Source organism: Streptomyces yatensis (assembly GCF_018069625.1).
Taxonomy (GTDB): Bacteria; Actinomycetota; Actinomycetes; order Streptomycetales; family Streptomycetaceae; genus Streptomyces; species Streptomyces yatensis.
The window spans coordinates 7,952,586-8,067,928 of the sequence record NZ_CP072941.1 but is presented as its reverse complement, the minus strand read 5'-3'; the positions used below and the strand labels follow the sequence as shown (position 1 = coordinate 8,067,928).

The 115,343-nt window shown below is 72.5% G+C and carries 82 protein-coding genes and 1 pseudogene (1 of these 83 only partly in view); 40 read left to right on the top strand and 43 right to left on the bottom strand.

What is annotated here, in order from left to right; translation table 11 throughout:
- A protein-coding gene (locus J8403_RS33650; protein WP_211126442.1) for a LysR family transcriptional regulator crosses the window boundary here: on the bottom strand, positions 1-489 show its start. 552 nt of this gene lie to the left of the window's left edge; only the first 489 of its 1,041 coding nucleotides appear in the window; its start codon is at positions 487-489; its stop codon lies beyond the left edge, outside the window.
- Between the two features lie 308 nt (positions 490-797).
- On the opposite strand from J8403_RS33650, the gene J8403_RS33645 reads away from it, so the two are divergent.
- Complete coding sequence (locus J8403_RS33645) at positions 798-2,207, top strand: serine-threonine protein kinase (protein WP_425519849.1); 1,410 nt, start codon at positions 798-800, stop codon at positions 2,205-2,207.
- A gap of 49 nt (positions 2,208-2,256) precedes the next feature.
- Here the strand turns inward: J8403_RS33645 and J8403_RS33640 are convergent, their stop codons facing one another.
- On the bottom strand, positions 2,257-5,103 hold the full coding sequence (locus tag J8403_RS33640; protein WP_211126440.1) for a penicillin acylase family protein: 2,847 nt from the start codon (positions 5,101-5,103) through the stop codon (positions 2,257-2,259).
- Positions 5,104-5,303: 200 nt separating this feature from the next.
- On the opposite strand from J8403_RS33640, the gene J8403_RS33635 reads away from it, so the two are divergent.
- Positions 5,304-5,915, top strand: a complete 612-nt coding sequence (locus tag J8403_RS33635; RefSeq protein WP_086710055.1) for a hypothetical protein — start codon at positions 5,304-5,306, stop codon at positions 5,913-5,915.
- A gap of 237 nt (positions 5,916-6,152) precedes the next feature.
- Positions 6,153-6,614: a MaoC family dehydratase gene (locus tag J8403_RS33630; RefSeq protein WP_161561839.1), complete on the top strand. Its 462-nt coding sequence runs from the start codon at positions 6,153-6,155 to the stop codon at positions 6,612-6,614.
- 44 nt (positions 6,615-6,658) lie between these two features.
- Here the strand turns inward: J8403_RS33630 and J8403_RS33625 are convergent, their stop codons facing one another.
- The 3 genes from J8403_RS33625 to J8403_RS33615 all read right to left on the bottom strand — a co-directional run bounded on the left by J8403_RS33625 (position 6,659) and on the right by J8403_RS33615 (position 10,756).
- Positions 6,659-7,303: a TetR/AcrR family transcriptional regulator gene (locus J8403_RS33625; protein WP_211126439.1), complete on the bottom strand. Its 645-nt coding sequence runs from the start codon at positions 7,301-7,303 to the stop codon at positions 6,659-6,661.
- A 101-nt stretch (positions 7,304-7,404) separates the two neighbouring features.
- On the bottom strand, positions 7,405-9,531 hold the full coding sequence (gene pabB / locus J8403_RS33620; RefSeq protein ID WP_211126438.1) for an aminodeoxychorismate synthase component I: 2,127 nt from the start codon (positions 9,529-9,531) through the stop codon (positions 7,405-7,407).
- A gap of 43 nt (positions 9,532-9,574) precedes the next feature.
- Positions 9,575-10,756, bottom strand: coding sequence for a 3-deoxy-7-phosphoheptulonate synthase (locus tag J8403_RS33615; RefSeq protein WP_211126437.1), 1,182 nt, complete (start codon positions 10,754-10,756; stop codon positions 9,575-9,577).
- Between the two features lie 773 nt (positions 10,757-11,529).
- Between J8403_RS33615 and ispH the strand changes: the two genes are divergently transcribed.
- The 11 genes from ispH to J8403_RS33560 all read left to right on the top strand — a co-directional run bounded on the left by ispH (position 11,530) and on the right by J8403_RS33560 (position 27,472).
- A complete protein-coding gene (gene ispH, locus J8403_RS33610; protein ID WP_211126436.1) occupies positions 11,530-12,591 on the top strand; it encodes a 4-hydroxy-3-methylbut-2-enyl diphosphate reductase in 1,062 nt (353 codons plus the stop codon).
- Complete coding sequence (locus J8403_RS33605; protein ID WP_246586112.1) at positions 12,588-13,661, top strand: polyprenyl synthetase family protein; 1,074 nt, start codon at positions 12,588-12,590, stop codon at positions 13,659-13,661. The genes ispH and J8403_RS33605 overlap by 4 nt, the downstream gene beginning before the upstream one ends.
- 68 nt (positions 13,662-13,729) lie before the next feature.
- On the top strand, positions 13,730-15,628 hold the full coding sequence (gene dxs / locus J8403_RS33600; protein WP_211126435.1) for a 1-deoxy-D-xylulose-5-phosphate synthase: 1,899 nt from the start codon (positions 13,730-13,732) through the stop codon (positions 15,626-15,628).
- Positions 15,625-16,776, top strand: a complete 1,152-nt coding sequence (gene ispG / locus J8403_RS33595) for a flavodoxin-dependent (E)-4-hydroxy-3-methylbut-2-enyl-diphosphate synthase (protein ID WP_211126434.1) — start codon at positions 15,625-15,627, stop codon at positions 16,774-16,776. Before dxs ends, ispG begins: the two co-directional genes overlap by 4 nt.
- A gap of 11 nt (positions 16,777-16,787) precedes the next feature.
- Positions 16,788-17,996: a 4-hydroxybenzoate 3-monooxygenase gene (locus J8403_RS33590; RefSeq protein ID WP_246586111.1), complete on the top strand. Its 1,209-nt coding sequence runs from the start codon at positions 16,788-16,790 to the stop codon at positions 17,994-17,996.
- Positions 17,993-18,961, top strand: coding sequence for a UbiA family prenyltransferase (locus J8403_RS33585; protein ID WP_211126433.1), 969 nt, complete (start codon positions 17,993-17,995; stop codon positions 18,959-18,961). The genes J8403_RS33590 and J8403_RS33585 overlap by 4 nt, the downstream gene beginning before the upstream one ends.
- Positions 18,962-19,030: 69 nt before the next feature.
- Positions 19,031-20,650, top strand: a complete 1,620-nt coding sequence (locus J8403_RS33580; protein ID WP_211126432.1) for a class I adenylate-forming enzyme family protein — start codon at positions 19,031-19,033, stop codon at positions 20,648-20,650.
- 128 nt (positions 20,651-20,778) lie between these two features.
- Complete coding sequence (locus tag J8403_RS33575) at positions 20,779-21,588, top strand: transmembrane-type terpene cyclase (protein ID WP_211126431.1); 810 nt, start codon at positions 20,779-20,781, stop codon at positions 21,586-21,588.
- Between the two features lie 37 nt (positions 21,589-21,625).
- Positions 21,626-23,632: an FAD/NAD(P)-binding protein gene (locus J8403_RS33570; RefSeq protein WP_211126430.1), complete on the top strand. Its 2,007-nt coding sequence runs from the start codon at positions 21,626-21,628 to the stop codon at positions 23,630-23,632.
- Entirely contained in the window at positions 23,629-25,074 is a 1,446-nt protein-coding gene (locus J8403_RS33565) for a nitrosuccinate lyase (protein WP_211126429.1), read from the top strand. Before J8403_RS33570 ends, J8403_RS33565 begins: the two co-directional genes overlap by 4 nt.
- A 136-nt stretch (positions 25,075-25,210) precedes the next feature.
- Positions 25,211-27,472: an MMPL family transporter gene (locus J8403_RS33560; protein WP_246586110.1), complete on the top strand. Its 2,262-nt coding sequence runs from the start codon at positions 25,211-25,213 to the stop codon at positions 27,470-27,472.
- A gap of 1,030 nt (positions 27,473-28,502) precedes the next feature.
- On the opposite strand, the gene J8403_RS33555 is transcribed toward J8403_RS33560, so the two are convergent.
- Together J8403_RS33555 and sigJ are read right to left on the bottom strand one after the other, a co-directional pair.
- The gene (locus tag J8403_RS33555; RefSeq protein WP_211126427.1) at positions 28,503-29,285 is read right to left on the bottom strand and encodes an aminotransferase class IV family protein; all 783 of its coding nucleotides are present in this window, start codon (positions 29,283-29,285) and stop codon (positions 28,503-28,505) included.
- Positions 29,286-29,297: 12 nt separating this feature from the next.
- Positions 29,298-30,236 (bottom strand): RNA polymerase sigma factor SigJ, encoded by a 939-nt coding sequence (sigJ, locus tag J8403_RS33550; RefSeq protein WP_211126426.1) that lies wholly within the window; start codon positions 30,234-30,236, stop codon positions 29,298-29,300.
- Between the two features lie 50 nt (positions 30,237-30,286).
- Here sigJ and J8403_RS33545 point away from each other — a divergent pair, with 50 nt between their 5' ends.
- On the top strand, positions 30,287-30,802 hold the full coding sequence (locus tag J8403_RS33545) for a DUF402 domain-containing protein (RefSeq protein WP_211126425.1): 516 nt from the start codon (positions 30,287-30,289) through the stop codon (positions 30,800-30,802).
- A 53-nt stretch (positions 30,803-30,855) separates the two neighbouring features.
- Here J8403_RS33545 and J8403_RS33540 read toward each other — a convergent pair whose 3' ends face one another.
- The 4 genes from J8403_RS33540 to J8403_RS33525 form a co-directional block, all read right to left on the bottom strand.
- Complete coding sequence (locus J8403_RS33540; RefSeq protein ID WP_425519911.1) at positions 30,856-32,097, bottom strand: MFS transporter; 1,242 nt, start codon at positions 32,095-32,097, stop codon at positions 30,856-30,858.
- A gap of 81 nt (positions 32,098-32,178) precedes the next feature.
- Positions 32,179-33,633 carry a CitMHS family transporter gene (locus tag J8403_RS33535; RefSeq protein ID WP_211126424.1) on the bottom strand — a complete coding sequence of 485 codons (1,455 nt, stop codon included), beginning with the start codon at positions 33,631-33,633 and terminating at the stop codon, positions 32,179-32,181.
- 122 nt (positions 33,634-33,755) lie between these two features.
- Complete coding sequence (locus J8403_RS33530) at positions 33,756-35,987, bottom strand: molybdopterin-dependent oxidoreductase (RefSeq protein WP_211126423.1); 2,232 nt, start codon at positions 35,985-35,987, stop codon at positions 33,756-33,758.
- Positions 35,988-36,119: 132 nt separating this feature from the next.
- Positions 36,120-36,893, bottom strand: coding sequence for a TetR/AcrR family transcriptional regulator (locus tag J8403_RS33525; RefSeq protein WP_211126422.1), 774 nt, complete (start codon positions 36,891-36,893; stop codon positions 36,120-36,122).
- A gap of 77 nt (positions 36,894-36,970) precedes the next feature.
- Between J8403_RS33525 and hmgA the strand changes: the two genes are divergently transcribed.
- From hmgA to J8403_RS33510, 3 genes are all read left to right on the top strand, one after another.
- Complete coding sequence (hmgA, locus tag J8403_RS33520) at positions 36,971-38,320, top strand: homogentisate 1,2-dioxygenase (protein ID WP_211128564.1); 1,350 nt, start codon at positions 36,971-36,973, stop codon at positions 38,318-38,320.
- Between the two features lie 140 nt (positions 38,321-38,460).
- On the top strand, positions 38,461-39,210 hold the full coding sequence (locus J8403_RS33515; RefSeq protein WP_211126421.1) for a GntR family transcriptional regulator: 750 nt from the start codon (positions 38,461-38,463) through the stop codon (positions 39,208-39,210).
- 371 nt (positions 39,211-39,581) lie between these two features.
- Entirely contained in the window at positions 39,582-40,790 is a 1,209-nt protein-coding gene (locus J8403_RS33510) for a type ISP restriction/modification enzyme (protein ID WP_211126420.1), read from the top strand.
- Positions 40,791-41,127: 337 nt separating this feature from the next.
- Here J8403_RS33510 and J8403_RS33505 read toward each other — a convergent pair whose 3' ends face one another.
- Positions 41,128-41,391 carry a hypothetical protein gene (locus J8403_RS33505; RefSeq protein ID WP_093460623.1) on the bottom strand — a complete coding sequence of 88 codons (264 nt, stop codon included), beginning with the start codon at positions 41,389-41,391 and terminating at the stop codon, positions 41,128-41,130.
- 222 nt (positions 41,392-41,613) lie between these two features.
- Between J8403_RS33505 and J8403_RS33500 the strand changes: the two genes are divergently transcribed.
- From J8403_RS33500 to J8403_RS33490, 3 genes are all read left to right on the top strand, one after another.
- Positions 41,614-43,128 carry a DUF4331 domain-containing protein gene (locus J8403_RS33500; protein WP_211126419.1) on the top strand — a complete coding sequence of 505 codons (1,515 nt, stop codon included), beginning with the start codon at positions 41,614-41,616 and terminating at the stop codon, positions 43,126-43,128.
- A 187-nt stretch (positions 43,129-43,315) separates the two neighbouring features.
- Positions 43,316-44,677 (top strand): tetratricopeptide repeat protein, encoded by a 1,362-nt coding sequence (locus J8403_RS33495; RefSeq protein ID WP_246586108.1) that lies wholly within the window; start codon positions 43,316-43,318, stop codon positions 44,675-44,677.
- On the top strand, positions 44,674-46,368 hold the full coding sequence (locus J8403_RS33490) for a HoxN/HupN/NixA family nickel/cobalt transporter (RefSeq protein ID WP_246586107.1): 1,695 nt from the start codon (positions 44,674-44,676) through the stop codon (positions 46,366-46,368). The genes J8403_RS33495 and J8403_RS33490 overlap by 4 nt, the downstream gene beginning before the upstream one ends.
- Before the next feature lie 93 nt (positions 46,369-46,461).
- Here the strand turns inward: J8403_RS33490 and J8403_RS33485 are convergent, their stop codons facing one another.
- Positions 46,462-47,268 (bottom strand): SGNH/GDSL hydrolase family protein, encoded by an 807-nt coding sequence (locus tag J8403_RS33485; protein WP_211126417.1) that lies wholly within the window; start codon positions 47,266-47,268, stop codon positions 46,462-46,464.
- Between the two features lie 404 nt (positions 47,269-47,672).
- Here J8403_RS33485 and J8403_RS33480 point away from each other — a divergent pair, with 404 nt between their 5' ends.
- The 6 genes and pseudogenes from J8403_RS33480 (at position 47,673) to J8403_RS33455 (ending at position 57,524) form a co-directional block, all read left to right on the top strand.
- Complete coding sequence (locus J8403_RS33480) at positions 47,673-48,068, top strand: hypothetical protein (protein WP_211126416.1); 396 nt, start codon at positions 47,673-47,675, stop codon at positions 48,066-48,068.
- A 4-nt stretch (positions 48,069-48,072) separates the two neighbouring features.
- On the top strand, positions 48,073-49,176 hold the full coding sequence (locus tag J8403_RS33475) for a GNAT family N-acetyltransferase (RefSeq protein WP_211126415.1): 1,104 nt from the start codon (positions 48,073-48,075) through the stop codon (positions 49,174-49,176).
- Between the two features lie 377 nt (positions 49,177-49,553).
- A complete protein-coding gene (locus J8403_RS33470; protein WP_211126414.1) occupies positions 49,554-50,366 on the top strand; it encodes a glycosyltransferase family 2 protein in 813 nt (270 codons plus the stop codon).
- 41 nt (positions 50,367-50,407) lie between these two features.
- Positions 50,408-51,436, top strand: a pseudogene (locus J8403_RS33465) (glycosyltransferase family 2 protein); the annotation flags it as partial.
- 764 nt (positions 51,437-52,200) lie between these two features.
- The gene (locus tag J8403_RS33460) at positions 52,201-52,974 is read left to right on the top strand and encodes a polysaccharide deacetylase family protein (RefSeq protein ID WP_211128562.1); all 774 of its coding nucleotides are present in this window, start codon (positions 52,201-52,203) and stop codon (positions 52,972-52,974) included.
- Between the two features lie 5 nt (positions 52,975-52,979).
- Positions 52,980-57,524, top strand: coding sequence for a polysaccharide biosynthesis C-terminal domain-containing protein (locus J8403_RS33455; protein WP_425519848.1), 4,545 nt, complete (start codon positions 52,980-52,982; stop codon positions 57,522-57,524).
- A gap of 182 nt (positions 57,525-57,706) precedes the next feature.
- On the opposite strand, the gene J8403_RS33450 is transcribed toward J8403_RS33455, so the two are convergent.
- The gene (locus J8403_RS33450; protein ID WP_246586106.1) at positions 57,707-59,020 is read right to left on the bottom strand and encodes a glycoside hydrolase family protein; all 1,314 of its coding nucleotides are present in this window, start codon (positions 59,018-59,020) and stop codon (positions 57,707-57,709) included.
- A 247-nt stretch (positions 59,021-59,267) separates the two neighbouring features.
- Between J8403_RS33450 and J8403_RS33445 the strand changes: the two genes are divergently transcribed.
- Positions 59,268-60,380 (top strand): DUF5925 domain-containing protein, encoded by a 1,113-nt coding sequence (locus tag J8403_RS33445; RefSeq protein WP_059146952.1) that lies wholly within the window; start codon positions 59,268-59,270, stop codon positions 60,378-60,380.
- 58 nt (positions 60,381-60,438) lie between these two features.
- Here J8403_RS33445 and ddaH read toward each other — a convergent pair whose 3' ends face one another.
- From ddaH to J8403_RS33425, 4 genes are all read right to left on the bottom strand, one after another.
- Positions 60,439-61,215, bottom strand: a complete 777-nt coding sequence (gene ddaH, locus J8403_RS33440) for a dimethylargininase (RefSeq protein WP_211126411.1) — start codon at positions 61,213-61,215, stop codon at positions 60,439-60,441.
- Positions 61,216-61,264: 49 nt separating this feature from the next.
- Positions 61,265-61,645 carry a GntR family transcriptional regulator gene (locus tag J8403_RS33435; protein WP_211126410.1) on the bottom strand — a complete coding sequence of 127 codons (381 nt, stop codon included), beginning with the start codon at positions 61,643-61,645 and terminating at the stop codon, positions 61,265-61,267.
- A gap of 97 nt (positions 61,646-61,742) precedes the next feature.
- Positions 61,743-62,333, bottom strand: a complete 591-nt coding sequence (locus J8403_RS33430; protein ID WP_211126409.1) for a TetR/AcrR family transcriptional regulator — start codon at positions 62,331-62,333, stop codon at positions 61,743-61,745.
- A gap of 62 nt (positions 62,334-62,395) precedes the next feature.
- A complete protein-coding gene (locus J8403_RS33425; protein WP_211126408.1) occupies positions 62,396-63,499 on the bottom strand; it encodes a methyltransferase domain-containing protein in 1,104 nt (367 codons plus the stop codon).
- A 77-nt stretch (positions 63,500-63,576) separates the two neighbouring features.
- On the opposite strand from J8403_RS33425, the gene J8403_RS33420 reads away from it, so the two are divergent.
- Positions 63,577-63,765 (top strand): type II toxin-antitoxin system RelE/ParE family toxin, encoded by a 189-nt coding sequence (locus tag J8403_RS33420; RefSeq protein WP_211126407.1) that lies wholly within the window; start codon positions 63,577-63,579, stop codon positions 63,763-63,765.
- A gap of 19 nt (positions 63,766-63,784) precedes the next feature.
- Here J8403_RS33420 and J8403_RS33415 read toward each other — a convergent pair whose 3' ends face one another.
- The 3 genes from J8403_RS33415 to J8403_RS33405 form a co-directional block, all read right to left on the bottom strand.
- Positions 63,785-64,531: an SAM-dependent methyltransferase gene (locus tag J8403_RS33415; RefSeq protein WP_211126406.1), complete on the bottom strand. Its 747-nt coding sequence runs from the start codon at positions 64,529-64,531 to the stop codon at positions 63,785-63,787.
- A 62-nt stretch (positions 64,532-64,593) separates the two neighbouring features.
- Positions 64,594-65,610, bottom strand: coding sequence for an alpha/beta hydrolase family protein (locus J8403_RS33410; protein ID WP_211126405.1), 1,017 nt, complete (start codon positions 65,608-65,610; stop codon positions 64,594-64,596).
- Entirely contained in the window at positions 65,607-66,530 is a 924-nt protein-coding gene (locus J8403_RS33405) for a zinc-binding dehydrogenase (RefSeq protein WP_211126404.1), read from the bottom strand. The genes J8403_RS33410 and J8403_RS33405 overlap by 4 nt, the downstream gene beginning before the upstream one ends.
- Before the next feature lie 89 nt (positions 66,531-66,619).
- On the opposite strand from J8403_RS33405, the gene J8403_RS33400 reads away from it, so the two are divergent.
- From J8403_RS33400 to J8403_RS33390, 3 genes are all read left to right on the top strand, one after another.
- Positions 66,620-67,576, top strand: coding sequence for a LysR family transcriptional regulator (locus tag J8403_RS33400; protein ID WP_211126403.1), 957 nt, complete (start codon positions 66,620-66,622; stop codon positions 67,574-67,576).
- A gap of 186 nt (positions 67,577-67,762) precedes the next feature.
- Positions 67,763-69,202, top strand: coding sequence for an MFS transporter (locus J8403_RS33395; RefSeq protein WP_211128561.1), 1,440 nt, complete (start codon positions 67,763-67,765; stop codon positions 69,200-69,202).
- Positions 69,199-70,422 (top strand): FAD-dependent monooxygenase, encoded by a 1,224-nt coding sequence (locus J8403_RS33390; protein WP_211126402.1) that lies wholly within the window; start codon positions 69,199-69,201, stop codon positions 70,420-70,422. Before J8403_RS33395 ends, J8403_RS33390 begins: the two co-directional genes overlap by 4 nt.
- A gap of 7 nt (positions 70,423-70,429) precedes the next feature.
- Here the strand turns inward: J8403_RS33390 and J8403_RS33385 are convergent, their stop codons facing one another.
- From J8403_RS33385 to J8403_RS33370, 4 genes are all read right to left on the bottom strand, one after another.
- Positions 70,430-71,125 carry a response regulator transcription factor gene (locus J8403_RS33385; protein WP_211126401.1) on the bottom strand — a complete coding sequence of 232 codons (696 nt, stop codon included), beginning with the start codon at positions 71,123-71,125 and terminating at the stop codon, positions 70,430-70,432.
- Complete coding sequence (locus J8403_RS33380) at positions 71,122-72,447, bottom strand: sensor histidine kinase (RefSeq protein WP_211126400.1); 1,326 nt, start codon at positions 72,445-72,447, stop codon at positions 71,122-71,124. The genes J8403_RS33385 and J8403_RS33380 overlap by 4 nt, the downstream gene beginning before the upstream one ends.
- 7 nt (positions 72,448-72,454) lie before the next feature.
- Entirely contained in the window at positions 72,455-74,743 is a 2,289-nt protein-coding gene (locus J8403_RS33375; RefSeq protein ID WP_211126399.1) for an MMPL family transporter, read from the bottom strand.
- Positions 74,744-74,965: 222 nt separating this feature from the next.
- The gene (locus J8403_RS33370; RefSeq protein WP_211126398.1) at positions 74,966-88,636 is read right to left on the bottom strand and encodes a type I polyketide synthase; all 13,671 of its coding nucleotides are present in this window, start codon (positions 88,634-88,636) and stop codon (positions 74,966-74,968) included.
- A 431-nt stretch (positions 88,637-89,067) separates the two neighbouring features.
- On the opposite strand from J8403_RS33370, the gene J8403_RS33365 reads away from it, so the two are divergent.
- The gene (locus J8403_RS33365; RefSeq protein WP_211126397.1) at positions 89,068-90,360 is read left to right on the top strand and encodes a carboxymuconolactone decarboxylase family protein; all 1,293 of its coding nucleotides are present in this window, start codon (positions 89,068-89,070) and stop codon (positions 90,358-90,360) included.
- Positions 90,361-90,432: 72 nt separating this feature from the next.
- On the opposite strand, the gene J8403_RS33360 is transcribed toward J8403_RS33365, so the two are convergent.
- The 6 genes from J8403_RS33360 to J8403_RS33335 form a co-directional block, all read right to left on the bottom strand.
- Entirely contained in the window at positions 90,433-91,110 is a 678-nt protein-coding gene (locus J8403_RS33360; protein ID WP_211126396.1) for an O-methyltransferase, read from the bottom strand.
- A 71-nt stretch (positions 91,111-91,181) separates the two neighbouring features.
- Entirely contained in the window at positions 91,182-92,258 is a 1,077-nt protein-coding gene (locus tag J8403_RS33355; RefSeq protein WP_211126395.1) for an HAD-IIIC family phosphatase, read from the bottom strand.
- Positions 92,259-92,285: 27 nt separating this feature from the next.
- Positions 92,286-93,395: an acyl-CoA dehydrogenase family protein gene (locus tag J8403_RS33350; protein WP_211126394.1), complete on the bottom strand. Its 1,110-nt coding sequence runs from the start codon at positions 93,393-93,395 to the stop codon at positions 92,286-92,288.
- Entirely contained in the window at positions 93,388-93,660 is a 273-nt protein-coding gene (locus tag J8403_RS33345; protein ID WP_043236862.1) for an acyl carrier protein, read from the bottom strand. The genes J8403_RS33350 and J8403_RS33345 overlap by 8 nt, the downstream gene beginning before the upstream one ends.
- 2 nt (positions 93,661-93,662) lie before the next feature.
- On the bottom strand, positions 93,663-94,526 hold the full coding sequence (locus J8403_RS33340; protein WP_211126393.1) for a 3-hydroxyacyl-CoA dehydrogenase family protein: 864 nt from the start codon (positions 94,524-94,526) through the stop codon (positions 93,663-93,665).
- 268 nt (positions 94,527-94,794) lie between these two features.
- Entirely contained in the window at positions 94,795-95,460 is a 666-nt protein-coding gene (locus tag J8403_RS33335) for a TetR/AcrR family transcriptional regulator (RefSeq protein ID WP_211126392.1), read from the bottom strand.
- 99 nt (positions 95,461-95,559) lie between these two features.
- Here J8403_RS33335 and J8403_RS33330 point away from each other — a divergent pair, with 99 nt between their 5' ends.
- Positions 95,560-96,483 (top strand): SDR family NAD(P)-dependent oxidoreductase, encoded by a 924-nt coding sequence (locus J8403_RS33330; protein WP_211126391.1) that lies wholly within the window; start codon positions 95,560-95,562, stop codon positions 96,481-96,483.
- A 39-nt stretch (positions 96,484-96,522) separates the two neighbouring features.
- Here J8403_RS33330 and J8403_RS33325 read toward each other — a convergent pair whose 3' ends face one another.
- Genes J8403_RS33325 through J8403_RS33315 form a run of 3 tightly spaced genes read right to left on the bottom strand, consistent with a single transcriptional unit; the run spans position 96,523 to position 97,369 of the window.
- Positions 96,523-96,942 carry a type II toxin-antitoxin system VapC family toxin gene (locus J8403_RS33325; protein ID WP_211126390.1) on the bottom strand — a complete coding sequence of 140 codons (420 nt, stop codon included), beginning with the start codon at positions 96,940-96,942 and terminating at the stop codon, positions 96,523-96,525.
- Complete coding sequence (locus tag J8403_RS33320) at positions 96,939-97,169, bottom strand: FitA-like ribbon-helix-helix domain-containing protein (RefSeq protein WP_211126389.1); 231 nt, start codon at positions 97,167-97,169, stop codon at positions 96,939-96,941. The genes J8403_RS33325 and J8403_RS33320 overlap by 4 nt, the downstream gene beginning before the upstream one ends.
- Before the next feature lie 41 nt (positions 97,170-97,210).
- Positions 97,211-97,369, bottom strand: a complete 159-nt coding sequence (locus J8403_RS33315) for a hypothetical protein (RefSeq protein ID WP_167543243.1) — start codon at positions 97,367-97,369, stop codon at positions 97,211-97,213.
- Between the two features lie 154 nt (positions 97,370-97,523).
- On the opposite strand from J8403_RS33315, the gene J8403_RS33310 reads away from it, so the two are divergent.
- Entirely contained in the window at positions 97,524-98,372 is an 849-nt protein-coding gene (locus J8403_RS33310; RefSeq protein WP_211126388.1) for a helix-turn-helix domain-containing protein, read from the top strand.
- Entirely contained in the window at positions 98,351-98,575 is a 225-nt protein-coding gene (locus J8403_RS33305; RefSeq protein ID WP_211126387.1) for a DUF397 domain-containing protein, read from the top strand. The genes J8403_RS33310 and J8403_RS33305 overlap by 22 nt, the downstream gene beginning before the upstream one ends.
- On the opposite strand, the gene J8403_RS33300 is transcribed toward J8403_RS33305, so the two are convergent.
- The 4 genes from J8403_RS33300 to J8403_RS33285 all read right to left on the bottom strand — a co-directional run bounded on the left by J8403_RS33300 (position 98,538) and on the right by J8403_RS33285 (position 101,948).
- Positions 98,538-99,305, bottom strand: coding sequence for a sulfite exporter TauE/SafE family protein (locus tag J8403_RS33300; RefSeq protein WP_211126386.1), 768 nt, complete (start codon positions 99,303-99,305; stop codon positions 98,538-98,540). The two genes, J8403_RS33305 and J8403_RS33300, sit on opposite strands and share 38 nt — an antisense overlap.
- A 230-nt stretch (positions 99,306-99,535) precedes the next feature.
- Entirely contained in the window at positions 99,536-100,117 is a 582-nt protein-coding gene (locus J8403_RS33295; RefSeq protein ID WP_211126385.1) for a Uma2 family endonuclease, read from the bottom strand.
- 186 nt (positions 100,118-100,303) lie between these two features.
- A complete protein-coding gene (locus J8403_RS33290) occupies positions 100,304-101,293 on the bottom strand; it encodes an aldo/keto reductase (protein ID WP_211126384.1) in 990 nt (329 codons plus the stop codon).
- A 67-nt stretch (positions 101,294-101,360) separates the two neighbouring features.
- The gene (locus J8403_RS33285; protein ID WP_211126383.1) at positions 101,361-101,948 is read right to left on the bottom strand and encodes a flavodoxin family protein; all 588 of its coding nucleotides are present in this window, start codon (positions 101,946-101,948) and stop codon (positions 101,361-101,363) included.
- Positions 101,949-102,193: 245 nt separating this feature from the next.
- Between J8403_RS33285 and J8403_RS33280 the strand changes: the two genes are divergently transcribed.
- The 3 genes from J8403_RS33280 (at position 102,194) to J8403_RS33270 (ending at position 104,337) form a co-directional block, all read left to right on the top strand.
- Positions 102,194-102,922: a TetR/AcrR family transcriptional regulator gene (locus J8403_RS33280; protein ID WP_211126382.1), complete on the top strand. Its 729-nt coding sequence runs from the start codon at positions 102,194-102,196 to the stop codon at positions 102,920-102,922.
- A 90-nt stretch (positions 102,923-103,012) separates the two neighbouring features.
- Positions 103,013-103,891 (top strand): AraC family transcriptional regulator, encoded by an 879-nt coding sequence (locus J8403_RS33275; RefSeq protein ID WP_211126381.1) that lies wholly within the window; start codon positions 103,013-103,015, stop codon positions 103,889-103,891.
- A 5-nt stretch (positions 103,892-103,896) separates the two neighbouring features.
- A complete protein-coding gene (locus J8403_RS33270) occupies positions 103,897-104,337 on the top strand; it encodes a VOC family protein (protein ID WP_211126380.1) in 441 nt (146 codons plus the stop codon).
- Positions 104,338-104,350: 13 nt separating this feature from the next.
- Here the strand turns inward: J8403_RS33270 and J8403_RS33265 are convergent, their stop codons facing one another.
- The 5 genes from J8403_RS33265 to J8403_RS33245 form a co-directional block, all read right to left on the bottom strand.
- Positions 104,351-105,610 carry a type III PLP-dependent enzyme gene (locus J8403_RS33265; RefSeq protein WP_211126379.1) on the bottom strand — a complete coding sequence of 420 codons (1,260 nt, stop codon included), beginning with the start codon at positions 105,608-105,610 and terminating at the stop codon, positions 104,351-104,353.
- The gene (locus J8403_RS33260; protein ID WP_211126378.1) at positions 105,607-107,472 is read right to left on the bottom strand and encodes an IucA/IucC family protein; all 1,866 of its coding nucleotides are present in this window, start codon (positions 107,470-107,472) and stop codon (positions 105,607-105,609) included. The genes J8403_RS33265 and J8403_RS33260 overlap by 4 nt, the downstream gene beginning before the upstream one ends.
- A 104-nt stretch (positions 107,473-107,576) precedes the next feature.
- A complete protein-coding gene (locus tag J8403_RS33255) occupies positions 107,577-109,985 on the bottom strand; it encodes an IucA/IucC family protein (RefSeq protein ID WP_425519847.1) in 2,409 nt (802 codons plus the stop codon).
- A complete protein-coding gene (locus J8403_RS33250) occupies positions 109,982-111,244 on the bottom strand; it encodes an ATP-grasp domain-containing protein (RefSeq protein WP_211128560.1) in 1,263 nt (420 codons plus the stop codon). Before J8403_RS33250 ends, J8403_RS33255 begins: the two co-directional genes overlap by 4 nt.
- A gap of 231 nt (positions 111,245-111,475) precedes the next feature.
- Positions 111,476-113,860 carry a carboxyl transferase domain-containing protein gene (locus J8403_RS33245; RefSeq protein ID WP_211126377.1) on the bottom strand — a complete coding sequence of 795 codons (2,385 nt, stop codon included), beginning with the start codon at positions 113,858-113,860 and terminating at the stop codon, positions 111,476-111,478.
- A gap of 289 nt (positions 113,861-114,149) precedes the next feature.
- Between J8403_RS33245 and J8403_RS33240 the strand changes: the two genes are divergently transcribed.
- On the top strand, positions 114,150-115,202 hold the full coding sequence (locus tag J8403_RS33240) for a lytic polysaccharide monooxygenase auxiliary activity family 9 protein (protein ID WP_211126376.1): 1,053 nt from the start codon (positions 114,150-114,152) through the stop codon (positions 115,200-115,202).
- Positions 115,203-115,343 lie beyond the last annotated feature (141 nt).

Here is a 115,343-nt window from a genome sequence, read left to right as displayed (position 1 = left end):
GACCAGATCGAGTTCCTTGGCGTCGAGCCGCTCCAGCAGATCCCGGGTGCGCACATGCTCGACCTTGAGCTCGACACCCCGGCGGTCGAATTCCCCGGTGACCAACTCCACGGCATTCAGCAGAAAGCCGAGGGTGTAACGGGTGGAGCCGACACAGAGCCGGCTGCCGAGACGGCGGCGGCTGTCGTGCAGCCCCTCCAGCCAGTCCTGGAGGGTGCCGCGCGCGAGTCCGGCGAGGGACTCCCCGGTCGCGGTGAAGAGCACATTCTGACTGCGTCCCCGTTTGACCACCAGCGGCTCTCCGCACAGTGCGCCGAAGTTCCGGTTCAGGGTGTCCAGTTGTTTCTGCACACTGGACTGCTCCCGCCCCAGTAGCCGGGCGGCGCCCAGTGCGGTGCCCGCCTCATGGACCGCGAGCAACGTCCTGAGCTGGTCCATCGTGGTGTCCAGCAGCGCCGTCGGGTACTGCCATCGATCCTTTAAGGGCATTCCGGCCTTCCGCTCGAAGAGTATTCGGCACCCCAATGACGTTTCCGTTCGCAGCATAGTGCAGCGCCTTCCGGGTCAACTGATCCCGAGAACAGCGGGGATATTCTTCCGATGGATATTCGGGAATTCCCTATCTCCGAGTGACCGCGGAGTCCGGCATTCCAGGTTCGCCCGCGTCATTCCGGGTAAGTCGAACGGCTGGCCGATTGTCCGACGGCGACCGTATGCGTGTCGTATGGTCAGCGGACGGGGCAGTTGGGACGATGCACGCACATCGGGCCATCCAAGGGGGAGCGACGATGACGGGGATGAGCGTACGGCCGTACTGGGAGCTGAGATTCGACGCCTACGGGGACGTCGACTTCCGGCAGCGGGACCGGCTGCTGGAACAGGCCGCCCAGCGGGATCTCACGGATCTGGTGGTCTTCGCGCACGGCTGGAACAACACCCGGACGATGGCCACACGGCTCTACGACCGCTTCTTCGCGCCCTTTCCGGAGCTGCTCGGCGAGGCGGGCCCGGCGCGGCTCGGCTGTGTGGGGGTGGTGTGGCCGTCGATGCGGTTCGCGGACGAGTCGCTCGCGGGCTCACCCCCGGAGCCTTCGCCCGGCGCGCCCCCGGGGCATGACGCGGACGCTCAGCGCCCGGGCTTCGACGCGAAGACCCCGCGCCCGGAGCTCGACGCGGACACCCCGCGCCCGGGGCTCGACGCGGAGACCCACCGGGCGCTGGACGCGGTCTTCCCGGGGCGGCGGCAGATCGTGGCGCGGCTGGCCGAGTTACTGGCCGAGCGGTCCGAACGGCTCGCGGCGCTGGACGAGTTCGGGGTGCTGGTGCGCGGGCTGGTCCGGGTCCAGGGGGAGTACGGCACGGCCGGGGACACGACGGGCGCGGACGGAGACCCGGGCGGAGGCGCGAACGGAGACGTGGACGCCGGCGTACCGGCGATGTTCGAGGAGGACGTGGCGGAGGTCTGTGAGCGGTTCGCGGCCGCGCTCACCGAGGCGCGCGGCAAGACCGACGCCGAGGACCGCGCCTTTCCCGACAGCGGGCTCGGCGGGCTCTGGGACGGGGCGCACGAGCTGCTCCGCCAGGCGACGTACTACGTGATGCGGCGGCGGGCCGGCGCGGTCGGGCGCGAGGGCCTGGGACCGGTGCTGGGCGCCCTCGCGGCCCTCCGGCCCGCCGCCCCGCGGCTCCATCTGGTGGGCCACAGCTTCGGCGGCCGGCTGGTGTCGTACGCGCTGAGCGGGCTGCCGGAGGGCGCCACGGTGGCGTCGGTGACCCTGCTCCAGGGGGCGTTCTCGCACTACGCGTTCGCCGAGCGGCTGCCGCACGCCGCCGACCGCCGTGGCGCCCTGCACGCCGCCGCCCACCGGGTCCGCGGGCCCGTGGTGTCCTGCCATTCGCGCCATGACACCGCGCTCGGGCTGCTGTACCCGGTGGCGTCGCGGATCTCCGGGGACGATGCTCCGCCGCTGCCGGACGAGACCCGCTGGGGGGCGATCGGGTACGACGGCGTCCAGGCGGTGGAGGCGTGTCCGCGCCTGGACCTGGCCGAGGCGCTGGAGGGCCCGTTCCCGGCGGAGGGCTGTGTGAGCGTCGATGTCTCGGAGGTCGTCCGGCACGGTGTGCCGCCGGCCGGGGCGCACAGCGACATCTGCCATGAGGAGCTGGCCCGGCTGGTGCTGCGCGCGGGCCGCATCGGGGAAAGGTAGCGGGCCGGGGGCGGGGCCTCGCCGGGTGCGAGGTCCCGCCCCGGTGGCCTCAGCGGTGGGCCGGGAACTCCACGACCTGCTGGAAGGTGGGCCGGTTCTGCCAGCTGATCTTGTCGTGGGTCAGCCCGCCGACCGGCCGGTGGATGATGGCGTCGGCGCACCACTGGTCACCCGCGGAGCAGTTGTCGTCCCCCGGGTAGACCTGGGCGGCGGTCTTGCCCACAGCCGTCTTCAGGCTGGTCAGCAGGGCGTCACGGCAGGCGCTGAGCTGTCCGCCGCCGCAGTACGGCCGGGCCAGCGGCCCCTTGACGTCCTCGCCGAGGACCGTGCGCAGATCCTTGTCGACATAGGACCACCAGCCGTACTGGAACGAGGACCCGGCGTGCGAGCCGGTGGGGCCGTGTCCGGCCGAGGGCGCCTCGTCGACCGAGAGGTTGGCGCGCAGGGCGTCGTAGAGGCCGTCGCCCAGTCCGGATTTGAACTCGGCCTCGACCAGCAGCGGCCACCAGGCGTCCATGATCCGTACCGCGTCGGCGTGCCCGTAGGTGTGGGAGCCGGCGCTGGTCTCATGGCGCTGTGAGCCCGCCGACTGCCAGGATTCCAGCTGCTGTGCGGCCGTGGCGAGCTGGGGGTCGTCGATGGGCCCCGAGCGCAGCACCTTCAGCAGCTTTGGCAGCACGTCCTCGCCGCGCAGATCGGTGACGGCGGCCTCGGCCATGGCGCGGGTGAGCGCGGAGCGGGTGACGCCGCCCTTGCGGACCAGGGCGCGCACCCGGTCGTCGAGGAGGTTGCCGCGGTGCACCGAGCCGTTGCCGAAGCCGGCCGCGCTGTAGTCCTTGGCCAGCTTGTTGTTCCAGCTGATGTAGTAGTCCTGGTCGATGGACTGGGGGTGTTCGGCGGGCGGGGTGGCGGCGGCGGTGTTGTCCTTGGGGTCGAAGTCCCGCCATTCGTAGGCGGTTTCACCCTTCACCGGCAGCGAGGCGTCGACGTCCGCGGCGCGCACCGGGTTGAGCCCGCTGTTGTAGTAGCCGGTCTGCCGGGAGTCGGCGTAGAACCAGTTGAAGGTGTAGTTGATGTTCTGCGCCGCGCTCTGGAAGGACTTGGCGTCGGTCACATAGCCCGGGTCGTTGAGCATCTGGAAGCCGATGATGGAGTCGGCCTCGTGGCGGTAGGTGGAGCGCAGCATGGTGTAGGCCACCGGTTTGCCGTCGACGGTCGCGCGATGGGTCACCAGCCCGTACTTGGTGCGGTAGACCTGCATCCGGTACGAGCCCGCGGCGGTGGAGTCGGCGAGGGTGGGCTTCCAGGCGTTGCGCCGCTCCAGCTTGTCCATCGCCACGCAGTCGCCGTGGTAACGGTAGTACGTGGAGTCCTTGGGCGGCGTGGAGCCGTCCGGGGAGCACAGCTCGACCGCGTAGGTGTCGGTGATGTCCTGGCCGGAGGTGGTGGCGCTCCAGGCGTAGTCCTGGCCCCGGCCGAGCTGGATGTACATCCCGACCCCCGCGAAGGAGGCGCCGCGGGCGCTGATCCCCGGGCCCTGGAGCTCCTGGAGCATCAGCAGCTGCGGGGCGAAGTAGCCGGTCTGCGGGCCGAAGACGGCCACCGGGTGGCCGCTCGCGGTGTACTTGCCGGAGACCACGAGCGCGTTGGACATGCCCTTCTTGCGGCTGAACAGATCGCGGGGCAGCACCCCGTCGTCGTAGATGCCGCGCAGCGGCTCCAGTGACGCCTTCGGGGCCTTGACCTCGGTGCGGGCCGTGGCGCCGGACGTGGCGGTGGCGCCGCCCTCACGGTCGTAGACGAGCTGTTCGGGGGTGACCGAGCCGGCGTCGGGCAGCGCGGTGCCCTTGGGCGCGGCGGGCTTGCCGGCGTACGGGAAGCTGCCGTCGCGTACGGTCAGCGCCGCCTCCGGGTCGTTGCGCTCGCGGAAGGACTCCCACACCTTCGCGCCCTCGGCCAGGCCGTACTTCTGCTGGGCGGCGAGCAGCGAGAGCGCGCCCTCCACCTCGCCGCCCCCGCCGTTGCCGAAGAGTGCGCCGACCACGGAGGCGAGGGCGATCAGGTCGGTGAGCTTGAACGGCTGGATCTCACCGGCGTTGGTGATCGCGTCGATATGGCCGGTGAGCACGTACTCACCGGGGAAGTACCGGCCGTCCTTGGCCTTCTTGGCGTAGGCGTTGATGCCGTCGATGTAGGCCTGGGCGTCGGCCAGCGCCTGGCGGCCGCGCTCTCCGCCGTGGGCGAGGATGTAGTCGACCTGCGCCTGGTAGTCGGCCTCGGTGTACGGCGCCTGGCGGAAGAAGTCCTGTTCCAGGCCCTGGTTGGCGGGGGCGCCGCCGGCGAAGGAGGTCAGCTCGCCGCGGCCCACGTGGCGGAAGAGGTCCATCAGCCACAGCCGGTCCTGGGCGGCGGCGTATCCGGCGCCGTACTCGGTGCCCTCGCGGGTGGTGCCCTGGATGTGCGGGACGCCGGTCTTCTTGTCGCGGGTGATCGTGACGTCGCCGCGCGGCTTGGTCACGGAGGCCACCTGGTCGGCGGGGACTCCGAAGGAGGAGTCGTTGAAGAAGTTCGTCAGCTTGTCGTCGGTGAGGGTGGGGTAGCCGCTCGCCAGGTCGCCGTACGGGCCGAGCTGGTCGGCGCTGTGCTCGGGGTGGGTGCCCAGCACCCGGTTGGCGAGGATGTCGGCGAGAGTGGCGTTGCCGGTCGCGCCCGGCGGGAGGATGTCGGAGCACTGGCCCCGGCAGTAGTCGGTGGCGGCCGCCGCGGCGGGCTCGGCCCGGGCCGGCTGTGGCGCCGGCGCCGCGAGGGCGACGCCGAGGGCCAGCGCGGCGGCCGCGGCGAGCACGGTACTGGTGAGCGTGCGGGTTCTGGTGGGCCTGGGGGTTCGTCGTCGCATGTGCGCTCCTCCCGATTGCCGTCGGAGGGAGGTTACCGGCGGTATTACCAGCCCGGAAGATGAGCGGACGTCAACTTCGTGACGCGAGTGGGCCAATGAGGACTGCCGGAGAAAGTCCGGGGAATTCGATGGATCCGGATCGCACTGCGTTACGTCCATTCGACAACGAGTCGGGTCCGCACTCGCGGAGGTGGTATGAAGTGGCCGGTTTCAGAGCACTGGCACGAGAAGTTCGCAATCCACGCAGACACATCACTGCTCGGCGCACATCGCTGCGCAAATGCCTTGAACGGTTCGCGCCGTACGGGCACCGGGCGACCTGGCACCATCTGTGCACCCGCTCCGGGATCCCCCCGGAGGACCGCAGGCCGGACCCCCTACGACTGCTCACCGCACTGGAAGAGCTCGAGGAGGCCCGCACGCTGTGGCTCGCGTACGAGGCGGACTTCGCCGCCCGGCGCAGGCAGGAAAAGCTTCTCGGCATCCGGCAGCCGAGCACCGTCGACGACTGGCATCTGCGCACCTGGGGCGGATGCGACATCATTCCCTGCGAGAGCCCCTCGACCCATCCCGGCGACCGGCTCGCGGACGTGCTGCGACGGCTGATCGCGGCGATGGAGTCGGGACCGGGGTCGGCCTGCCCCGTGTGTGCGCAACGGGGCCTGGTCTGGCGCGAGGACCTGGACCGCTATCCATCGGCCGGGCCGGTCTGCGCGGACTGCGGCATCGTGGTGCCGCTACCGCTGCTGACCACCGAGGCGCTGGCGGCGTCCCGGGGCACGGTCCGGCTGGGCCGCTACGCCACCGTATGAGGCGCCACCGCGTGGCGCCCGGCCGCCCCTGGCCGGGAGCGCGCTCGCCTGGGCCCCCGCACCGGGTGGCCGGCGAGCGCGCGAAAACCCCCTGACGAGGACCGGCGACCGCTGAGGTCCGCCGGTGGCCGCGTCGGCGCGGAGCCCGCGTGCGGGGGCGCGGCGCGCGTTGACAGGGCCCGGGTCGGCCAACCATGCTGAGCAGTCGCTTAGTGAGTGGTTGCCCGGGAGGCACGCATGGCAGAGCCCAGGATCTTCACCTCGCCCGATGAACTGCGATCCGCGGTCGGCGAGGAACTCGGCCCCAGTGACTGGCTGGAGATCGACCAGAAGCGCATCGATCTGTTCGCCGACGCGACCGGCGACCACCAGTGGATCCATGTGGACCCGGACAAGGCCGCCGCCGGTCCGTTCGGCACCACGATCGCGCACGGCTATCTGACGCTGTCCCTGCTGCCGTCGTTCACCCCGCAGCTGCTGCGGGTCGAGGGCGTGCGGATGGGCATCAACTACGGCGTGAACAAGGTCCGGTTCCCCTCCCCCGTCCCGGTCGGCTCCCGGCTGCGCGCCACCGGCCGGATCGTGGAGGTGTCCGAGGTCAAGGACGGGCTGCAGATGACGCTCGCGGTCACCCTCGAGCGGGAGGGCGGGACCAAGCCGGTGTGCGTGGCGGAGTGCGTCGTCCGCTACTACGCCTGACGACGGCCGCCGCTCCTACGGCAGGTCCTGACCGGCCGTCGTCCTCACGACCGCCGGTCCCGACCGCCGTCGGCGCCCACCATGCGCAGCACCAGACCCGCGTAGAGGTCGCCGACCTCGTCGGGGGTGCTGCGCCCGCGGGCGTTGAACCAGCGGGCGACGTCGATGCACAGGGACAGCACCGCGACCGTGGCGCCGCGGACGTCCGGGACGTCGAAGGCGCCCGCCTTCACCCCGTCCTCGATGATCGAGCGCACCGCCCCGTCCGTGGCCTTGCGGACGGCGATGACCTCGGCGTGGTGCTCCTCGGCGAGCGCGCCGAGCTCGTACTGCACCACCCGCGCGGTCATATGGTGCTCGGCGTGCCAGCGGACGAAGGCGCGCACGGCGCGGGCCAGCCGCTCGGCGGGCGTGCCCGCGCTGTCGCGCGCCCGCTCCACGATCTCCAGGGCCCGCTCATGGCCGACCTTGCTGATCTGGTAGAGCAGCTCTTCCTTGGTCTTGTAGTGGATGTAGAGGGCGGCCGGGCTCATTCCGGCGCGGCTCGCGATGTCCCGGGTGGTGGTGGCGTGGTAGCCGCGCTCCGCGAAGGCGTGCACGGCGGCGCTCACCAGCCGCCGGGCGGCGTCGGGGGTGATGTCGCCCCAGGGCTCGATCCCGCCCCCGCTGTTCTTCGGCTCCGCGTCCATGGCGGACACCCTACACGGAGAGTGAGCAAGCGCTTAGAGGTCCCGGGGGTCCCCGCGGGGCCACCGACGGACAACCGGGCCCGCTCGACACCGGTGCCCGCTCAGCGGGCGGCCGCCGTCTCCGAGCCCACCCGGCCGGGGAACTCCGCGCCCAGCAGCCGCAGCAGCGGGGTCGCCTTCACGGCCGTCTCCTCGAACTCCTCGTCCGGGTCGGACAGCGCCACGATCGCGCCGCCCACCCCGTACCGGATCCGGTCCGGGGTCACCACCAGGGTGCGGATCACGATGCTCAGATCGCAGGCCCCGGACAGTGAGAAGTAGCCGATGGCGCCCGAGTACACACCGCGCGGGCCCGCCTCCAGCTCGTCGATGATCTGCATGGTGCGGATCTTGGGCGCGCCGGTCATCGATCCGCCGGGGAAGGCGGCGCGCACGCTTTTCACCGCGGAGCCGGCCGGCCGCAGGGTGGCGCGCACGGTGCTGACCAGCTGATGCACCGTCGCATACGTCTCCACATCGAAGATCTTGGGCACCCGCACCGACCCCACCTCGGCGGTGCGGCCGAGGTCATTGCGCACCAGGTCGACGATCATCAGGTTCTCGGAACGGTCCTTCTCACTGGTCGCCAGGTCGACGCGGAGCAGCTCGTCCTCGGCCGGGGAGCCTCCGCGCGGCCGGGTGCCCTTGATCGGCTGGGACTCGACGGTGCCGTCCCCGAAGACCCGCAGAAAGCGCTCGGGCGAGGTGCTCAGCACGGACAGCGGGCCGAAGCGGAGCAGGGCGGCGAACGGCGCGGGGCTGAGCCGGCGCAGGTACTGGTAGGCGGCCCACGGGTCCACCGGCCCTTCGGCCGCGGCCATGTTCGTCAGGCACACCTCATAGGTCTCCCCCGCGGCGATCAGCTCCTGGCAGGCGGCGATCATCTCCAGATACCGCTCGCGGCCGTGGCGCAGCCGCACCTCTCCCGGGCCGTCGGCCAGGGGGGTGCGCAGGGCCTGCCGGCCCGCCAGCTCCGCCAGCCGGGCGGCGGTCTCGCGCAGCCATGCCCGGGCCGGTTCCTCGCCGCCCCGCTCGGCGCCCTCCTCCGCGAGGGCCAGGAGATAGGTGGCCGAGGTCTCGTGGTCGAAGACCACGGCGCGGTCCGCGAAGATCATCGCGGCGTCGGGCTCCGGGGAGCGGTGGGTCCGCTCACCGCCGCACTCGGCCTTGAGCTCGTACCCGAGGTATCCGGTCCAGCCGAGGGCGAAGTCGAAGGGCAGCGAGGGCAGTTCGACCCGGGCGGCGCGCAGGTCGCGCTCCAGCCAGGACAGGAACTCCTCGTGCAGGACCTCGCGGGAGCCGTCCGCGGTGACGGTGACCGTGCCCGCCCAGGTGTCGGCGGTGGCGACCCGGGCCAGCGGCCCCGAGGCGTCCCCCATCATCGAGAACCGCCCGCGCTCGCCCCCGACGGCGCTGCTGTCCAGCCAGAAGGCGTGCCGGTCGGCGCGGAAGAGCCGGTCGAAGACGACCTCGTCCGACCAGCGGGTGGGCAGGGTCTCCACCAGCACCCGCAGGGACCGCGGGGTGGCACGCGGCGCGGCGGTGGGCGCGGCGCCGCTCTGCGGGGAGCGCGGGGCGTGCCGCCGCGCCGGTCGCACCCCGTGCCCGGTCTGCCAGGAGCGGGTGAGGCCGGCGAAGTTGCCCAGCAGCAGCCGGCCGTGCTCGGTGCAGATGGATTCGGGGTGGAACTGGACGCCCCACAGGGGCCGTTCCCGGTGGGCGATCCCCATCAGCACACCGTCCTCGGTCCATGCGGTGGCCCGCAGCTCCTCGGGCAGGTCGGTGACGGTCAGCGAGTGGTAGCGGACGACGTCGAAGGGGCTGGGCAGCCCGGTGAAGAGGCCGGAGCCGTCGTGCGTCACCCGGGACAGCCGGCCGTGCCGGGGCTCCGGGGCCCGGACCACCCGGGCGCCGCTGAGCAGGCCCACCCCCTGGTGGCCGAGGCAGACGCCGAGCAGCGGCAGGGCGCCGTCGAGGATGATGTCGCGGCAGACGCCGAAGTCGGCCGGGCGCTCGGGGCTGCCGGGCCCGGGGGAGATGACGACGTTGTCGAAGTCCCGCAGCATCTCGGGCTTCCAGCCGGGGTCGTCGTGCCGGATCACCTCGGGCTCCCGGCCGTTGACCTCGGCCAGGTAGTGGAACAGGTTGTAGGTGAACGAGTCGTAGTTGTCTACCAGCAGCGTGCGCATCGAAACCTCGAACCTATCGGAACTTAAGGATGACGGGCACGGTTCACGCCGTGCGGAGCAAGGCGGTGAACGCGTGGACCGTTTCGGCGGCCTGCTCGGGGTTCAGCCGGGGGTCACAGGGAGACCGGTACCGGGGGAAGGCGGCGGTCCCGGCGTCCTCGGGACGGGCGAGGCATTCGGTGACCGGTTCCGGTGTCATCTCCAGGTGCAGCCCGCCGGGCCACTGACGGCGGTCCCGCAGGATCCGGTGGAACGCGGCGACCTCGTCGAGGATCGCCCGCAGGGATCGGGTCTTGTGACCGCTTCCGGAGCGGATCGTGTTGCCGTGCATGGGGTCGGTCAGCCAGACCACCGGGATCCCGGTCTCCGCGACCGCCTCGACCAGCGGCGGCAGCAGCCACGTGATCCGGTCCGCGCCCATGCGCACGATGAAGGTCAGCCGGCCGGGCAGCCGCTCGGGGTTGAGCAGCTGCGCCAGCTCCACCAGGTCCGCGGGGGTCGCGGACGGCCCGACCTTGACGCCGACCGGGTTGCGGATCGAGGCGGCCAGCCGGATGTGCGCGCCCTCGGGGTCCCTGGTCCGCTCGCCGATCCAGCCGAAGTGGACGGAGGAGGCGTGGCCACCGCCGTCGGCGGCGCGGAGCAGAGGTAACTCGTAGGCGAGCAGCAGCAGTTCATGGGAGGCGAAGATCCGTTCGGCCGCGCCGTGTGCCGTCTGTTCGTCCCGCATCGTGGACAGGACGGCGGCCGCGCGGTCGTAGGCGGTGAGCAGCCGGTCCGGGTCGGGGATCCGGGCGCGGGGGTCGGCGGCGGCGCCGTTGACCGCGTCCCCCCGGTAGACGGGCAGGGCGGTCCCGTCGGGGAGCGGTTCGTACGGCAGCGACCGGGGCTTGGCGTACTGGCCCGCGATGCGCCCCATCGTCACCACCGGAAGTCCCAGCCCGGTCCGGATCTCCGCGGACAGCTCGCGCAGCTGCCCCAGCTTGCGCCGCACCACGGGGGGCGCGGTATCGGCGAACAGTTCGGCGCAGTCCCCGCCCTGGAGGACCACCGCCTCCCCGCGCTGCACCCCGGCCATCCGCCGGGTCAGCTCGCCGGCCTCCTCGGGGGGAATCAGCGGGGGGCGGCCGCTCAGGGCGTGCCGGACCTCCTCGAGCCGGTCCGGGTCGGGCCACGGCGGCTGCTGAGCGGTCACCTTCTCCGCGGTCGGGCCGGGAGCGGTCATGTGAGGAAGCCTCCACTGGTCGAGCCGGACACATCCCGCTGGAGCGCCGCGACTTCGACTGAAGCGCCGCGGCGGCGCGGGACATCTGTGGGGACTCCCGGTCCGGCGGGCCGGACGGGTCGACGGAACCGAGGAAACAGACGCACCCGCTCCCGGCCGCAAAACCGCGACCAGCGAGTATAGAAAAGCTGGATATACGTCCGTCACGCCTTCGGGTGGATTTCTCCGTCCACCCGGAAGGGTTTACCAGCGGTTACTACCGGAATTTCCGGCTCAGAGCCCCCGTTGCGCACGTCGACGACATGTCGAATCAGCGCGGCAGGGAGCCTAGCAATCGCCCGCAACCGTAAGCGACAGTTCCGCCCGCATTTCGGAACGTGACGAAGGTCACATGCGTAAGTCTTGCACTCGGTCGCGCCTTCTATAGTGTTTTCGACCTGCGCATATCCGACGGGGGAAACTGCTTCGGATGACGCAGCTGTCAAATGACACTTACGGGGGTAAGTGAATGTCTCTTCGATCGAATCGTCTCCGCGCACCGGCTTCCGGAGAACGTCCATAACGCCGCGCCTCCTGGCAGTGGCTTTCTCGGCAACTTCCCAGGTCAGATGGGCCTTCATGCCCGTGTGAGCATTGCTGACCCCAAGGCCGCCGACCCTTCGACAGCCATCCGCAAACGCCAGGACAAAGCCATGCCCGCCCGCTGCGGCATGGCCACCCAGCGACGCGTCCATTCACATCCGAGCCGCATGCCGGCGTTGGAGCAATACGTCATGCACTTAAGCACGAAGCCCTCGCACTCCGATACGAGTGCGCCCCGCAAACGCGTCATCCTCGCCGAACCCCGCGGTTTCTGCGCGGGGGTCCGCCGCGCCATTGCCATGGTGGAGCGGGCGCTCGAGGTATACGGCCCGCCTATTTATGTTCGAAAACAGATCGTCCACAACCACTACGTCGTCGGCCTCCTGGAGCGCAAGGGCGCACGCTTTGTGGAATCGGAATTCGACGTTCCCGAAGGGGCGGTGTGCCTCTTTTCCGCACACGGTGTCTCGCCCGCGGTCCGCGCCGGTGCGGCCGATAGGAACCTGCAGGTCATCGACGCCACCTGCCCTCTGGTGGCCAAGGTCCACCAGCAGGCGCGCCGGGTGGTCCGGGACGGCCGGGTCCTGCTGCTGGTGGGGCACCAGGAACACGAGGAAACGGAAGGCACTCGCGGGGAAGCGCCGCGCGAGACCCTGGTCGTCGAAACCGTCGAGGACGTCGAACGGCTGGACCTGCCCCGGGACACCCCGGTGGCCTATCTGACCCAGACCACCTTGTCGGTGGACGAGACGGCCGGCATCGTCCGCGCCCTCACCGAGCGGTTCGACGACATCGTCGGCCCCGGGACCGACACCATCTGCTACGCCAGCCAGAACCGGCAGAACGGCATCAAGTCCCTTGCCCGGCAGGCCGATCTGGTGCTGGTCGTCGGCTCGGAGAACTCCAGCAACTCCCAGCGGATGGTCGATGTCGCCCGCGAGGCCGGCACCCCCGCCCAGCTGGTCCCGGACGTCTCCCGGCTGGACGGCGGCTGGCTGGAGGGCGTGGCCACCGTCGGCGTCAGCTCCGGCGCCAGCGTCCCGGACGCCCTCGTCCACCAACTCCTCGACCGGCTGGCCGAGTTCGGCCATGACGAGGTCGAGATCGAGTCCACGGCCGTCGAGGACGTGGTCTTCTCCATGCCCCTGCAGCTCACCGACGGCATCCGGTCCGACGACCGGGAACGGCTCGACGACGCCTGGTCGACGGTCCCACCGGACGCACCGGCCGGAACCCCAAGGAGGACGATGTGACTGCCCATGTGATGGCGACCCCCCGCCCCGCCTCGGCCCCGGCCACCACCGCCCGCACGGCGCTGATGAGCCTGCTGCCCCGGGTCGAGGAGCGGCTGCGCACCTTCCTGTCCGCGGAATACGACCGGTGGCACGCGCTGGACCCGCGCTCCAGCGTCCCCATCGACGGGATCGCCGACCTGGTCAACGCGGGCGGCAAGCGCATGCGCCCGGCGTTCTGCCTGAGCGGCTATCTGGCCGCCGGCGGCGATCCGGAGGACCACCGCGTCATTCCCGTCGCCGCCGCGCTGGAGCTGCTCCACGCCTGCGCGCTGATCCATGACGATGTGATGGACGAGTCCGCGGTGCGCCGCGGCGCGCCGACCGTGCACACCAGCCAGGCCGCGCTGCACCGCGAGCGCGGCTGGCAGGGCACGGCGGAGCGGTTCGGGGAGAACGTCGCGATCCTCGCGGGCGATCTGGCCCTGGTCTACTCCGACGAGATCATGGCCCAGGTGGAGCCCGCGGTCGCCGCCGAGTGGCATCTGCTGCGCTCGGAGCTGATCATCGGCCAGTACATGGACGTCGCGGCGTCCGTGGAGTTCGAGCCCGACCCGGAGACCTCGCGGTGGATCGCCATCGCCAAGTCCGGCCGGTACACCATCCACCGCCCGCTGGTCCTGGGCGCCGCGGTGGCCGGCCGCGCCGACGCGGCGCCGGCCTTCGAGGAGTACGGGGCCGCGCTCGGGGAGGCGTTCCAGCTGCGCGACGACCTCCTGGACGCCTTCGGGGACTCCGAGGTCACCGGCAAGCCGAGCGGTCTGGACTTCGAGCAGCACAAGATGACGCTGCTGATGGCCCTGGCCATCCAGCGCAACGCCCACATCCGGGAGCTGGTGCCCGCTCAGCTGCGGGGCGCCGACCACCTGCGGGAGCTGCTGATCGAGACGGGCGTGCGCGACGACGTCGAGAAGCACATCGACGGGCTCGTGGAGCGGGCCTGCCGCGCCATCGCCGCCGCCCCGCTGGAGCCGGAGTGGCGGGAGGAGCTCGCCGCCATGGCCCACGAGGTCGCCTACCGGAACGCGTGAGGACGGCCGATGCGCACCGACAGCGACCGCACCCGGTGGCGGCACCGACGCGGAGGGAAGGAACCCGGATGACACTGCTGGAGACCATCCACGGTCCCGCCGACATCAAGCGCCTGGACGCCGGCCAACTGACCGGCCTCGCCGATGAGATCAGGCATTTCCTCATCGACAAGGTGCTGCGGACCGGCGGGCACCTGGGGCCCAACCTGGGCACCGTCGAACTCACCATCGCCCTGCACCGCGTCTTCGACTCCCCGCGGGACCGCATCCTGTGGGACACCGGGCACCAGGCGTACGTACACAAGATCCTCACCGGGCGCCGGGAGGGTTTCGACCGGCTCCGGCAGAAGGGCGGCCTGTCCGGCTACCCCTGCCGGGCGGAGTCCGAGCACGACACCATCGAGAACAGCCACGCCTCCACCGTCCTGTCCTACGCGGACGGCCTGGCCAAGGGGTTCCGGTTGCGCGGCCAGAGCGACCGCGCGGTGGTGGCCGTCATCGGGGACGGGGCGCTGACCGGCGGCATGGCCTGGGAGGCGCTGAACAACATCTCGGGCGCCCCGGACCGTCCCGTCGTCATCGTGGTGAACGACAACGGCCGTTCCTACGCACCGACCACCGGCGGCCTCGCCACCTATCTGGCGGGCCTGCGCACCTCCCCCGACTACGAGCGGTTCCTGGAGTGGTCCAAGCACCAGCTGCGGCAGACCCCCAAGCTCTACGAGGCGCTGCACGCGGTCAAGGCGGGGCTGAAGGACATGCTCGCCCCGCAGGGGCTCTTCGCCGACCTGGGCCTGAAGTACCTCGGGCCGGTCGACGGACATGACATCGCGGCGGTGGAGGCCGCCCTGCGGCAGGCCGCGGGGTTCGGCGGGCCGGTCGTGGTGCACTGCCTGACCCGTAAGGGCCACGGCTACCGGCGCGCGGAGGCCGATGAGCACGACCACCACCACGCGATCGGCGCGAGCGACCCGGCGACCGGCGAACCGCTGGGCTCCTCCGGCCCGTCCTGGACCTCGGTCTTCGGCGCGGAGCTGGTCGAGATCGGCCGTGAGCGCCCCGAGGTGGTGGCGGTGACGGCGGCGATGCTGCGGCCCACCGGGCTCGCCGCGTACGCCGAGGAGTTCCCCGACCGGGTCTTCGACGTGGGCATCGCCGAACAGCACGCGGTCACCTCGGCCGCCGGGCTGGCCATGGCCGGGATGGTGCCGGTGGTGGCCGTGTACTCCACGTTCCTGGGCCGCGGCTTCGACCAGCTGCTGATGGACGTGGCTCTGCACTCCTGTCCCGTGGTGTTCGTCCTCGACCGGGCCGGGGTCACCGGTGACGACGGGGCCTCCCACAACGGCATGTGGGATCTGTCGGTGCTCGGGATCGTGCCCGGCCTCAGGGTCGCGGCGCCCCGCGACGGGGCCACCTTGCGCGGCGCGCTGCGCGAGGCGGTGGCGGTCACCGACGGCCCCAGCGCCATCCGGTTCCCCAAGGGGCCGGTGGGGCCCGACCTCCCCGCCGTCGACCAGCACGACGGCATCGATGTGCTGCACCGCTCCCCGGGCGACGATGTCCTGCTGGTGTCCGTGGGCGCCATGGCCGCGACGGCCCGCGAGGCGGCGCGCCGGCTCACCGAGGAGGGGCTGGGCGTCACGGTGGTGGACCCCGGCTGGATCAAACCGGTCAGCCCGTCCCTGATCAAGCTGGCGGAGCAGTACCGGCTCGTCGTCACCGTCGAGGACAACCTGCGCGTCGGGGGCTACGGCTCGCTGCTCGCCCAGGAGTTGCGGGATGCCGGTGTCCCGGCCCCGGTGTCCGGCTTCGGGATTCCGCAGCGCTTCCTGGACCACGGCAAACGCGCCGAGATCCTCGCCGATTGCGGCCTGCGCCCCGAAGACCTCGCCCGTTCCATCCGGTCGCGGATCGCGGCCGACCGTGCGCCGGGTGTCCGGGCGCTCAAGGAGGATTCCCGATGACCGTCGATCTCGGCCTGCCCGCCGCGCCGCCACCGGTGCTCGGCAAGCGCCGCGTCACCCGTCAGCTCGGCGTGGGCACGGTGGGGGTCGGCAGCGACTTCCCCGTCTCCGTACAGTCCATGACGACCACCGTCACCGCAGATGTCAACGCCACCCTGCAGCAGATCGCCGAGCTGACCGCGACCGGCTGTGACATCGTGCGGGTGGCCTGCCCCAGCCAGGACGACGCCGACGCCCTGCCGCAGATCGCCCGCAAGTCCAAGATCCCGGTGATCGCCGACATCCACTTCCAGCCCAAGTACGTGTTCGCCGCCATCGAGGCGGGATGTGCGGCGGTGCGGGTGAATCCGGGGAACATCAAGAAGTTCGACGACAAGGTCAAGGAGATCGCCCGGGCGGCGAAGGACCACGGCACCCCGATCCGTATCGGGGTGAACGCCGGCTCACTGGACGCGCGGCTGATGGCCAAGCACGGCAAGGCCACCCCCGAGGCGCTGGTGGAATCGGCGCTGTGGGAGGCGGAGCTCTTCGCCGAACACGACTTCCACGACCTGAAGATCTCGGTGAAGCACAACGATCCGGTGGTCATGGTGCGCGCCTATGAGCTGCTCGCCGAGTCCTGCGACTATCCGCTGCACCTGGGGGTGACCGAGGCGGGCCCCGCGTTCCAGGGCACCATCAAGTCCGCGGTGGCCTTCGGCGCGCTGCTGCGGCAGGGCATCGGCGACACCATCCGGGTGTCGCTGTCGGCGCCTCCGATGGAGGAGGTGAAGGTCGGCACGCAGATCCTGCAGTCGCTCAATCTGCGGCCGCGCAAGCTGGAGATCGTCTCCTGTCCCTCCTGCGGCCGGGCCCAGGTGGATGTGTACAAGCTGGCCGACCAGGTCACCGCGGGACTCGAGGGCATGGAAGTGCCGCTGCGGGTCGCGGTGATGGGATGTGTGGTCAACGGCCCCGGCGAGGCCCGGGAGGCCGATCTCGGTGTCGCCTCGGGCAATGGCAAGGGCCAGATCTTCGTCAAGGGCAAGGTCATCAAGACCGTCCCCGAAAGCAAGATCGTGGAGACCCTCATCGAGGAGGCCATGCGCCTGGCCGAGGAGGCCGGCCCGCAGGACGCCGCCGAGTCCCCCACCGTCAGCGTGCTGTGAAGGGGACATCGGTGAAACGCCTGAACACGCAGGTCGCGATCGTCGGGGCGGGACCCGGCGGACTGCTGCTCTCCCATCTGCTCCAGCGGTCCGGCGTGGACTCGATCGTGCTGGAGCGGCGGAGCCGGGAGTACGTGGAGAAGCGGGTGCGGGCCGGGCTGCTGGAAGGCGGCACCGTGGACTTCCTGCGCGAGGCCGGTCTGGCGGACCGGCTGGAGCGCGAGGGGCTGGTCCACGAGGGCTTCGTCTTCCGGTTCGGCTCGCGCGCCCACCGGATGCCCTTCACCGAGCTGACCGGCCGGACCGTCCACATGTACGGCCAGCAGGAGCTGGTGAAGGACCTGATCCGGGCCAGGACGGCGGCCGGGGCGCGGCTGTGGTTCGACGTTCCCGATGCCGAACCCCTGGGTCTGGACACGGACACGCCGACCGTGCGGTGCACGGTGGCGGGCGAACCGGTGGAGATCGGCTGCGACTTCGTCGCGGGCTGCGACGGATTCCACGGGGTCTCCCGCCGGTCCGTGCCGACCGGAACGTTCGCCACCTACGAGCGCGCCTATCCCTACGCCTGGCTCGGCGTGCTGGCCGAGGCCCCGCCCGCCGCCGAGGAGCTGATCTACGCGGTGCACAGCCGGGGCTTCGCGCTGCACAGCATGCGCTCGCCCGCGGTGAGCCGGCTCTATCTGCAGGTGGAGGCCGGTGAGCGGGTGGAGAACTGGCCCGATGAGCGGATCTGGAAGGAGCTGCACACCCGGCTGGACATCGACGGCGCCCCCGAACTGGCCGAGGGGCCGGTCCTGGAGAAGAGCTGTGTGGCGCTCCGCGGCTTCGTCACCGAGCCGATGAGTTACGGGCGGCTGTTCCTGGCCGGTGACGCCGCGCATATCGTGCCGCCGACCGCGGCCAAGGGGCTCAATCTCGCCGTGGCGGACATCAAGGTGCTCGCCACCGCCTTCGCGGAGTTCTACGCGAGCGGCGACCGCACCGCGCTGGACGGCTATTCGGCCGCCTGTCTGCCCGGGGTCTGGCAGGCGCAGGAGTTCTCCGACTGGATGTCGGGGCTGCTGCACCGGCCCCCGGAGGGCCGGGTGTTCGACGGGCGGCTGCAGGACGCCCGGCTCGAGGCCGTGGTGAACTCCCCCGCCGCGGCGCGGAGGTTCGCCGAGAACTATGTGGGCCTGGCGCGGGAGCGGACCCCGGCCCGGGGAGGCCGGCCATGACCTCACTGACCAGCGGCAGCCGCAGTACGGCGCGCACCCGCGGCGGCGGGGACGTGGCGCGCGGTCTGTTCCGGCTGTCGAAGATCTTCGTGTACCAGAACCACTTCGGCTGGGGCATGGCGTGGCTGACCCTGAGCCCGCAGGCGCGGGACCGCCCGGGGACCACCGCCGCCATGCTGCTGTTCCTGCTCGGCTCCATGGGCATCGTCACCTGCACCTGCGCCACCGACGACCTGGTCGGCTTCCGCAACGGCAGCGACGCCCGCAACTACAAGGCCGGTGACACCAAACGCGACATCCGCGGCAAACCGCTGCTCAGCGGGGCGGTCACCGAACGCGAGGCGGTGCGGTTCATCGCCTGCGCGGCCTCGGTCGCGGTGCTCGCGGGGATCGGCGCGTTCTGGGCGCTGGACTGGCGGGCTCCGGCGGTGGCGTACGTCCTCTACGGGGTCGGGTTCTTCTTCAGCGTGCAGTACTCGGCCGGGCTGCGGCTGAGCTACCACCGGGGCGGTGCGGAGACGCTGCTGTGCCTGGCCACCACCGCCGGGCTGCTGGCCCCCTATCTGGCGGTCGAGCGGCACTGGTCCTCCCCCGCGGTGCTGGTGGGCCTGTTGCTGGGGCTCTGGCTGGTCATGGTGAGCAGCTACTCCAACGTCAACGACGCCGAAGGAGACCGCTCGGTGGGCCGCAGAACGCTGGCCGCCTCGACCGGGCCGCGGGTCTACAAGACCGCCATGGTCGTCTTCGTCCTGGTGTCGGCCACGCTGATCTGCGTCCTGGCCCTGGCCACGCCGTGGCCGTGGTGGACCCTGCTGACCCTGCTGCCCGCCACCGTCCTCCATACGGCCCAGCTGCGCGAGGGCCCGGTGCGGGGGCGCTGGCTGACCGCCCGCAAGCTCGGGCTGTACGGCTACGACCTGGGCTTTCTGGGTCTGCTGGCGCCCGCGCTGTTCCTTCTGGCCTAGCCGTTCGTGCTGTCCCAGCCGTTCGTTCGATCCCAGTCGTTTCGCACCCCCTAGACGAGGAGATGAGGCATGGCGGCGCGTTCCCAACGGCCCGTCAACGTAGGCCGGTTGTTCCACTGGGCCGCCGAGCGGGGCAAACCGACGGTCATGCATCTGGACCGGCCCTTCGACATCGCCCCGGATGCCGGCACCCGCTTCGATGTGCCCGCCCTGGCGGCGACGGTGGAGGACGCCGCGAGCTGGCTCCACGGGGCGGGGCTGCGCCACGGCGACCGACTCGCCATCGTCAAGGAGAACCACTACGACTTCATCCTGCTCGCCGCGGCGGCCGCCCGGCTCGGGGCGCTGCCGGTGATGATCGCGCCCATCAGGTCGACCGCGCATATCCGCACCCTGCTCACCAGGATCTCCCCGAAGGTGCTGGTGATGGGCACGACGGTGCTGGAGCGGATGGCCGCCGCCGGTATCCCGCTGGACGATCCGGGGATGACCCTGGTGGCCGTCGGCGCCGACCGCCCGGGGCTGCCCAGCGGAACGCTGCGGATCGACGATGTGCGCGACGGCTCCCGGCCGCCGGTGCGGTTCCGCGGCCTGAATGAACCCATGCTGGTCACCCACACCTCGGGCACCACGGGCGTGCCGAAGCTGGTGGTGCACTCGCCGGCCACCACCCTGGCGGCCGTGCCGTTCCGCATCGAGTCCTACCGGCTGCCGCTCATGACCTCCCGTCCGGTGGACGTGGTGGCCAGCGGGATCTCCTTCGCCCACAACCGCAATCTGTCCTGGACCAACGGGACGCTGTTCCGCGGGCCGCGGAAAATGGTGATCCTCTCCGATCCGGCGCTGGACAGTGTGGCCCGCATGCTGGCCGAGCACCCGCCCACCTCGCTGGAGGCCTGCCCGAACGTCTTCCAGTACTGGGAGGAGCTGGCCGACACCCGGCCCGAACTGTTCGCGGGCGTACGGCGCTTCATCAGCACCTTCGACGCGGTGCACCCGAGGACGGTCCGCAAGTTCCTCGGCGCCTCCCGGACCCGGCTCCCGCTGTGGGCCTGGGGTGTGGGGCAGTCGGAGATCGCGGGCATCGCCGCCGGGGTGGCCACCCGCTCCATGGTCCGCCCGGACAAGCCACGGGCGCATGACGCCACCAACGTCGGGTTCCCGCCGCTGGTCCGGGTCAAGGTCGTGGACCCGGAGACGGGCCGCAAACGGTCCCGGGGGAAGCCGGGGCTGCTGATGGTCAGGACCAAGTCGCGGTGTCTGACCTATCTGGGCGAGGACGACCGGCACCGCGCCAAGGACCGGGGCCGCTGGTGGAACACCGGCGACCTGGGCGAGTACGCGGGCTACGGCCGCATCCGGCTGATCGACCGCGAGGTCGACATGATCCCCGGGATGAGCTGCATCGAGCTGGAGTCCACGCTGCTCGACCGGCTGGACCGGGCCTCCGAGGTGATCGTGCTGGGAGTCCCCGGGCAGCTGCCGATCCCGGTGCTGTGCATGCGCGACGACGCCCTCGACCCGCAGGAGTGGGACCGGGCCTGCCGGGGCCTGCCCGAGCTGGACAAGCCGCGGCTCGTCCCCTGGGACGAGATGCCGCGCACCGCCACCTGGAAGGTGCGCCGGGGGGAGCTGCGCGAACAGCTGCTGGGGTCGAGCGACACCTACGGCACCGGGCAGTGGACCTGACCCGCGACACGCACAGCAGCGCAACGCACAGCAGCGCAACGCGCGGCAACGTCACGCACAGCAACGCCACGCACACAACGCCACGCAACGAGACGACCGTATCCACCGTGAACGAGGGGTAATTAGCCGTGTGGTTCCCGCCCGCTCTCTTCGATCTCCCGGACATCGCTCCGGTGACCCTGCCGGAGGCGGACCGGCCGAGTTGGCTGTTCTGGATCCTGATGGGCCCGTGCGCGTCCGGCTGGCTGGTGGCCTACGGGCTCGCCATCTACCGCGCCAAACTGGACAAGCGGGTGGGGATTCCCGTCTTCGTGGTCGAGGTCAACCTCGCCTGGGAGTTCACCCTCTCCCTGATCCTGGACCAGGCCGATGTGCAGCGCCCGATCAATCTCAGCTGGTTCCTGGTCGACTGCTTCATCCTCCGGCAGACGCTGCGCTACGGGTGGAAGGACTACCCGTCGATGAGCCGGCGGACCTTCCGGTGGATGGTCTTCGGCGTCATCGCGTGGTCCGCGGTCTTTCACATCATGACGACCTATGAGCTCAAGGACGCCACCGGCATCTACACCGGCACCGGGCTGAACGTGTTCCTGAGCCTGTCGTTCATCTTCATGCTCCATCGCCGCGGATCCTCGCTCGGGCAGTCGATGTACGTGGCGCTCGCCAAGGGCATCGGATCGTTCTTCGCGGGGTGGACGGTGCTGGTGATGTACCCGGGCCACCACCTGTTCATCTTCCTCTTCCTCACCGTCTGGACCATCGACGCGACCTACTGCGTACTGCTCTACCGGAAGGTCCGCGAGGAGGGCCGCTCACCGTGGGCCTGGAACCGGCCCCCGGCCGAGGTCCCCGGCGCACCCGACGGCCTCGCCACCGCCGGGAGCGCACCGCGCCAGGAGAAGCAGGAAGCGGCGGTCCGCAGCACGGCATCGGGCTGAGCCGCGCCCGGGCCCCTTTCGTCCACGGAGAATGACCATGACCACGCAACGTCTGGACGTCTGCCTCATCGGTGCCGGGCCCCGGGGGCTCTCGGTCCTGGAGCGGCTGTGCGCGAACGCCGCCGAGGCGGCGCCCACCACTTCGGTCACCGTCCATGTGGTGGACCCGTATCCGCCGGGGGCGGGGCGGGTCTGGCGCTCCGGCCAGTCCCGCCGGCTGCTCATGAACACCGTCGCCGGCCAGGTCACCATGTTCACGGACGAGACCGTGGGGATGGCCGGGCCGGTCCGGCCCGGGCCCAGTCTGTACGAATGGGCCCGCTTCGTGAGCGTCACCGGCGCCCTCGACGAGGTCGGGTACGACGAGGCCTTCCTCGCCGAGGCGCGGCGCCTGGGCCCCGACTCGTATCCGACCCGCGCCTTCCACGGGCACTATCTGGAGTGGGTCCACCGGCGGGTGACGGGCACCGCGCCGGCGTCGGTGCGCACGGTGTCCCACCGCTCGCGGGCGGTCGGGCTCGAGGAGCGTCCGGGGCACGGCCGGCAGACCGTCGTGCTGGAGGACGGCACCCGTATCGAGGGGCTGCACGCCGTGGTGCTGGCCCAGGGCCATCTGCCGCAGCGGCGGTCGCCGCGGGAGGCGGCCTACGCGGCCTTCGCCGAGGCCCGGGGGCTGCGCTACCTCCCGCCCGCAGGACCGGCGGAGGTGGACCTGTCCGGCATCCGGCCCGGGGAGGCCGTGGGCCTGCTGGGGCTGGGGCTGAACTTCTTCGACTACCTGGCACTGCTCACCGAGGGCCGGGGCGGGCGGTTCGAGCGGCGGGCGGGGCATCTGGTCTACCGGCCGTCGGGCCGGGAGCCGCGGCTGCTGGCCGGCTCGCGCCGGGGTGTGCCGTTCCACTCCCGGGGCGAGAACCAGAAGGGCCCGCACGGCCGTCACCTCCCGCTGGTGCTGACCCCGGAGGTGATCCGGGGTTTGCGGCGGCGCGCCCGTGAGCGGGGCGGTCTGGACTTCCGCTCCGAGCTGTGGCCGCTGATCTCCAAGGAGGTGGAGACGGTCTACTACACCGCGCTCCTCACCTCCCGGGGGCAGGAGGCGGCCGCGCACCGGCTGCGCGCCGCCTATCCGTCGGCTCCCAAGGGCGGCGCCGAAGAGGACCGGCTGCTGACCGAGAGCGGCATTCCCCCTCACCGGCGCTGGAGTTGGGACCGGATCGCCCGGCCCTGCCCCGCCCACGGCCTCCGTTCGCCCCAGGCGTTCCGGTCCTGGCTGCTGGAGTATCTGCGGGCGGATCTGGACGCGGCGCGCGCCGGCAATGTGCACGGCCCGCTGAAGGCGGCCCTGGACGTGCTGCGCGATCTGCGCAACGAGATACGGCTGGTGGTGGACCACGGCGGGCTGACGGACCGTTCGCACCGCGACGACCTGGACGCCTGGTACACCCCGCTGAACGCCTTCGTGTCGATCGGCCCGCCGGCCCGGCGCGTCGAGGAGGCGGTCGCGCTCATCGATGCGGACGTGCTGACCGTGCTGGGCCCGCGCACCGTGGCACGCGCCGACGCCGAGGAGGGGGCCTTCGTCCTCGAATCCCTTGCCGTTCCCGGCTCGAGGGGGCGGGTGACCACGCTCATCGAGGCCCGGCTGCCGGGCACCGATGTGCGCTCCAGTGCCGATCCGCTGCTGTCGGCGCTGCTGGCGAGCGGTCAGTGCGGACCCTATGTGGTCGGCGGCACCGGGGCGAGGGGCACCGGCGGCCGGCAGGGCGGCCATGAGACGGGCGGGCTCGCGGTGGGGCCGAGCCCGTACCACCTGCTGGACGCCTCCGGCCGACCGCATCCACGGCGGTTCGCCTTCGGTGTGCCCACCGAATCCGTCCACTGGGCCACGGCGGCGGGCGTCCGCCCGGGTGTCGGCTCCGTGATCCTGGCCGATGCCGACGCGATAGCACGTACCGTGCTGGCGCTGAGTGATGACGCGCTCACCGACCCGAGCGATCCCACCGATCCCACCGGCCCCGAGACGATCGAGGTTTCCGTTCCATGACCGACGCCCAGTGCGATGCCACCGACGACGCCCCGCGCCATGCCGACGCGGGTCTGCTGAGCCCCGCCCGGGCCGGCACCCCGGCCGAGGCGACCACGTCGGACGGCGCCTGGCTGCAGGCGATGCTGGACGCGGAGACGGGCCTGGTGCGCGCGCAGGCGCGGCTGGGCCTGGTGCCCGAGGCGGCGGCCCGCACCATCACCGCGCTCGCCCGGGCCGAGCACCTGGACATCGTGGAGATCGCCCGGCTCGCCCGGGGCGCGGCCAACCCGGTGGTGGCGCTGGTCCGGGCGTTCACCGCGCTGGTGGCCGCCGAGGATCCGGCCGCCGCGGAGTATGTGCACCGGGGCTCGACCAGCCAGGACATCATGGACACCGCCGCCATGCTGGTGGCCCGCAGAACCCTCGGGCCCCTGGTGGCCGACCTGGAGCGGATCGCGCGGGCGCTGCGTGAACTGGCCGTGGCACACCGGGAGACGCTCATGCCCGGCCGTACGCTCGCCCTGCACGCCGTGCCCACCACCTTCGGTCTGAAGGCGGCGGGCTGGCTGGGTGGCGTGAAGGAGGCGGCGGCCCGGCTGGCCCGCATCCGCGACCACGAGCTGCCGGTCCAGCTCGGCGGCGCGGCGGGCACGCTGGCGGGGTACACCGAGTACGCCCTGCTGGACCGGCGGACCCGGCCCGGGGCGCCGGGGCCCAGGGAGTTCGCGGAGCGGCTGATGGCGGAGTTCGCCGCGCAGGTCGGGCTGAACGAGCCCGTCCTGCCCTGGCACACCGCCCGTACGCCGGTCGCGGGGCTCACCGCCCAACTGGCCCTGGCCACCGGCGCGCTCGGCAAGATCGCGGTGGACGTACAGCTGCTGTCGCGCACCGAGACCGGCGAGGTCGCCGAGCCCGCCGCCGAGGGGCGCGGGGTGTCCTCCGCGATGCCGCACAAGCGCAACCCCGCCCTGGCCACCCTGGTGCGCTCGGCGGCACTGCAGGTTCCGGCGCTGGCGAGCGCGGTCATGGGGTGCATGCTCGCGGAGGACGAGCGGTCGGCCGGGGCGTGGCACGCCGAATGGCTTCCGCTGCGCGAGTGTCTGCGGCTGACGGGCGGGGCGGCGCATACGGCCGTCGAACTGGTCGAGGGGCTGGCCGTCTTCCCGGACCGGATGCGCGCCCATCTGGGGCTGACCGGCGGACTGATCGTCTCGGAGCGGCTGGCCGCGGTGCTGACCCCGGTACTGGGCAAGGGGCCCGCGAAGGAGCTGATGAGCCGGGCGTCGGCGGAGGCGGCGCGCGGCGGGCGGACGCTGGGCGAGGTGCTGGCCGCCGCTCCCGAACTCGCGGGCCGTTTCCGGGCGGAGGAGCTGGCCGCCCTGCTGGACCCGGCGAACTATCCGGGGGTGGCCGATCTGCTGGTGGACCGGGCGGTTCGAGGCCCCGGGGGCCGGTCCTGACGGCCGCTCGGGGAGCGGTCGCGGCCCACCGATGTCACATCCGGGCGGGGCTCGGCGTCTGGGATGCCGCAACGGAAATCCGGACGCCGTGCTGGACGGGATTCCAGACGCCGTGCGCTTGAGGAAGGAAGAGGGAATGCTGGACAGACTGGCCGGTTTCGTCGTGCGGAAACGCCTGGCGGTGTTGGTCGTCGGCCTGCTGCTCGCCGTGATCGGCGGGGTGGCGAGTACGACATTGTTCGACAAGCTGACGGCGGGTGGTTTCGACGATCCGAAGTCCGAGTCCTCGCGGGCGATCACCGCGCTGGACAAGAGGTTCGGGCAGGGGCTGCCCAATCTCACGCTGCTGGTGACCTCGAAGGGGCGGGTCGACGATCCGTCGGTGACGGCGGCCGGCACCGAGCTCACCCGCAAGCTGAGCGGGGAACCCGGAGTGGCGAACGTCAGCTCCTACTGGACCACCGGCAAGGCCCCGCAGCTGCGCGGCAGGAGCGGCCACAAGGCCCTGATCATGGGGACGGTCACCGGGGACGACACCGCGTCGCAAAAGCGCGTCGCCGAGCTGGCGGACCGCTACCAGGGCACGCGGGACGGTCTTGAGGTGACGTTCGGCGGCTATACGAAGTTCCAGCGGGAGCTGCTGGAGCAGGGTCAGAAGGACGCCACCACCGGTGAGACGGTCGCCATCCCGATCACCCTGGTCGCGCTGGTGTTCATCTTCGGCAGCGTGGTGGCCGCGGCGCTGCCGCTGGCCGTCGCCCTGGTGGCGATGATGCTGACGATGGGGCTGACGTGGATCCTGGCGAGCGTCACGACGGTCGGCTCGCTCGCGGCGAGCGTGGTGACCCTGCTGGGCCTGGGCCTGGCCATCGACTACAGCCTGCTGATGGTCAGCCGCTACCGCGAGGAGCTGCGGTCGGGGCTCGCCCCGCCGGACGCCATCCGGGCGATGCTGACCTCCGCGGGGCGCACGGTGACCTTCTCGGCGCTGACCGTCGCCGTCTCGTCCCTCGCCATGGCCTGGTTCCCGCTGCAGGCCGTCCGCTCCATGGGCTATGCGGGGGCGCTCACCGCGCTGTTGTCCGGCGCGGCCTCGCTCATCGTGCTGCCGGCCCTGCTCGCCCTGCTCGGCGACCGGATCGAGAAGGGGCGGGTGTTCCGCCGACGCCGGACCGCGGCGACCACGGCGACCGGCGGGACGGGCACCGACGCCGCCGGCCGGAGCGTGGAGAGCGGCTTCTGGCACCGGCTGGCCACCACCGTGATGCGGCGCCCGGTGCCGATCGTGACCATCGTGACCGCGTTCCTGCTGCTGCTCGGCGCGCCGTTCCTCGGCATCAACCTCGGCATGCCGGACGAGCGGGTGATGCCCTCGTCCTCGTCGGCCCGTCAGGTCGCCGACACCGTACGCGCCGAGTTCGACAGCAGTGAGCAGAACGCGCTGCAGGTCGTGGCGCCCGAGGGGGGCACCGACCGGGCGGCCGTCGGCGCGTACGCCAAGCGGCTCTCCCAGCTGCCGCACGTGGCCGCGGTCCGCACCGCCACCGGCGCCTACGCCGAGGGCCGGCAGGCCGCCCCGCCCGATCAGCGGTACGCGCGCTTCGCCTCGGGCGACGCCGTCTACTTCTCCGTGGTGCCGGAGACGGCCAGCGCGGACGACGCGGACCGGCTGGTCGGCGAGATCCGGTCGCAGAAGGCGCCGTTCGAGGCGCTGGTGGGCGGGGCCGCGGCCACCAACCACGACGCCGCCTCGGCGCTGGAGAAGTGGCTTCCGTACGCGCTGGGCACGGTGCTGCTGACCATGCTGGTGCTGCTGTTCCTGGTGACCGGCAGCGTCATGCTGCCGTTCCTCGCGCTGGTGCTCAGCGCGCTGAGCCTGACGGCCACCTTCGGCGCGCTGGTGTGGGTCTTCCAGGACGGCCATCTCGCGGGGCTGTTCGGCGACTTCACCCCGACCGGCAATATCGCGGCGACGATCCCGGTGATGCTCTTCGGCCTCGCCTTCGGGCTCGCGATGGACTATCAGGTCTTCCTGCTGTCCCGGATGCGGGAGGAGTACGAGCTGACCGGTTCGCCGACGGCCGCGGTGGCCCGGGGGCTGGAGCGCACCGGGCGCATCGTGACGGCGGCGGCGGTGGCGATCTCGGTGGTCTTCCTGGCGTTCACCGTCTCCGGCATCTCGCTGGTGAAGGCGTACGGGATCGGGCTGCCGCTGGCCGTCCTGATGGACGCGACGCTCATCCGCGGGGCCGTGCTGCCGGCCGCGATGCGGCTGGGCGGACGCGCCACCTGGTGGGCCCCGGCCCCGCTGCGTCGGCTGCACAGCCGGTACGGCCTGCGGGAGGAGCCCGCGGCGGCGGCACCGCGGCGCGACGGCGACCGGGCCCTCACGGGCTGACCGGCCACGCGTATTGCGGCTCACGGGCCCACCGCCCGACCCACCCGGGCGGCGGACCCGCCGCACGCGGCCGGCCTGCGACGGGCTGTTCCCCCTCCCCGCCCCTTCCCACAACCAGGGGCTCCCGCCCCTGGACCCCGGGGCCTGGGGGCCTGGGGGCCTGGGGGCCTGGGGGCCTGGGGGCCTGGGGGCGAGCCTCACTGCGGGGTCTGGGGCAGGGCCAGCCCGATGCGAGGGCCAGAGCCCCGGGTCCGAGGTCTGGGGCAGAGCCCCGGGGTCGGGGGCTGGGGCGGAGCCCCGAGTTCGGGGACTGGGGCAGAGCCCCCGAGGTCAGGGCCAGAGCCCCGGGGTCGGGGGCCGGGGCGGAGCCCCAGGTTCGAGGGCTGGGGCAGACGCCGGATCCGCAGTCAGAGGCTGAGCCCCAAGTTCAGGGCTGGGGCAGACGCCGGATCCGCAGTCAGAGGCGGAGCCCCAGGCCCGGAGTCAGGGCCAGAGCCCCGCGTTCGGGGACTGGGACAGAGCCCCGGACCCCGAGTGTGGGGGCAGAGCCCCGAGCCCGGAGTCAGGGCCAGAGCCCCGGACCCGGAGTCTCGGGCGGAGCCCCGGGTCGGGAGCCAGGGCCAGCGCCCCAGGCCCGGGGTCAGGGGTCCGGGGCAGAGCCCCAGGGTCGGGGGCCGGGGCAGAGCCCCGAGGTCGGGGCCCGGGGCAGAGCCCCGAGGTCGGGGCCCAGGGCAGAGCCCCGAGGTCGGGGCCCAGGGCAGAGCCCCGAGGTCGGGGCCCAGGGCAGAGCCCCAGGGTCGGGGCCCAGGGCAGAGCCCCAGGGTCGGGGCCCAGGGCAGAGCCCCGAGGTCGGGGCCCAGGGCAGAGCCCCAGGGTCGGGGCCCGGGGCAGAGCCCCAGGGTCGGGGCCCGGGGCAGAGCCCCAGGGTCGGGGGCTGGGGCGGAGCCCCAGGGTCGGGGGCTGGGGCGGAGCCCCAGTTCGGGAAGGGGCGGGGAGGGGACGGCCCGCCGCAGGCGACTCGGTCCCCTGCCTACAGCGGTTCCGCTTCCGTCGCGGCGTACTCCTCACGCAGCGCGTCCAGAACGGAATGCTCCGGGTCGAACTCCACCCCGTCGATCGACCGGATCGCCCGGACCCCCACCCCCGCGTTGAGCGCGAACGCCGCGCGCAGCCCGCCGAACCGGCCACCGTCGATCCGCTCGGTGCGCTGCGGGCCGCCGTGGCCGCGGCGGAGCAGTTCCTGGGTGACCCCGGGCAGGCACTCGGCCTCCGGCCACAGCAGGCGCTCGCCGTCGAAGAACCCCACGTTCCAGGTCGCGCCCTCGGACACCGCGCCCCGCTCGTCCGTCAGCAGCACATCGTCATAGCCGTCGAGCTGGGCGAGGCGGCGCAGCCGCAACAGCCCGAACAGCCCGACGTGTTTGACCTCCGGCAGGTCCCGGCGGTGCGGTGCGGTGCGCACGCTCAGCGGTGGCAGCGAGGGGGCGGCGGCCGGCCGGGTGGTGACCAGGATCCCCGGCCGGGCCTCGGCCCCGGGCCGCTCCAGTCCGAGGTCGGGGTCGTACACGGTCACCCGGACGGTGAGCGGCCCGGTGGCGTCCGCGACGGCGCGCCGGGCCAGTTCGCGGATCCGGTCCCGGTCCGGTGCGGTGCCGAACAGCACCCCGCAGTCCCGTACCAGCCGGTCCAGATGGAGGGACAGCCCGCGTACCCGGCCGTCCTCCACCCGCATGGTGGTGAAGTGGCCGTAGTTGGTCATGGCCAGCGCCGTCAGCTCGCGGATTCCCGCCGGTTCCCCGTTCAGCTCTGTCATGGGGTCAGTCTTTCAGCCGGGCCGGACGGTCTCGGCGAGTTTGGCCAGCTTGTCCGGGTTGACCAGACCGTAGATGCCGCGCACCCGGTCGCCGCCCGGCGCGGGGTCGAGCGCGGCGGCCGCGTAGAGCGTCCCGCCGGCGAACAGGACCACCCCCGGGCCCCCGTTGAGCTGCACCGGCCGCAGGGCGAAGGTGGGCAGCTGCGCGCTGACGCCGGCCACCAGGCGGGCCACCTTGTCCCGGCCCTCGACCACGCGGAGGGCGGCACGGCGCTTGCCCCCGCCGTCGCTCCACATGACCACCTCCGGGGCCAGGACGTCCATCAGGGCGTCGAGATCGCCGCCGAGGGCCGCGTCGAGGAACCGCTCGGTGACGATCCGCTGGGTGCCGCGGTCGAGGTCGTAGCGCGGCCGCCGGGCCTCGACGCGCTCCTTGGCGCGGTGGGCGAGCTGGCGGACGGCGGCGGAGCTGCGGCCCAGGATCGCGGCGATCTCCGCGTGGTCGTAGGCGAACGCCTCGCGCAGCACGAACACCGCGCGCTGCAAGGGGGTCAGGGTCTCCAGGACCACCAGCATCGCCAGGGACACCGATTCGGTGCGGATCGCGGTGTCGGGGGTGTCCGGTCCGGTCAGCACGGGCTCGGGCAGCCAGGGGCCGATATAGCTCTCCCGGCTCCGGCGGGCGCGGCGCATCTGGGTGAGCGCGTGGTTGACGGCGATGCGCACCAGATAGGCCCGGGGGTGGGCGATCTCCCGGTCCTGGACCGCGGCCCAGGACAGCCAGGTCTCCTGGACCACGTCCTCGGTGTCGGTGACCGTGCCGAGCATGTTGTAGACGATGGAGAAGAGCAGTTCACGGTGGACGAGGAAGTCCTCGCTCCCCGCATCCGGCACCGGCCTGTCCCGCGGCCCCTCCCGGGAGGTCTTCGACGGTGATACGGGGGTCTCCATCACACCGATGGTAGGCGTCATGCCCCTCCGGCACCGCTTAGGATCGGCTCATGGCCGATCTCGTATCCGTGAACTACACCAAGTACGACGGCACTTTGCACTGGAACCTGCGGATGCGCAGGCTGGGCGAGGACGACCACGGCGTCTGGCTGGGGCTGCCCGGCGGGACGTTCATGCGCAAGGGATTCGGCCCGATGGTGCCGCTCGCCTGCGCGCATGTGATCCTCTTCCCGCGCGAGGCGTGGTGGACCGCGGTGTTCAACGCCCCGCCCCGGGACACCGAGATCTACTGCGATATCGCCACGCCTGCGAAGTGGGTCTCCTCCCACGAGGTCACGATGGTGGACCTGGACCTCGATGTGATCCGCAAGCGGGACGGCAGGACCCTGCTGGACGACGAGGACGAGTTCGCCGAGCACCAGGTGCGGTACGGCTATCCGGCGGAGGTCATCGCGGAGGCCGAGGCGGCGGCGCGGTGGCTGATGGACGCGGTCGGCGGGCGCGCCGAACCGTTCGGGAAGGCCTGTGAGCCGTGGCTGGGCATGGTCGACGGCGAGCGGCCCTGACCCGGCTCACCGTCAGCGCCCCTGACCCGGCTCACCGTCGTCCCCCCGCCGTCTCACCGGGGTGGGTGTCCCGCGCCCCGCGAGGCCGAAGTGCCCTCCGTACGCCGCTCCCTGAGCGCGGGCCGGGCCTCGCCGGGCTCGGTGAGCTCGCCGGGCTCGCCGGGCTCGCCGGGCTCGGTGGCCGGGCGCCCGCGCAGCGGCCGGACGGCTATGCCCGCCGATATCAGGAGCAGCCCGCCCAGCATGACGAAGGGGGCGGCCGTGCCCGCGAGCCCCGCGAGCACACCGGCGGAGGCGGGCGCGGCGACCTGGCCGAGCCGGTTGCCGGTCAGCCGCAGCGCGAGGGCCGTGCTGCGCGCCGCCTCCGGGGCGGCCTGGACGACGGTCGTCATCGACAGCGGCTGTCCGACGCCGAGGCAGAAGCCGAGGCCGGCCAGCAGCACCCCGAGCGCCCAGGCGGGCACCGGCAGGGCGATGCCCGCGCACAGCAGTGCGGCGCCCAGACAGCTGACGGCCATCAGCACGGTGCGGCCCATCAGCCGGATCATCGGGGTCATGGCGAGCCGGCAGGCCACGGTGGCGGCGGCACGCAGGCTGAGCAGCACCCCGACGACCGCGGGCGAGATGCCGCGCTGTTCACCGACGACCGGCAGATAGGCGGTGAGGATGTCGGTGGCGGAGAGCACGGCGAGGCTGATGAACATGCCGGAGGCGACCCCCCGGGTGGTCAGGATGGACCGTACGGACACCTTCCGGCCGGGGGCCTCCTTGGCGGGCGCGGCCGCCGTCCCGGCCGGGCGGCGCTCGATGCGCCACAGCGAGGTGCAGGAGAACGCGGCGAGAGCGGCGGAGACGAAGAGCGCTACGGCGCTGGTGCGGGCCATCGCCCCGTCGTGTTCGGAGACCACCAGACCGGCCGCGATGGGCCCGATGAGCTGGCCGAGCGAGGCGCCGATGGTGAAGTGGCCGAAGTTGCGGTCCTGTTCGTCGGAGGCGCTCTGGCGGGCCACGATGGACTGGGCGCCGATGACGAACGACAGATGGCCGAGCCCCATCACCCCGCTCCACGCGGCCATCGCGGGCAGCGATCCGGCCGTGCCGCTGAAGGCGCAGCCGGTGGCGATGAGGGCGACCCCAATGGGCAGCAGCGGGGCGCACCGGCCGTGGTCGGTGCGCCGCCCCAGCGGTACGGCGGCGAACAGCGGCAGCAGGGCGTAGATACCGGCGATCACACCGACCGCGCGGGCGTCGGCACCGAGCGCCAGGGCCCGGTAGGAGACGGCGGGCCGTGCCATGCTCACCGCCCCCTGGGTGAACGAGAAGGCGATGACCAGGCGCAGCAACCAGCCCCTACCGGGCTCTGAACTCTTCACGGGTCAGATGATGCCGAAGAGGAGACCGGCGGCGAGCACCACCAGTGAGGTGAGCACCGCCCATTTCACGGTGAACCGGGTGTGGTCGCCGAATTCGACCTTGGCCATGCCGACGAGCACGTAGACCGCGGGGACCAGCGGGCTCGACATGTGCAGGGCCTGTCCGACGAGCGAGGCGCGGGCGATCTCCAGGCTGGAGACCCCGTGCGCGGCCCCGGCCTCGGCGAGGATCGGCACGATGCCGAAGTAGAAGCCGTCGTTGGACATGAAGTAGGTGAGCGGGATGGACAGCACTCCGGTGACGATGCCCATCTGCGGGCCCATGCCCTCGGGGACGCCGTCGACCAGCCAGCGGGCCATGTGCTCGACCATGCCGGTGCCGGTGAGGACGCCGGTGAAGACGGCCGCGGCGAAGACCATTCCGGAGACGTTGACGACGTTCTCGGCGTGTGCGGCGATACGGGCCTTCTGGTCGCTCATCTGCGGGAAGTTGACGGTGAGCGCGACGGCCGCGGCGAGCAGGAAGAGGACCGGGATCGGCATGGTCTCGGTCACCATCAGGGCGAGCAGCGCGATGGTGAGGGCCGCGTTGAACCAGTAGAGCTTGGGGCGCAGGGTGGCGCGGTTCGGGTCGAGGCCCTTGAACTCGTCGTCGTCCGCGTCGGAGGCGTCCGCAGAGGCGCCGGAGCCGTTCGGGGACGGGGCCTCCGCGTCGGTGCCGGAGCCCGCGCCGCCGGTCGGCGCGGCCTTGACGCCCTTGCCGCCCTTGGCCCCCTTGCCGCCGGAGCCCGCGCCGACCAGCACCTGCTCGGGGTCGCCCGCGGTGACCTCGTCCAGCGTCAGCACGCCCAGCCGCTTGCGCTCCCGCAGACCGAGGCCGTAGGAGAGGGCGATCACGAAGAGCAGACCGGCGGCGAGGGCCGGGATCATCGGCACGAAGATGTCGCTGGCGTCGACCTTGAGCGCCGCGGCGGCGCGGGCGGTGGGGCCGCCCCAGGGCAGCGTGTTCATCACACCGTTGGCCATGGCCGCGACGCCGGTCATCACCACCAGGCTCATCTTCAGCCGCCGGTAGAGCGGCACCATCGCCGACACGGTGATCATGAAGGTGGTGGAACCGTCGCCGTCGAGCGAGACGATCGCCGCGAGGATCGCGGTGCCGACCACCACCCGCATGGGGTCCGCCTTGCAGAACCGCAGGATGAGCCGGACGATCGGGTCGAAGAGGCCGACGTCGATCATCACCCCGAAGTAGATGATGGCGAACATCAGCATGGCGGCCGTGGGTGCCAGATCGCCGACGCCCTTGAGGACGTAGTCCCCGAGGTGCGCCCCCTTCCCGACAAGCACACAGAACAGCGCGGGGATGAGCACCAGGGCGCCCATCGGGGACATCTTCTTCATCATGATCAGGACAAGGAATGTCCCGATCATGACGAAGCCGAGGATGGTCAGCATAGTTTGGCTACCTCACGTTCGCCTTTGAACTCCCCCAGTTTTGGCGGTCGAGGTGACGTTAGGTGCGGCAACTTTCCGTTAACAAGGTCTTGACGCGTGAGCAATAAGCGCAAAACCCCAGGTCAGTGCTGTAGCGAGGGCGAAACGTGCACCGGGTGGGCATTGAGCACCGCCGTACCCGAGAGCGGATCCAGCCGTGAGCCGTCGAAGAGCTGGTTGACATTGACCCCGGGGCTGGCCCCGGCCACGGACAGCCGGACACCGGCCCGGGCATGGCCCCAGCCGTGCGGCAGGCTCACCACTCCGGCCCGTACCGCGTCGGTCACCTCGACCGGCACCTCCAGCTCCCCGCCGTCGCCCTTGACCCGGGCCAGACCGCCGTCGGCCAGGCCCAGCCGGGTGGCGTCCTCGGGGTGCACCTGGAGCGTGCAGCGGTTGGTGCCGCCCATCAGGGCCGGGACGTTGTGCATCCAGCTGTTGTTGGAGCGCAGATGGCGGCGGCCGACCAGCAGCAGCCCCGAGGGCCGGTCGGCCAGCGACCGGCGCAGCCGCTCCACATCGGCGGCCAGCGGCTCCGGGCACAGCTCCACCGTGCCGCTGCGGGTCTTGAGCAGCCCGGGGACGCGCGGGCGCAGCGGGCCCAGGTCGATGCCGTGCGGATGGGCGAGCAGCTTCTCCAGGCTCAGCCCGTCGGGGTCGGCGCCGAACCCGTCGCCGTACGGGCCCAGCCGCAGCATCATGTCCAGCCGCCGCTCGGGGCCGTCCACCCCGGTCAGCCGCGCGGCCAGCTCGGCGGGCTCGCGCCCGTACACCGGCGACGCCGGGTCGGCGACCTCCTTGCCGAGCGTCCCCCCGATCGCCATCGCGTCCACCACCGCCGGATCGTCACCACTGTGCCCGCTCACGCACAGCACCAGCCGCGCCAGGATGGCGCTCTCGCTCGGCCGGTCCGCCTCCAGCGGGATCACCGGGCGGGTGTAGCGGACCTGGTTGCGCACCGACAGGCTGTTGAAGGCGTAGTCGAAGTGGGGGCTGCGGCTGGGCGGCGGCGGGGGCAGCACCACATGGGCGTGGCGCGAGGTCTCGTTGAGGTACGGATCGACGCTGACCATGAAGTCGAGCCCGGCCAGCGCCCGGTCGAGGCGGTCGCCGTCCGGTGCGGAGAGCACGGGGTTGGCCGCGAGCGCCAGCACCGCCCGTATCCGCCCCTCGCCCGGGGTCTCGATCTCCTCGGCGAGCGCGACGGTCGGCAGTTCGCCCTTGGCCTCGGGGTATCCGCTGACCCGGCTGTGCCAGCGGCCGAGCGCGAACCCCCGCCCGGGCCGCGCCGGGCGCTCCCGCCGGCCCGTGGCGGCGAGCGGGAACATCATGCCGCCGGGCCGGTCCAACTGGCCGATGAGCGCGTTGACCACATCGACCAGCCAGGTGGTGAGGGTGCCGAACTCGACGGTGGTGGAGCCGACCCGCCCGTACACCACCCCCTTGGGCGCGGCGGCCAGCTCACGGGCGAGGGTGCGGATCTCCTCGGCGGGCACATCGCACGCCTCGGCCACCGCCTCCGGCGGGAAGTCCGCGGCCAGCCGCCGCACCTCCGCCACCCCGCTGAGGTGTGTCGCGAGCGGGCCCGGGGTCACCAGGTCCTCGGCGAACAGCACCTGCACCATGGCGAAGAGCAGCAGGGCGTCGGTGCCGGGCCGGATCGCCACATGGCGGTCGGCCAGCTTGGCGGTCCGGGTGCGCCGGGGGTCGACCACCACCAGCCGTCCGCCGCGCCGCCGCAGCGCCCGCAGCCGTCCGGGGAAGTCGGGGGCGGTGCACAGACTGCCGTTCGAGTCCAGCGGGTTGGCGCCGAGCATCAGCAGATGGTCCGTACGGTCCAGATCGGGCACCGGAATGGCGTTGGCGTCGCCGTACAGCAGCCCGCTGGAGACATGCTTGGGCATCTGGTCGAGGGTGCTGGCGCTGAAGACGTTACGGCTGCGCAGCGCGCCGAGCAGCAGCTGCGGATAGAGCCCTCCGGCCACGGTGTGGACGTTGGGGTTGCCGAGCACGACCCCCACGGACTGCGGTCCGTCCTCGGCCAGCAGCGGGGCCAGCCCCTCCCGCACGGCGGCGAACGCCTCGTCCCAACTGGCCTCCTCCAGGCGCCCGGCGCGGCGCACCAGGGGGCGCCGCAGCCGGTCGGGGTCGGCGTCGAGCTCGCCGATCGCGGCGCCCTTGGGGCAGATGAAGCCGCGGCTGAAGACATCCTCGCGATCGCCACGCGCCCCGGTCACCCTCCCCTCGTCGATGGTGAGGGTCAGCCCGCAAGTGGCCTCGCAGAGCGGGCAGATACGCAGGGCAGTGCTGCTCATCGGTCTCTCCCAGGGACGGCGGCGAGGCCGCGACGACGCGCCGGACCCGGTCACCATACCGACTGGTTGGCATGTCGGGGAGGTGTCGACGGGAAGTACCGAGGAGGGCGGGAAGTGCCGATGGTCCCCGGATCAGTCCAGGACGCGGGCCAGATAGGCGCGGAGCAGCTCCTTCGTCTCCGCCACGATCGCCGGGTCGCCCTCCGGATCCACCCGGAACGCCAGCCGCAGCAGCGCGTCCGCGGCCTCCACCGCGAGCAGGAAGGCGACCCGCAGCCGCTCCTCGGCCGCCTCGTCCGCGGCGGTGTCACCGGTCCCGCCGTGGCCACCGGTCCCGCCGTGGCCACCGGCCCCGCCGGCCCCCTCGGGACCGCCGCTCGCGAGCCGGTCGGCGAGCAGCATCCGCAGCCGGTCGGCGACCAGATGGTTGGGCTGCTGCGGCTGTGCGGTGGCCGGGACCGGATTCCCGAACTCGATGAGCGCGAACCCGGGCGCCCCGCGCTTCATCGCCAGATACTCGTCGACGACGACGTCCATCGCCTCCCGCCAGCCGCCGCCCCCGCCCGTCCCGGAGCCCGGCCCGTGGTCCGGCCCGTCGTCCGGCCCGTCGTCCGGCCCGGGCTCCGAGGCGGCCAGCCGCCGGGTGATCCGCGCCGCATACTCGTCCAGATTGCGGTGGGCCAGCGCCTCGGCCATCGCCCGCTTGTTGGAGAAGAAGCGGTAGACCGAGCCGATGGGGACATTGGCGCGCTCGGCGACGGCCCGGGTGCTCAGCTCTTCATAGCTGATCTCGTCGAGCAGCTCGGCACAGGCGTCGAGGATCCGGCCGAGGCGCTCGGCGCTGCGGCGCTGGACCGGCTGACGGCGGAGGGGCGGTATGGGCACGCCCCCATCCTGCCCGATCATTGACGCGCCCGGGTTTCGATTCCTATCGTATGACAGAGGAATCCAACGGTGCGGCGGCGGAGCGGTGGGAGCGCGCGATGGGCGATGGCACGGGCATGGAGCAGGGGATCGAGCAGGCGCGGAAGACGGCCGAAGGGCTGGCGTACGCCTCCGGCTTCGGCAACGAACACAGCAGCGAGGCCGTGCCCGGCGCACTGCCCATCGGCCGCAACTCCCCCCAGCGCGCCCCCCTCGGGCTCTACGCGGAGCAGCTGAGCGGCACCGCCTTCACCGAGCCGCGCGCCACCAACCGGCGCTCCTGGCTCTACCGCATCCGGCCGTCCGCCGCGCATCCGCCGTTCACCCGGATCGCGGGCGGCGCGCTGCGCGGCGCGCCCTTCACCGAGGCCGTGCCCGACCCCAACCGGCTGCGCTGGGACCCGCTGCCGGAGCCGCCGGAGGGCACCGACTTCCTCGGCGGGCTGTGGACGCTGGGCGGCAACGGCGACGCCACCCAGCGCGCCGGGATGGCCATCCACCTCTACGCCGCCAACGCGCCCATGACCGACCGGGTGTTCAGCGACGCGGACGGCGAGCTGCTGATCGTCCCCGAGCGGGGCGGACTGCTGCTGCGCACCGAGTTCGGCCTGCTGCGCGCCGAGCCGGGGCATGTGGCGCTGATCCCGCGCGGGGTGCGGTTCCGGGTGGAGCCGCTGGAGCCGTCCGTGCGCGGCTATGTGTGCGAGAACTACGGCCGCCCCTTCACCCTGCCCGACCTCGGCCCGATCGGCGCCAACGGGCTGGCGAACCCCCGCGACTTCCTCGCCCCGGTCGCGGCGTACGAGGATGTGGAGCGCCCGGTGGAGGTGGTCAACAAGTTCTGCGGCAACCTGTGGGCCGCCACCTACGACCACTCGCCGCTGGATGTGGTCGCCTGGCACGGCAACCATGTGCCGTACGTGTACGACCTGCGCCGGTTCAATGTGCTCGGCACCATCAGCTACGACCACCCGGACCCGTCCATCTTCACGGTGCTCACCTCGCCCTCCGACACCCCCGGGCTCGCGGGCGTGGACTTCGTGGTCTTCGCGCCGCGCTGGCTGGTCGGGGAGGACACCTTCCGGCCGCCGTACTTCCACCGCAATGTGATGAGCGAGTACATGGGGCTGATCGAGGGCGCGTACGACGCGAAGACCGGCGGCAAGGGGGGCTTCGTACCGGGCGGTGGCTCGCTGCACAACATGATGTCCGCGCACGGCCCGGACCATGAGACCTTCGAACGGGCCAGCGCCGCCGAGCTGGCGCCGCACCGGCTGGACGACGGGCTGGCCTTCATGTTCGAGACCCGCTGGCCGGTCACGGCCACCCGGCAGGCGCTGGAGGCGGACCATCTCCAGGGGCGCTATGACGACGTATGGCAGGGTCTGGAACGCCATTTCCGCCCCTGACCGCCGCCGTTGACGGCGTTGGACGCCGCAGACGCCGTTGGACGCCGTAGACGCCGTTGGACGGTGCCGCTCGAAGGCATCGCAGGCCGCCGTCGAACGCCACCGTGCGGCCGCCGCCGTGACTCGTGACCGGAGACCGCGTGACCACCTTCGCCCCCGACTCCCTCGCCCTCAACCGCAAGTTGCCGCTCTGGTACCAGGTCTCGCAGTCGCTGCGGGCCTCGATACTCGGGCGGGCCCCGCACGATCCGCTCCGGCTGCCGACCGAGGACCGGCTCGCCGAGCACTACGGGGTCAGCGTGCTCACCATGCGGCAGGCGCTCAAGGAACTGGAGACCGAGGGACTCATCAGCCGCCACCGCCGCCGTGGCACCTTCATCGAGCCGAGCGCCCGGCGCGCCGCGCCGGTGCGGCTGCTGGGGTCGGTGGACGCGATCGTGGCCCAGCAGTCGGGTGAGCGGACAACCGTGCTGGAGCACGGCCCGGCGCCGGTACCGGCGGAGCTCGCGGAGTACTTCCCCGGCCTGGACGAGGCGACCGCCTACCGCCGGCTGCGCCGCGACGGCCACAGCGGCGAGCCCACCAACTGGGCCGAGAACCTGGTCCGCCCCGAACTGGCCGACCGTATCGACCTGGCGGACCTGGCCCGGTGGCCGATGACGAAGGTGCTGCGGGACGCGGTGGGGGTACGGATCAGCCGGATCACGGACACGGTGGAGGCCCGCCTGGCCGACCCCGAGACCTCCCGCCTGCTGCAGGTCCCGCTACTCAGCCCGATCCTGCACTACACGGGCGTGACGTACGACGAGAGCGGCCGCGTGGTGGACGTGGCCCGCATCCACTACCGGGGCGACCGCTTCTCCTTCTCGGTCACGGTCGAGGCCGACTAGGGGGTGTCGTCCGGCGGGCTTTGCCGCCTGCGGCGGGCTGTTCCCCTCCCCGCCCCTTCCCACAACTGGGGCTCCGCCCCAGGCCCCGCTCCTCAATCGCCGGAGGGGCTGGAAGGTGGGGCGAAGCCCCTGCCACGCGGCGGAGCCGCATATCGATACCGCGGGGAGGGGCGGGAAGGGAAAGACCCCCGGACGCCCCTGGGCCCCGGGGGGCTGGGGCAGAGCCCCAGTTTCGGGAAGGGGCGGGGAGGGGACAGGCTCCAGCCAGGCCGCACAGTCCCAGATGCCGTGGCCACGGCGGGCGGAGAGCCACCGAGCGGCGGCGGACGACGTCGGGCAGCCCCCTGGAAGGACAGGGCGGCATCGATAGCATGCCAGGTGTGGGAGAACGTGAGGCGCCGCCGCTGGGGGACCTGATGCCGTGGGCCGTGGGGCCGCTGCGGCTCGGCCGCGCATGGGTCATGGCACCGGACCCCGCCTCCCTCCAGGCACGCTGGGAGCGGCTGACGGGAGCCGGAGACGAGCCCGGACGGGCCGCCCTGTTCCGCCCGACCCGCGCCCGTACGCTGCACAGCTCCGTACCCCAGCTACCCGGCCAGCCCACCCCCACCGCCCGCCTGGCACGCGAGGACGGGCCGTGTCCCGAGCCGGTGCGGATCGCGCACGGCCCCTTCGACCAGCTCTGGCTGATACCGGATCATCGCCTGATCGACGCCGCCCGCCCCGAGCTGTGGCGCGTGGCGGACGACCGGCAGATCCATGTCATCGAGGCCGCAGGACCCGACCCGGACCCGGTGCTCGGCTTCTCCGCGCTGCTGCCGGACGGCCACTCCCCCGCGGGCCGCCCCGGCCGTATCCGTCCGCTGTACCGCCGCCCCGGAGGCCAGGAGCCCAACCTCGCGCCGGGGCTGCTGGACCTCCTCACCACGCGGCTCGGCCGCCCCGTGGCCGCCGAGGACTTCCTGGCGTGGACCGCCGCCACGGCGCGCGGCACCCCATGCGCCGTCCCCCTGACCGCCGACGCCGAGGTATGGGAGACCGGCGTGGAGCTGGGCCGCCGTGCGCTGTGGCTCCATACGCGCGGGGCGCACAGTGGTGAACGCCCGCGCATGCCGGGTGGCCGGCGCCCCTACGTCCGCGCCGCGCTTCCGTCGAGCGGGCTGCCGGACTCCCTGGACTACGACCCGGACGAGGAGGCCCTGCTGCTGGGCGAGGGCCGGATCTCGCCGGTGCCACGGGCGGCATGGGAGTTCCGGGCGGGCGGGGTGCGGGTGCTGGAGACGTGGTTCGAGCAGCGCACCGCCGCGCGGGAGCCGGGCACGCTGGAGGCGATCGGCCCGGCGGGCTGGCCGCCCACGTGGACCTCGGAGCTGCTGGAGCTGATCACCGTGCTGGCGCTGCTCGCCGAGCTGCGCCCGGAGCTACGGGCCCTCGCCGACCGGCTGGCGGACGGCACGCTCATCGACGCGGCGGAGCTGCGGGAGGCGGGGGTGCTGCCGGTGCCGGGAGCGGCCCGGCGCCCGGCGTCCGTACTGGATCACCATGAGGAGGGCCCGGAGGGGCAGTTCGCCCTCCTCTGAGCCCGCCGACCAGATCTGGGTCCGTCCGCTCTGAGCCCGCCGACCAGACCTGAGCCCGGCTGCTCTGAGCCCGCCAGACCTGAGCCCGGCCGCTCTGAGCCCGCCCCCTCTCGGGTTCTCCCTCGACATACGGGAGGCGCGCCCGTCTCCGGGCGCGCCTCCCACTGTCCACGTGCACGGCCTCACCACGACCGCACGGCCGGCCAGGCCTCTCTTCGGCATCCCACAGCGACAGCGGCGTGGGGTGGATCACAGCACGGACTCACCGGCTGGAGCGAACCGGTTGACCCCGTGCCTGCCCGGGATGACGAACGAAGACGCCTACGGGCCGGCCGGGTCAGCCGTGGTTGCCGAACAACGTGCGGCGCAGCCGGCGCAGCGGCGCGAACAGCGACACCCGCGCACCCCGGCTGTTCTTCGCGCGCGTGTGATCGCGCGCGATCAGCTCCTGCATCAGCACCGTCGCGCCCTCCGCCTCCCGCTGGGGGACGGCAGGGCCGCCCATCACCGCGAGATGGCGCTCGAGCCGCGCGCTGGACGCACCGCTTCCGCAATTGATCGCAGGCACTCGTGGCCTGCTCCGTACCGTTATCTGCTCCATGACACTCCCCACCCGTACGAGGGCACCCGCCCCGGGCAGAGTAACCCTACCTCCCCGAGCCGTCACCCACGCATCCCAGGTTCCGGATTCACCACCGCGTCAAGGGTGTTGACGATACCTATCACGCGCAAACAAATTCCCGAGCCGACCAATCCGTCCGTTCGCCAGGCCCGAATAGCCGCTTGAAGGACTGCTCCGACAAGCGTGCGAAGGACCAACAGGATGACCGCAATCACCAAGAGCTTGGCCGCGCTGGTCAGCTGCGCACTGGCCGCCGGCGGGCTCACGGCCGCCGGTGTGGCCGTACTGCAGCCCGGGACGGCGCAGGCTTCGAGCCACCGCGAGGCGCCGCTGATCTCCGGTCAGCCGCAGTACGACGCCACGGACGTCTACGCGTTCGTCAGCCCGGACAAGCCGGACACGACGACCATGGTCGTCAACGTGCTGCCGTTCCAGGACCCGGCGGGCGGCCCCAACTTCTACAAGTTCGCCCATGACGCCCGCTACGACCTGCATGTCGACAACAACGGCGACGGCCAGGGCGATCTGCTGTTCCGGTGGACCTTCAAGGACCACCTCAAGAACGGCGACACGTTCCTCTACAACACCGGACCGGTGAACTCGCTCGAGGACGCGACCCTCAACTTCACCCAGACATACGACCTCGAGGTCATCAAGCTGAAGCATCAGAAGGCCGTCGCCCGGGCCAAGCTCGGCAGCGATCTGCCGGTCGCCCCGTCGAACGTCGGCAAGGCGTCCATGCCCGACTACCAGAAGCTCCGCGACCAGGCGGTGCGGAAGATCGGCTACAGCGGGGGCTCGACGGCCTTCGCCGGTCAGTCCGACGACCCGTTCTTCCTCGATCTGCGCGTCTTCGACCTGCTGTACGGCGGGGACATGTCCGAGGTCGGCAATGACACCCTCAAGGGCTACAACGTCCAGTCGATGTCCCTCCAGGTGCCGACGTCGGCGCTGACCGAGTCCAAGGACCAGCCGGTGATCGGCGTATGGGCCACCACCCACCGCCAGACCTCCGACGGCGACTGGACGCAGGTCTCCCGGCTCGGCAGTCCGCTGGTCAACGAGGTGGTCATCCCGCGCAAGGACAAGGACAAGTTCAACGCCTCGGCGCCGTGGGACGACGGACAGTTCCTGAAGTTCGTCCAGGAACCCGAACTCCCCAAGCTGGTCGAGCAGATCTACAAGATCAAGGCGCCGGACACCCCGCGCGACGACCTGGTGCAGGCGTTCCTCACCGGTGTGCCCAAGCTCAACCAGCCGCCGAACGTCCGCCCCGCCGAGGAGCTCCGGCTCAACACCTCCATCCCGCCCACGGGCAGCCCCAAGCGGCTGGGCGTCCTGGACGGTGACAACGCGGGCTTCCCCAACGGCCGCAGGCTCTCCGACGACGTCCTGGACATCGCGCTGCAGGCCATGGAGGGCGAACTGCTCGGCAAGAAGAACGACCTGGGCGACGCGGTGGACGCGAACGACCAGAAGTTCGGCGGCTCCTTCCCGTATCTGGCGCTGCCCAGCTCCGGTTCGGACGCCAAGGCCGTCCAGAAGAGCGCCGGGCAGTCGCTGCTGAACGGCGGTTCGGGCATCGGCTCCTCCTCCGACGACAACATGGTGCTGGCCGGGTCCGCGGCGGCCGGTGGCGGGGCCGTGCTGCTGCTGGGCCTCGGATTCCTCTGGATGCGGTCGCGCCGGCGGGCTCCCCGCATGCGCAGGCACTGAACCACGGGCGCGCACCGAACCCACAGCGCGTACTGAACAACGGGCGCGCACTGAACAACGGGCGCCCTCGGGCCCGTATCACCGGGCGCGGCCCCGCCGACACCCGCGCGGCGGCCGCGCCCCCGCCCCGCCCCTCCGCCACGCGTTCGTGCTCATGCTCATGCTCATGCGAAAGGCAGCTGTCACCATGGCTCTTCGGCCATTCCTCCCCCATACGGCCCGGACCGCGGCCGTGGTGTTCGCGCTCGCGGCCGGGCTGACCGCCACCTCGGTCGTGATCGGCGCCTCGGACGGGTCGGGCGGGTCCGGCGGCGGCCAGGACGCCGCCCGCGGGGTGCGCCCGGCCGCCGCGCGCTACGAGCAGCTGAGCGGCGACGGCCTGGCCCGGCAGATCGGCGCCATGCAGACCCATCTGCGCGGCGAGCCGAAGGACGCGGAGAGCTGGGCCGGTCTCGGCTCGGCCTATGTCGAACAGGCCAGGACCAGCGGCGACCCCACCCGCTATCCCCAGGCGGAGAAGGCGTTCGCCCGGTCCCTGTCCCTCCAGCCGCGCGACAACGACGTGGCGCTCGCCGGGCGCGCCTCGCTCGCCGCCGCCCGCCATGACTTCCGGGGCGCGCTGCGCGACGCCGACCGGGCCCTGAAGGTGAACTCCTACAGCCAGGGGGCGCTGGCCGTCCGGGTGGACGCCCTCGTTGAGCTGGGCCGCTACCAGGACGCGTACACGGCCGCCAAGAAGGCCGACTCGCTGCGCCCCGGCATTCCCGTCTTCACCCGCCTCGGCTACGTCCTCGAACTGCGCGGCGACCCGGCCGGGGCGCGCCGGGTGCTGCTGCGTGCACAGGACTCCGCGACCTCCCCCAGCGATATCGCCTACGTCTCGACGGCGCTCGGCCAACTTGCCTGGAACCAGGGCGAGTACGACACCGCTCGGCGGGCGTACGCCACCGCGCTGCGCGCCGTGCCCGGCTATCTCCCGGCGCTGGAGGGCCGCGGCCGTACCTCGCTCGCGGCCGGGCGGCAGAAGGCGGGGATCCGCGATCTGGAGGCGGTCGTACGGCGCTATCCGCTGCCCGCTGAGCTCGCGGCGCTGGGCGAGGCTTACGAGGCGCGGGGCGACCGCTCCAAGGCGCGCGGGCAGTACGCGGTGGTCGACACCTGGATCACCCTCGCGCGGGCCAACGGCGTGGCGACCGACCTGGACAGCGCGCTGGTGGCGGCCGACCACGGCGACGTGAAGGAGGCGCTGAAGGCGGCCCGCGCGGAGTGGGACCGGCGGCGGACCGTGCACACGGCCGACGCGCTGGCGTGGGCCCTGCACCGCAACGGCGAGGACGAGAAGGCCCGGGAGTACGCCGTGCGCGCCGCGGGGCCCGGCTACCGCAACGCGGCGTTCCTCTACCACCGCGGCGTCATCGAGAAGTCCCTCGGCGACGAGAAGTCGGCGCGCCGGCATCTGAAGGCCGCGCTCGACCTCAACCCGGGCTTCTCCCCGACCGGCGCGCGGGCGGCGAAGGCGGCGCTGAAGGCGCTGGGGGGTGCTCGATGAGTCTTCCCCACCCCGCCCCTTCCCGAACCGGGGCCAAGCCCCCGGCCCCCCGGCCAGAGCCGCGCGCCCAAAACCCCGCCGACAAAACCCAGCACCCCGGGCGGCGCACCCGTCGGCGGTTGGCGGCCTTCGGGGTGCTGGTGGGGGCCGTGGCGATAGTGCTGTTGCCTGCCGGGAGCGCCGAAGCGCATCCGCTCGGCAACTTCACCGTCAACCGTTACGACGGGCTGGTGGTCACCCCCGGGACGCTGCGGGTCGACCATGTCGAGGACCTCGCCGAGATCCCTTCCGCGCAGGCGAAGCCGGAGATCGACCGCGACGGCGACGACGCCCTGTCCGGGCGGGAGTTGGACGCATGGGCGGCGCGGCGGTGCGCGAGCGCGGCCGAGGGGGCGCGGTTGACCGTCGACGGGCGCCAGGTGCCCGTACGCGACGGGCGCGCCCAGGCGCGTCAGCGCCCCGGCCAGGCCGGGCTGCCGACGCTGCGGGTGGAGTGCCGGCTGACGGCCGCACTGGGGCACGGCGAACGGGTGACGGTGGCGTATCGCCCCAGGGACATCGGTACGGGCCCCGGCTGGCGGGAGGTGACGGCGCAGGGCGACCGTATGACGCTCACCGACGCCGACGTCCCCAAGACCTCGGCCTCCCACCGGCTGACCCGCTATCCGGCGGGGCAGCTCTCCTCACCGCCCGATCAGCGGTCGGCCGCGCTGAGGGTCACAGCGGGCGGCCCCGCGCTCGCCGCCACGGTGGAGTCCGGTCGGGACGACGCGGTGGGCTCGTCGGTGCTGCCGCGCGGTGTGGACCGCTGGACGCAGGCGCTCACCTCCATGGTGGCGCGCCATGACATCACCCTCGGCTTCGCCCTTACGGCCTTCGCCACCGCCGTACTGCTGGGCGCGATGCACGCCCTGGCCCCCGGCCACGGCAAGACGATGATGGCGGCGGCCGCGGCGGCGGGCGGGCGCAGCGCGCTGCGCGATGTGCTGGCGCTGGGCGCGTCGGTGACGGTCACGCACACCTTGGGGGTGTTCGCGCTGGGGCTGCTGGTCACGGCGGGTTCGGCGGCCGCCCCGTCGGTGATCTCCTGGCTGGGTATCGCGAGCGGCGTGCTGGTGGCGGTGGCCGGGGCGGGGCTGCTCCGTAAGGCGCTGCGCCGCCACCGGCAGGCGCGCGCCCATCACCACGGCCACGATCACGGCCACGATCACGGCCACACGCACAGCCATGACCACGGCGATGCACACGGCCATGACCACGCGCACGACCACGGCCATGCGCACACGCACACCCACACCCACGACCACGGCGACGGTCACACCCACACCCATGAGGTGCGGCCCACGCTGCGCGGCACGCTGCTGCTCGGCTTCGCCGGGGGCATGGTGCCCAGCCCCTCCGCCGTCATCGTGCTCGTCGGCGCGGCCGCGCTGGGCCAGGCGTGGTTCGGTTTCGTCCTGGTGGTGGCGTACGGGCTCGGGCTGGCGATGACGCTCACGCTGGCCGGGTTCGCCGCGGTGCGGCTGGGCGTGCGGGCCACGGAGCGGCTGGCGGCCCGCAAGGGGTCGGGGGGCCGGATCGACCGGCTGCTGGGGGCGGTGCGCCGCGCCTCGCCCGTCGGAACCGCCGCGGTCGTCCTCGCGTTGGGGTGCGGACTGGTGCTGAGGGGGGCGGCCACCACGCTCGGCTGAGGTGGCTCCGGCCCGGTTGCCCGGTGGCCACGGACGGCGAGGAGGCCCCGATGGCCGGGGCCTCCTCCTGTGCGTGTGGTGGCGGGGGGACGGTCAGGCGGCGGAGCTGAAGACCGGGAGGTAGCCACCGGACTGGCCGGCGGGGGTGGGGTGGTAGGACTCGTCGATGGGGAAGGTGACGCTGTTCAGCCAGGCGTTGCCGGAGCAGATCTCATGTCCGGTGAAGGTCGTGGTGACGTCGCCGAAGCTGAAGCCGTGGTCGGCGGCGCGCTTGGCGGTGACGGAGTTGAGCAGATCGGCACCGCTGTTGATCGCGGCGCGCTCGGTCTCGCTGAGCCCCACGATGCAGGAGCCGCCCAGCTTGTAGAACCGCGGGTAGCCGAGGACGACGACATGCGCGGAGGGGGCCTTGGCGCTGATGGCGTTGTAGACCTGGTCCAGCTTGCCGGGCAGGGTGTTCTGGACGAACGTCTTGGCGCTGTTGACCGCGTTGACGCAGGTGGACTCGGACTGCAGCACACAGGTGGTCATGATGTCGGCGAAGCCGGCGTCATTGCCGCCGATGGAGATGGAGACGAGACCGGTGCCGGAGCCCAGCGGGCCGAGCTGGTTGTTGAGCACATCGCCGGTCTTGGCGCCCGAGCAGGCGGTGAAGTTGAAGCTCGAGGGGGCGTGCGCGGCGGCCCAGAGCGCGGGGTACGCCTTACTGCTGCGCTTACAGCTGCCGCTGGAGCTGTCGTAGCTGCCCGAGCCGAGGCCGGATGAGTAGGAGTCGCCCAGCGCCACATAGGCGGGGCCCGCGCTGTTCTCGGTGGCATGGGCTGCGCCGGCCCCGGTGAGGGCGAGGACGGCACCGACGACGAACGCACCCATCGTCGCCGTGAGTCTGGACAGTTTCATTCGATCTCCCTAGCAGGATCACTGCTGTGCCGATATGAGGCGCGATAGCCCACCAAAAGGGCAATCGCGTTCGAAACCGTCAGCCACGCCGCCAGGGATCGTTTCGGCGGCGTGACATGGATATGTCATCCCGCGTAAACGGCCGATCTATGCGGGTAGTTGGCAAAAATCTTTCGATACGAGGCCGATACGTCCATAGGTCGGACGGAATGGGGATGAGTCACCACGCCCCGCCCCAACTTCCCCGGCGCACGACCGGAGCGCAGGGCGCGACCAGCGCTGATGGGCACTCAACCCCTGCGCCCGCCAATGGACCGTTCGTACACTTTCTCCGTCTTGACGGCATCCGGCGACTGCGCGACATTGAAGCCCGGCATCCGGCGCTTCGGGGGGCAAAGACGCCAATGCATACCATCACTGACAAGAGACCTGCGGGTGGCGACTCGCTGCCGGTGATCGCGGGCGCCGCGGTCGGCATCGCGGCCATCGGCGCGGCACTCGCGCTGGCCGACGTCCACTCGCCGCTGCGGGCGCCGTTCACGCTGTTCTTCCTGCTCGCCGCGCCCGCGCTGGCCATCGGCAGCGCCCTGCGCGGGCTGGACGCGCTGATCCGCCCGGTGCTGGCGGTGGCCGGGGCGCTCGCGCTGGATCTGCTGGTGGCGCAGGCGATGCTCGCGTTGCGGCTGTGGTCGGCGCGCGGCGGGATCGCGGCGGTCGGGTGCCTGAGCCTGCTGATCCTGGTGCCGGCGCTGCTCACCCGCCTCACGCGGCGACGACGTATGACCCACAGTCAGGAATAGATACGTGGAGATCGGTGTGTACCGCCCGGGCGAGCTGACCGCAGCCGACCGGGCGGTGTGGACGGCCATGCAGTCACAGGCGCATCTGCTGGGCGCGCCGGAGCTGGCGAACCCCTTTCTGTCACCGGAGTTCACGCTGGCCGTCGGCCACTGCAGACGCGGGGTGCGGATCGCGGTGGTCCGCGAGGAGGGGGAGCCGGTGGCGTTCTTCCCTTTTCAGCGGACCCGGCTCGGGGTGGGGCGGGCGATCGGGCTCGGCCTCTCGGACGCCCAGGGCCTGGTGCACCGGCCCGGGTTCCAGTGGGACGCCCGGGAGCTGCTGCGCGCATGCTCCCTGGCCGTCTGGGAGTTCGATCATCTGGTGGAGGGGCAGAAGCCGTTCGAGGTGGGGGCCCGTGGCTCCTTCCCCTCCCCCGTGATCGATGTGGAGCGGGGCTATGAGGCGTATCTGGCCCGGCTGCGCGACCGGTCGCCGAAGTTCACCCGCACCACACTGGCCAAGGAGCGCAAGCTGGGCCGGGACGTGGGCGAGGTGCGCTATGTGCACGACGAGCGCGATCCGGCCGTGCTGCGCACCCTGATCGGCTGGAAGTCCGCGCAGTACCGCAGGACCGGGCGCAGCGACCGGTTCGCCCGGCCGTGGATCATCCGGCTGGTGGAGCAGCTCTTCCATACCCGCGGCGCCTCCTGCCAGGGGCTGCTGTCGGTGTTGTACGCGGGCGGCCGGCCGGTCGCCGCGCACTTCGGACTGTCCTCGGAGCGGGTGCTCGCCTGCTGGTTTCCGGCCTACGACCCGGCATATTCCAAATACTCGCCCGGACTTGTGCTGCATCTGCGCATGGCGGAAGGGGCCGCCGCGCAGGGTGTGGACTATCTCGATCTCGGGCGCGGCGAGAAGGAATACAAGGACTCCCTGAAAACACGCGATCTCAGCGTGTCGGAGGGGTGGGTGACGCGCCGCCATCCGGTGGCGCTCGGTCACCGGGCACGGCGCGCCCCGGTGCGCACACTGCGCAATACCGTGGTTTCCCGGCCGGAGCTCTTCGGGCCGGCCGACCGGGTGCTCAAAAGCGTGGGCAGTCTTCGGAAAAGGAACCCACAGGACTGACGAACAAAATTACCAAGGGGGGTGTAGCCGCAATCGGCTTGCCATAGAGATTGCGACGTCAATACCGTCGTACTTCCACCCGTGTTCGGGACCATCATCACAGGCGGCTCCAGGGGAGGGGCTTCATAGCGTCGCGATGGTTCCCGGGGCGGGAAACGCGGTAGGGGGGTGCCGCGTCCGGCTGTCCTGATCCTTTGGGGATGCTTGGGATGCGCCGTGCACGCGGGCCGCGAGGCCAGTAACACCAGCCAGCTCGCCTTGCCTTGGCCGGCAGTCCATGCCGTCATGCGCGGGTGAGAACCCCCCTTTCGAACCGGATACACCAAAGGACTGTCCGTGGGGCGGACGGTCCACCGGACGAGAGGGAAAACAAACTCATGAGCTCCTTTGTGCGCCCGGCCGCGCCGGAAATCGATCCGGCGGCCGGTACACATCCGTACCGCCCGGTGTCCTCTCATCTCGCGATTGCGCCACCGGTGAGCGTCGTGATTCCGGCGATGAACGAGGCCGAGAATCTTCCGTATGTTTTCAAAACCTTGCCCGACTGGATCCATGAAGTGGTCCTGGTCGACGGCAATTCCACCGACGACACGGTCCGGGTCGCCCGGGAACTGTGGCCCGAGGTGAAAGTCGTGTCCCAGTCCGGCAAGGGCAAGGGGGACGCGCTCAGCGCCGGATTCGCCGCCTGCACCGGCGACATCGTGGTGATGATCGACGCCGATGGATCCGCCGATGGATCGGAGATCGTCAGCTATGTGTCGGCGCTGGTCTCGGGCGCCGACTTCGCCAAGGGCTCGCGCTTCGCCAACGGCGGCGGGACGGACGACATGACGACGATCCGCAGGCTCGGCAATCGCGCGCTCACCTCGATCGTCAACCGCAAGTTCGGCGCCCGCTACACCGATCTCTGCTACGGCTACAACGCCTTCTGGCGCCACTGCCTCGACGAGATCGCGCTGGACTGCGCCGGGTTCGAGGTGGAGACGCTGATGAACATCCGGGTGGTCAAGGCCGGGCTGCGGGTCCAGGAGATCCCCAGCCATGAGTACGAGCGCATCCACGGCGCCAGCAATCTGCGGGCCGTCCGCGACGGGCTGCGGGTGCTGAAGGTGATCCTGCGCGAGCGCGGCGCCCGGCGGCCGCGCCGCCCCGCGGTGGCGCCCGCGGCGGTCCGGGGGGAGGCGTCTTGACGGTTCGCCCGGCTCCGGGGCCGCCGGTGCGGATCTCCGTGGTGATCTGCGTCTACACCGAGGACCGCTGGGGCGACATTCTCGCCGCGGTGGACTCGGTACGGGCCCAGTCGCTGCCCGCCCACGAGACGCTCCTGGTGGTGGATCACAACGCCGGTCTGCTGCGGCGGCTGACGGACCACTACGGAGACGGGGGCGGGGACGGGTTCGGGGACGGGTTCGGGGACGGCGCGTCGGGTGCGGATCCCGAGACGGCGGCGGATGCGGGTCAGGGGGTGCGGGTGCTCGCCAACGCGGGCCCCCGCGGCCTGTCCGCCGGACGCAACACCGGTATCGCGGCCTCGCACGGCGAGGTGATCGCCTTCCTCGACGACGACGCGGTCGCCGAACGGGACTGGCTGCACCACTTCGCCGTCGCGTACACCGATCCTCGGGTCATGGCGGTCGGCGGGCGCACCGTCCCGGTGTGGGCGTCGCGCCGCCGTCCGGTCTGGTTCCCCGAGGAGTTCGACTGGGTGGTGGGCTGCACCTACCTCGGGCTGCCGCCGGGGCGGGTGCGGGTGCGCAATGTCCTGGGTGGGAACGCCTCGTTCCGCAGAGAGGCGTTCGACGCCGCCGGGGGCTTCGCGAGCGGTATCGGCCGGGACGGCGACAAGCGGCCGCTGGGCTGCGAGGAGACCGAGCTGTGCATCCGGCTGGCCCGCGCCCGGCCGGACGCGCTGCTGCTGATCGACGACCGTGCGGTGATCCACCACAAGGTGCCCGCCGCCCGGGAGCGCTTCGCCTACTTCCGGTCGCGGGCGTACGCCGAGGGCCTCTCCAAGGCCCTGGTGACGCGCAGCGTGGGCGCCCAGACGGGCCTTTCGACCGAGCGCCGCTACACCACCCGGGTGCTGCCCGCGGGGATCGCCCGCGGGCTGCGGGACGCGCTGCTCGGCCGGGCGGGCGGCGCCGGGCGGGCGGGCGCGATCGTGGCGGGCGTCGCGGCGGCGGCGGGCGGCTACGCGGTGGGCACCGCCCGCGCCCGCCGCGGCGGCGGCCCCCGCTTCAGCATCGCCACCCTCCCGGAACGACCGCCCCCGCCGGGCGAACAGCCGGACGAGGGCCGCGGGGCGGGGCGGGGTCGCCGGGCGGGGCAGGAGGCGCGGCATAACCGCGCGGCGGGACAGGACGGCGGTACGGGCCCGGGCCGCGAGGCCGGACTGAGCCCCGAGGCGGGACGGGACCGCGAGGCGGCACAGGGTCGCGGGGCAGGACGGGACCGCGAGACGGTGCTGGGCCGCGAGGCGGTGCTGGGCCGCAAGGCGGGACAGGGCCCCGAGGCCGGACAGGACCGCGAGACGGTGCCGGGCCCCGAGGCCGGACTGAGCCCCGAGGCGGAGCGGGACCGCGAGGCGGCACAGGGACGCGGGGCAGGACGGGACCGCCAGGCGGCGCCGGGCCGCGAGGCGGGACAGGGCCCCAAGGCCGGACAGGACCGCGAGACGGTGCCGGGCCCCGAGGCCGGACTGAGCCCCGAGGCGGGACGGGACCGCGAGGCGGCACAGGGACGCGGGGCAGGACGGGACCGCCAGACCGCGCCGGGCCCCGAGACAGGACAGGACCGCCAGGCGGGGCCGGGCCGCGGGGCGAGACGGGAGGGGGCGGCATGAGCGGCGCGAACCAGGGCCCGGCGCCGACCGGCAATTCCGGCCCGAGCCCGAACGCGAGCCCGAACCCGAACGCGAGCCCGGGCCCAGTGCCGAGCGCGAACACAGGCCCGGTGCCGACCGACGGCCCCGGCCCGGTGCCGACCGCAGACCGCGGGCCCGGCCTCGGCCCCGTGCCGATCCTGATGTATCACGCCGTGGCCAACGCCCCCGCGCGGGCCACCCGTGGGCTGTCCGTAGCGCCGGATGCGTTCGCCGAGCAGATGGCTCTGCTCGGCGAACGCGGCTTCACCCCGGTCAGCTGCGCCCGGCTGGCCGACGCCTGGCGCGGCGGCGCCACGCTGCCGCCCAGACCCGTGGTGGTCACCTTCGACGACGGCTACGAGGGCGTGCACCGCCACGCCCTCCCCGTCCTCGCCCACCACGGCTTCGAGGCCACGCTCTTCGCGGCGACCGGCTGGCTGCGCGGCCCGCACCAGGCGGCCGGCGCCCTGGACCTGATGCTCGACTGGGGCCAGGTGCGCGAGTTGGCGGGCACCGGGGTGGAGATCGGCGCGCACAGCCACACCCACCCCCAGCTGGACCAGCTCTCCGACACCCGGCTGTGGTTCGAGGTGGCCCACTGCCGGGATCTGCTCACCGCCGAACTCGGCCGTCCGCCCGTGTCGTTCGCCTATCCCTACGGCTACTCCAGCCGCCGGGTGCGCCGGGTGGTGCGCTCCGCCGGGTTCGGGGTGTCCCTGGCGGTGGGCAACGCACTGGCGGCGCGCGGCCAGGGCCCGTACGCACTGCGGCGGGTCACGGTGCGGCGCACCACCGGGATCGAGGAGTTCGAGCGGCTGGTGTCCGGGCGGGCGATCGGCCGCGGCTTCGCCAAGGACCGGGCCCTCACCAAGGGATACGCCATGGTCCGCAGATCCCGTCAGCTCTCACGACAGGTCCTACGGAAGGTGACGTGAGCCCGTTGTCCGACACGACCACCCGGGTGGAGGAGCGGACGGCCGCCGCCGAGCGGCCGTCCGACGGCCGGAGCGGCGAGCGCGGCTTGCTGTTCCGCAACGCCTACGCGCTGATGCTCAACACGGGCATCTCCGCGGTCCTCGGCCTCGGCTTCTGGCTGGCCGCCGCCCGCTACTACGCGGAGGACGCGGTCGGCCAGGGCTCGGCGGCCATCGCCGCGATGAAGCTTCTGGCGGGGCTCACCGCGGTCACCCTGACGGGCGCGCTGGCCCGTTTCATCCCGGTCGCCGGGCGGACGACGGGCCGGCTGGTGTTCAGCACCTACGCGGCCAGTTCGGTGGTCGTGGCGCTGGCCGCGGTGGTCTTCCTGCTCACGCTCAACACCTGGGGGCCGTCGTACCGCTTTCTGCACGGCCCGCTCCACGGCCTCGGCTTCATGGTCGCGGTCGTGGGCTGGTCGCTGCTGACTCTCCAGGACGGGGTGCTGACCGGGCTGCGCAGCGCGTTCTGGGTGCCGGTGGGCAATACGGTCTTCTCGGCGGCAAAGCTGGTGCTGCTCGTCGCGTTCGCCCCGGCGATCCCGACCGCCGGGGTGTTCGTGTCCTGGGTCGCCTCGATCGCGGTGTCCGTACTGCCGCTGGGCTGGCTGGTGTTCCGCCGTCTGGTGCCCCGGCACATCACGGCGACGGAGGGGAGGGCGCGGCCCGCGGGCTATCGGGAGATGGGCCGCTTCCTCGCCGGGGACTACACCGGGTCGCTGTTCTCGCTCGTGGTGGTCTACGCCGTGCCGGTGATCGTCGCCTCGCAGGTCAGCGCGGCCGACAACGCGTACTTCTACATCACGACCACCATCGGCGGCACCACCAATCTGCTGGCCATCAACATGGGTTCGTCGCTGACCGTCGAGGGCTCGCACGATCCGGCCCGGCTCGCCGAGAACTGCCGGGCGGCGCTGCGGCGGATGGCCCGCATCATGATCCCGGTCTGTCTCTTCCTCTTCGTCTTCGCCCCCCAGATCCTCGGGGTCTTCGGCGACGGTTACGCGGAGGCGGCCGCACCGCTGCTGCGCTGGTTCGCGGTGGGCGCGGCGCTGCGGGTGGTCATCGAGGTGTACTTCGCGGTGTTGCGGGCGCAGAGCCGCACGTCGGGGCTGGCGGTGTTGCAGGGGCTGTTGTGTGTGCTGGTGCTGGGGCTGACGTTGCTGCTGCTGCCGCGGATGGGGCTGACGGGGGCGGGGGTCGCGGAGATCTCCAGTCTGTCGGTGATCGCGGCGATCGCGGCGGTGCGGCTGCGCCGGGTGCTCAAGGGGCACGATGGGGCTGCCGCCCCGAAGCCGCCGTCCGCCTCCGCCTCCGCGTCCCCGCTGCCGCTGCACAGCACCGCACCCGACGGCGATCTCGCGGACCTCGCGGTCTACGGCGACCGCCGCCGCGAGTACGCGGGCCACTACGGCACCCGTTGGGCCCTGCGCGCCGCCCTCGACACGGACACGCTGGCGCTCGGCGTCCGTATGCACTTCCCCGCCACGGATCCGGCCCGTGACGAGGCGCAGAAACGCCGCTGGGACAAGCGCTACGGGACACCGCCCCCGGAAACGCCGCCCCCGGCCCGGGCCACCGAAACAGCCTCCGCCGGGACCACCCACCCGACGCCCGGTGACGCCCACTCGGGCGCGGACGACCGGTGGCCGGTGCTGAGTGCCGGACTCCCGGGGTCGGCTGACAACGCCTCCGATACGGGACGGGGAGCGAGTCCCGGCGGCCCCGTGGCCGCCGCCCGCGACGGCGGCCAGGGCAGAGGCCCGAGTCGCGGGCTCCCGGCGGCGGCCACGGTCGACGGCGCGGACCCCGGGCACGTTCGACCCGACGCGGGCGGCACGGAACACCCGACCGGCGCACCCCGCAGGGCACGGAACGGCTCGGCCCCCGACCTCCTCGGCCCCGCCGACGACCCGGACGACGACGCCGACCCCGCCGACGACCCGGACGACGACGCCGGCCCCGCCGGAGCCTCCCGGGCGGAGGCGGACGGCGGGCCGCGTATCCAAGCCGCCGGTACGGCCGCTGGTACGGGCGCTCCCAAGGACCGGTGGCCGGTGCTGAAGCCCAGGCCCCTGGGGGCGGCTGTTCCGAGGCGCGGGCAGCCCGGTGCGGACCGCGATCCGGCCGAGCGCTCCGAGGCCGCGCGGCGGTGGCCGGTCATTGCCCCGCCGCACGGCGGGCCGACCGACCGGGGCGCCAACACGTCGCAGGCACGGAGTGGGGCGGGTGGGTTGCGATCGGGGGGCGTGCCCTTGGAACACACCGCGACCGAACCGGGGACGAACCGAGCCTCGAAGCAGAGCCCGACCGAACGGGGAGCGGACCCGGCCTCGGAGCGGACCACGACCGGGCCGAGGACGGACCCGGCCCCACCGTCCGCCACCGACGCCACCGCCCAATCGGCACAGCGACAGGGCCTAGCCGCCGCCGATCCCGCAGAACAGCAACAGGGCCATGGGGCCGCACGGCCGGACCAGCCGGCCCAACCGGGCTCGGCAGGGCCCACCATGCCGCGGACCGGCCGGAAGGGCGCAGCGGCCCTATGGGGTGTCGCGGCCATCGGGCTCGCCCTCTACTGGGTGCCGCTGCTGCGCATGGGGGACGGCGATCTCGACCGTATGGGCGGGCTCGGGCTCGTCTCGGTTCTCCCCCGGGCCACCCTCCTCGGTGCCGCGCTGCTCATCGCCGCCTTCGCCGGTGCGCTCCGGCTCGCGCGGCCCCGTCGCGCCCTGCTGACCGTCGTGCTCCTCGCGACCGTCGTCTCGCTGCACGCCGTGCCCGCCGTGCTGGAGGCGCAGCCGAGGTTCCCGACCGCGTGGCAGCATCTGGGGTTCCTGGACTACATCGGCCGGACCGGTCACGCCGTGCCCGATCTCGACGCGCGCTGGAGCTGGCCGGGTTTCTTCGCGGGGGCGGCGTTCCTGGCCCAGGCCGCCGGGGTGGACGATCTCTCCGAGGTGCTGCGCTGGTGGCCGACGCTCCTCCAGTTGCTCTGTCTCGCACCGCTGATGGTGCTGTTGCGCGCCCTGCGGGCGAGCTGGCGGGCGAAGTGGACCGCGGTGTGGCTGTTCGCGCTCTGCGGCTGGGTGGGCCAGGACTACTTCTCGCCGCAGGGGTTCACCTACCTCCTCTACCTCGTCTTCGTCGCCGTCCTTCTGGTGTGGTTCCGCGAACCCCGGGTGCTGTCCGGTAAGCGGCGGCCGGGCGAGGCGGAGGTGACGGCGGCCACGCCCGCCCAGCGCACGGCGCTGCTGGGCCTGCTGATCGTGCTCTTCGCGGCGTCCGTGTCGGCCCATCAGCTGACCCCGTTCGTGATGCTCGGCGTGGTGAGCGCCCTGGTGCTGCTGCGCCGGTCGAATCTGTACGGGCTGCCGCTGCTGTGCGGGGTGATGGTGGCCGTATGGGTGGGATTCCTGGCCGAGCCGTACTGGTCGGGCCACTGGGACGAGCTGTTCGGCGGGGTCGGCGGGGTGGGCGGCAATGTGTCCTCGTCCGTCTCCGGCCGGATCGAGGGCGGCAGCAGCGTGCACCAGCTGGTGCTCTACGTCCGGGTGGCGCTGGCGGGCGGGGTGCTGGCGCTGGCCTGCTGGGGGGTGCTGCGGCGGCGCGCCGCCGGGTTCACCGAGCGGTCGCTGCTGGTGCTGACCTTCGTGCCGTTCCTGGGCTTCGGCATGCAGAGCTACGGCGGTGAGATGGCGCTGCGCGTCTTCATGTTCGCGCTGCCGGGCGCCTGTGTGCTCGGCGCGCTGGCGGTCTTCCCCCGGGTGGGCGCGGACCGCGCGCGGCTGGGTCCGGTGGCCGCGCTGCTGGCCGGGCTGACCCTGATGTCCGGGTTCCTGGTGGCGCGCTGGGGCAATGAGACGTTCGAGCGGGTGCGGCCGGGCGAGGTGGCGGCGATGGAGTACGTCTACGCCCATGACCGGCCGACCGTACGGGTGCTGTGGATGAGCGATGACCCCATCAACAACGTCACCCCCGCGATGCCATGGGGCGCCCGCGACATGGAGCGGGTCCTCTACGAGCCCACCCTGGCCCCGCGCGATCCGGTGCTGGTCGGCAGCCTGGTCACGGCGCTGCGCGAGGCCGGGCCGCACTCCTGTCTGATGGTGGGCCGCGGCCAGTCCGTGTATCTCACGCTCGACTCCGGCTATGACGAGCACTGGCAGGAGCGGCTGCGGCGCTCCCTGGACCAGCGCGCCGAGCTGCGCCGGGTGTTCGGCAACGACGACGCGGCGCTGTACGAGCTGAAGCGGCCGCCGAGCGGCCCGGTCGCGGAGCCCGCGCCGGGGCCGGCCGGTCCGCTGATCACCTGGACGCCCTGGTCGGTGGTGGGGGCGTTGGCGGCGGTGGCGCTGATGCTGCTGCTGGCGGCGCGCGAGGTGGTGCGGGTGGCGGTGCGGCCGAGCGTACGGCGGCTGCACTGGCTGCAGGGCTCGTTCTGGTTCGCGCTGCCGCTGCTGGTCGTGGTGGTGGCGGCGCTGGTGCGGCGCTTTGTGACGATGGCGTAGCGACGGCGACGGCGTAGCGACGGCGATGGCGTAGCGCCCGCGAGGGTGTGACGAGGGCCCGCTTGGCCGGGTCCTCAATGACCTTGATGCGGTAGGCCCGCGAGGGTGTGACGAGGGCGGTGGCGATGCCGAGGGCATGGCCACCGTGCCGCACGGTGATCACGCCCTCGTCCGGCACCGGCTCACCGCGTGAGCCAGCGCACCCCGTATCCGCCCATCCCGAACGACCGGCCGTCGACCTTCGCCTTGATCGGCCGGTCCAGGGTGTTGACGACCAGCACCGCGTCATCGTCGGCGAGCACCTGGACGCCTGGCCGGTCGTCGGCGGCGATGTCCACGGAGCGGAAGGCGGTGCCGGGCGGGAACTCCCGGGCGAAGCGGCCGAGCAGCTTCATCATGGGCAGCTCACGGCCGCCGTCGTCCAGTTCGGTGGGGTGCCACAGACAGCCGGGGCACCGCTTGCCCGTGGTCTCCGGGTTCCAGTAGAAGGCCGTGGCGGTGCCGCCCTCGGCGAGCCGGATCATCGCGGTGGCCTGGACGGCGGTGCGGCGGCCCTCGCTCCAGCCCGCCCGGTCGTCGCGCCCGTCGGCCGGTTCGACGTACCACTCGGCCCACCACACCGGCAGCCCGGTGGTCCTTCGCAGCCAGCGGGTGACGTCCCGGAACTTCCGGGTGGCCCCGAAGGCGTCCGGGATGAGCCGGTCGCCCTCGCGGGTGTAGCTGGAGCCGTCCACGACGACGAAGTCCGCGCCCGCCCTGTGCTTGTCCCAGTACGTGATCGCGTCGGCGGACCGCTGGTCGAGGGTGCCCCAGGGGCCGCTGACCGCGGCGGAGCCGTCGGCCTCGCCCGGGGCGTCGCTGTCGGCGACCACATACGGGCCGCCGACCTGGTTGTCGGGGTTCTGCTTCTTCAGCTCCCGGTAGACCAGGTTGTAGAGCCGGGTGTAGCCCTCGTAGTTCCAGCGCTTCTTGCCGTCGTCGTAGAAGCCCTTGAACTCGTTCCACACGATGAAGTGGCGCACCTGCGGATAGCGCCGGGCGATCTTCCCGGCGAGCGCGGCGAAGTCCTCGTAGTGCTCGGGGGTGGGCGCGGTCTCCAGGGACTCCTGCGACCAGTCCGTACGTCCCGGCTCGCCGCCCTTCATCCAGTCGGGCGCACAGCACAGGGTGAGCACGGGCGCGGTGCCGGTCTTGCGCATCAGGGCGATGCGGCGGTCGAGGTCGGCGAAGTCGTAGCGGCCCGGGGACGGCTCGGGGTTGCCCGCGCCCCAGCCCATGATGTGCTGGTTCTGCGGCATCGGGTGGCGCGACAGCAGCGCGCTCGCGGCCTTGCGGCCGCGCTCCGTGCCCTGGTCGGCGCTGTACTGGGTATGGGTGAATCCCCAGCCCGGGCCCCTGGCGCCGGCCTTCCCGCGCGCCGACTCCGATCCGGGCCGCCCCTCGCCCGTGCCGGGCCCGCCGGAGCAGGTGGTCGCCACCAGTGCCATGCTGGCCATGCCGACGCCGAGCAGTGCGCCGGTCCGCCGACGCCTCTTTTGCCATAACCTGGCCAACCCGCCCCGTTCCCTTCCCTGACGCCCCACAACGGGTAAGAGTATCCGTGAACGCCCCCATTCCAGTGGGGTTCCGTGGAACAGCTCGGTAAACGGCCACAAACCTTGGTGCGCCCTCGCCCCCGGTCCTGGATCATGGGGCCGGGTGCGCTGACCGACGCACCGGCCCCCCGTTCTCAGGAGGCAGACCCTGCCTACGACACCCGCCGAAGAGTCCCTTCCCATCCGGCTGAACGTCGACGACAGCGATTCGCCGTCCGATGTCGTCGACGCGCTCTTCCTGGGGCGCTTCGCGACCGGCGAGCAGCCGTACGCCCGCAGTCACTCCGTCGACCGGGTGCGGTCGGGCGCGACGCTGCTGCCGCCGTCCGCGACCGTGCTGCGCGCGGCCTGCGACGACGACCGCAGCGCGACGCTCGCCGAGGGCGACGGCTGGACCCTGCTGATCTCCCGGTGGAACCGGGGCGCCGATGTGACCGTGACCGCCGTCGACGACGCCCTGGCCGAGAAGGTGCTCCACCAGGCCGTCGACGGCGCGGAGGACGAGCCGGAACCCCAGCCGGAGAACGTGTCGATGGGCTTCTGGTACGTCTCGCCACGCCGCGGGCCGCATCGCACCTCGCGGCAGATCTCGGCCGGGACCTGGGAGGAGATCCGCGGCAACTACACGGCGCCGGTCGCGGAGGCCATGGACGGGCTGATGAAGGTCACCCCGGACGACATCGCCGGCCGCCTCCTGCTGCTGCACGGCCCGCCCGGCACCGGCAAGACCTCGGCGCTGCGCACCCTGGCCCGGTCCTGGCGGGAGTGGTGCCAGGTGGACTGCGTGCTGGACCCGGAGCGGCTCTTCACCGACGTCGGCTATCTGATGGACATCGCGATCGGCGAGGACGACGGCACGGCCAAGGGGCGCTGGCGGCTGCTGCTCCTGGAGGACTGCGACGAGCTGATCCGCGGCGAGGCCAAGCACACCGCGGGGCAGGCGCTGTCCCGGCTGCTGAACCTGACGGACGGTCTGCTCGGCCAGGGGCGCAATGTGCTGGTCGGGGTGACCACCAACGAGGATCTGGAGCGGCTGCATCCGGCGGTGGTCCGCCCCGGCCGGTGTCTGGCCCGGATCGAGGTCGGCAAGCTGACCCGCACGGAGGCGGTGAGCTGGCTCGGCGGGGAGGTCGACGACCGGGAAGGCGTGATCGGCCGGGACGGGGCGACGCTCGCGGAGCTGTACGCACTGCGGCGCGGCACCCGGCCGCCCGCCGTGCCCTCGCAGCCGGGGGACGCGAACGCGGGGCTGTATCTGTGAACCGGGGCCCGGGGGCCGGTGCGATGCCCCCGGGGTCCGGGCCCCGGGGGCCCGGCGCTCAGGCGTACAGCTCCCGGAGCCGGACGGACAGGCAGGTCACACAGCCCTCCATCTTCTCGAACTCGCTGATGTCCACCGGCACCGGCTCATAGCCGAGATCGGCGAACAGCTCGGCGCTGCGCGGCGCGCTCGCGGCCATCAGCAGCTTGCCGCCGCCGAGCAGCACCACATGGGCGCCGGACTCCTCGGGGACGGGGAGGAAGCGGTCGAACGCGTCCGGGTCGTCGACCAGCGGCGGATAGCCGATGACGGTGCCGTCCGGCAGCGCGGTGACCGCCGACTTGAGGTGGAGCACCTTGCTGACCGGTACGGCCACCACCCGCGCGCCCAGCGGCTCCAGCGCGGCGCGCAGCTGGCGGACGCCGTCGCCGTCGGTGCGTCCGCCGCGGCCCACGTAGACGGTGTCGCCGATCTTCAGGACGTCGCCGCCCTCCAGCGTGCCGGGCTCGCGGATCCGGTTGAGCGAGCAGCCGAGCCCGGTCACGGCCTCCTCCGCCGTCGCGGTCTCGGGCCTGCGGGACTCGGCTCCGGGGCGGGCGATCACCGCGACGTTCCGGTGGACGACCATGGTGTCCTCGACGAACACCCCGTCCGGGCAGTCGTCCAGCGGCGGCAGCTCCACCGTCTCCCAGCCGTGCGCGCGCAGCGCCACGACATAGACCTCCCACTGCCGCAGCGCCAGCGCGGCATCGACCGGTGTGCGGTCGATATGGGTGACGAGCCCGTCGGCGAGGCGGGGGCTGGGGCGTCGGACGAGGGCTTTGCGGCTGGTCATGGGGACAGCATGGCAGGCGGGGGCACCGGCGCGGTTGGGCGGTGGAGGTTCAGGCGGGCTCTCCGTAGCCGGCCCGCAGGGCGTCCTCGACGGCGGCGAGGGCGGCCGCACGGTCCAGACCTAGGCGGCGTGCCCGCTGGACATAGGTCTGGGCCGCCTCGGCGGCCTGGCGCCGGGCCGCGTCGCCCGCCGCCGCGATGAAGGTGCCGTGGCGGCCGCGGGTCTCGATCACACCGTCCGCCTCCAGGGCGCGGTACGCCTTGGCGACGGTGTTCGCCGCCAGCCCCAGCTCCTCGGCGAAGCCGCGCACGGTGGGCAGTTTGTAGCCCACGGGAAGCTCGCCGGAGCGGGCCAGGTCGGCGATCCGCGCGCGGATCTGCTCGAAGGGGGCGGTCGCCGCGTCCTGGTCGACGGTGATCTGCAAGGCCACGTGGAGGCTCCTGGGGCGTGGGTGGCGTGGTGTGCGGCCCCCATTGTGTGCCAGGGCGGGCACTGACCGGCCGATGGTCAGCGCGGTCGGGCGATGGTCAGTGCGGTCGCCGCAGCCCCGCGATGAGCAGCTCGACCAGGTGACGTGTGTCGTAGCGGGGGTCGGCACCGGCGCCCGCGCAGAGACTGCCGACGCCGCGCATGAGCTCGTAGGCGTCCTGGCCGGAGCGGATCTCGCCCGCGGCGGCCGCGGCGTCGAGGAGCTGGGTGCATACGGGCAGGAGCCGGTCGAGGAAGTAGGAGTGCAGGGGGTCGAAGCAGGGGTCGTCGGACTGCAGCACGGCCGCGAGCCCGTGCTTGGTGACCAGGAAGTCGACAAAGAGATCGATCCAGCGCCCCAGGGCGGCGTGCGGGGTCTCGCTGGTCGCCCGCAGGGCCGGACCGGCCTCGGCGAGGGCCTCGACCTGGTGCCGGTAGACGGCGACGATGAGATCCGCCCGCGTCGGGAAGTGGCGGTAGATCGTGGCCGTGCCGACCCCGGCCTTGGCCGCGATATCGCGTATCGGCGCTTCGACGCCCGAGGTGACGAAGACCGCGGCGGCCGCTTCGAGCAAGGCCATCTCGTTGCGCCGCGCGTCCGCCCGCTTGGGCCGGGCCGCGCGCCCCGCGTCTCGATCGTTGTCGTTCACCGCACCCTTCCCTTCGCCGCCGAGTCTAACGAAACGGGACAGTGTCCCATAACCTCCGATCGTCAGAGCGGGGTCAGCCGGTCGGGGCCCTCCGGGGCATACGCGATCGGGTCGTCCGGCTCATGCCAGTGGAGGGCGAAGCGGTGGCCCGCGCGGTACGCCTCGAGACCGGCGCGGCAGTACGCCACCATGTCGTCCGGCAGCGCGTCCAGCGGGAACCAGCCGAGCTCGGAGCACTTCTCCGGCTCCCGGTTGACGGGCTGCCGCCCGCCCTCCCCGAGCTCCGCCTCGAAGAACCACCCCGTACGGGCCGCCCCCGTGGGCGCCTTGTGCTGCAGCACGAGGACGACCCGCACCTCGTCCGGGCCCAGGGTGAGGCCGATCTCCTCGGCCGTCTCGCGGAGCATGGCGGCGCGGACGTCCTCGCCGTCCTCGACATGCCCGGACGGGGCGTGCAGCAGCCCGTCCGCATAGCCGGTGTTGGCACGGCGGGCGAGCAGCACCTCGCCCCCGCGGCGCAGGATCAGATGGACGTCCACGATCTCGGTATGGCGCCGGGCCGGTGCGAGGTCGGCCACCAGGGCATACCGCTCGTCACGCACGGCCCGCCCCCACAGCGCCGCGTCCGGCGCGAGCTGCTCGACCGACAGCCGCTCCGTCACCGGCCCGACCAACGCGGACAGCTCGGCGGCGGGGAGCCCGACGGGATCGCACTCGCCCCACCGCCCCTCGATCAGCACCAGCCGCCCACCCGGCCGCAGCAGCCGGACCCATCGGCGCAGCACCGCCTGCCGGTCCGGCAGCATCCACAGCAGATGCCGGACCAGGACGACATCGAAGCGCCCCTCCCCCACGGGCGGCTCCGCCGCGTCCCCGACGAGCACGGCGGCCCCCGTCCCGGCCAGCTTCGCCCGCGCCAGCTCGACCATCCGCGGCGAGCGATCGACCCCCGTCACCCGGTGCCCCCGCTCGGCCGCGAGCAGCGCGAGGCTCCCCGTGCCACAGCCCAGGTCCAGCACATCCCCCGCCCGCTCGGGCAGCCACCCCCGCAACCGCGCGGCCCACGCCTCCCGCACGGCCGGATCCCGCAGCCCATGATCCGGCTCGTCGTCGAAGTCCGCGGCGGCGGCGTCCCAGTAGGCGGTGGTCGAGGTATCGGCGCACATGCCGCGATGCTCCCACCCACCACCGACAACGTCCCGCCTTCGGACAGACGACCCACATTGCCCATGTCGTACACGACATGAACGACGCGTATGTCATCGAGATCGAGCCCGAGGTCAGGGCCTGGCTTGAGCTCTTACCCGGCAGGCTCTACCGGAAGGTCGAGGCATACGTCGAATTGCTGGCCGAGCTGGGACCGCAGACCCCGATGCCATATGCCCGCCCACTGCGCGAGGGGGTGGCGGAATGCCGACGCGAAGCCGCCTAGGCCATCGTCACCGTGGCGCTCAGGGGCTCTGCCGCAGGACGAGGGTGACGAAGCCGAGGGTGCCTCGGTAGCCGTGGAGCCAGCCCGTGCGGTGTTCGGCGGCGGCCTTGTAGGTGTCCAGGGCGTCGGGTTCGTCGCGGTGGTCCAGGGCCCAGCGGGACAGTGAGCCGGTCCAGGACCACTCGTAGTCGTCCCACTCCCCCGCCGTGCTGACGTGGCCGTAGACGGGTGTCCAGCCGTCGTTGGTGACGCGGTCCACGGTGGTGGCGAGATCGGCGTAGTCGTCCCAGGTGGCGCCCAGGGCCGAGAGGGCGGCGGCGTCGGGTTCGCGCTCCCAGAAGCCGTCGCCCACGAGGAGATGGCCGCCCGGGGCGAGGAGTTCACGCGCCGCCGTGAGGGTGGGCAGCAGCCCGCCGAAGGCGTGCGCGGCGCCGACGCTCAGCACCACGTCGAAGCGGTGCGCCGAGGTGAAGACCGAGGCGTCCATGTCGTGGAGGACCAGCCGGTCCGCGACCCCGGCCTCCTCCGCGCTCTCGCGTGCCTGCTCCAGGGCCGCGGTGTGGATGTCCACCCCCTCGGCGTGCATCCACGGATAGCGGACCAGGAGCCGCCGCAGCCAGGCGCCGCCTCCACAGCCGAGGTCGAGGGCGCGGTCGGCCTCGTCCGCCACCGCCCGGTCGAGCAGTCGGGCCACCGATTCGTCGGCGAGCGGGGCGGCTATCGGGTGGTCGGCGTGCGCGAGCTGGGATCTGCGTTGACGGTCCATCCGCTCAGCGTGCCAAGCTCCGGCCCCCACCGCAGCTGCTTTTCGGGGGCATGAACCGCGGTTCAGGCCCGTGCCAGGTGGCCTCCTCCCGTCAGTGCTCGGGTGATCCAGTCCGTGACCAGAGGCAGCCAGTCGGGCCGGGCGTTGCCCAGGAGGTGGTCGCCGTGCGGGACGGACAGGTAGGTGGCGCGCGGTGCGAGGCGGGCCAGCGGTTCCCCGTTCGTCACGCCGGGGATGGTGTCCTGGCCTCCGTCCACGGTCAGCAACGGGGCCGTGATGCGGGGTGCCAGGGCGGAGAGGTCCACCTGGCGGGCGAACTCGCGGGCGGCCTCGGTTCCGCCGGCCCGCCGGATGAGGATGTCCCGTACGGGCCCCGGCAGTTCCTCCCAGTCGAGGCGGAAGGGACCGCTGATGGTCGTGGCCGCGGCCACGCGCGGCTCCAGTGCCGCGGTCTTGGCCGCGTAGTAGCCGCCCAGGCTGAGGCCGACGATCGCGACGCGTGTGACGCCGAGGGCGTCGATGACGCGGCCGACGACGTGGTGGTAGTCCGGTCGTAGGGTCGTCGTGGCGGTGAGCACCCCCTGCCCGGGGCCGTCCATCGCGAACACCGCCAGCCCTCGGGCCAGCAGCGCGGACACGAGGTCGAGGAACTCCTCCTTGGCCGAGTCCAGGCCAGGGACGACGATCACGGTGCCGGGAGCGTCGGCGGGGCCGCGCAGCCAGCCGGTGAACTCCTCACCGCTCACCCGCCGGGCACCGGGCTCCAGCACGGCGAGCGCCCGGCCCAGCGCGTCGTCCGCCTCGGCAGCGGCACGATCCGCCTCCGCATACGGCGCCAGCGTGGCGACGTGGAACCACCGGGCCGCCATCAGCAGACACTCACCCGCCGACACGGTGGATCCCGCGCCTGCCGCGCGCTTGACGTAGTCGCTTCCGATGCGCCGGAAGGCAGGACCCCAGTCACCGACGGACTCCAGGTTTTCGGCGGCGCGCCGGTACTCGTGCGGGTCGATGCCCGCGCCGGTGGCGCGGCTCCACTGGGCGGCGGCGAACTCGGCAGCGAGCTCGGCGGCGCTCATCGGGCCGCTCCCGTCGTGAGGACGGCCTTGCCTCGTATCCGGCGCTCCCGCAGATCGACCAGGGTGCCGGCGGCCTCGGTCCAGTCGGCGACCCGGCCGATCTCGGGGTGCAGCCGCCCCCGTTCCACGAGGTGCACCAGGGCCGCGAGGTCGGGGCCGTAGGGGGCACCCGCGTAGTGGAAGTGCTGGATCGTGACCCCTTCCGGTCCGCCCAGCAGCTCGAAGAAGTCGAGGGTGGCCGGGGTGCGGCTGGCCTGGCCGAACCAGATGAGCAGGCCGCCCGGGCGCACCTTCGAGACGGCGACCGGCAGATGCGGGCCACCCGTGGACTCCAGCACGACGTCGAACGGCCCCTGAGCCTCCGCGACATCGTGCACCACCTCGGCCGCGCCCAGCTCGGCGAGCCGCTTACCGCGCTCCGGGGTGGCCGTCACCGCGGTGAGACGGGCCCCGGCCGCGGCGGCCAGCTCGGTGACGTAGTGGCCGACACCGCCTGAGGCGCCGGTCAGCAGTATCCGCCGGCCGGCCGGGGAGCCGACCGTACGCAGCAGCCGCAGGGCGGTGATCCCCGCCAGGGGCAGGGCCGATGCCCGTACGCTGTCGATCCCGTGCGGGAGCACGGCGAGCGAGTGGGTCGGGACGGCGGCGTACTCGGCCCAGCCGCCCCGTGGTGGGTGCCCGACCGCGCGGGTGCCGACACCGGGACCCGAGCCGTCCGCGGCGGCCTGGACGACAAGCCCCGCTATGTCCTTGCCGGGCAGCAGCCCCGCGGCGGGGCGTTCCAGAAGAAACGTCTCGCCTCGGTTCGGTGCGAACGCCTCGACCTTGATCAGCGCCTCATCCGCTTCCGGGGCGGGCGGGGGGACATCGGTGAAGTCCACGGGACGCGTCATGTCCCCCGTGGCAATCAGTCTTCGCATGCGGACGATGCAAACCCGACCGCCACTCAGTGATCCAACAAAGGACGGGGAAGTCCGACAATCATTGGTTGTCACCTATGGTGACGACCGTGGATCTGGATACGGCGCAGGTGCGTGCCTTCGTGTACGCCGCCCAGGAGCTGCACTTCGGGCGGGCGGCCGGAAGGCTGGCCATCTCGCAACAGGCCCTGTCCAAACGGATCGCGCGACTGGAATCCCTGCTCGGCACGGAACTCTTCGAGCGTCGTGGCCACGGAGTGGACCTCACCGAAGCGGGGCGGCGCTTCCTCGAACCGGCCCGGCGGGCACTGGCCGCCGCCGATGACGCGGTGGCGGCGATGGTGAGCACGGGCCGCCCGCTGCGCGTCGACGTGTGGGGGCATCTCTACGCGCCGATGCGGACGCTGGCCCAAGTAGCCGGACAGACCCAGCATCCGGAGCGGAAGCTGGAACTGGAACTGGGCCACGGGCGGGACCTGCCGACGGTGATGACAGCGCTGCTGCACGGCGATATCGACGCGGCCTTCGGCCGGGTCCATCCACCGCTGCCCCCCGGTCTGACGCACCACCTCGTCCGCCTCGAACCGGTTGACGCCGTCCTGAGCGCGGACCATCCGCTCGCGGCCGAGCCGACGCTCCGGCCCGAGCAGCTGCGCACCAGCGTGTTGTGGGCACCCGGTGCGCTGAGCCGGCTCGACTTCCTGCGCCGGTTCGCCGACCACTTCGACGTCCGGGAACGGGCCGGCAGCGTCAACCTGGGGCTGGCCCACTTCCTCACCGAGGTGGCAGAACACCCGCGCCGCTTCTCGCTGCTGCCCGCCGATGTGCCCCTGCCGGAGATCCCCGGGCTGCGCTTCGTCCCGCTGGTCGATCCCACACCGCTGTACGCGTGGTCGCTGCTGTGGCGCACCGGGAACGTCCACCCCGGACTGAGCGGCCTCGCCGCCGCCTGCGCCGCGGAAGCGGGGCGGAGTCGGTGGCTGGAGTACGACCCGTCCCGCGACTGGCTGCCCGAACAGCCCAAGGGCGACGCCGTCGTTGGGTGAGGCGTGACCGCCCGGACCACGGCGGTCTGTGGTGCGTAGGCACCAGGACACCTCAGCGGCTGGTCCGGGTGCACCAGGGGAAGTCGGCGGCCGGGGACGATGCCCGGCGGGGCGCCGGAAGGAAGGGTGGGAATGCGCGTGAATCTCGCGCATTCCCCCTGCCCGACGGTGTCTGGAAGGACGTCCATGTCCCTAGCTGTAGCTTCCCCGGTCCGCATCGGGAGGCTGTCGATCGGTGCCCTCGGCATCTTGGCGCTCGCCCTCGGCACTCTGCAGTCGGTGGTGGAGCCCGCGCTCCCGCAGCTCCAACGTGAGCTGGGGGTCACCCCTTCCGAAGGGGCACTGATCGGCAACACCCTGCTCATCACCGGCGCGGTCATCACACCCGTCGCGGGCAAACTCGGCGACTGCTTCGGCGGAAAGCGGGTGCTGGTCTGGCTGATGGCCGTGGTCTCGGCCGGTGGTCTGCTGGCGAGCCTCGCGCCGGACCTGCCGGTGTTGTTGCTCGGCCAGATCTTGCAGGGCGTCATGGTGGGCGCGCTGCCCCTCTCCTTCATCCTGGTGCGCAAGAACCTCCCCGCACGCGCGTCACAGGTGGCGATCGGGGTGGTCATGGCGCTGTTCACGGGCGGCGGCATGGTGGGAACGCTGATCGCCGGCCCGCTCTCGGAAAATCTGTCCTGGCATTGGATGTTCGCGCTGCCGACGATCGTGATCATCGCGACGACGGCGGTCCTGATGCGGCTGATGCCGCATGATCCGCCGACCCGCTCGGACGAGCGGATCGACTGGCCGGGCGTGGTTCTGCTGAGCGGCGCGTTGCTCGTGTTCATGATCGGGCTCGTCAGGGTGACGGGCGACGGTCTGCCGCCCCTCGCGGTCGTCGCCCTCACCCTTCTCGTGGCCGCCCTCGGGACCGCATGGGTCGTCGTCGAGCGCCGGGCGGCCGCGCCGATGGTCGATCTGCGCATGCTGGCGAAGCCCGCGATGTGGCAATCGTGTGTGCTCACCTTCGTCATCACGGCCGGCTTCGGGATGGTGGCCTTTCTGCTGCCGCAGCTGTTCGCGATCTCGGCCGACGGGTACGGCTTCGGGCTCAGCACCACCGACATCGGACTGTTCCTGCTGCCGGGCGCCATCGCCGGGGCGGTCAGCGATTCGGTCGGCGGGGTCGTGGCGCGGCGTTTCGGTCTGGGTACCGTGCTCGTCGGGGGTGCCGTCGTCACGGTGGCCACGACGGTCGCCCTGGCGTCGCTGCACACCGCGGAATGGCAGCTCGTCCTCGCGAAGGCGCTGACCGCGATGGCCGCGGGCGTCGCCGGCACGGCGTTGCTCACCCGCGCCGCCGGAGCCGTCGACACCGGGGACACCGGCATCGCCACCAGCCTGCTCGTGGTGACCCGCGTGATCGGCGTCGCCCTGGGCTCTCAGGTCGGCGGCGCGATCCTCGACTCCGGGGCCGACGCGAAGACGGGCCTGCCGACCGAATCGGCCTTCGTCACAGGCTTCGTCGTCGCCGGTCTCGTCGCCGCGTCGGCACTGCTCATTGTCCGCATCACGAAGATCCAGATCACGAAGACCCGCAGCACGCGGATCCGTAGCACGCGGAGTGGAGCCCAGGTATGACATCTAACGGTCTGTCGATGAACGTGCGTACCCCCGCCAAGCGCACCGTCCTGATCTCCGGGGCCAGTATCGCCGGGCCCGCGCTGGCGTACTGGCTGCACCGGGCCGGATACGCGGTCACCGTGGTGGAGAAGGCGGGCTCGCTGCGCGACGGCGGCTACCCGATCGACATCCGCGGGACCGCGATCGAGGTGGTCCGGCGCATGGGCATACTGCCGCGGCTGCGGGACGCGCATATCGACTCCCGCCGCTGCACCTTCCTCGACGCCGACGGCAGCGAAGTGGCCTCGCTCAGCCCGAGCGCCGTCGCCGGCGGTGTCGAGGGACAGGACCTCGAAGTGCGGCGGGGAGATCTGGCGGCGAGCCTGTACGCACTGGTCCGCGACGACGTGGAATTCCTGTTCGGGGACTCCATCGACACCCTCGACCAGTACGGGCAACGGTTCGACGTGACGTTCCGCAGTGGGCAACGGCGCACCTTCGACCTGGTGGTCGGCGCCGACGGGATGCACTCACAGACCCGGGAGACCCTGTTCGGCCCCGAGGAACAGTTCCACCGCTATCTCGGCTACTGCTTCGCCATCTTCACCATGCCGAACACCTTCGGGCTCTCCCGCGAGGTGGTGATGTGGAACACCCCGGGGAAGGCCGCGGCCCTCTACGCCGTCGGGGACGACGACGAGGTGCACGCCTTCCTGAACTTTCACCAGCCGGAGCCGCCGCTCGACGTCCTCCGGAATCCCGACGCCCAGCGGGACCTGGTGGCCACGGTCTTCGCGGACGCGGGATGGGAGGTCCCTCGCATGGTGGGCGCCCTGCGCGACGCGGATGACCTGTTCTTCGACACGGCCGGTCAGATCCGCATGCCGCATTGGTCCAGCGGACGCATCGCGCTCGTCGGCGACGCCGCGTACGCACCCTCGTTCCTGACCGGACAGGGCTCGAGCCTCGCGCTGGTCGGTGCCTACATGCTCGCCAACGCCCTGGCCACGCACCAGGATCACACCGCGGCCTTCGCCGCCTACGAGCACGGCGCTCGCGAGTTCGTCGCCATGAATCAGGCACTGGTCGACACCGGTGGGGCCACGCTCTTCCCCACCACCGCGCAGGCGCTGGAGCAGCGCAACACCAGGCTGCGTGGCCTCGTCACGCTGCCCTCCGCACCGGCCCGACCGGCCCACTCGGCCCTTGGCCTGCCCGCATTCGCGCCGATGCCGTGACGCCGGACTACGACAGGGGGTCGGCCCCGCCGCCGTCGGGGGCGGCGTGGGCCAGGCCCGTCCGGTAGGCGATGACGACGAGTTGGGCCCGGTCGCGGGCCTCCAGCTTCGTCATGGCGCGCTGCACATGGGCGCGGACGGTGAAGGGGCTGAGGAACATCTGCTCGGCGATCTCCTGGTTGGACATACCGGTGGCGACCAGCGCCACCATCTCGCGTTCGCGCGGGGTGAGCACGGCGAGCTGTTCGGCGTGGCGCGGCGGGGCGTCGGCGGGTGTGGCCAGGAAACGGGCGACCAGGGAGCGGGTCGCGGCGGGGGACAGCAGCGTGTCGCCGTCGGCGATCGTCCGCACGGCGTCCAGCAGGTCCGCGGCCCCGATGCCCTTGCCGATGAAGCCGCCGGCCCCCGCGCGCAGCGCCTGCGCGACATATTCGTCGGTCTCGTACGTGGTGAGGATCAGGATGCGGCTGCCGCGCAGTTCCGGGTCCGCGCAGATCTCCGTGGTGGCGGCGAGACCGTCCACCTCGGGCATGCGGATGTCCATGAGCACCACGTCCGGGCGCAGTTGCCGGGTGAGTCGCACCGCCTCCCTGCCGTCGGCGGCCTCGCCGACCACGGTGATGTCGTCGGCGGAGTCGAGAAGCAGCCGGAAGGCCCCGCGCAGCAGGGCCTGATCGTCGGCGAGCAGCACGCGGAGCGTCACGGCGCATCCTCCGCCTCTCCGTGGCCTGTAGGTACGTCGCCTGTCGCCTCGTCGGCCATCCGTCCCTCGATGGTGGTCGCTCCGTCCGTCGTCCGCGTCGTGTCCTTGGCGGGCGGGAGGGGCAGCTCGGTGGAGACGAGGAAGCCGCCCTCCGGGCGCTTGCCCGCGGAGAGGTGTCCCCCGACCGCGGTGGCGCGTTCCCGCATCCCGATCAGACCGTAACCGGGCGGACGTTCCGGCATCGTGGGCACACTCCGTCCCGTGGCCGCGTTCGGTCCCGTACGGCCGCCCCTTCCGTCGTCGGCGACGGTGATGGTCACGCGATCGCGGTTCCAGGCGAGGCCCACCCGGGCGCTACCGGCACCGGCGTGCTTGGTCACGTTGGTCAGGGCCTCCTGGACGATGCGGTAGGCGGTGAGGTCCACTCCCGGCGACAGCGGCCTGGCCGTGCCCTCCTGGTGCACCGACACCTCCAGACCCGCGCGGCGGAAGGACTCGAGGAGCGTGGGGAGCCGGGACAGCCCGGGCGCCGGATCGCCGGGCGTGGGCGCGTCACCGGACTGGCGCAACAGACCGACCGTGGCACGCAGTTCGTCGAGTGCGTGGCCGGTGGTCTCGACGAGTTCCGTCAGGCTCTTACGGGTCTGCTCCGGGCGGGCGTCGAAGAGGTGGGCGGCGACCGAGGCCTGCGCGTTGGCCAGGGTGATCTGATGGGCCACGAGGTCGTGCAGTTCCCGGGCGATGCGCACCCGTTCCTCTGCCACTCTGCGGCGCGCCTCGCTCTCCCGGCTCTTCTCCGCCCGCTGGGCCCGCTCCTCCACGGCCGCCAGATAGGCCCGCCGGTTGTGCACCGCGTGCCCGAGTACGGCGGCCACCAGCGGGAACGCCGCCACCGCCCCCACCCTGCTCGCGTCCTTCCACGAGAGGGCCCCGAACAGGGGGGCGGAGGCGACCAGCAGCGCCACGGAGGTGAGCGACACCGCGCTCACCGCGTGCCGTTCGGTGCGCGCGGTGAGCGAGTAGGCGGTGATCACGGCGGGGGCCACGATGAGCGGGCTCAGCAGGAGGTCCGAGAACGGCACCAGCACACCGCTCGCGGTGGTGACCGCCATGGCGGCCAGGGGCGCCCGGTGCCGCACCGGCAGCACGGCACAGGACACCACGGCGATGAGGTAGGCGGCGGCGGGCGGCAGTGACAGCGTGCTGCCGTCTTCCTCCAGCGCACCGCCGAGCAGACAGAGCGCGAACGCCGTCGCGGTGATCGCCGCCTCCCGCCACCACGTGCCGCGTGATCGCGGGCCACCGCCACCCGTGTGCGTCATGGCCGGCTCAGCCCCGGTGCCGGCCGGCGGGCAGCGGCGCGACCGTCGCGTCCGGTACGGTCTCGGCGGCCGGGACACGCCTGGTCAGTGCCTCACCCTCGATGTCCACATTCGGCAGCACACGGTCGAGGATACGGGGCAGCCACCAGGCCCGGTGGCCGAGCAGGGCCAGGACCGCGGGCACGATCGCCATCCGGACCACGAAGGCGTCGAAGAGGACGGCGGCGGCCAGGCCGACGCCCATCGTCTGGATGGTCGGGCTGCTCATCCCGACGAATCCGGCGAACACACTGATCATGATGATCGCCGCCGCGGCCACCACCCGTCCGCTGTGCCGGAAACCGCTCACGATCGCCTCGTCGGGGGACGCGCCATGGACATGGGCCTCCCGCATCCGGGTGAGGAGGAAGACCTCGTAGTCCATGGCGAGGCCGAAGACGATGCCGATGATGAGGATCGGCATCAGCGACATGACCGGTCCGGTCTGCTCGATGCCGAGCAGGTCCGCCGCCCAGCCCCACTGGAAGACGGCGACGAGGACGCCGAAGGCGGCACCCACCGACAGCAGGAAGCCGAGCGCGGCCTTGACCGGGACCAGGACCGAGCGGAAGACCACCAGCAGCAGGAGCACCGCCAGGCCGATGACCACGGTGAGATAGGGGATGAGGGCGTCGGACATGGCTTCGGAGATGTCGATGTTCATCGCGGTGGTGCCGGTCACCAGGATGGCGGCGCCCGTGTCGGCCTCGACGCCGGAGACCGCGCCCCGGATCGCGTGCACCAGGTCCTTGGTCTCGCCGCTGTTCGGCGCGGTCTTGGGGACGGCGGTGAGGATGGCCGTGTCCTTGGTCCGGCTGAGCACCGGATCACCGACCGAGGCGACCCCGTCCACTCCCCGTACGGTCTTGACGACCTGGTTCGCGGCGGCCCGGGTGTCCGCGGACTTCGAGGCGTCCACGACCACGGTCAACGGGCCGTTGAAGCCGGGGCCGAAGCCTTCCGACAGCAGGTCGTAGGCGCGGCGCTGGGTGGTCTCCACGGACTTGGACTCGTCTCCGGGCAGCCCGAGTTCGAGGCTCAGCGTCGGCAGGGCGACGGCGCCGAGGCCGAGTCCGGCGACCATCAGCACGGCCACCGGCCGGCGCAGCACGAACCGCGCCCAGCGGGTGCCCAGGCCCTTCGCCGGCTGTGCCGCGATGGATTGCCGGTCGCCCGCGGGGTCGTCGTGGCTGGTCGCGAAGTTCCCCGCGCCCCTTCGAGGCGCTCCCGCGGCCTTGCGCACGGCACGGGGCAGGACCCGGCGGCCGAAGAGGCCGAACAGCGCGGGGACCAGGGTCAGTGCGACGAGTACGGCCAGGGCCACGGCGCCCGCGCCGCCCATGCCCATCTTGGTGAGTTCGGGGATTCCGACGACCCCCAGCCCGACCAGGGCGATGAAGACGGTCGCACCGGCGAAGACGACGGCGGATCCGGCCGTGCCCACCGCCCGGCCGGCCGCCTCCTCCGGTTCGCTGCCCCGGGCGCACTCGTCGCGGAAGCGGGAGGTGATGAAGAGGGCGTAGTCGATGCCGACCGCCAGTCCCAGCATCAGCGCCAGGATGGCGACGGTGGACGTCAGACCCAGCGGCACGGCCAGCGCGGAGACCAGCCCGAAGGCGATGGCCACGCCCAACAGGGCGGTCAGCAGCGACAGTCCGGCCGCCACCAGCGACCCGAGGGCCAGGACCAGCACCACGGCCGCCACCGCCACGCCGATGAGCTCGGTCGTACCGCCCGGTTCCTCTTCCGAGTCCAGGGCCGAGCCGCCGACCTCCACGGTCAGCCCGGCGTCCCGGGCCTTATTCGCGGCGTCCTCCAGCGCGCTCTTCGTCGACGCGGTCAGGTCGACGGCACCCTCGGTGTACGTGATCGTGGAGTAGGCGATGGTGCCGTCCTCGCTGACCTCGCCGCTCTCAAAGGGGTCGGTGGTCGACGCGACCTGATCGCCTCCGTCCAGCGAGCCGAGCGTGTCCTGGACGGCCGCCTTGTTCTCCCTGGCCGTCACCCGCTGCCCGTCCGGGGCCTGGAACACCAAGCGGGCCTCGGCGCCCTGGGAGTTGCTCTCGGGGAAGCGCTCGTCCAGCAGGTCGAACGCCTTCTGCGATTCGGTGCCGGGCATGGAGAGGTCCTCTTCCTCCCCGGACGGCGCCATCGCGGCGGCGGCCAGGGCCAGCACCAGGGCGCCCAGCCACAGACCACCCACGAGCCGGCGCCGCCGGAAGGCCCACCGTCCGATCCGGTAAAGAAATGTCGCCACCTGTAGATCACTCCAGACGCCGTCAGGCAGGGGGAATGCGCGGGATTCACGCGCATTCCCAGCCTTCCTTCCGGCGCCCCGCCGGGCATCGTCTCCCGCCGCCGTCTTCGCCTGGTGCTCCCGGACCAGCCACGCACCGGTCCTGGTGCATACGCACCACAGGCGGGGACGGGGCCATCCCCCGTCCCCGCCCGGAGAGCCCGGAGAGCCCCAAGAAGCGGTTCACCCCAGCTCGGTGAGCCAGTCGGTGATGTGGCCGGCCGCGGCGGGGGCGTGCTGGTTGACGAGGGTGAAGTGGTTGCCCGGAGTGGTGCGGGTGGTGGTGATGTGAGGGAGGTCCGTCTGCCAGTCATGTGGCACCGGGTCCGCCCCGGGTGCCGCGGGGAGCGGGTCCGATGCGCGCAGGAGCAGGGTCGGGAAGGGCGTGGGTGCGGGGGTCCAGGTGTGGATGAGCCGTTCCATCCAGGCGTAGGCGGACAGGTCGGTGGCGGTGAAACCGTCGGTGTGGTGCTCGCGCTCGTACAGGCCGTGCCACAGGTGGGGCTGGAGGGCGCGGGCGGCCGGGGATTCCAGGACGTAGGTGTCCAGGAGGACGACGGCCCGTACGGGCACCCCCTGGTCCGCGAGACGGCGGGCGGTCTCGTGGGCGAGGATGCCGCCGGATGAGGTGCCCAGCAGGATCACCGGGTCGGTGGTGGTCGTGGCCACGGCGTGGGCCAGCCCTTCGACGAGGGCTTCGCGGGTGGCGGGCAGCGCCTCGTCGGTGCCGAAGCCGGGGGGCGTCAGACAGGAGACGTCCCAGGTGTCGGGGAGCGCTCCGGCCAGGGCGAAGTAGGTGTCGGGTCCGGTGAGCGGCACGATGGGGGCCACGCACACCAGACGCGTGCCCGAGGTACCGGTGGCGAGCCGGTCCAGGGTGGACGGCACGGGCCCGGTGCTCTTCGGCCGGAGGGCGGCGAGGTCGAGCAGCAGGGTTTCGGCCTCGCTCCTACGGCCCGTCCGCACGGCGTCGCGGTGGAGCCGGGCGACCAGGTCGGTCGTCGGGTTCGCGACGGTGCCGTGGTCCTCGGCCGGCACCGCGGCGAGGTGGTCGAGGAGATGACCGGCCAGGTCGGCCGGGGTGGGGTGGGTGAGGACGACGGTGCTGGGCAGTGTCGTGCCCATCGCGGCGGCGAGCCGGTTGCGCAGGTCGATGGCGGCCAGCGAGTCCATGCCGTGGTCGCGGAAGACGGAGTGTTCCTCGATCGCCTCACCGGATGAGTGGCCGAGGGCCACCGCGGCCTCGCTCCGCACCAGGTCGAGGAGGAACCGCCGCGCTTCGGCGGACGGCAGGCTCCGCAGCCGTGCCGTGAAGTCGCCGGGTCCGCCCGTGGGTTCGGGCTCGGTGAGCTTGGCCGCCTCCGGCAGCTCGCTGAAGAACGGGCGGGGAGCGGCCTCGGTGATGACGGGGAGATAGCGGTCCCAGTCGATATCGGCGACCGTGAGCGCGGTCTCCTGTTCATGCAGCGCCTGGGCGAGGGCGGCCAGGGCCAGGTCGCCGTCGAGGAAGGACATTCCGCTGCGCAGGAGTTGCTCGCGGTCGTGCTCGCTCATCCGCTCGCGCGCCTCTTCCCAGGGGCTGCAGGCGATCGCCGTGGCGCGGGCGCCCCGGGCGCGGCGCCGGGAGGCCAGTGCTTCCAGATACGCGTTGGCCGCCGCCTGTGCCGCGTGGTGGCCGATGCCCCAGACGCCGGAGATCGAGGAAACCAGTACGAAGGCGTCCAGGCCGGTGTCGTCGAGCAGTTGGTCGAGGTGTGCGGCACCCGCCACCTTGGTGCGCAGCGCCTCGGCGAAGTGGTCGGGGCTCGCCGTGGAGAGCGGGCCCAGCGGGCTCGTCCCGGCCGTGTGCACGACGGCCCGCACCGGATGGCCGTCCGCCGAGAGCCGGTCAAGTGCCCCGGCCACGGCCTCCCTGTCGGTCAGCTCGCACGCCACCACCTCGGCGGCCGTCCCCTGGGCGGTCAGCTCCGCCACCAGTTCGGCCGCCCCCGGGGCTTCGAGGCCACGCCGGTTCATCAGCACCAGGTGCTCAGCGCCCTGCTGGGCCAGCCATCGGGCGACTCGGCTGCCCAGCGCGCCGGTGCCGCCGGTGATCAGGGTGGTGCCGCGGGGCGTCCAGGTGCCGGGCGAGTCGGCTCGTGCCGGGGCCCGCACCAGGCGCCGGACGAGGACGCCCGAGGGGCGCACCGCCGCCTGGTCCTCCCCCGGGTCCGCCGAGAGCAGCGCGGCGAACCGTCCGGCCGCCTCGGGGTCGAGGCGTTCGGGGAGGTCGGCGGGACCGCCGCGCAGCGACGGTGCCTCCAGGGCCGCGGTCCTGGCGAGTCCGAGGACCATCGCCTGCCGCGGGTCGCGGACCGGGTCGGCCGGGCCGGTGGACACCGCGCCGCGGGTCACCGTCCACAGCGGCACCTCGGCCCCGGCCGCGATCAGCGCCTGGACGAGCGACACGCTGAGGGCCAGACCGGCGGGCAGCGCGGGTTCGCCGCTGTCCGTGTCCTCGGCCGCCGCGAGCAGCGACACCACTCCGGCCACCCGGTCGAGGCCGACGTCGGCGAGCTGTTCGGCCATCGCCTCCGGGCCGGTAAGGCTCCCGTCGAGGACCACACGGCGCGCCTGGGCGCCGTGTGCGGTGAGCGCGGCCACCACATCCGTGTCGTCGAGGGAGCCGGTGGTGAGGACCAGCCACGTTCCGGTCAGTGCGGGTCCGGCGGGGACGCGCAGGGGTGTCCACACCGTCCGGTAGCGCCGCCGGCCGGCCAGCGTGTGCTCGTCCTGGCGCCTGCGCCACGCCGACAGCGCGGGCAGCACCGAGTCGAGCGCGCCCTTGCTCTCGGGTTCGAGGCCGATCAGCGTGGCGACGGCGGCGCTGTCCCCCTGGTCCACGGCGGTCCACAGCGGCGCGTCGGCCCCGGTGGCGGTGCCGGTCGGCGAGGTGGACGGGGCGGGCGGGGCGACCCAGTACGACTCGTGCTGGAAGGCGTAGGTGGGCAGGTCCACCGTGCGGCCGCCGGGCAGCGCCCTGGTCCAGTCGACGGGCACGCCTTGGGCGTACGCCTCGCCGAGCGAGCGCAGGACCCGGTCCCAGCCGCCGTCGTCGCGGCGCAGGGTGCCCAGGGTGACCGCCGGGCTGCCCGCGGTCTCGATGAGTTCGCTGGTGCCGACCGCGAGCACCGGATGCGGACCGACCTCGATCATGATCCCGTGGCCCTCGCGCAGGAGACCGGTCATCGTCTCGGCGAAGGACACGGTCTGCCGCAGGTTCCGGCACCAGTAGCGGGCGTCCAGCTCCTCGGTGTCGAGACGGCCCCCGGTCACCGTGGAGTAGAACGGCACCTCCGAGGGGCGGGGCCGCACCGGAGCCAGCAGCTCCAGCAACTCGGCCTCGATCTCGTCGATATGCGCCGAGTGGGCGGCGAAGTCCACCCCGGCCAGCCGCCAGCGCATGATCCTGGCGGCGGACAGACCGCGCTCGACCTGGTCGAGGGCGGCCGGGTCGCCGGAAAGGGTCACCGTCTTCGGTCCGTTGACCGCCGCGATGGACACCGCGCCCGACACCTCGTCCAGCAACTCCCGGATCCGCTCCGGCGATGCCATCGCCGACATCATCGCGCCGCGTCCGGACAGCCGCTCGTGGATGAGCCGGCTGCGCAGCGCCACCACACGGGCGCCGTCGTCCAGCGACAGGCCGCCGCTGACGCAGGCGGCGGCCACCTCGCCCTGGGAGTGGCCGACGACGGCGGCGGGCTCGACGCCGAACGAACGCCACAGCGCGGCGAGCGAGACCATCACTGTCCACAGCACGGGTTGCAGCACATCGGGGCGCTTCTCGATCGGCGGCGCACCGGGCTCACCGCGGAGCACATCGGTGGGCGACCAGTCGAGGTACGGGGCCAGAGCCGCCTCGCAGTCCGCCACGCGCGCGGCGAAGACGGGCGAGACATCGAGCAGTTCGGCCGCCATCCCGGCCCACGCCGCGTCCTGTCCGGGGAAGACGAAGACCACCGGGCCGCGCTCGGGCGCCGTGCCGCGCACCGCCGCGGGATCCGAGGTGCCCTCGGCCAGGGCCGCCAGGCTTCCGCGCAGCGCCACGGGGTCCTCGCCGACCAGCACCGCCCGATGCTCGAACGCGGCACGGGTCGTGGCCAGGGAATGCCCGATGTCCACCGGGTGCGCCCCGGGGTGGGCGTCCAGATGCGCGAGCAGCTTCGCGGCCTGGGCGCGCAGCGCCCCGGCCGTCCTGCCCGCCAGCGGCCATGCCACCGGCCCGTCCCACACCGGATCCGGGACGGGCGCGCTGGGCGCCGGGGCCTGCTCCAGTACGGCGTGGGCGTTGGTCCCGCTCATGCCGAACGCGGAGACCGCGGCCCGCCGCGGACGGCCGAGGTCGGGCCATGGCGCCGCCTCGGTCAGCAGCTCGACCGCGCCCGAGTCCCAGGCGATACGGGACGACGGCTCGGTGGCGTGCAGCGTCTTGGGCAGGACGCCGTGCCGCATGGCCATCACCATCTTGATGACACCCGCGACACCGGCGGCCACCTGCGTGTGCCCGATGTTGGACTTGACCGAGCCGACCAGCAGCGGCGGGTTGTCGCCCCGGTCCTGGCCGTAGGTGGCCAGCAGCGCGTGCGCCTCGATCGGATCGCCCAGTGCGGTGCCGGTGCCGTGTGCCTCGACCACGTCGACGTCGGACGCCGCGAGACCGCTGTTGGCGAGGGCCTGGCGGATGACCCGCCGCTGGGCCGGACCGCTCGGCGCGGTCAGTCCGTTGGAGGCGCCGTCGGAGTTCACCGCCGACCCGCGGACGACTGCCAGCACCTGGTGGCCGTTGCGGACCGCGTCCGAGAGCCGTTCCAGCACCAGGAGACCGGCGCCTTCGGCGATGCCCATGCCGTCCGCCGATTCGGCGAACGCCTTGCTCCGCCCGTCGGGCGCCATCACCCGGTGCCTGCTCAGCGAGACCAGCAGGTCCGGGCCGGTCAGCACGGTGGCACCGCCCGCCAGGGCCAGGGTGCTCTCCCCCGAGCGCAGCGACTGGCATGCCAGGTGCAGCGCGACCAGGGACGCCGAGCAGGCGGTGTCCACCGTCACGGTCGGCCCGTGGAGGTCGAAGAGATAGGCGAGACGGCCCGAGAGCACGCTGGGGAGCGTGCCGGTGAGCTGGTAACCGTCGGCGTCCGCCGACACCCCCGTGCCGTACTGCTGGGTGGTCGCCGAGACGAAGGTGCCGGTCAGGCTGGACCGCAGGGACGCGGGGTCGATCCCGGCGCGTTCGAACGCCTCCCAGGTGAGCTCCAGCAGCATCCGCTGCTGCGGGTCCATCGACACCGCCTCACGCGGGGAGATGCCGAAGAACGCCGCGTCGAACTCGCCCGCGCCGTCGACGAAGCCACCCGCCGCCGAGTAGGTCGTGCCCGTCCGCTCCGGGTCGGGGTGGTACGCCCCCGCGTCCCAGCCGCGGTCGGCGGGCAGCGGGGAGATGGCGTCCGTGCCCTCGGTCAGCAACTCCCACAGTTGCTCGGGCGAGCGCACCCCACCGGGGAAACGGCAGCTCATACCGATGATCGCGATCGGCTCCGCCTCGGCCGCCCCGGCTCCCGTACCGCCCGCCGTGATCGCGGCCGGTGCGGCGCTCCCCCGCCGCTCGTCGGCCTCGCCGCCCAGTTCGGCCCACAGATGACCGGCCAGGGCCTCCGGTGTCGGATGGTCGTAGATCAGGGTCGAGGGCAGGCTCAGGCCCGTCCGCTTGCGCAGGCTGTTGCGCAACTGGCCGGCGGTCAGGGAGTCGAAGCCCATGTCCTTGAACGTCCGCCCGCCCCCGGCCGCCGCCGGACCCGCGAGCCCGAGCACCGAACCCACCTGCTCCCGCACCAGCTGGAGGAGGGCGTCCCGGGCCCGGTCGGGCGTCAGCCCGGTCAGCAGGCCGGAGCCGCCACCGGTGGCGGCGGCCCGGCGGACGGCGCCGGTGGGCACCAGGCCGCGGAGGACGGCGGGCACGGTGCCACGCGCCCGCAGGGCGGCCCGGTCGACGCGGGTGGCGAGGACGGACGCCTCCCCCACCGCGCCCGCGGTGTCGAAGCAGGCCAACCCCTGGTCGACGGTGAGCGTCGGCAGCCCGGCCGCGGCGATCCTGCGCAGCTGCGCGGCGCTCAGCCCGGCCGACATACCGCCGCTCCGCGGCCAGAGCCCCCAGCCGATGGACAGACCCGCGAGCCCCTCCGCAGCCCGCCGCCGCGCCAGCGCGTCCAGGAACGCGTTGGCCGCGGTGTAACCGGCCTGCCCCGCGTTGCCGAGGACACCGAACACCGAGGAGAACATCACGAACGCGGTCAGCCCGTGGCCACGGGTCAGCTCATGCAGATGCCAGGCACCGTCCAGCTTCGGGCGGAAGACCGTGTCCAGCCGGTCCGGGGTCTGCGCCCCGATCAACCCGTCGTCGAGCACACCGGCGGCGTGCACCACACCGGTCAGCGGATGCTCGGCCGGGATCGCCGCCAGCAGGGCGGCCACGGCCGCGCGGTCGGAGACATCGCAGGCGGCGGCGGTCACCCGCGCGCCCTGGCCGGTCAGCTCGGCCACCAGCGCGTCGGCGCCCTCGGTGTCGGCACCGCGACGACCGGCCAGCACCAGATGGCGCACCCCGTGCGCGGTGACCAGGTGCCGGGCCACCAGCGCGCCGAGGCCGCCGAGCCCGCCGGTGACCAGCACGGTGCCGTCACCACCCCATACGGTGCCCGGTGCGGACGGGTCCGGGGCGTCGATGGAAGCCAGCCGGGGTATCAGCAACTCCCCGGCGCGCACGGCCAGTTCGGGCTCATCGCAGTCCAGTGCCGCACGCAGGGTTGCGGCGGCGGCCGCCACCGGGTCCCCGGTGTCCGCGGGATCCAGGTCGAGCAGGACGAACCGGTCGGGGCTCTCCTGCCGGGCCGACCGCACCAGCCCCCACACCGCGGCCGCCACCACGTCAGGGGCGGTGCCGGGGGTGGTGGCCACCGCGCCACGGGTCACGAACACCACGCGAGCGGGCCGACTTGCGCCGGTCGCGTACGTGTCGTCGCCTGAGTTCTCGTCGTTCAGGTGGTGCCGCAGTGTGTCGAGTACGGACGCGGTGACCGTACGGACCGCCTCCGGCACCGGCACACCGTCCGGCGTGGCGACCGGGACCAGCAGCGCCTCACCGGCGCTCACGGGGTCGTGGCCACCGGGCTCCGGCACCGGGGCGGGCAGCCAGGCCAGGCGCAGCAGTGGTCGCGCCGCCATGGTCTGCGTGGTCTGGACGTCCGGCGTACGCAGCGTCAGCGTGCGTACCGACACCACCGGATGGCCGTCGGTGTCCACCGCGCTCAGCGTGACCGTGTCCTCGCCCGTCACGCGCAGCCGCACCCGCAGCCCCGACGCCCCCACGGCGTGCAGGGACACCCCGGACCAGGTCGACACCTCGGGCCGGGCCCCCGCCTCGCCTTCCGACCCGGTCGACGACGCGAGGTGCAGCGCCGCGTCCAGCAGCGCCGGATGGAGGCGGAAGGCATCGGCCTCGTCGGCGATGTGCTCGGGGAGGACGACCTCGGCCAGCACCTCGTCCCCGGCCCGCCAGACCGCCCGGACGGCCCGGGACGCCGGGCCGTAGCCGAGCCCGGCCTCGCGCCGCCGCTCGTAGAAGCCATCGAGGTCGACGGGTACGGCGTCCGCGGGCGGCCACACCGACCCGGCATCAGCACCAGCACCAGCACCGGGCGTGCCCGGCGCGAGCGTGCCGGTGGCGTGTCGCGTCCAGGGCGCGTCCGGCGTGTTCGCGGGCCGCGCGTAGATGGCCAGGGTGCGTCGGCCGCCGTCGCCGGGGCCGCCGAGCGCGACCTGGATCCGTACGCCGTCCTCGTCCTGCCCGGGCAGCACCAGCGGGGCGTCCAGGGTGAGTTCCTCGACGAGACCACAGCCGGCCTCGTCGCCCGCGCGCACCGCCAGCTCCACGAATCCGGCGCCGGGGAAGGTCATATGCCCGGCCACCACATGGTCGGCCAGCCACGGCTGCGCCGCCACCGACAGCAGCCCGGTGCAGAGCAGACCACCGGTCTCGGGCAGCTCCACCACCGCGCCGAGCAGCGGATGGTCCACACCGCCGAGCCCGGCCGGGACCGCGCCCGCCGTCGCGTTGCCGACGGGCGCGGTCCAGTACCGCTCCCGCTGGAACGCGTAGGTGGGCAGCGCGACCCGGCGCGCGCCGGTCCCGGTGAACAGTTCGGCCCACCGGACCGGGACGCCCCGGACATACAGCCGGGCGGCCGCCGCCAGCGCGGTGGACTCCTCGTCGCGGTCCTTGCCCAGCAGCGGCACGGCCTCCACCCGCGCCACATCGGGCAGGGCGTCCTGCGCCAGCACCGACAGCGTGGCGTCCGGGCCCAGTTCGAGGAAGGTGTGCGCGCCGGACCGGGCCGCGGCGCCGACCGCGTCGGCGAACCGCACCGTCGTGCTGACGTGCCGCACCCAGTAGTCGGGGGTACGGATCCGCTCCGCGTCGATCCGCTCACCGGTGACGGTCGAGACGATCGGGATCCGCGGCTCACCGAAGGCCAGGCCCTCCACGACCGCGCGGAAGTCGTCCAGCATCGGTGTCATCAGCGGGGAGTGGAAGGCGTGGCTGACCCGCAGCCGGGTGGCCTTGCGGCCGTCGGCAGCGAACCGGTCCGCGATGGCCTCGACCGCGTCGACCGCCCCGGACACCACCACCGCCTCGGGGCCGTTGACCGCGGCGAGCCCCACGCGGTCCTCGGAGCCGGTGAGCAGCGCCGCCACCTCGTCCTCGGTGGCCCGCAGCGCGACCATGGCGCCGCCTTCGGGCAGCGCCTGCATCAGCCGTCCGCGGGCGGCCACCAGGGTGCACGCGTCGGGCAGGGACAGCACCCCGGCCACATGGGCCGCCGCGATCTCGCCCACCGAATGCCCGACCAGCAGATCCGGCGCCGTCCCCCACGACTCCACCAGCCGGTACAGGGCCACTTCGAGGGCGAACAGCGCGGGCTGGGCGTACGCGGTGCGGTTCAGCAGCTCCGCGTCGTCGCCGAACACCGCCTCCCGCAGCGGCCGTTCCAGCTCGCCGTCCAGCAGTGCGCGGACCTCGTCCCACGCGGCAGCGAACACCGGGAACCGGGCGTGCAGTTCGCGCCCCATGCCCAGTCGCTGGGCGCCCTGACCGGCGAAGAGCAGCGCCAGCGGCCCGGGCTCGCCCGCCATGCCCTCGGCCACCTTCACGGGCACGGGCCGCGCGTCGCCGTCTCCCGTACGGTCCGTCGCGGCCAGGAGGACCGCTCGATGCTCCAGCTCGGAGCGGGTCGTCGCGAGCGAATAACCGATGTCGGCCGCCGCCGCGCCGGTGTCGGCCACGAACGCGGCCAGCCGGTCCAGTTGCGCCTCCAGCGCCGCCTCGCTACGAGCCGACACCGGCCACGGCACCACGCCGTGCCCGGCCTGCGACCGCGGCGCGCCCGAGGGCCGCTCGGCGGTCTCATTGGTGCGTTCCCGCGGCGGCTGTTCGATGATCACATGCGCGTTGGTGCCGCTGATCCCGAACGACGACACGCCCGCGCGGCGCGGCCGCTCGGCCGGTGGCCACACGGTGGGCCCGGTGAGCAGCTCCACCGCCCCGGCCTCCCAGTCCACCTGCGACGACGGCGCGTCGACATGCAAGGTGCGCGGCAGGACGCCGTGCCGCATCGCCAGGATCATCTTGATGACGCCCGCGACACCGGCGGCGGCCTGCGTATGCCCGATGTTGGACTTGAGCGACCCCAGCAGCAGCGGGCGGTCCGGGTCCCGGTCCTGCCCGTAGGCGGCGAGCAGCGCCTGGGCCTCGATCGGATCGCCCAGCCGGGTGCCGGTGCCGTGTCCCTCCACCGCGTCCACGTCCGAGGGGACCAGTCCGGCACCGGCCAGGGCCTGGCCGATCACCTGCCGCTGCGAGGTTCCGTTGGGCGCGGTCAGGCCGTTCGACGCGCCGTCGGAGTTGACCGCGGAGCCGCGCAGTACGGCCAGCACCCGGTGGCCGGCCCGGGTCGCGTCGGAGAGCCGTTCCAGCACCAGGACGCCCACGCCCTCGGACCAGCCGGTGCCGTCCGCGGCCTCCGCGTACGCCTTGCAGCGGCCGTCGGGCGACAGGCCGCCCTGCCGGGCGAACTCCACGAAGATGCCGGGCTCCGACATGACGGTGACACCACCGGCCAGCGCCAGGGTGCACTCGCCACCTCGCAGCGCCTGCGCCGCCAGGTGCAGCGCCACCAGCGACGACGAGCACGCCGTGTCCACGGTCAGCGCGGGCCCGCGCAGCCCCAGGGCGTAGGCGATCCGGCCGGAGAGCACGCTCGGCGAGGTGCCGGTGAGCAGATATCCCTCCGCGGCGCCGGAGCCGTCCTTGAGGCGCGGACCGTAGTCCTGGGCCATCGCGCCCATGAACACGCCGGTCCGGCTGCCGTGCAGGGACGACGGGGCGATCTCGGCCCGTTCGACCGCCTCCCAGCTCATCTCCAGCGCCAGCCGCTGCTGTGGGTCCATGGCTTCCGCCTCACGCGGCGAGATCCCGAACAGCGCCGCGTCGAAACGGTCCGCGTCGTAGAGGAAACCGCCCGGCCTGCCGGTCGCCGTCATCTCCCGCGCCCATCCCCGGTTGGCGGGCATGTCGGAGACGGCGTCCACTTCGCCCGACACCAGGTCCCACAGTTCCTCCGGCGAGTTCACCCCGCCCGGGTAGCGGCAGGCCATCCCCACGATCACCACCGGGTCGTCCGCCGGGACGGCGCGGGGCGCGGGCGACGCGTCGCCGGTCAGCGGGCCGGTGAGCTCCGTGGCCAGATGGTCCGCGCAGGCGTCGGGCGTGGGGTGGTCGAACAGCACGGTGTTGGGCACCCGCAGCCCGGTCGCGGCCTTCAGCCGGGTCGCCAGCTCCACCGTCATCGCCGAGTCGAAGCCCAGCTCCTTGAAGGACCGCGCGGGGTTCACCCGCTCCGCGGAGGCGAATCCCAGGACGACGGCGGTCTCCGTGCGCACCAGCCGCGCCAGCTCGGGGCGGGTCCACGAGGCGCCGGATTCCGCACGCTCCGACTCCGACTCCGACTCCGGTTCCGGGTCGGTGGCGTGTTCTGCTACGGCCGCGACGGCGTCCGGCACCCGGGCGGGCTCCGGGAGCCAGTACCGCTCCCGCTGGAATCCGTACGTCGGCAGGGCCACCCGCCGGGCGTCGGTCCCGGCGAACGGCCGCGCCCAGTCGACCGGCACCCCGCGGACGTACACCTCGGCCAGACAGCTCAGGAACCGGTCCATCCCGCCCAGTTCGCGCCGCAGCGTGCCCACGGCGAGGGCCAGGACGTCGGCCGCGTCGATGGCGTCCTGCACCGCGGCGGTCAGCACCGGGTGGGAGCTGACCTCGACGAAGGCCCGGTGGCCCTGGCCGAGCAGCGCCCGGACGGCCGGTTCGAAGGAGACGGTCTGCCGCAGATTGCGGTACCAGTACCCGGCGTCCATGCCGGTGGTGTCCAGCCACTCTCCGGTCACCGTGGAGAAGAACGGCACGTCGGCCCGGCGCGGGGCGATGCCCTCCAGCGCAACCGACAGCTCCTCGCGCACCCGCTCCACCTGCGCCGAGTGCGAGGCGTAGTCCACCGCGATCCGCCGCACTCGCACATCCGCGCCCGCGAGTTCCTCGAACAGCTCGTCCAGCGCCGCCAGTTCACCGGAGACCACCACCGAGCCGGGCCCGTTGACCGCCGCGATCGACACCCGGCCGTCCCAGCGGCCCAGCCGCGCCTCGGCCTCGGCGCGCGGCAGCGCCACCGACAGCATGCCGCCCGCCCCCGAGAGGCGGCGGGCGATGGCCTGGCTGCGCAGCGCCACCACGCGGGCCGCGTCCTCCAGCGACAGCGCACCGGCCACGCAGGCCGCCGCGATCTCGCCCTGGGAATGGCCCAGCACCGCGTCCGGGAGGACCCCGTGCGCCCGCCACACGGCCGCGAGGGAGACCATCACCGCCCAGGAGGCGGGCTGGACCACATCGACCCGTTCCAGCGACGGGGCGCCCTCGGCCTGGCGCAGCACGTCGGCGGGCGACCAGTCCACATGGGGCGCGAGCGCGGCGGCACACTCGGCCAGCCGCTCGGCGAAGACCGGGGACTCCGCCAGCAACTGGACGCCCATGCCCGCCCATTGCGAACCCTGGCCGGGGAAGACGAACACCGTCCGGCCCTCGATGTCGGCCACTCCCCGCACCACGCCCGGCGCGGACTCGCCCTCGGCCAGGGCCGCCAGCGCGCCCAGGGCCTCGGGCCGGTCCGGCGCGAGGACGACGGCGCGGTGGTCGAACGCGGTGCGCGTGGTGGCCAGGGAGAAGCCCACGTCCACCGGATCGAGCCGCTCGTTCTCCGCCAGATGGGCGGCGAGGCGGGCGGCCTGGGCGCGCAGCGCGTCCCGGGTCCGGCCCGACAGCGGCCACGGCACGGTGCCACCGGCCACACCGGGGCCACCCGCCGTGCCCACGCCAGGGTCCGCGGGCGGGTCCTCGGAGGTCGGCTCGGTGGCGGACACCACCAGATGGCAGTTGGTGCCGCCCATGCCGAACGACGAGACACCGGCCAGGGCGCGGCCGTCGCGGTAGGGCCACGGGCGGGTGGATGACACCACGTCCAGGTGCCACTCGTCGAAGCGGATCCCCGGATTGGGGTGTTCGAAGTTGAGGCTGGCCGGCAGCTCGCCGTTCCGCAGCGACAGCACGACCTTCAGCAGGCCCACGATGCCCGCGGCGCCCTCCAGATGCCCCACGTTCGTCTTCGCCGAGCCGACCAGCAGGGGGTTGTCCACCGCGCGGTCCGCTCCGTACACCGCGCCGAGCGCCTCGGCCTCCACCGGATCGCCCACCCGGGTGCCGGTGCCGTGGAGTTCCACATACTGCACCGCCGCCGGGTCGACCCCCGCACGGCGGCACGCCGCCGCCAGCACCACGCCCTGCCCCTCGGGGTCGGGGGTGGTCAGGCCCGCGCCGGGGCCGTCGTTGCCCACCGCGCCGCCCTCGATGACGCAGTAGATCCCGTCCCCGTCGGCCAGCGCCCGCGCCAGTGGCTTGAGCAGCACCATCCCGGCGCCCTCGCCGCGGACGTATCCGTTGGCGCGCTCGTCGAAGGTGAAGCAGCGGCCGTCCGGGGACAGTGCGCCGAGCCGGGCCGCCGCCAGCGCGCTGTCCCGCACCAGGTTGAGGTGCACACCGCCGGCCAGTGCCGTGGCCGACTCCCCGCGCCGCAGGCTCTCGCAGGCCAGATGCACCGCGACCAGCGACGACGACTGCCCGGTGTCCACCACCAGGCTCGGTCCCCGCAGGCCCAGGAAGTAGGACACCCGGTTCGCGATCACGCTGCGGTTCAGTCCGGTCAGGGTGTGGTGGGCGATGGCCGCGGGTCCCCTGCGCCGGTCCAGTACGCCGTAGTCGTCCGCGGTCACCCCGATGAACACGCCGGTGTCCTCGCCCCGGACCTCGGCCGGCCGGACGCCCGCGTCCTCCAGGACCTCCCAGCCCAGCTCCAGCGCGAGCCGCTGCTGTGGGTCCATCGCCCGCGCCTCACGGGGCGAGATCCCGAAGAACTCGGGGTCGAAACGGTCGACTTCGTCCAGGAAGGCGCCCCACCCGGGCGCGCCGGAGTCGGCCGCCGCGTCGTCGCTCCAGCGGCCCGGCGGCACCTGTGACACCGCGCTCATCCCGCCGGTCAGCAACTGCCAGAACCGCTCGGGGTCCTGCGCGGACGGCAGTCGGCAGGACACGCCCACTACCGCGATGGCGGTGTCCTGCTGCCGGATTCGGCCGGCGGATATGGACTCAGGTCGGCTCATGGTGCCGCTCCCCACTCGTCGTCCTCACGGGCTCGGCAGGAGAGGCAGGTGCCGGCACACGCCGGGTCCCCCAGAATCCGGCGACACCGGACTGCCGTTCACGTCGTGATCAACAATGTGCGAAATAGTACATCTATGGTCGGCAGAAATCCCTGAGCCTCCAACGGAGTGGCGCGACTCTCCCTTTGGGGCCATTCGTCGCCTCTTTCCCCTGTCATGGATGCATTCCGTGCCAATACCGTCACCTTAGGCACGCGAAGGTTGCTGAGAATTCACCTAGACCTCCGGTGTTTGAAAGTCCGTACGATCGCCTATTGTTGGGCGGGGTCGGCCGAAAAGAGCTGCCGAACCGTCAAGCTGCCCGCTGCCCGACAGCCGACAGCGCGTCCGTCGGGACGCCGACGTGACAACACAAGCGCGAGGGTGAGGAAATGCGGCCCAGGATCGATCCGCAGGACGCGGACGACTTCGCCGTCACACCGGCCGGCCAGGTCTACCTCCAGGAGGTCAGCCGGTCCTTGAACGGGATCCTCGCGGACCGGCCGCCGCCGAACGTCCACCGGACCATCGCCAACCACCCCACGCTGCTGCCCGCGATGCAGCCGCTGATGTCTCATGTGGCGGGCGACATCCTCCCGCCGCGCGAGCGCGAGTTGGTCATCCTGCGGACGGCCTGGCGTTCACAGGCCACGTACGTCTGGGCTCATCACCACGCGGCGGGGCTCTTCGTCGGGCTGACCGAGACGGAGATCGCCCGGGCCGCCTCGGAGGACGCCACCGGCTGGACGCCGTTCGAGGCCGCGCTCCTCACGGCGGTCGACGAGCTGCACACCAAGTCGGCGATCTCGGACAGCACGTGGAAGCAGCTCGCCGAGCAGTACAGCGAGGAGCAGATCCTCGAACTGCTGGCGCTGGCCGGAACGTACAAGACCCTGGCGTTCATCCTGAATTCCTGCCTGGTCCCGGTCGACAGCTGGATGGAGCGTCCGGCGCTGCTGCCGGTGGACCCGGGCCAGCTCACCTCCGGCAGACATGCCCGCCCGCGCGAGTCGCCGCCGGGTACGGGCGCCGAGACATGGAACCGACGCATCGTGCTGCAGAACGACAGTGGGCTCTCGCAGCTCACGCCCTCGGCGGCCCACCCCGAGCCGCCACTCCATGAGATTCTCGTCCGTTATCCGGACCTGATGTCCACGGCCGCGCAGGCCCGCGAGTCCGGCTCGCCGCTCCTGCTGATCCGCCGGAACTCCTCGGACATCATGCCGGACACGGACGGCTACTCCTTCAGCGCCACCCATCTGTTCGCCGATTCCACGGGTGTCCCGATTCTCGCCGAAGTGGTGGAACCGCACGACACCTGGAACGCGCACAGCGCCCTGTCGAAAATTCTCGACTACGCGGGCAGCGGGGCCCGGCACTGGCCGCTGCACATACTCCAGCGCTCGCTCGATTACACCGCGCAATTGCAGGACACCGACGCGGAGGGTTTGCTGGCGGAGATGGGCTATCCGGTCGACCAGGGTTCGTTCCTGCGCACGATCGAGGGAAATCTGGCGCTGGGCAGGCTCCGTATGGTCATTGTGGCCAGTCAATTCCCGCCCGAATTCAACCGGGTCATCTCGTTCCTGGGCCAGCAGCTCCGCCCCGCCGAGGTGTACGGCGTCGAACTGCGCCGCTTCTCCGACGGGGCCCAGGCTGCCTACATACCGCGCGTGGTCACCTGAGCGGGAAAGCCCCCGCGGATGGCTGAGGCGGGCCGGAGCCGACGCTCCGGCCCGCCTCGGCCGTCGTTCCGCTCACTCACCCGCGGGCGACTTCTTGCGGATCAGCGTGATGCCGTCCGCCATCGGGACCAGCGACATCTCGACCCGCGGATCGTCGTGGACCAGCTTGTTGAACGCGCGGATCCCGGCGGTGTCGACGTCCTGCGCCTCGGGGTCCACGACCTTGCCGAAGAACAGGGTGTTGTCGACCACGATCAGGCCGCGCTCGCCGAGGAGCGTCAGCGCCATCTCGTAGTAGTGCGGATAGCCCTGCTTGTCGGCGTCGATGAACACGAAGTCGAAGGTGCCGGGGCCCTCCTCGGCGAGGATCGCCTTGAGGGTGTCGGCCGCGTCGCCGACCCGCAGGTCGATCCGGCCCTCGACGCCCGCCCTGGCCCAGTAGTCGGCGCCGATGCTCGCCCAGCGGTCGGTGATGTCACAGGTGACGAGCTGTCCGCCGGGCGCGAGCGCACGGGCCAGGCACAGGGTGCTGTACCCGGTGAAGGTGCCGATCTCCAGGATCCTGTTCGCCGGGGTGAGTCCGGCCAGCAGCGTCAGCAGCTGCCCCTCCTCGGCCATGACCTGCATCGCGGTGCCCGCGGGCAGCTGCGCCGTTGTCTCGCGCAGCTCCCGCAGGACCGCGTCCTCCCGCAGGGAGACATCCCGGATGTACTCCGAGAGCGCGGCCGGGAGACCTACCTGGTTCGCCATGGGTCATCCATCTTCTCTGGTCTTCTCACATCGGAACCGGCCGGGAGGCGGGCCTCCCGGCCGGTGAGGGCTCAGACGCCCTGGAGGCTGACGGCGTGCAGCTCCATCGTGGACGGCGGGTCGGCCGGCTCCGGGGACAGATGCAGCCGCTGGATCTCCTCCTGTGCGGGCGCGGGCAGCCCGGCCCGGCAGTCGCACGGCTCGTCGGTGAAACCGGCGAAGCGGTAGGCGATCTCCATCATCCGGTTGCGCTCGGTCTGCCGGAAGTCGGCGGCCAGATGGACCCCCGCCCGGGCGGCCTGGTCGCCGAGCCAGCGCAGGATCGCCGATCCGGCGCCGAACGACACCACCCGGCACGAGGTGGCCAGCAGCTTCAGGTGCCAGACACCCTCGTGCTTCTCCAGCAGTTGGAGACCGACCGCGCCATGCGGCCCGAACCGGTCGGTGAGCGTGGTCACCAGCACCTCATGGCGGGGATCGGCCAGCAGCGCCCGCAGATCGCCGATGGAGTAGTGCACTCCGGTGGCGTTCATCTGGCTGGTGCGCAGGGTCAGCTCCTCCACCCGGGAGAGCTCCTCCTCGGTGGCGCGGCCGATGCGCATCACCAGTTCCAGCGAGCGCAGGAAGTCCTCGCTCGGCCCCTGGAACTCCGCCTCGGCCGCCTTGCGCTCGAATCCGGCCTGGTACATCTGGCGACGGCGGCGCGCGTCCACGGTCACCGTCGCCGGGCTGAACTCCGGCAGGACGGCGAGCTCGGCCAGCTGCTCGGCGTCATAGCAGCGGACCTCGGGCAGGTGGAACTGGACCTCCGCCCGCTCGGTCGGCTGGTCGTCGATGAAGGCGATCGTGCCGAGGGCGAAGTTGAGTTCGGCGGCGATCTCCCGCACCGCATCGGACTTCGGTCCCCAGCCGATGCGCGGCAGCACGAAATACTCGGCGACGCCCAGCGCCTCCAACTGCTTCCAGGCCAGGTCGTGGTCGTTCTTGCTGGCCACCGACTGCAGGATGCCTCGGCTGTCCAGCTCGGCGATGAGTTCTCTGACCGGGGCGGGGAGCGTCACCGCCCCGTCCTCCAGCAATGTGCCCTGCCACAGGGTGTTGTCGAGGTCCCACACCAGACACTTGACGATCGCGGTCTGTTCAGCCACGGCTCTTCCTTGTCTCGGTACGCCGACTCATATCGCGGGCATGGACACGGCGTGGTCGGCGAGGATCAGCTGACAGATCTCCGTACTGCCCTCGATGAGTTCCATGAGCTTCGCGTCGCGGTAGGCCCGCTCGACCACATGGCCCTCGTGTGCCGCCGCCGAGCCCAGCACCTGCACCGCCGTGGCGGCGCCCTGCGCGGCCTGGACGGCGCTCACCTGCTTGGCGAGGACGGTGGCGACGACCATCTCGGGAGAGCCCTCGTCCCAGCACCGGCTGGCGTGTTCGCACACCCGGGTGGCGATCTGCTCGGAGGTCAGCAGATTCGCCAGGTGGCGGGCGACGAGCTGGTGGTCCGCGAGCCGCTTTCCGAACTGTGTCCGGGTGCGGGCATGGCCCCGGGCGGCGTCGAGACAGGCCCGGAGGATGCCGACACAGCCCCAGGCCACCGAGATCCGCCCGTACGCCAGCGCGGTGGTCACCAGGAGCATCAGGGGCTGTCCGCCGCCGAGCACGGCGGTGGCGGGCAGCCGCACCTCGTCCAGCGTCACGTTCGCATGGCCCGCGGCCCGGCAGCCGGACGGCTGCGCCACCCTGGTCACGGTGACGCCCGGGGCCGCGGCGGGCACCACGACGGCGGCCGCCCCGGAGCCGTGGCGGCCGACGACCACGATCATGTCGGCGTAGTGGGCGGCGGTCGTCCAGACCTTCTGGCCGCGGACGACGACGGTGTCGTCGTCCGGCTCGATGGTCGTGGTCATCGCCGACAGATCGCTGCCCGCCTCCGGCTCGCTGAACGCGACGGCGGCGAGCTGACCCCCGGCCAGCTTCGGCAGGTACTCGGCGTGCTGCTGGGCGTTGCCCAGGCGCTGGATGGTCCACGCGGCCATGCCCTGCGAGGTCATCACGCTCCGCAGGGAGCTGCACCGGCTGCCCACGAACGCGGTGAACTCGCCGTTCGCCGCGCTGCTCGCGCCGAGTCCGCCGGACGCCTCCGGCACCCCGGCGCACAGCAGACCGCGGGCGGACAGCGTGCGCAGGACGTCGTCGGGGATCAGACCGGTGCGGTCCCACTCCGCCGCCCGGTCGCCGACAAGGTTGTCGACGAGGTCCCGGGCGCCGGCGAGCGGCTCAGTCATCGGCGGGCTTCTCGCCGCCGCGCAACCGCACCACCAGAGCGGTCATGGCCGCGATGGTCCGGAAGTTGTCCCGCTTGAGGTCGTCCCCCAGGATCTGCACGGAGAAGGCCTGTTCCAGATGGACGACCAGCTCCATCGCGAACATCGACGACACCAGCCCGGACCCGAAGAGGTCCTGGTCGGCGGGGACCTCCGCCTTCACCCGCTCCGAGACGAACGCGGTGATCGCCTGCTCGGTCGCCTCGGCGGTGACTGCCTGGTCCATACTCACGAAAGCACCTCTCCATAGTTGTAGAACCCGCGCCCTGTCTTACGCCCCAGATCACCGGCGCGCACCTTCTCCATCAGAAGTTCACAGGGTGCGAAGGTGGAATTTCCGGTCCGCTCGGCAAGTAGCCGAAGAGCGTCCGCCAGGTTGTCGAGTCCGATCAGATCGGCGGTGCGCAGCGGGCCGGTCGGATGGCCGAGGCAGCCGTGCATGAGCTGGTCCACGTCCTCGACACTCGCGGTGCCCTCGGCCACGATGCGCGCCGCTTCATTGATCATGGGGTGCAGCAGCCTGCTGGTGACGAAGCCCGGGGCGTCCCGTACGACGACCGTCTTCCGCCCCAGCCGCTCCAGCAGGGCCAGGATCGCGGCCATGGCGTCCTCGCCGGTCTGCGGGCCGCGCACCACTTCCACCATCTCGATGAGATAGGACGGGTTCATGAAGTGCACGCCGGCCAGTTCGGCGGGCCGCCGCACCGACTTCGCCAGTTCGGCGATGGGAATTCCCGACGTGTTGGTGATCAGCGGGACCCCGGCGGGGACCGTGCCGGAGAGCTCCGCCATGACCCGCGCCTTGAGCGCGGCGTCCTCGGTGATCGCCTCGATCACCACATCGGCGTCCGCGACATCGCCGCTGGAGAGCGTGGTGGTCAGGGTCCCGGTGTCCTGCGAGGCGGGGAAGGCACCCATGAACTGCCCGTGCCGCAGCAGTTGGGCGATTTCCGCTCGGGCGCTCTCCAGCACCTCATCCGAGACGTCGACCAGCACGACATCGGCCCCACGGCCCAGCGCGAGCGCGGTGATGTTGCGTCCCATTACCCCGGCGCCGACGACAGCGATCGTGTCCGATGCGGAACCCGCCATCCCCTGCCTCCAATCGTCACTCAGATGAGCGCGCCCCCCGGTAGGACGCACAACAAGTGAATGCCAACAGGAACGGCAGGCCCCTGTCTCTATGGCACTTTCAGGTAAAACTACTAGGACAGCGCGGCCGGTGTCGATGGGATGCAACCACCGCCGCCACCTCGGCATCTTCCCCTGGATCCGGGGTGATTGGGACCATCGGCCGGCCGTCGGGGACCGCAGTCACCAGCCCACGGGACCGTTGAACAACGGGCCGGGGCAGGAGGGTTCAGGCGCGCGGCAGTACGCCCAGGAGCGCCGAGGTGAAGGAGATCCGCAGGGCGTCACGCAGCTCCATGTGGAGCACGCCGAGGGCAGGCTCGTCCGCGTAGGCGGCAAGGACACTGGGCGGCGGCGGGATGTACGCCGACAGGGCGCCCGCCGAGACCAGGCTCATCAGGCAGAACAGCTCCGCGTCCTCACCGAGCTCGGGCAGGTGGCGGCGCACGAGCTCACTCATGGCCTCGAGCCGCGCGAGGGAGGAACGCTTGTGGCCCTTGACCACCTCGACCGAGACATTGTGCTCAAGGACGCCGCCCTGCGCGCCGAAGAGGTCGCACAGCACCGTCCGGCCCGCCAGCGACCGACTGAAGACCTCGGCCAGCTGACCCGCCCGCACTTCCGGCGCCGCATTCGCCTCGATGCCCGCGGCCAGCTCATCCGCCAGCTCGGCGAGCCAGCTCTCCAGAAAGACGTCCAGCAGTTCGAGCAGCACCGCCTCGCGTGACTCGAAATACCGCAGGACGTTCGACTTGGCCAGGCCCACCCGCCGGCTGAGCTCGTTGAGGCTCACCTCGGCCACGGGCATCTCGTCGAGCATCGCCGCCGCCGTGTCCAGGATCGCCCGGCGGCGGATCTCCCGCTGCTCCTCGCTTCGCGCTCGCTGAAATGTCACGCCCTCAGCCTAGCTTAAAGACCGCCGGCCTCTTGACAGGAGACCGGCGGTCTCTTACGTTCTCTTCGTAACAGACCGACGGTTCTTTAGGAGTGCGTCATGAGCGGCAACTGGACAGAGCAGCACATTCCCGATCAGCACGGCCGGGTGGCGATCGTGACCGGCGCCAACACCGGGCTGGGCTTCGAGACCGCCCGGATGCTCGCGGAGCGCGGGGCGGCGGTGGTCCTGGCGGTCCGCGACGTGGAGAAGGGCAAGCAGGCAGCCGCCCGCATCACCGGCGACGTCACCGTCCAGGCCCTCGACCTGGCCTCCCTGGACTCGATCCGGTCCGCGGCGGCCGACCTGCGCGCGGCCCACCCGCGCATCGACCTCCTGATCAACAACGCGGGCGTGATGTACACCCCGCGGCAGACCACCGCCGACGGCTTCGAGCTGCAGTTCGGCACCAACCACCTCGGCCACTTCGCCCTGACCGGCCTGCTGCTGGACCGGCTCCTGCCCGTCCCCGGCTCCCGCGTCGTGACGGTCAGCAGCGCCGGTCACCGCATCCGGGCCGCCATCCACTTCGACGACCTCCAGTGGGAGCGCTCGTACAGCCGCGTCGCCGCCTACGGCCAGGCCAAGCTCGCCAACCTGATGTTCACGTACGAACTGCAGCGCCGGCTCGCACCGCACGGCACCACGGTCGCGGTGGCCGCCCATCCCGGCCTGTCCAACACCGAGCTCGCCCGCAACACGCCCGCCGCGCTTCGCCTGCCCCTCACCTGGCTCTCGCCCCTGCTCACCCAGAAGGCCGAGATGGGCGCCCTGCCCACCCTGCGCGCCGCCACCGATCCGGCCGTCACCGGCGGCCAGTACTACGGCCCCGGCAACCGGGGAGAGCTCCGCGGCTACCCGAAGCTGGTCACCTCCAGCCCCGACTCCCACGACCAGGCCGTCCAGCAGCGCCTGTGGACCGTCTCCGAGGAGCTCACCGGGGTGACGTTCTCAGCGGTGACTCCACAGCGGAGGGATTCCTGAGGCCGCGCATCTTCCCCAGGGGTTTCGGTGACCCCATGGTCAGGAACACGCGTCGAACGTCTCGATCTCACAGCGCGCCGCCCCGGCTTTGCCGATCTTGGCATCACTGGTGATCAACGGCACGCCCAGGCTTTCAGCAAGCGCGACGTACTGGGCGTCATAGGCGGACAGGTTGCCCGACAGGCCCTTGACCCGCTCCCAGAGGATCAGCGTTTCATGCCGGTCGATCGCCAAGTCGCGATACGTCGCCATGGCCTTTCGTAGCTGCCCATCGCTCAGCTTGGGATCACCACCACGTCGCCCACGCGCCAGGCCGAGCAATGCCGACATGATCTCGTAATCCAGCAGGTGGGGTGCGGCGAGCCGGTCCTCCTTCGCGACACGTTGACGTACCCCATGCCCTGTGGGGCCCTCGTCCGTCAAGAAGAAGACGAGCGCGGAGCAATCAATGACGATCAACGGCCCGCCCTTGCCTCGTGGATCGCGGCCAGCACGTCCGATGCACTCAGGCTCGCGCTGGCCTCGGCTTCCGCACGGGCTGCGACCTCGGCAAGCGTGGGCCTGGACGCCTCACCGACGAGTACCTCCAGGGCATACGCCTGAAGCGACTTGCCGGCCCGCGCGGCGCGGGCCTTCAGCGTGGCGAGGGCATCGTCCGGTACGTCGCGAATGGTCAGAGCAGTCATGAGCTGCATTTTAGCAGCTTCGCATGCATAATGCAGCTGCATCACAGATCCGCACGGTCGCGGTGGCGCGGGCAGCGGCAGGGCGGGAACTGGCTGGACCGCAAGGGTTCGAGCTTGTCCTTGACCACGACGACGACCCTGCCGAGCTCCTGCGTCACGACCGCGCCATCCGGCGAGACGCGGTAGACCCGCATCGTCATCCGTGGAGCGTTGGATTCGGTGTGTGCAAACACGTTGACCTGTCTTTCCGGTTCGGTCAATTACGTTGTGTGCACACACCGTTGCGTTCCGGCGCGTAGGCTGGAAAGAGGCGACACGTCCCAGCCAAGATCGCGGGACAAGAGGGGATACACGATGCCGTTCCAGCCACGCGAACTCTTTCCCGACCGCTCCGCACGCGACCTCTTCGGCGCGGAGATCCGCCGCCACCGCGAGAAGGCGGACATGTCCTTACGGCGGCTGTCCGAGGTGCTGAACTACAGCAAATCGCACCTGGCCCGGATCGAGGCGGCGGAGTCCCTGCCGTACGACGACCTTCCGTCGAAGCTGGACGCGTGCTTTGGGACGGACGGGATGTTCGCGCGGATCTATGCGCTGGCGAAGAATGAGCCGTATCCGTCGAAGCTGCGCCGTGTAGTGGAAGTTGAGAAGCGCGCGGTCACCATCGAGCAGTACGCGTGCGCCACCATCCCTGGCCTGCTCCAGACTCCCGAACTCGCGAAGGCGTCGCTGCGCATCGGCAACCGGTTCGCCCCTGACGCGGAGATCGAGGCGTGGACGAAAGCCCGCATTGCTCGACAGGCGCGACTGGCCGAACCACGGCCACCGCACTGTTGGTTCATCGTGGACGAGGCGGTATTGCGCCGCGCGGCAGGCGGCCCCGAGGTGATGCGCCGCCAGATGGCATCCCTCATCGAGCGCGGGACACAGCCCTACGTAACCATTCAGGTGCTGCCGTTCAGGGCGGGCCAGCACGTGGAAGCGGGCGGTTCCTTGCTGCTCTACACGCTGCCGAACGAGCCGTTGCTGGCCTATGAAGAAGGCAGTCGCTTCGGGACTTTCATCGAGGACCGGGACCGAGTCGCGGAGCGGCGGAAGAACTACGATCTGCTCAGGGCCATGGCCCTCTCGCCCCTCGACTCCGAGGCGATGATCCGAGCCGTGATGAAGGACTGGACCTCATGGGAACCGCCCCAGATCTGAGAACCGCTTCGTGGCACAAGAGCAGCTACAGCAGCAATGGCGGCGGCGAATGCGTCGAGGTCGCCGACAACCTCCCCGGCATCGTCCCCGTCCGCGACTCCAAGGATCCCGACGGGCCCGTCCTCATATTCCCCACCCACTGCTGGAGCGCGTTCATATCGAGCCTCACCGCAGGAGCAGCTGAAGTCCGCCCAGCACCGTAGCCGCGATCACCAGCCGCTCGAAGAGCCGCTGATTGATCCGGTCCACGCACGCCTTACCGATGTACGCACCCGGCAGGACGAAAAGCGCGAGCAGCGCGTCCAGGAGCAGGGAGCGGCCGTCGATCAGGCCGAGGCCGACGCTGAAGGGCACCTTGGCGACGTTCACGATCAGGAAGAACCAGGCCGAGGTGCCCAGGAAACCCAGCTTCCGGAAGCCGGCGGAGAGCAGGTAGAGCGACATCACGGGGCCGCCCGCGTTGGCCACCATGGTGGTGAAGCCGCCGAGCACACCGTACGAACCGGCCTTGAGCCGGGCGCCCGCCCCGTCCGCGTCGGGCGTGGTCGCGGGGGCCTCGGTCCGGGCCGCCGTACGCCGTCGCCAGACCGTGACCCCGGCCATCAGCAGCAGGATCGCCCCGATGGACGTGCGCACCTCCGCGTCCCCGGCCCAGAGCAGGAACACCGTGCCCACCACGACCCCGGCCGCGACCGCCGGGAACAGCCGCACCAGGGTCCCCCAGTGGGCGTGCCGCCGATAAGTGCGGACGGCGAGCAGATCGCCGACGATCAGCAGGGGGAGCAGCACACCGGTCGACTCCCGGGCCGGAAGGACCGCCGCGAAGATCGCGAGGCTGACGGTATTGGCGCCACTGACGGCGGTCTTCGAGAAGCCGACGAGTATGGATGCCGCCGCGAGCGCGGCGAACTCCCAGAGGGTAACGGTGTACATGCCACCGGATGATTCCAGGCCACCGCGCGCCTGCCGGAGGCAGGGACCTCAGCGCACCCAGCTCAGCCCCACCTTCCAGCCCCTCCGGCCATGTTCCAGCCCCTCCGGCGATTGAGGAGCGGGGGTCTGGGGCGGAGCCCCAGTTGAGGGAAGGGACGGGGAGGGGAAGCATCGATATGCGGCTCCGCCGCGCGGCCCGCCGCAGGCGCCAAGACCCGCCGGACACCCCCTCAGCGCACCCAGCCCTGGAGCGGCTCGGTGTCCAGCGTGACGCCGACCGGCCCGGGCAACGTGAGCGGCTTACCGAACGGCACGGTCTTGGTGCTCTCGTACCGGACCCCGTCGGGCTCGCTGAACACGGTGACCTCACCGGCCTCCCGGTCGACCAGCAGATACACCGGGATGCCCGTTTCGGCGTAGGCGCGCGGCTTCTCGACCCGGTCCCTGCGGTCGGTGTCGGAGTCGTAGGAGGTGACCTCCACGACCATCAGGACGGGACCGGCGTCGGCCCACTCCCCCTGGCCGACGAAAGCGTCACTTTGGGCGAGTGTCCCGTCGGGGCGCGCATGGCCGTTGCGGTACGTCTCGACCTTGAGACCCTGGTCGTGCAGCCACAGGTCGGGATGGGCCTGAATGCAGATCCTCGCCAGCCACTGGATGATCCGCCCGTGATCGCCGTCCGGCACCGGCGTGACCCCGATCTTCCCGTTGATGAACTCCCACCGCACTCCCTCCGCCACGCGAGCCGCCAGCCGCGCGTACTCCTCGAACTCCTCCGGCAGCATCTGCGGACGATCGTGGGTCGCGGTCATGACCGGGAGCCTCCTTCGGGTGCGGTGCGCTCTCAGCGTAGTCGTTCTCAGGGGCCACCACCTGTGAGGCTGAGGTGCACACATGGTGACAAGGCGAGCCCACCCGACACGGTCCGCCTCGCCCCCGCGACCCTGCGCTGATCTCACCGGAGCCGACCGGAGTGACATCTGTCCCGGGGTGGATCATCAGATCCAGGTGGGCACGTGCCCCTCGGTGTAGCGGGCGCCGAAGCCGCCCAGAGGCAGGATCTCGTCGATGGCCTTGAGGTCGGCGTCGGTGAGGGTGAGGTCGGCGGCGCCGGCGTTTTCCTCGATGCGCTTCGGGCTGCGGGTGCCGGGGATCGGCACGATGTGCTCGCCCCGGGTCAGGAGCCAGGCCAGGGCCAGTTGGGAGACGGTGGCACCCTTGGCCGCCGCGAACTCGGCGAGCCGGTCGACGGCTTCGACGTTCTTCTCGAAGTTGCCCGGCTGCCAGCGCGGGTCGACGTTGCGCATGTCGGTGGCTTCGTACTGGCCGGCGGGTTTGGCGGTGCCGGTGATGAACCCGCGGCCGAGGGGGGAGTAGGCGACGAAGCCGATACCGAGTTCGTCCAGGATGGGGAAAAGCTGCTCGACGTCCCGTTCGAACAGGGAGTACTCGGTCTGCAGAACGGAGACCGGCTGCACGGCGTGCGCCGTGCGGATCGTCTCGGGTCCGGCCTCGCTGAGGCCGAAGTACGTCACCTTGCCCGCTTCGATCAGCTCCTTGACGGTGCCCGCGACCTCCTCGATGGGCACCTCGGGGTCGACGCGGTGCTGGTAGAAGACGTCGATGTGATCCACGCCGAGGTAGTGCAGGCTGTTGTCGGCGACCTTGCGGATGTTGTCGGGCCGGCTGTTGAGGGCGCCGCCGATCTGCTCGGGAGGCACGGACATGTCGACACCGAACTTGGTGGCCAGGACCACGTCGTCGCGGAAGTCCCTGACCGCCTTGCCGACCAGGATCTCGTTGGATCCGGTACCCCAGCCGTACATCTCGGCGGTGTCGAAGAAGGTGACGCCCAGGTCGTGCGCGCGGCGGAGGGCGGCGACGCCGGCCTCCTCGTCGGTGGGTCCGTAGGCCATCGTCAGGCCCATCGCGCCGTAGCCGATCGCCGAGACCTCCAGGCCCTGGCTTCCCAGTGTCCGGTGCTGCATGACGCACTCCTTTGAAGAGAACTGAAAGGTGGTTTATGCACGAAGAGTGCTTTCACGGACCGTTGTGTCAGTGCGTTGCGGCGGTCAGTCCGGCACGGTGGATGCGGGTGTGCTCGGCGACGCGCCGGCCGAGGTGGCGAGCGGTGTTCAGGTCCGCGTCGTGGACCGCGGGGGTGTCGTTGAAGCTTTGCGCGCCGGCGCCGAGGTAGAAGCCGAGGCGGTTGTCGTCCTGGGGGCTGGATGTGGTGGTGTTCCAGCCCGGCAGGAGGTTCAGGCTGACCCAGAGCATTCCGTGCTGGGCCGCCAGGAGCGAGAGGTACTGGAGGGTGTGCAGCTTGTCGCCGCTCATGGAGCCGGAGTTGGTGAATCCCGCCGCGAGCTTGTCGCTCCAGGCGCGGGTCATCCACCGCTTGCTGCTGGCCTCGGCGAAGGCGTGGAACGCCCCCGACGCGGTGCCCATGTAGGTGGGGGTGCCGAAGATGATGGCGTCCGCGGCGTCCATCAGTTCCCAGTCGGCGTCGCTGAGGGAGGCGACGTCCACGCTGTGGACGTGCGTCCCGGCGATGGAGCGCGCGCCGTCGGCCACGGCCGTGGCGATCTGCGCGGTGTGGCCGTAGCCGGAATGCGACGCGATGACGATCGAGATATCGGACATGGGTGTTCCTCTTCTTCTGCCGCGATGGCGGCGTGTTCGGTGGTGGTGCAGGCGGACGATGAGCTGCCCGCCGCGGCGGTCGGCCGCACTGCTCCACGGGTCGGGGACCGGCGGCCCAGGCCAGGGTGTGGCGCATGCCCGGGTGTCGCGGGCATGCGCCGGCCACCATCGGCATGGATCGCCGTTCCGCTTTAGACCGTACCACCGATAGAGCGACGCTACGCAAAATGAGATATCGTTGTTCCATGAACGAGGGACGACGCGCCGCGCGGCGCCAGGTGCTCCAGGTGGCCGCCAAGCTTTTGGAAGAGGGTGGCAGCGAGGCGGTCTCCACACGCGCTGTCGCCGCAGCCGCGGGCATCACGGCCCCCGCGCTGTACCGGATGTTCGACGACAAGGACGGACTCCTGGCCGAGCTGGCCGCCTACGGGTTCGAGATGTACCTGGCCGAGAAACGGGAGGCGCTGGCGCTGACCCCCGACGACCCGGTGGCAGACCTCTACCGCGGCTGGGACCTGCACGTCGACTTCGGAGTGCAGCACCCCGCGTTCTACATGCTCATGTACGGCACGGTGCAGCCCGGGCGGCGGCCCCCGGCCGCGGACGAGGCGCACGCCCTGCTGGTGGGACTGCTGGGCCGGGCGGCCGACGCCGGGCGCCTCCGGGTTCCGGTGGAGCAGGCGACCCGCGTCATCCACGCGGCGACAACGGGTGCCACGCTGGCGCTGATCGGCGAAGAGTCCTCGGAGCGTGACCTGACCACTTCGACACGGCTGCGGGACACCGTGATCGCCTCGATCACCACGGACTCGCCCGTCTCATCCGGGTCGGACCTGGCCTCGCGCGCACTCGCCCTCGATGCCGCACTCGGAACCGCGCTCACCACCGGGCCCCCGGCCGCGGGCACCGGGGTACCGCTGCGAGACACGGAGACGGCTCTGCTGCGCGAATGGCTACAGAAGCTGGCAGGCTGAACCGGCCGCCTGCTCCGCAGGCGGCCGGGGCGATCCCCCAACACGACCGGCGCATGCGGGCGAGCCCATCCGCGGGGTGATACTGGCCCCATGAGCAGCCACGAGTTCGTGCGGGCCCGGGCCGGGCTCGGGCAAGGGCTCGGCGGAATGGTGGTGACCGCCGTCGGCTACCGCTCCGAGGGGATACCGCCGACGCTGCACCGGGGGCTGCCCTCCCCCTACCTGACGCTGATCTTCTCGCTGGAGGGCCCCGTCGTCGGCGGCGTCACGCCCGAGCAGGCGCGGGGGCCCGGCGCCTCGCGGACCGAGATCGTCGTCGGCGGTCTGCACCAGCGGCCCGCGTATATCGCCCAGGGCGGGAGCGAGACCGGGGTGCAGCTCGCGGTGCATCCGCTGGCGGCGCGCACGCTGCTGGGGCTTCCGGCGGGGGCGCTCGCCTCCGGCGACGAGCTGGTCACCTCCGGGGCGGAGGTGCTGGGAAAGCGGGCCGCCGAAATCCGGGAGCGGCTGTGTGAGCAGCACACGTGGGAGGACCGGTTCGCCACGCTGGGCACGTATCTGCGGGAGCGCGCGGCGGCGGGCGAGGACGGGGCGCCGGTGCGCAGCGAGGTCGCCGAGGCGTGGACGTGGCTGGCCCGGCACCGGGGGGCCGGGACGCTGACCGGCCTGGCCGAGCATGTGGCGCTCAGCCCACGCCGCCTGACCAGCGTGTTCCGGGCCGAGACGGGGCTGAGCCCCAAGCAGGCGGCGCGGCTGATGCGCTTCCAGCACGCCAGGAACACGGTGGTGCGGTCCGTGGCGGTGGGCCGGGCACCGGACCTGGCCCGGGTCGCCGCCGACTGCGGCTACTTCGACCACTCCCACCTGGTGCGCGACTTCCGTCAGTACACCGGGGTGAGCCCGACCGCCTGGTTGGCCGAAGAGTGCCGGAATATCCAAGCCGGGGGGCAGCTCTACGGCGAAGAGTAGAGCGTATGAACACCGCACCGAACCAGCAGCAGGAGCAGCAGAAGCAGTCGCGTGATCCGGCCGTATGGCCCACGTTCCAGGCCCATGACGCCATCGCCCTGATCGACTTCCTGGTCGACACGGTCGGCTTCCTGCGCACGGCCGTCTACCACGACGAAGACCGCGTCGCCCATGCCCAGCTCGACTGGCCGGAGGGCGGCGGCATCATGCTCGGCTCGTACGACCCGGCCACCAAGAGCTGGTGCCTGGAGCCGGGCACCTTCGGGGCGTACGTCGTCACCGATCACGTCGACGCGCTGTACGAACGGCTCACGGCGGCCGGTGTGCGGGTGCTCCGGCCGATCGAGGACCAGCCGTACGGCAGCCGTGAGTTCGCCATCGCCGACCCGGAGGGCAACAAGTGGTCCTTCGGCACCTATCGGGGTGAGCCCCGGCCCGCCGAGTGATCGTTTTCCACCCTCATTCCTCCAGGTAGTGGAAGCCCGGCCGGGGGTGCATCAGGAAGTCGTGGTGCGAGATGTTCCACGCGTACGCACCTGCCATCGCGAAGGCGACACGGTCCCCGACCCGTAGCTCCTCGACCGGGATCCGGCTGGCCAGCACATCCTTGGGGGTGCAGAGCTGGCCGACCAGCGTGACCGGCTCCGCCCGTACGGCCGGGCGCGCCCAGGGCCGAGTCCAGGTGTCCCCGGGGTCCCCGGTGTTCCCGGTGTTCCCGGTGTTCCCGGTGTTCCCGGTGTTCCCGGTGTCCATGGGGAGCACCTGGAAGGGCTGGTCGTGCTGTTTGGTGGCGGGGGTGCGGAGGTGGTGGGTGCCGCCGCGCACCACCGCGAACGCCTCGCCGCCGCTGTGCTTGATGTCCAGCACCTCGGTGACGTACCAGCCGCAGTGGACGGTCAGCGCCCGGCCGGGCTCGATCCGCAGGGTGAGGCCGGGGTGGCGGAGGGCGAGGTCCGCCATGCCCTGGCCGTAGGCGGCCCAGTCGAAGCGGCGGTCGGGGTGGGCGTAGTCCACGCCCATCCCGCCGCCGACGTTCACCTCGGTGAGGCCCAGCCCGTGGCGTCCGGACAGCTTCGCCGCCCAGTCGGCGATCGCGGCGGCGACGGCGACCTGGGCGGGGGCGTCCAGGCCGCTGGCGAGATGGGCATGGATGCCGCGCAGCCGCAGGGGACTGCCGGAGTCCGCCGAGAGCAGGGGGAGGCAGCGCTCCACGGCCTCGGGGTCGAGGCCGAAGGGGCTCGGGCGGCCGCCCATGGCGAGCGCCGCGCCGCCCAGCTCGTCACCGGCCACCGGGAGATTGACGCGCAGAAGGACGTCCACGGCCGGGATCCCCGCGTCCTGCGCCACCCAGGCCAGCAGCCGCAGCTCCTGCTCGCTCTCCACATGGAACCGCTCCACGCCCAGCGTCAGCGCCCGCCGCAGCTCCCCCTCCGTCTTGCCCGGCCCGCCGAAGGCCAGCGGCGCCCCGGGTACGGTCGTTCGGACATGCTCCACCTCACCGCCGGAGGCGACCTCGTACCCGGTGACGTGGGGCGCGAGCGCCTGGAGGACGGCGGGCGCCGGGTTGGCCTTCGCGGCGTAGTACAGCTCGAGGCCCGGCGGCAGCGCGTCCCGTACGGCTCGCGCGTGGGCGCGGAGCGCGGCCAGGTCGTAGACGTAGGCGGGGAGGTCGTCGCCGGTCAGCTCCGTGGCGAGGGTACGGACGGCAGGGGTGATCAACGGCTGCTCCTGGGGTGGTGGATGGCGTGGGCTTCTTCGGACACGTGAGCTTCTTCTGACACGTGGGCCGCCTCCGACACGTACGCCGCCTCGGACACGTACGCCGCCTCGGACGCGTGCGCCGCCTCCGACACGTACGCCGCCTCGGACAGCAGGGCGGAGGCGAGCGGGCTGGCGATACGGACATAGCCCGCGTGGCGGTCGGCCCGACGAGCCCAGCGGGTCAGGAGGTTGGCCTTGGCGGGCAGCGGCACACCCGCCACGAGGGCGCGCAGCGCGGGCGGGTGGTCATGGGCCGCCGAGCGCTCGCACAGCACCCGGCGGACCGCCGACCACAGCGCGGGCTCCAGGCGCGGACAGCGGTCGGCGAGGGCGGCCACCATCTCGGCGATGTGGTTGACCAGCAGGCAGTACACCACCCGGTCCCAGCCGCGCTCGCGCTCGTACGTCAGCGGGCGGGCCACCGCCTCGGGCAGCGCGGCGAGCGCGGCGGTGTGGCGCTCGGGCACCAGCTTGGTGCCCTCCAGATCGCGGAAGAGCACCTGCCGGGGGGTGCCGTCGGCGGGATCGACGCCGATGACGACGTTCTGGAGGTGGGGTTCCAGGACCACGCCGTGATCGAAGTAGGCGGCCAGCACGGGTGGCACGAGAAGGCCGAGATACGCCTGCCACCACGCGGAGAGCCGGTCGGGGCCGACATCGGGGAGGAGCCGGGAGATCTGGGCGCCGCTGGTCGGGTACTCATCGGCGACGGCCGCCGCGAGCAGCGCGGTCAGCCCCGGCCGCAGCCGGGCGGCCAGCCCTTCGCGGACGATCACCCCGAAGCCCTCGATGAGCTGCTGGTCGCCGCCGAGGTCCAGCGTCCGGTAGGCGGGTTCGCGCAGCAGCTCACAGCCGGGGAAGCGGGCGGCGAGATCGGCGGCGACCGGCTCCAGGAGACGGGTCAGGGCGACGGCGCCGGACAGCTCGTAGTCGGCGTTCTTGCGCAGGCAGTTGGTGATCCGCACATTGAGGCTGAACTTGAGGAAGTCCCGGCCGTCGTAGAGCGTGCGGACGGATGCGGTCGGCGCGAACTCGGCTCCTCCGGGCCCGAGGTCCAGCACGTCGCCGCGGGCGATGGCCGCACGGAGCAGTCGGTGCTCGCGCAGCATCGCGTACTGCCAGGGGTGGGCGGGCAGCAGTCGGTAGCCGTCGGGGACGGGGGCCTGCCGGTCGAGCGCGCCGAGGGCTCCGGACTGCTGCGCTGACTCGCCGTGGACGCACTCCTGGCCGACCCGCTCCTCGCGTACGTACTCCTGGCGTACGGCGAGGTGGTGCAGCGGAAAGCGCGCCCCGGCCTCGGGGGCGAACCGCGCCCAGGAGTCGGCGCTGCCGGTGCGGGCCTTGGGGGTGGGGTGGAAGCGGTGACCGAAGAGCAGGGACTGTTCGGAGGCGAGGTAGGGGTCCGCGACGACACCGCCGTCCCGGCCCTCCAGAGCCTCCAGGGCCGCCAGGGCCGCCGTCATGCCCGCGTGGCTGGAGGCGACCTGGTCCAGGAACTCGTCGTTGTGCACCCCCGTGCGCAGGTGCAGCTCCCGGCGGATGCGCTCGGCCAGCTCGCGCCAGGACACCTCGGTCCAGCCGCCCTCGCGCTGCTCGCTGACCGGCCCGGTGAAGCGGTGCGCCCCGATGAGGGAGGTGCGCCGCAGCCCGACACGCAACAGCACCCCGCAGCGCGGCAGCCTCAGCCGCAGCCACCCATCGGCCACGACGGTCTGGTGCTCCGGCCCCGACACCTCACGGAGCAGACAGTTGAGCAGGGTGTGGGCGGTGGCGTGGTCGGCGGAGGCCACGGTCGCGGCGGGCGAGGAGGTCATGGGCATGGGGCGGCTCCAGCGGGTGCGGAGGAGAGAGGGGCAGGGGGCAGGAGGGGGCTGGCGGTAACGGCAGAAGGGGCTTGGCGGTAACGGCAGGAGGGGCGCGGCGGTCATCTGCCGCTTCCCCGCAGCAGGTAGTTGGGCCCGGTGCCGTAGTGCTTGTTGATGTCCGCGGCGCCGGAGCGCTCCTTGGTGAACAAGGTGCCGGCGGTGACCATCGCCTTGACCGGCAGCCGATCCGCGTCCAGCACCCGTCGCCGCAGTACCGCGGCGGCGGCACCGGGCCGGGTGACGGCGAGCCGGTCGACGGCGTCGGCGAGCCGGTCGCGCAGCCGCCGCAGCAGGGTGTCGAGCGGGGCCCGGCCGAGGCGGGCGAGTTCGAAGAGGGGGGCGGCGGCGCACAGATGGACGGTGATGGTGGTGAACACATCGGCCACCGGCCCGTCGCCGGACGTCAGGATTCTGCGGTCGTCGAATCCGCACAGATCGGCGGCCGGTCCTCCGCCGACCATGGCGGCGAGCCGTATCGCGTGGACGCGCGGGCCGTCGTGGTCCTTGATGAGCAGCCGCAGCCGGGGCACGGCACCACCGTTGTCACCCCCGCTCTCGAAGACCAGGGAGATGTTCTGCTGATGGGACTCCAACGCGATGCCGTACGCGAAGAGGGTGGTGTGGAAGTCGAACAGCAGGGTGAGGTAGTCGTCGAGCAGGGCGAGGACGTCCCCGCTGTAGTGGCGCGCGGCGAGCCCGTCGATGACGAGCGTGCCGTCCGGGGCGGGGGCGAGCAGCCCGGCCAGCGGCACGATCGTGGCGTTCTCCAGACCGGGCGGGTAGCGGCGCACGAGCGTGGCCAGCAACTCGTGTCCGGCGTGGAGGTGGGTGGTCTCGTCGGCGAGCAGCACGGTCGCGCCGAAGCGCGGCTCGCGCGCGATCACCGCCTCCAGCAGGCGCTGCGCCACCTCGCCGTCGATCAGCGTGCCGGGTTTGACCGAGCGGCGGTTGCGCATCCCCAGGGTGGAGGTGGTGAGCGGCAGTTTGAGGTGGACGAGGGGGTCGTCGGCGAGGTCGTCGGCGACGGCCACGGTCCGCATGGAGAGTGTGGGCCGTACGTCCAGCAGCGGGCGGTCCGCGAGCCGGGCCTCGCCGTCGAGCCCGGCCGCGCGGAGCGCGGCCTCCAGCGGGCGGCCGACGGTGAGCGGATGCACGGGGAAGGCCAGCCGCCCGCGTTCGCCGGAGGACCGCCGCCGCCCGCTGTCGAGACCGAGTTGCGCGGGCGTCGGCCACCAGCCGGGCAGCCGCGCCGGGTCACCGGCGACCGCTTCTCGGGGGAGGACGAGCCAGCGCAGCGGGAAGGTGGGGTGGAACTCGGGGGCATGGGCGCGTAATTGATCCTCGGTGAAGACGGCCCGGCCCCGGCTGGTCGGGTAGACCGGGTGGTCCCGGAAGGCGGCGAGCGTGTCGTACGCGACCGCCCCGGGCATCCCCGTCCACGGCCGCCCCTCGCCGTGGCGTGCGGCCAGCTCGGCGACGACGCCGGGCCGGATGCGGGTGTGCAGCCGCATGGCGTCGAGCGCCTGTCGGCACTCGGTCACGAAGACGTCGTACAGCGGCCGATCCTCGTCCGGCACGGCGGCCCGCAGACGCGCGAGGGTGGGGACGAGCCCGGTGAGCGGCCGTTCGGCCGGGGTCCGGGCACAGTCCCCGGACTCGCCGGCCGGGGCGGACGCGGACGGCGGTTCGGCGTCGGCCGGTGCCGGTTCGGCGGAGGCCGGTTCGGCGTCAGCCCGATCGGCACCGCCGGGTTCGGCATCGGCGCGATCGGCGTCGCCCAGTTCGGCGGAGGCCCGCTCGACACCACCCGAATCGGCCGAGGCCGGTCCGGCCGGGGCCGGGCCGGACGCGGACCGCGACTCGGCCGGGGCCGGTTCAGCGCAGGCCCGTCCGACCGGGGCCGGTTCAGCGAGGGCCCGTTCGGCACCGCTCGGTTCGGCCGGGGCCGTTTCGGCGTCGGCCCGTCCGACGGGGGCCCGTTCGGCGTCGGCGCGATCGGCGTCGGCGCGATCGGCGTCGGCGCGATCGGCGTCGCCCAGTTCGGCGGAGGCCCGCTCGACACCACCCGAATCGGCCGAGGCCGGTCCGGCCGGGGCCGGGCCGGACGCGGACCGCGACTCGGCCGGGGCCGGTTCAGCGCAGGCCCGTCCGGCCGGGGCCGGTTCAGCGAGGGCCCGTTCGGCACCGCTCGGTTCGGCCGGAGCCGGTTCGGCGTCGGCCCGATCGGTCGAGGGGCATTCGGTAGTCGCGGGAGCGCATAGCCGCAGGGGTCGGCGGCGGGTGCGGATATCGCACTGGAAGCCCTCGGGTTCCACCGGGAGCAGCACGCTTTCGCCCCCCTCGAGCGCGATGCGCAGCCAGTCGCCGTCGGCGCGCCGTTCCGGGGTGGCGCGGCTGCGCAGCTTGTAGGCGTCCTCTCGGAGGAGCGTGTCGAGCACCCGTCCGAGAAGCTCCTCTTCCTCTGTCACACGATCTCCCATCGGTGGGCCGCGAGGAACTGCGCCACCGCCGCGTCGATCCGCCCCTGGTCGGTGCCGGTGGCCCGGAGTACGCCGAGGAAGTCTCGATTGGTGCGGTGGAGCGGGTGTTCCTCGCCGACCCCGCGCAGCGGCCGGTAGTCCAGTCGTACGCCGCCGCGCTCGGTCACGCTCGCCGGAGGGGCGGAGGCGAGCCGCCCGGCGCGGTCGGCCAGGACGTACTCCATGCGAACCCTGCCGTCGGTGCGCGCGCCGAGGTCGTCCGGCAGCGGCTCGCCCAGGTGCGTACGGAGGATGTACTCGAAAAGGGGGATGCCGAGGAGTTCGGCCAGGACGAGGTCGCACTGGTCGCCTATGGCACGGTAGTTGACCTCGATGAGGCGGGCCCGGTCACCCTGGACGACGTACTCGGTGTGGCACACGCCGAAGCCGACGCCCAGCGCGCGCAACTGTGCCAGCACCTGATCGGTGTGCGGCTGCGGGGGCGGGGCGGGCAGCAGGTGCAGCCGTTCCTCGATGAAGTGCGGGGGCGGCGAGAGTTCGGTGCGGAAGCCGCCGAGGACGTGGAGGGTGCGGCCGTCGCCGAGGGTTTCGAGGGTGCGCAGCTCGCCGTCCAGGAACTCCTCGACGACCAGGGCCGCTCCGGGCCGCCGGGCCCGTATCTCGACGCAGCGCCGGACGAGTTCGTCGGCGTCGGCTACGAGGACGACGTCCTCGCTGGCCACGCCCTCGCGCGGTTTGACCACGCAGGGGTAGGGCGCGTCGAGTCCGGCGAGGGTGGCGGGTTCCTGTCCGGTGGCGAGTTCGGTGGACCAAACGGGGTCGGCCGACCAGACGAGGTCGGCGGACGAGGCAGGGTCGGCGGGGGCGGTGGCGGTGGCGTCCGGGCTCGCGGCGGCGAGGGCGCGGCGCAGCTCGGCCTTGTTCTTCGTGCGCAGCGCGGCACGCCAGTCCTTGCCCGGGAGGCCGAAGTACTCGGCGGCGAGGGCGGCCTGGGTCTGGAGGTGGTCGCTGTTGGTGAAGACGGCGTCGGGGCGGCCGTCGGCGGCGATACGGCTGATGACCTCGGCGAAGTCCCGTACGTCGCAGGGGACGATGCCGAGCGCGGGGAACGCGTGGTCCTGCCGTCCGTTGCCGTAGGCGCGTTCATGGGCCTCGGGCTGGTCGGTGAGCAGCGTGACCGCCAGCCCGAGCCGGGCCGCCGCGGGGAGGAAGCCCTCGGTGACGGAGTCGGTGGGATTGAGGGCCAGGAGATGGAGCCGAGGCGGCGGCGCGGAGGCCGCCTGGGCGGCCGAAGGGGCCGGGACCGGGGCGGCCGAGGAGCCCCCGAGGGCAGGGGAAGAGGACGGCCGTGACGCCGCGTCGAGATCATTCTCGTTCACGGCCCGAGATTAGGTTAGGCATGCCTAAGACCGCTAATTCGACGTGCCGGTCCGCCCGTTTGGCCCTGATTAGCCGTCAACAACCATCATCGGACGGCGTCAACGGGGTAGCCCGATCCGGCGATGACGGACCCGACGCGCGGCGAGCCGCTCGTCCGGGTCCTGGGCGCGGAGGGCGGCGAGTTCGGCACCGAGGAGATGGCCGAGGCGGCTGAGGAAGGCGTCGGGGGCGCGGGAGGCGTCCCCGGCTTGCGAGGTCTCCGGCGCCCCGGAGGCAGCCTCGACCTGGGAGGCGTCCCCGACGCGGGAGCCATCCCCGACGCGGGAGCCATCCCCGACGCGGGAGGCGTCCCCGACGCGGGAGCCATCCCCGACGCGGGAGGCGTCCCCGACGCGGGAGGCGTCCCCGGAGTCGGAGGCGTCCTCCTCCACAAGACGGTCGACGATGCCCTGGGCGAGGAGGTCGGCGGAGCGTACGCCCTGGCGGGCGGCCACCTCGTACGCCCGCTCCGTCGTGCGGTGGAGGATCGCGGACGCGCCCTCCGGCGGCAGCGGCGACAGCCAGGCGTGGCGCGCGGCCACGACCCGGTCGGCGGGGAGCAGCGCGAGCGCGGCGCCGCCGGCGCCCTGGCCGAGCAGCAGGCAGAGGGTGGGCGCGGGCAGGGTCACCATGTCGGCGAGGCACCGCGCTATCTCCGCCGCGAGCCCGCCCTCCTCGGCCTCGCGGCTGAGCGCGGCGCCGGCGGTGTCGATGACGGTGAGCAGCGGCAGCCCGAGCTCGGCGGCGATGTGCATCCCGCGCCGCGCGGTCCGCAACCCCGCCGGGCCCAGCGCCTGCCCCTCCCCCGGCCCCTCGGACGTGTCGCCTTCGCGGGCGCTGCGCCGGTTGTGGCCGAGGACGACGCAGGGCGTCCCGCCGACCCGAGCGAGCGCGAGCAACAACCCGGGATCGTGCTCCCCGGCCCCCGTACCGCTGAGCGGACTCACGTCCTCGGCGGCGACCCGCAACAGATCCCGTACCCCGGGTCGCTCGGCCCGCCGCGAAGCCCGTATCGACACCTCCGCCGACGGCGCGACGGCCTCCGGCCCCGCGTCGTCGGACGCCGCGTTGGTCCCTCCGGCCCCGGCGAAGGCGGCGGACCCGACCTGATCGTGGGCGGACCCCACACCCCCGGCCGCCTCCGGCGTGGCGACGCCACCCGCGCCCCGTTCGGCGCCGCGCCCGGCAGGCGCCACGTGCCCGTGGACGACGGACGAGGGCCCGGCCTCCGCGTCCCGCCGCTCCTCGGCCCCGGCCCCGGCACCCTCGCCGCGCGCGGCAGTTCCCTTCGACTCCGCGCCGCCCGCGCCGCCCGCGCTACCCGCGCCGCCACGCCCACTGCCGGTCGCGGCTGAGGGGCCGCCCCCGGCCGACGAACCCTCGCGCCGCTCCGGTGTCCCGCCGGGCGCATCACCCGGCGTGCCGGACTTCGCCTCCGCGGCGGGCCCGGCTGTGCCGCGGGCGGCCGCCGATGCGCGCGGGGCAGCCGCATCGCCCGCCGCCCGTGCTGCGCCCGGCGCCCTGGGCGCGGGCTCGATGGAGGACTCGGCTGCATCCCCGCGCCGCCCGGGCCCCTCCGCCGCTGGGGCGGTGGAGGGAGCCGGGGCCACCCCGGGGCCGGAACCCGGGGCCGTCCCGAGGCCGGAGGCCGTGGCGGGCCCGGAGCCGGAACCCGCCGCGGTCCCAGGACCTGAGGCCGTGGCGGGCCCGCCCGCGCAGAGGACTCGCAGCACCCGTGCCGCCACGCCCGACAGGCGACTCATCGGCAGCACCGCGTCGATCAGGCCGTGGTTCATCAGGTTCTCGGCGTTCTGCACACCGGGCGGAAACTCCTCCCCGTACAGGGCCTCATGCACCCGCGGGCCCATGAAGCCGATCAGGGCGCCCGGCTCGGCGGCGGTGACATGGCCGAGGGAGCCCCAGGAGGCGAGGACGCCGCCGGTCGTGGGGTGGCGGAGGTGGACGAGATACGGCAGGCCCGCCGCCTTGTGGTCCGTGATCGCCGCGGCCACCTTCACCATCTGCAGAAACGCGACCGTGCCCTCCTGCATCCGGGTGCCGCCCGACGCCGGGGCCGCGAGCAGGGGCAGCCGTTCCGCCGTGGCCCGCTCCACGGCCCGTACCAGCCGCTCCCCCGCGGCGACCCCTATCGAGCCGGCCAGGAAGCGGAACTCGCAGGCGACCAGCGCCACCCTGCGGCCCTCGATACGGCCCTCACCGGTGATGACCGACTCGTCCAGCCCGGTGCGCTCGCGTGCCCGCTCCAGGTCGGCCCGGTAGTCGGGGTCGTCCGTGGTGATCTCCACCGGTTCGTCCCAGCCGTGCCAGCTGCCGGGGTCGACGATGGCCTCGATCAGCTCACGGGCCGAGGCGCGAGAGGCGCCACGGGAGGCGCCCGCGCCGCCCGCGCCGCCGGAGCCGCCGGAAGAGTTCGTTGCGGTCATGTGGGTCACCCTTCCACGCCACCGACCCCCCGCAATCATCGGCGAGCGATCACCTCGGGTACCCCCGGAACCGGCCCAGTCTCAGCTCTGCCTGAGCTGCTCCTTAACGGCGCCATAAGACCGGCGGGAGAGCCGTTGGGCGGGGCTAGCGTGCTGCGCGTCACCCCCCAACCGCGTGACCCCCGACCACGTCACTCCAACCGCATGACCCCGACCACGTCACCCCCAACCACACACCCCCCAACCGCGTGACCTCCCAGCGCGTCCCCCACCGAAGGAGTCCCCGACGATGACCGCTCGTGCGACCGCTCACCGCAGAACCGCCCGGCTCGCCGTGCTCGGCGTGGTACCGCTCGCCCTCACGGCGCTGAACGCGGACCCGGCCACCGCGCACGGTTCGATGCAGGACCCGGTCAGCCGGGTGTCGGCGTGTTTCGCGGAGGGGCCGGAGAGCCCGGACTCGGCGGCCTGCAAGGCGGCCGTCCAGGCGGGCGGCACCCAGGCGCTCTACGACTGGAACGAGGTCAACATCCCGGACGCCGCCGGGCGCCACAAGGAGATCATCCCGGACGGAAAGCTGTGCAGCGCGGGCCGCGACAAGTACAAGGGCCTGGACCTGCCGCGCGCCGACTGGCCCGCCACCGCCATGACGGCCGGTGAGCACACCTTCACCTACCGGGCCACCGCGCCCCACCGGGGCAGCTTCGAGCTGTACGTCACCAAGGACGGCTACGACCCGACCAAGCCGCTGACCTGGGCAGACCTGGAGGCGGAGCCGTTCGCCAAGGTCACCGATCCCACGCTGAAGGACGGGAGTTACGTCTTCACGGGCAACGTCCCCGACAAGTCGGGCCGCCATCTGATCTACAGCGTCTGGCAGCGCTCGGACAGCCCGGAGGCGTTCTACACCTGCTCGGACGTGACCTTCGGCGGAGGCGGAGGTGGGGCCGCGGCGGCCAAGGGGGCGGGGACGAGCGCGAGTTCCGCACCGACCGCCGCCGCGCCCAATGACGCGCAGATAGCGAAGGGCGCCGAGAAGTCGACCGTCGATCACCACGGCCACGGCGGTGACGACGGCGCCGAGGCCCACCACCAGCCGAAGGCGGCGGACGGGAAGGGCACGGAGGGGAACCAGCCCGAGGCCAAGAGCGCCAAGGTCATGGCCGCGAACGACGAACCGCGGGACGGCAGCGCCGCCGACGGGCAGCGTCTCGCCGAGACCGGGGGCGACGGATCCACCGCTCCCATGGCCATCGGCGGCGCCGCGGTCCTCGCCGCCGGCGCGGCCGTGCTGTTCGCCGCCGCCAACCGCCGCAAGGCCGTACGGCGGGGCCGCGGCTGAGGCTGAGGCCGTAGGCAGTAACGGAGGCTGAGGCCGTAGTCACAGCCGAGGCCGTACGTCACCGCGGCCGATCGAAGCGAGCCGGTTCCGGGGAGGTTGACGGCACCCCCGGGACCGGCTCTTCCCCTTTCCCCCGCCTCG

Bases quoted from the DNA above. Each gene is read 5' to 3' on its own strand.
- J8403_RS33645 (WP_425519849.1), top strand. From the start codon at position 798: ATGAGCGTACGGCCGTACTGGGAGCTGAGATTCGACGCCTACGGGGAC.
- J8403_RS33640 (WP_211126440.1), bottom strand. From the start codon at position 5,103: ATGCGACGACGAACCCCCAGGCCCACCAGAACCCGCACGCTCACCAGT.
- J8403_RS33630 (WP_161561839.1), top strand. From the start codon at position 6,153: ATGGCAGAGCCCAGGATCTTCACCTCGCCCGATGAACTGCGATCCGCG.
- J8403_RS33625 (WP_211126439.1), bottom strand. From the start codon at position 7,303: ATGGACGCGGAGCCGAAGAACAGCGGGGGCGGGATCGAGCCCTGGGGC.
- pabB (WP_211126438.1), bottom strand. From the start codon at position 9,531: ATGCGCACGCTGCTGGTAGACAACTACGACTCGTTCACCTACAACCTG.
- J8403_RS33615 (WP_211126437.1), bottom strand. From the start codon at position 10,756: ATGACCGCTCCCGGCCCGACCGCGGAGAAGGTGACCGCTCAGCAGCCG.
- ispH (WP_211126436.1), top strand. From the start codon at position 11,530: ATGCACTTAAGCACGAAGCCCTCGCACTCCGATACGAGTGCGCCCCGC.
- dxs (WP_211126435.1), top strand. From the start codon at position 13,730: ATGACACTGCTGGAGACCATCCACGGTCCCGCCGACATCAAGCGCCTG.
- ispG (WP_211126434.1), top strand. From the start codon at position 15,625: ATGACCGTCGATCTCGGCCTGCCCGCCGCGCCGCCACCGGTGCTCGGC.
- J8403_RS33585 (WP_211126433.1), top strand. From the start codon at position 17,993: ATGACCTCACTGACCAGCGGCAGCCGCAGTACGGCGCGCACCCGCGGC.
- J8403_RS33580 (WP_211126432.1), top strand. From the start codon at position 19,031: ATGGCGGCGCGTTCCCAACGGCCCGTCAACGTAGGCCGGTTGTTCCAC.
- J8403_RS33570 (WP_211126430.1), top strand. From the start codon at position 21,626: ATGACCACGCAACGTCTGGACGTCTGCCTCATCGGTGCCGGGCCCCGG.
- J8403_RS33565 (WP_211126429.1), top strand. From the start codon at position 23,629: ATGACCGACGCCCAGTGCGATGCCACCGACGACGCCCCGCGCCATGCC.
- J8403_RS33560 (WP_246586110.1), top strand. From the start codon at position 25,211: ATGCTGGACAGACTGGCCGGTTTCGTCGTGCGGAAACGCCTGGCGGTG.
- J8403_RS33555 (WP_211126427.1), bottom strand. From the start codon at position 29,285: ATGACAGAGCTGAACGGGGAACCGGCGGGAATCCGCGAGCTGACGGCG.
- sigJ (WP_211126426.1), bottom strand. From the start codon at position 30,236: ATGGAGACCCCCGTATCACCGTCGAAGACCTCCCGGGAGGGGCCGCGG.
- J8403_RS33545 (WP_211126425.1), top strand. From the start codon at position 30,287: ATGGCCGATCTCGTATCCGTGAACTACACCAAGTACGACGGCACTTTG.
- J8403_RS33540 (WP_425519911.1), bottom strand. From the start codon at position 32,097: ATGGCACGGCCCGCCGTCTCCTACCGGGCCCTGGCGCTCGGTGCCGAC.
- J8403_RS33535 (WP_211126424.1), bottom strand. From the start codon at position 33,633: ATGCTGACCATCCTCGGCTTCGTCATGATCGGGACATTCCTTGTCCTG.
- J8403_RS33530 (WP_211126423.1), bottom strand. From the start codon at position 35,987: ATGAGCAGCACTGCCCTGCGTATCTGCCCGCTCTGCGAGGCCACTTGC.
- J8403_RS33525 (WP_211126422.1), bottom strand. From the start codon at position 36,893: ATGATCGGGCAGGATGGGGGCGTGCCCATACCGCCCCTCCGCCGTCAG.
- hmgA (WP_211128564.1), top strand. From the start codon at position 36,971: ATGGGCGATGGCACGGGCATGGAGCAGGGGATCGAGCAGGCGCGGAAG.
- J8403_RS33510 (WP_211126420.1), top strand. From the start codon at position 39,582: ATGCCAGGTGTGGGAGAACGTGAGGCGCCGCCGCTGGGGGACCTGATG.
- J8403_RS33505 (WP_093460623.1), bottom strand. From the start codon at position 41,391: ATGGAGCAGATAACGGTACGGAGCAGGCCACGAGTGCCTGCGATCAAT.
- J8403_RS33500 (WP_211126419.1), top strand. From the start codon at position 41,614: ATGACCGCAATCACCAAGAGCTTGGCCGCGCTGGTCAGCTGCGCACTG.
- J8403_RS33495 (WP_246586108.1), top strand. From the start codon at position 43,316: ATGGCTCTTCGGCCATTCCTCCCCCATACGGCCCGGACCGCGGCCGTG.
- J8403_RS33490 (WP_246586107.1), top strand. From the start codon at position 44,674: ATGAGTCTTCCCCACCCCGCCCCTTCCCGAACCGGGGCCAAGCCCCCG.
- J8403_RS33485 (WP_211126417.1), bottom strand. From the start codon at position 47,268: ATGAAACTGTCCAGACTCACGGCGACGATGGGTGCGTTCGTCGTCGGT.
- J8403_RS33480 (WP_211126416.1), top strand. From the start codon at position 47,673: ATGCATACCATCACTGACAAGAGACCTGCGGGTGGCGACTCGCTGCCG.
- J8403_RS33470 (WP_211126414.1), top strand. From the start codon at position 49,554: ATGAGCTCCTTTGTGCGCCCGGCCGCGCCGGAAATCGATCCGGCGGCC.
- J8403_RS33460 (WP_211128562.1), top strand. From the start codon at position 52,201: ATGTATCACGCCGTGGCCAACGCCCCCGCGCGGGCCACCCGTGGGCTG.
- J8403_RS33450 (WP_246586106.1), bottom strand. From the start codon at position 59,020: ATGGCCAGCATGGCACTGGTGGCGACCACCTGCTCCGGCGGGCCCGGC.
- ddaH (WP_211126411.1), bottom strand. From the start codon at position 61,215: ATGACCAGCCGCAAAGCCCTCGTCCGACGCCCCAGCCCCCGCCTCGCC.
- J8403_RS33425 (WP_211126408.1), bottom strand. From the start codon at position 63,499: ATGTGCGCCGATACCTCGACCACCGCCTACTGGGACGCCGCCGCCGCG.
- J8403_RS33420 (WP_211126407.1), top strand. From the start codon at position 63,577: ATGAACGACGCGTATGTCATCGAGATCGAGCCCGAGGTCAGGGCCTGG.
- J8403_RS33415 (WP_211126406.1), bottom strand. From the start codon at position 64,531: ATGGACCGTCAACGCAGATCCCAGCTCGCGCACGCCGACCACCCGATA.
- J8403_RS33410 (WP_211126405.1), bottom strand. From the start codon at position 65,610: ATGAGCGCCGCCGAGCTCGCTGCCGAGTTCGCCGCCGCCCAGTGGAGC.
- J8403_RS33405 (WP_211126404.1), bottom strand. From the start codon at position 66,530: ATGCGAAGACTGATTGCCACGGGGGACATGACGCGTCCCGTGGACTTC.
- J8403_RS33395 (WP_211128561.1), top strand. From the start codon at position 67,763: ATGTCCCTAGCTGTAGCTTCCCCGGTCCGCATCGGGAGGCTGTCGATC.
- J8403_RS33390 (WP_211126402.1), top strand. From the start codon at position 69,199: ATGACATCTAACGGTCTGTCGATGAACGTGCGTACCCCCGCCAAGCGC.
- J8403_RS33380 (WP_211126400.1), bottom strand. From the start codon at position 72,447: ATGACGCACACGGGTGGCGGTGGCCCGCGATCACGCGGCACGTGGTGG.
- J8403_RS33370 (WP_211126398.1), bottom strand. From the start codon at position 88,636: ATGAGCCGACCTGAGTCCATATCCGCCGGCCGAATCCGGCAGCAGGAC.
- J8403_RS33365 (WP_211126397.1), top strand. From the start codon at position 89,068: ATGCGGCCCAGGATCGATCCGCAGGACGCGGACGACTTCGCCGTCACA.
- J8403_RS33360 (WP_211126396.1), bottom strand. From the start codon at position 91,110: ATGGCGAACCAGGTAGGTCTCCCGGCCGCGCTCTCGGAGTACATCCGG.
- J8403_RS33350 (WP_211126394.1), bottom strand. From the start codon at position 93,395: ATGACTGAGCCGCTCGCCGGCGCCCGGGACCTCGTCGACAACCTTGTC.
- J8403_RS33345 (WP_043236862.1), bottom strand. From the start codon at position 93,660: ATGGACCAGGCAGTCACCGCCGAGGCGACCGAGCAGGCGATCACCGCG.
- J8403_RS33340 (WP_211126393.1), bottom strand. From the start codon at position 94,526: ATGGCGGGTTCCGCATCGGACACGATCGCTGTCGTCGGCGCCGGGGTA.
- J8403_RS33330 (WP_211126391.1), top strand. From the start codon at position 95,560: ATGAGCGGCAACTGGACAGAGCAGCACATTCCCGATCAGCACGGCCGG.
- J8403_RS33320 (WP_211126389.1), bottom strand. From the start codon at position 97,169: ATGACTGCTCTGACCATTCGCGACGTACCGGACGATGCCCTCGCCACG.
- J8403_RS33315 (WP_167543243.1), bottom strand. From the start codon at position 97,369: ATGACGATGCGGGTCTACCGCGTCTCGCCGGATGGCGCGGTCGTGACG.
- J8403_RS33310 (WP_211126388.1), top strand. From the start codon at position 97,524: ATGCCGTTCCAGCCACGCGAACTCTTTCCCGACCGCTCCGCACGCGAC.
- J8403_RS33305 (WP_211126387.1), top strand. From the start codon at position 98,351: ATGGGAACCGCCCCAGATCTGAGAACCGCTTCGTGGCACAAGAGCAGC.
- J8403_RS33300 (WP_211126386.1), bottom strand. From the start codon at position 99,305: ATGTACACCGTTACCCTCTGGGAGTTCGCCGCGCTCGCGGCGGCATCC.
- J8403_RS33295 (WP_211126385.1), bottom strand. From the start codon at position 100,117: ATGACCGCGACCCACGATCGTCCGCAGATGCTGCCGGAGGAGTTCGAG.
- J8403_RS33290 (WP_211126384.1), bottom strand. From the start codon at position 101,293: ATGCAGCACCGGACACTGGGAAGCCAGGGCCTGGAGGTCTCGGCGATC.
- J8403_RS33285 (WP_211126383.1), bottom strand. From the start codon at position 101,948: ATGTCCGATATCTCGATCGTCATCGCGTCGCATTCCGGCTACGGCCAC.
- J8403_RS33280 (WP_211126382.1), top strand. From the start codon at position 102,194: ATGAACGAGGGACGACGCGCCGCGCGGCGCCAGGTGCTCCAGGTGGCC.
- J8403_RS33275 (WP_211126381.1), top strand. From the start codon at position 103,013: ATGAGCAGCCACGAGTTCGTGCGGGCCCGGGCCGGGCTCGGGCAAGGG.
- J8403_RS33270 (WP_211126380.1), top strand. From the start codon at position 103,897: ATGAACACCGCACCGAACCAGCAGCAGGAGCAGCAGAAGCAGTCGCGT.
- J8403_RS33260 (WP_211126378.1), bottom strand. From the start codon at position 107,472: ATGCCCATGACCTCCTCGCCCGCCGCGACCGTGGCCTCCGCCGACCAC.
- J8403_RS33245 (WP_211126377.1), bottom strand. From the start codon at position 113,860: ATGACCGCAACGAACTCTTCCGGCGGCTCCGGCGGCGCGGGCGGCGCG.
- J8403_RS33240 (WP_211126376.1), top strand. From the start codon at position 114,150: ATGACCGCTCGTGCGACCGCTCACCGCAGAACCGCCCGGCTCGCCGTG.